At 38.9% G+C, this 115,343-nt stretch carries 106 protein-coding genes and 1 riboswitch (2 of these 107 cut by a window edge); of the genes, 56 read left to right on the top strand and 50 right to left on the bottom strand.

Annotated elements, in window-relative coordinates; genetic code table 11:
* Positions 1-291: the final stretch of a urocanate hydratase gene (locus tag DBR40_RS02635; RefSeq protein ID WP_124558246.1), read on the top strand. 1,713 nt of this gene lie to the left of the window's left edge; the window shows 291 of its 2,004 coding nt (coding positions 1,714-2,004); the start codon falls outside the window, past its left edge; its stop codon occupies positions 289-291.
* Positions 292-340: 49 nt separating this feature from the next.
* On the opposite strand, the gene DBR40_RS02630 is transcribed toward DBR40_RS02635, so the two are convergent.
* Positions 341-1,243, bottom strand: coding sequence for a LysR family transcriptional regulator (locus DBR40_RS02630; protein WP_124558245.1), 903 nt, complete (start codon positions 1,241-1,243; stop codon positions 341-343).
* Between the two features lie 100 nt (positions 1,244-1,343).
* Between DBR40_RS02630 and DBR40_RS02625 the strand changes: the two genes are divergently transcribed.
* Complete coding sequence (locus tag DBR40_RS02625) at positions 1,344-1,973, top strand: NAD(P)H-dependent oxidoreductase (RefSeq protein WP_124558244.1); 630 nt, start codon at positions 1,344-1,346, stop codon at positions 1,971-1,973.
* Positions 1,945-2,229, top strand: a complete 285-nt coding sequence (locus DBR40_RS02620; RefSeq protein ID WP_124558243.1) for a putative quinol monooxygenase — start codon at positions 1,945-1,947, stop codon at positions 2,227-2,229. Before DBR40_RS02625 ends, DBR40_RS02620 begins: the two co-directional genes overlap by 29 nt.
* 1 nt (position 2,230) lies before the next feature.
* Here the strand turns inward: DBR40_RS02620 and DBR40_RS02615 are convergent, their stop codons facing one another.
* Together DBR40_RS02615 and DBR40_RS02610 are read right to left on the bottom strand one after the other, a co-directional pair.
* Positions 2,231-3,082 (bottom strand): EamA family transporter, encoded by an 852-nt coding sequence (locus DBR40_RS02615; protein WP_124558242.1) that lies wholly within the window; start codon positions 3,080-3,082, stop codon positions 2,231-2,233.
* Positions 3,083-3,199: 117 nt separating this feature from the next.
* Positions 3,200-3,547, bottom strand: coding sequence for a hypothetical protein (locus tag DBR40_RS02610; protein WP_124558241.1), 348 nt, complete (start codon positions 3,545-3,547; stop codon positions 3,200-3,202).
* Between the two features lie 116 nt (positions 3,548-3,663).
* On the opposite strand from DBR40_RS02610, the gene DBR40_RS02605 reads away from it, so the two are divergent.
* The 5 genes from DBR40_RS02605 (at position 3,664) to DBR40_RS02585 (ending at position 8,736) form a co-directional block, all read left to right on the top strand.
* A complete protein-coding gene (locus tag DBR40_RS02605; protein WP_124558240.1) occupies positions 3,664-4,194 on the top strand; it encodes a superoxide dismutase family protein in 531 nt (176 codons plus the stop codon).
* A 171-nt stretch (positions 4,195-4,365) separates the two neighbouring features.
* Complete coding sequence (locus DBR40_RS02600) at positions 4,366-4,893, top strand: ExbD/TolR family protein (protein WP_124558239.1); 528 nt, start codon at positions 4,366-4,368, stop codon at positions 4,891-4,893.
* A 294-nt stretch (positions 4,894-5,187) separates the two neighbouring features.
* Positions 5,188-5,394: a hypothetical protein gene (locus DBR40_RS02595; protein WP_124558238.1), complete on the top strand. Its 207-nt coding sequence runs from the start codon at positions 5,188-5,190 to the stop codon at positions 5,392-5,394.
* A 63-nt stretch (positions 5,395-5,457) separates the two neighbouring features.
* A complete protein-coding gene (locus tag DBR40_RS02590; RefSeq protein ID WP_124558237.1) occupies positions 5,458-6,618 on the top strand; it encodes an HlyD family secretion protein in 1,161 nt (386 codons plus the stop codon).
* Between the two features lie 6 nt (positions 6,619-6,624).
* The gene (locus tag DBR40_RS02585) at positions 6,625-8,736 is read left to right on the top strand and encodes a peptidase domain-containing ABC transporter (RefSeq protein WP_124558236.1); all 2,112 of its coding nucleotides are present in this window, start codon (positions 6,625-6,627) and stop codon (positions 8,734-8,736) included.
* Positions 8,737-8,842: 106 nt separating this feature from the next.
* On the opposite strand, the gene metK is transcribed toward DBR40_RS02585, so the two are convergent.
* Positions 8,843-10,093, bottom strand: coding sequence for a methionine adenosyltransferase (gene metK / locus DBR40_RS02580; RefSeq protein WP_124558235.1), 1,251 nt, complete (start codon positions 10,091-10,093; stop codon positions 8,843-8,845).
* Between the two features lie 225 nt (positions 10,094-10,318).
* Here metK and DBR40_RS02575 point away from each other — a divergent pair, with 225 nt between their 5' ends.
* From DBR40_RS02575 to hisS, 5 genes are all read left to right on the top strand, one after another.
* A complete protein-coding gene (locus DBR40_RS02575; protein WP_233603770.1) occupies positions 10,319-11,200 on the top strand; it encodes a diacylglycerol/lipid kinase family protein in 882 nt (293 codons plus the stop codon).
* 121 nt (positions 11,201-11,321) lie between these two features.
* Positions 11,322-11,672 (top strand): translation initiation factor, encoded by a 351-nt coding sequence (locus DBR40_RS02570; protein ID WP_124558233.1) that lies wholly within the window; start codon positions 11,322-11,324, stop codon positions 11,670-11,672.
* Between the two features lie 221 nt (positions 11,673-11,893).
* Positions 11,894-13,498, top strand: coding sequence for a sensor histidine kinase (locus DBR40_RS02565; protein WP_124558232.1), 1,605 nt, complete (start codon positions 11,894-11,896; stop codon positions 13,496-13,498).
* Between the two features lies 1 nt (position 13,499).
* Entirely contained in the window at positions 13,500-14,243 is a 744-nt protein-coding gene (locus tag DBR40_RS02560; protein ID WP_124558231.1) for a LytR/AlgR family response regulator transcription factor, read from the top strand.
* A 161-nt stretch (positions 14,244-14,404) separates the two neighbouring features.
* Positions 14,405-15,796 (top strand): histidine--tRNA ligase, encoded by a 1,392-nt coding sequence (hisS, locus tag DBR40_RS02555; RefSeq protein WP_124558230.1) that lies wholly within the window; start codon positions 14,405-14,407, stop codon positions 15,794-15,796.
* A gap of 102 nt (positions 15,797-15,898) precedes the next feature.
* On the opposite strand, the gene DBR40_RS02550 is transcribed toward hisS, so the two are convergent.
* The gene (locus DBR40_RS02550) at positions 15,899-16,636 is read right to left on the bottom strand and encodes a class I SAM-dependent methyltransferase (RefSeq protein ID WP_124558229.1); all 738 of its coding nucleotides are present in this window, start codon (positions 16,634-16,636) and stop codon (positions 15,899-15,901) included.
* A 178-nt stretch (positions 16,637-16,814) separates the two neighbouring features.
* On the opposite strand from DBR40_RS02550, the gene DBR40_RS02545 reads away from it, so the two are divergent.
* Positions 16,815-18,113 carry an MFS transporter gene (locus tag DBR40_RS02545; RefSeq protein WP_124558228.1) on the top strand — a complete coding sequence of 433 codons (1,299 nt, stop codon included), beginning with the start codon at positions 16,815-16,817 and terminating at the stop codon, positions 18,111-18,113.
* Positions 18,114-18,224: 111 nt separating this feature from the next.
* Here the strand turns inward: DBR40_RS02545 and DBR40_RS02540 are convergent, their stop codons facing one another.
* Complete coding sequence (locus DBR40_RS02540; RefSeq protein ID WP_124558227.1) at positions 18,225-18,605, bottom strand: VOC family protein; 381 nt, start codon at positions 18,603-18,605, stop codon at positions 18,225-18,227.
* Between the two features lie 128 nt (positions 18,606-18,733).
* Here DBR40_RS02540 and DBR40_RS02535 point away from each other — a divergent pair, with 128 nt between their 5' ends.
* From DBR40_RS02535 to DBR40_RS02520, 4 genes are all read left to right on the top strand, one after another.
* Complete coding sequence (locus DBR40_RS02535; protein ID WP_124558226.1) at positions 18,734-20,014, top strand: replication-associated recombination protein A; 1,281 nt, start codon at positions 18,734-18,736, stop codon at positions 20,012-20,014.
* A 56-nt stretch (positions 20,015-20,070) separates the two neighbouring features.
* Positions 20,071-21,543 carry a DUF5687 family protein gene (locus tag DBR40_RS02530; protein ID WP_124558225.1) on the top strand — a complete coding sequence of 491 codons (1,473 nt, stop codon included), beginning with the start codon at positions 20,071-20,073 and terminating at the stop codon, positions 21,541-21,543.
* 2 nt (positions 21,544-21,545) lie between these two features.
* Entirely contained in the window at positions 21,546-22,238 is a 693-nt protein-coding gene (locus DBR40_RS02525) for an ABC transporter ATP-binding protein (RefSeq protein ID WP_199748258.1), read from the top strand.
* 175 nt (positions 22,239-22,413) lie between these two features.
* Entirely contained in the window at positions 22,414-23,091 is a 678-nt protein-coding gene (locus DBR40_RS02520; protein WP_199748257.1) for an OmpA family protein, read from the top strand.
* A 470-nt stretch (positions 23,092-23,561) separates the two neighbouring features.
* Here the strand turns inward: DBR40_RS02520 and DBR40_RS02515 are convergent, their stop codons facing one another.
* Complete coding sequence (locus tag DBR40_RS02515; protein WP_124558223.1) at positions 23,562-23,906, bottom strand: hypothetical protein; 345 nt, start codon at positions 23,904-23,906, stop codon at positions 23,562-23,564.
* Positions 23,907-24,055: 149 nt separating this feature from the next.
* Between DBR40_RS02515 and DBR40_RS02510 the strand changes: the two genes are divergently transcribed.
* From DBR40_RS02510 to DBR40_RS02500, 3 genes are read left to right on the top strand one after another with little or no spacing between them, the layout of a single operon-like run.
* Positions 24,056-25,087 carry a Gfo/Idh/MocA family oxidoreductase gene (locus DBR40_RS02510; protein WP_124558222.1) on the top strand — a complete coding sequence of 344 codons (1,032 nt, stop codon included), beginning with the start codon at positions 24,056-24,058 and terminating at the stop codon, positions 25,085-25,087.
* A gap of 5 nt (positions 25,088-25,092) precedes the next feature.
* Positions 25,093-25,869, top strand: a complete 777-nt coding sequence (locus DBR40_RS02505; RefSeq protein ID WP_317125514.1) for a zinc-dependent peptidase — start codon at positions 25,093-25,095, stop codon at positions 25,867-25,869.
* A gap of 18 nt (positions 25,870-25,887) precedes the next feature.
* The gene (locus DBR40_RS02500) at positions 25,888-26,778 is read left to right on the top strand and encodes a DUF6263 family protein (protein WP_124558221.1); all 891 of its coding nucleotides are present in this window, start codon (positions 25,888-25,890) and stop codon (positions 26,776-26,778) included.
* Between the two features lie 51 nt (positions 26,779-26,829).
* On the opposite strand, the gene DBR40_RS02495 is transcribed toward DBR40_RS02500, so the two are convergent.
* The 5 genes from DBR40_RS02495 to DBR40_RS02475 all read right to left on the bottom strand — a co-directional run bounded on the left by DBR40_RS02495 (position 26,830) and on the right by DBR40_RS02475 (position 30,826).
* Positions 26,830-27,816 carry an alpha/beta fold hydrolase gene (locus DBR40_RS02495; RefSeq protein WP_124558220.1) on the bottom strand — a complete coding sequence of 329 codons (987 nt, stop codon included), beginning with the start codon at positions 27,814-27,816 and terminating at the stop codon, positions 26,830-26,832.
* A 126-nt stretch (positions 27,817-27,942) separates the two neighbouring features.
* Positions 27,943-28,785, bottom strand: coding sequence for a GIN domain-containing protein (locus tag DBR40_RS02490; RefSeq protein WP_124558219.1), 843 nt, complete (start codon positions 28,783-28,785; stop codon positions 27,943-27,945).
* 4 nt (positions 28,786-28,789) lie between these two features.
* A complete protein-coding gene (locus DBR40_RS02485) occupies positions 28,790-29,164 on the bottom strand; it encodes a GntR family transcriptional regulator (protein ID WP_124558218.1) in 375 nt (124 codons plus the stop codon).
* Positions 29,165-29,182: 18 nt separating this feature from the next.
* Positions 29,183-29,995: a hypothetical protein gene (locus DBR40_RS02480; protein ID WP_124558217.1), complete on the bottom strand. Its 813-nt coding sequence runs from the start codon at positions 29,993-29,995 to the stop codon at positions 29,183-29,185.
* Between the two features lie 3 nt (positions 29,996-29,998).
* Positions 29,999-30,826: an ATP-binding cassette domain-containing protein gene (locus tag DBR40_RS02475; RefSeq protein ID WP_124558216.1), complete on the bottom strand. Its 828-nt coding sequence runs from the start codon at positions 30,824-30,826 to the stop codon at positions 29,999-30,001.
* 296 nt (positions 30,827-31,122) lie between these two features.
* Between DBR40_RS02475 and namA the strand changes: the two genes are divergently transcribed.
* A complete protein-coding gene (gene namA / locus DBR40_RS02470) occupies positions 31,123-32,205 on the top strand; it encodes an NADPH dehydrogenase NamA (RefSeq protein WP_233603769.1) in 1,083 nt (360 codons plus the stop codon).
* A 412-nt stretch (positions 32,206-32,617) separates the two neighbouring features.
* Here namA and DBR40_RS02465 read toward each other — a convergent pair whose 3' ends face one another.
* Positions 32,618-34,930: a TonB-dependent receptor gene (locus DBR40_RS02465; RefSeq protein WP_124558215.1), complete on the bottom strand. Its 2,313-nt coding sequence runs from the start codon at positions 34,928-34,930 to the stop codon at positions 32,618-32,620.
* Between the two features lie 121 nt (positions 34,931-35,051).
* The gene (locus tag DBR40_RS02460) at positions 35,052-35,339 is read right to left on the bottom strand and encodes a hypothetical protein (protein ID WP_166208322.1); all 288 of its coding nucleotides are present in this window, start codon (positions 35,337-35,339) and stop codon (positions 35,052-35,054) included.
* A 208-nt stretch (positions 35,340-35,547) separates the two neighbouring features.
* Between DBR40_RS02460 and DBR40_RS02455 the strand changes: the two genes are divergently transcribed.
* The 4 genes from DBR40_RS02455 (at position 35,548) to DBR40_RS02440 (ending at position 38,345) form a co-directional block, all read left to right on the top strand.
* The gene (locus DBR40_RS02455; protein WP_233603768.1) at positions 35,548-36,135 is read left to right on the top strand and encodes a TlpA family protein disulfide reductase; all 588 of its coding nucleotides are present in this window, start codon (positions 35,548-35,550) and stop codon (positions 36,133-36,135) included.
* A 95-nt stretch (positions 36,136-36,230) separates the two neighbouring features.
* On the top strand, positions 36,231-36,734 hold the full coding sequence (locus DBR40_RS02450) for a GNAT family N-acetyltransferase (RefSeq protein ID WP_124558213.1): 504 nt from the start codon (positions 36,231-36,233) through the stop codon (positions 36,732-36,734).
* Positions 36,735-37,220, top strand: coding sequence for a MarR family winged helix-turn-helix transcriptional regulator (locus DBR40_RS02445; protein WP_124558212.1), 486 nt, complete (start codon positions 36,735-36,737; stop codon positions 37,218-37,220).
* A gap of 66 nt (positions 37,221-37,286) precedes the next feature.
* Positions 37,287-38,345 (top strand): nucleoid-associated protein, encoded by a 1,059-nt coding sequence (locus tag DBR40_RS02440; protein ID WP_124558211.1) that lies wholly within the window; start codon positions 37,287-37,289, stop codon positions 38,343-38,345.
* Positions 38,346-38,426: 81 nt separating this feature from the next.
* Here DBR40_RS02440 and DBR40_RS02435 read toward each other — a convergent pair whose 3' ends face one another.
* Genes DBR40_RS02435 through DBR40_RS02410 form a run of 6 tightly spaced genes read right to left on the bottom strand, consistent with a single transcriptional unit; the run spans position 38,427 to position 44,546 of the window.
* Positions 38,427-39,773 carry a DUF58 domain-containing protein gene (locus tag DBR40_RS02435; protein WP_124558210.1) on the bottom strand — a complete coding sequence of 449 codons (1,347 nt, stop codon included), beginning with the start codon at positions 39,771-39,773 and terminating at the stop codon, positions 38,427-38,429.
* Between the two features lie 53 nt (positions 39,774-39,826).
* Positions 39,827-40,804, bottom strand: coding sequence for an AAA family ATPase (locus DBR40_RS02430; RefSeq protein WP_124558209.1), 978 nt, complete (start codon positions 40,802-40,804; stop codon positions 39,827-39,829).
* Complete coding sequence (locus tag DBR40_RS02425) at positions 40,785-41,975, bottom strand: DUF4350 domain-containing protein (protein WP_124558208.1); 1,191 nt, start codon at positions 41,973-41,975, stop codon at positions 40,785-40,787. The genes DBR40_RS02430 and DBR40_RS02425 overlap by 20 nt, the downstream gene beginning before the upstream one ends.
* Entirely contained in the window at positions 41,972-42,703 is a 732-nt protein-coding gene (locus DBR40_RS02420) for a DUF4129 domain-containing protein (RefSeq protein WP_124558207.1), read from the bottom strand. The genes DBR40_RS02425 and DBR40_RS02420 overlap by 4 nt, the downstream gene beginning before the upstream one ends.
* A gap of 3 nt (positions 42,704-42,706) precedes the next feature.
* Positions 42,707-43,591 (bottom strand): hypothetical protein, encoded by an 885-nt coding sequence (locus DBR40_RS02415; protein WP_124558206.1) that lies wholly within the window; start codon positions 43,589-43,591, stop codon positions 42,707-42,709.
* Between the two features lies 1 nt (position 43,592).
* Entirely contained in the window at positions 43,593-44,546 is a 954-nt protein-coding gene (locus DBR40_RS02410) for a stage II sporulation protein M (protein WP_124558205.1), read from the bottom strand.
* 154 nt (positions 44,547-44,700) lie between these two features.
* On the opposite strand from DBR40_RS02410, the gene DBR40_RS02405 reads away from it, so the two are divergent.
* Positions 44,701-45,441, top strand: a complete 741-nt coding sequence (locus DBR40_RS02405) for an RDD family protein (RefSeq protein ID WP_124558204.1) — start codon at positions 44,701-44,703, stop codon at positions 45,439-45,441.
* A gap of 8 nt (positions 45,442-45,449) precedes the next feature.
* Here the strand turns inward: DBR40_RS02405 and DBR40_RS02400 are convergent, their stop codons facing one another.
* The 5 genes from DBR40_RS02400 to DBR40_RS02380 form a co-directional block, all read right to left on the bottom strand.
* On the bottom strand, positions 45,450-45,776 hold the full coding sequence (locus DBR40_RS02400) for a DUF2752 domain-containing protein (protein WP_124558203.1): 327 nt from the start codon (positions 45,774-45,776) through the stop codon (positions 45,450-45,452).
* 6 nt (positions 45,777-45,782) lie between these two features.
* Complete coding sequence (locus DBR40_RS02395) at positions 45,783-46,271, bottom strand: DUF5684 domain-containing protein (RefSeq protein WP_124558202.1); 489 nt, start codon at positions 46,269-46,271, stop codon at positions 45,783-45,785.
* Positions 46,272-46,357: 86 nt separating this feature from the next.
* Positions 46,358-47,080 (bottom strand): SGNH/GDSL hydrolase family protein, encoded by a 723-nt coding sequence (locus DBR40_RS02390; RefSeq protein ID WP_124558201.1) that lies wholly within the window; start codon positions 47,078-47,080, stop codon positions 46,358-46,360.
* 66 nt (positions 47,081-47,146) lie between these two features.
* On the bottom strand, positions 47,147-47,875 hold the full coding sequence (lipB, locus tag DBR40_RS02385) for a lipoyl(octanoyl) transferase LipB (RefSeq protein ID WP_124558200.1): 729 nt from the start codon (positions 47,873-47,875) through the stop codon (positions 47,147-47,149).
* A gap of 12 nt (positions 47,876-47,887) precedes the next feature.
* Positions 47,888-48,535: a 4'-phosphopantetheinyl transferase family protein gene (locus DBR40_RS02380; protein ID WP_124558199.1), complete on the bottom strand. Its 648-nt coding sequence runs from the start codon at positions 48,533-48,535 to the stop codon at positions 47,888-47,890.
* Between the two features lie 71 nt (positions 48,536-48,606).
* Here DBR40_RS02380 and dcd point away from each other — a divergent pair, with 71 nt between their 5' ends.
* From dcd to purD, 5 genes are all read left to right on the top strand, one after another.
* The gene (dcd, locus tag DBR40_RS02375) at positions 48,607-49,143 is read left to right on the top strand and encodes a dCTP deaminase (RefSeq protein WP_124558198.1); all 537 of its coding nucleotides are present in this window, start codon (positions 48,607-48,609) and stop codon (positions 49,141-49,143) included.
* Positions 49,144-49,411: 268 nt separating this feature from the next.
* On the top strand, positions 49,412-52,102 hold the full coding sequence (locus DBR40_RS02370; RefSeq protein WP_233603767.1) for a carboxypeptidase-like regulatory domain-containing protein: 2,691 nt from the start codon (positions 49,412-49,414) through the stop codon (positions 52,100-52,102).
* Between the two features lie 165 nt (positions 52,103-52,267).
* Entirely contained in the window at positions 52,268-53,029 is a 762-nt protein-coding gene (locus tag DBR40_RS02365; protein WP_124558197.1) for an enoyl-CoA hydratase/isomerase family protein, read from the top strand.
* Between the two features lie 153 nt (positions 53,030-53,182).
* On the top strand, positions 53,183-54,064 hold the full coding sequence (locus tag DBR40_RS02360; protein ID WP_124558196.1) for an SDR family oxidoreductase: 882 nt from the start codon (positions 53,183-53,185) through the stop codon (positions 54,062-54,064).
* A gap of 121 nt (positions 54,065-54,185) precedes the next feature.
* Positions 54,186-55,457, top strand: coding sequence for a phosphoribosylamine--glycine ligase (gene purD / locus DBR40_RS02355; RefSeq protein ID WP_124558195.1), 1,272 nt, complete (start codon positions 54,186-54,188; stop codon positions 55,455-55,457).
* A gap of 130 nt (positions 55,458-55,587) precedes the next feature.
* On the opposite strand, the gene DBR40_RS02350 is transcribed toward purD, so the two are convergent.
* Together DBR40_RS02350 and DBR40_RS02345 are read right to left on the bottom strand one after the other, a co-directional pair.
* On the bottom strand, positions 55,588-56,733 hold the full coding sequence (locus DBR40_RS02350) for a TlpA disulfide reductase family protein (protein ID WP_124558194.1): 1,146 nt from the start codon (positions 56,731-56,733) through the stop codon (positions 55,588-55,590).
* A 95-nt stretch (positions 56,734-56,828) separates the two neighbouring features.
* The gene (locus DBR40_RS02345; protein ID WP_124558193.1) at positions 56,829-58,010 is read right to left on the bottom strand and encodes a formimidoylglutamase; all 1,182 of its coding nucleotides are present in this window, start codon (positions 58,008-58,010) and stop codon (positions 56,829-56,831) included.
* A gap of 71 nt (positions 58,011-58,081) precedes the next feature.
* On the opposite strand from DBR40_RS02345, the gene DBR40_RS02340 reads away from it, so the two are divergent.
* Both DBR40_RS02340 and DBR40_RS02335 read left to right on the top strand, forming a co-directional pair.
* The gene (locus tag DBR40_RS02340) at positions 58,082-59,044 is read left to right on the top strand and encodes an NAD-dependent epimerase/dehydratase family protein (protein WP_124558192.1); all 963 of its coding nucleotides are present in this window, start codon (positions 58,082-58,084) and stop codon (positions 59,042-59,044) included.
* On the top strand, positions 59,044-60,345 hold the full coding sequence (locus tag DBR40_RS02335; protein ID WP_124558191.1) for an HAD-IB family phosphatase: 1,302 nt from the start codon (positions 59,044-59,046) through the stop codon (positions 60,343-60,345). Before DBR40_RS02340 ends, DBR40_RS02335 begins: the two co-directional genes overlap by 1 nt.
* Positions 60,346-60,582: 237 nt before the next feature.
* On the opposite strand, the gene DBR40_RS02330 is transcribed toward DBR40_RS02335, so the two are convergent.
* Positions 60,583-61,872, bottom strand: coding sequence for a voltage-gated chloride channel family protein (locus tag DBR40_RS02330; protein WP_124558190.1), 1,290 nt, complete (start codon positions 61,870-61,872; stop codon positions 60,583-60,585).
* Between the two features lie 16 nt (positions 61,873-61,888).
* Positions 61,889-61,951, bottom strand: a riboswitch (Fluoride riboswitch).
* A gap of 272 nt (positions 61,952-62,223) precedes the next feature.
* Between DBR40_RS02330 and DBR40_RS02325 the strand changes: the two genes are divergently transcribed.
* On the top strand, positions 62,224-63,288 hold the full coding sequence (locus tag DBR40_RS02325; RefSeq protein WP_124558189.1) for a branched-chain amino acid aminotransferase: 1,065 nt from the start codon (positions 62,224-62,226) through the stop codon (positions 63,286-63,288).
* A 79-nt stretch (positions 63,289-63,367) separates the two neighbouring features.
* Here the strand turns inward: DBR40_RS02325 and DBR40_RS02320 are convergent, their stop codons facing one another.
* The 5 genes from DBR40_RS02320 to DBR40_RS02300 form a co-directional block, all read right to left on the bottom strand.
* Entirely contained in the window at positions 63,368-63,832 is a 465-nt protein-coding gene (locus tag DBR40_RS02320; protein WP_124558188.1) for a DUF4920 domain-containing protein, read from the bottom strand.
* A gap of 339 nt (positions 63,833-64,171) precedes the next feature.
* Positions 64,172-65,548, bottom strand: a complete 1,377-nt coding sequence (gene radA / locus DBR40_RS02315) for a DNA repair protein RadA (RefSeq protein ID WP_124558187.1) — start codon at positions 65,546-65,548, stop codon at positions 64,172-64,174.
* A 163-nt stretch (positions 65,549-65,711) separates the two neighbouring features.
* Positions 65,712-67,262, bottom strand: a complete 1,551-nt coding sequence (locus DBR40_RS02310; protein ID WP_124558186.1) for a ribonuclease E/G — start codon at positions 67,260-67,262, stop codon at positions 65,712-65,714.
* Between the two features lie 284 nt (positions 67,263-67,546).
* Entirely contained in the window at positions 67,547-68,425 is an 879-nt protein-coding gene (locus DBR40_RS02305) for a tetratricopeptide repeat protein (protein ID WP_124558185.1), read from the bottom strand.
* A 12-nt stretch (positions 68,426-68,437) separates the two neighbouring features.
* Positions 68,438-68,740 carry an HU family DNA-binding protein gene (locus DBR40_RS02300; protein WP_025143406.1) on the bottom strand — a complete coding sequence of 101 codons (303 nt, stop codon included), beginning with the start codon at positions 68,738-68,740 and terminating at the stop codon, positions 68,438-68,440.
* Positions 68,741-68,910: 170 nt separating this feature from the next.
* Here DBR40_RS02300 and mutY point away from each other — a divergent pair, with 170 nt between their 5' ends.
* On the top strand, positions 68,911-69,972 hold the full coding sequence (mutY, locus tag DBR40_RS02295) for an A/G-specific adenine glycosylase (RefSeq protein ID WP_124558184.1): 1,062 nt from the start codon (positions 68,911-68,913) through the stop codon (positions 69,970-69,972).
* Positions 69,973-70,026: 54 nt separating this feature from the next.
* On the top strand, positions 70,027-70,464 hold the full coding sequence (locus DBR40_RS02290) for a single-stranded DNA-binding protein (protein ID WP_124558183.1): 438 nt from the start codon (positions 70,027-70,029) through the stop codon (positions 70,462-70,464).
* Between the two features lie 125 nt (positions 70,465-70,589).
* Here the strand turns inward: DBR40_RS02290 and DBR40_RS02285 are convergent, their stop codons facing one another.
* Positions 70,590-71,963 carry a DUF4270 domain-containing protein gene (locus DBR40_RS02285; RefSeq protein ID WP_124558182.1) on the bottom strand — a complete coding sequence of 458 codons (1,374 nt, stop codon included), beginning with the start codon at positions 71,961-71,963 and terminating at the stop codon, positions 70,590-70,592.
* A 21-nt stretch (positions 71,964-71,984) separates the two neighbouring features.
* Positions 71,985-72,809, bottom strand: coding sequence for a glycogen/starch synthase (locus tag DBR40_RS02280; protein WP_124558181.1), 825 nt, complete (start codon positions 72,807-72,809; stop codon positions 71,985-71,987).
* Between the two features lie 149 nt (positions 72,810-72,958).
* On the opposite strand from DBR40_RS02280, the gene panC reads away from it, so the two are divergent.
* The 3 genes from panC (at position 72,959) to DBR40_RS02265 (ending at position 75,291) form a co-directional block, all read left to right on the top strand.
* Positions 72,959-73,804 (top strand): pantoate--beta-alanine ligase, encoded by an 846-nt coding sequence (panC, locus tag DBR40_RS02275; RefSeq protein WP_124558180.1) that lies wholly within the window; start codon positions 72,959-72,961, stop codon positions 73,802-73,804.
* A 152-nt stretch (positions 73,805-73,956) separates the two neighbouring features.
* Positions 73,957-74,307 (top strand): aspartate 1-decarboxylase, encoded by a 351-nt coding sequence (gene panD, locus DBR40_RS02270; protein ID WP_090769374.1) that lies wholly within the window; start codon positions 73,957-73,959, stop codon positions 74,305-74,307.
* 3 nt (positions 74,308-74,310) lie between these two features.
* On the top strand, positions 74,311-75,291 hold the full coding sequence (locus tag DBR40_RS02265; protein ID WP_158673979.1) for a lysylphosphatidylglycerol synthase transmembrane domain-containing protein: 981 nt from the start codon (positions 74,311-74,313) through the stop codon (positions 75,289-75,291).
* A gap of 9 nt (positions 75,292-75,300) precedes the next feature.
* On the opposite strand, the gene DBR40_RS02260 is transcribed toward DBR40_RS02265, so the two are convergent.
* Complete coding sequence (locus DBR40_RS02260; protein WP_124558178.1) at positions 75,301-77,676, bottom strand: TonB-dependent receptor domain-containing protein; 2,376 nt, start codon at positions 77,674-77,676, stop codon at positions 75,301-75,303.
* Between the two features lie 108 nt (positions 77,677-77,784).
* On the bottom strand, positions 77,785-78,645 hold the full coding sequence (locus tag DBR40_RS02255; protein ID WP_158673978.1) for a helix-turn-helix domain-containing protein: 861 nt from the start codon (positions 78,643-78,645) through the stop codon (positions 77,785-77,787).
* A gap of 398 nt (positions 78,646-79,043) precedes the next feature.
* Between DBR40_RS02255 and DBR40_RS02250 the strand changes: the two genes are divergently transcribed.
* Entirely contained in the window at positions 79,044-80,183 is a 1,140-nt protein-coding gene (locus DBR40_RS02250) for an acyl-CoA dehydrogenase (RefSeq protein ID WP_124558176.1), read from the top strand.
* 53 nt (positions 80,184-80,236) lie between these two features.
* Here DBR40_RS02250 and DBR40_RS02245 read toward each other — a convergent pair whose 3' ends face one another.
* Positions 80,237-80,584 carry a phage holin family protein gene (locus tag DBR40_RS02245; RefSeq protein ID WP_124558175.1) on the bottom strand — a complete coding sequence of 116 codons (348 nt, stop codon included), beginning with the start codon at positions 80,582-80,584 and terminating at the stop codon, positions 80,237-80,239.
* Between the two features lie 18 nt (positions 80,585-80,602).
* On the opposite strand from DBR40_RS02245, the gene DBR40_RS02240 reads away from it, so the two are divergent.
* From DBR40_RS02240 to DBR40_RS02220, 5 genes are all read left to right on the top strand, one after another.
* Positions 80,603-81,034, top strand: coding sequence for a hypothetical protein (locus DBR40_RS02240; RefSeq protein WP_124558174.1), 432 nt, complete (start codon positions 80,603-80,605; stop codon positions 81,032-81,034).
* A gap of 121 nt (positions 81,035-81,155) precedes the next feature.
* Positions 81,156-81,620 (top strand): ribosome assembly cofactor RimP, encoded by a 465-nt coding sequence (gene rimP, locus DBR40_RS02235; RefSeq protein ID WP_124558173.1) that lies wholly within the window; start codon positions 81,156-81,158, stop codon positions 81,618-81,620.
* Positions 81,621-81,622: 2 nt separating this feature from the next.
* The gene (gene nusA / locus DBR40_RS02230) at positions 81,623-82,867 is read left to right on the top strand and encodes a transcription termination factor NusA (protein WP_124558172.1); all 1,245 of its coding nucleotides are present in this window, start codon (positions 81,623-81,625) and stop codon (positions 82,865-82,867) included.
* A 60-nt stretch (positions 82,868-82,927) separates the two neighbouring features.
* Positions 82,928-86,011 (top strand): translation initiation factor IF-2, encoded by a 3,084-nt coding sequence (gene infB / locus DBR40_RS02225; RefSeq protein WP_124558171.1) that lies wholly within the window; start codon positions 82,928-82,930, stop codon positions 86,009-86,011.
* A gap of 340 nt (positions 86,012-86,351) precedes the next feature.
* A complete protein-coding gene (locus tag DBR40_RS02220; protein ID WP_124558170.1) occupies positions 86,352-87,440 on the top strand; it encodes an acyltransferase family protein in 1,089 nt (362 codons plus the stop codon).
* Between the two features lies 1 nt (position 87,441).
* Here DBR40_RS02220 and DBR40_RS02215 read toward each other — a convergent pair whose 3' ends face one another.
* Entirely contained in the window at positions 87,442-88,449 is a 1,008-nt protein-coding gene (locus DBR40_RS02215; protein WP_124558169.1) for a glycosyltransferase family 2 protein, read from the bottom strand.
* 145 nt (positions 88,450-88,594) lie between these two features.
* Between DBR40_RS02215 and DBR40_RS02210 the strand changes: the two genes are divergently transcribed.
* Positions 88,595-89,704, top strand: coding sequence for a glycosyltransferase (locus DBR40_RS02210; RefSeq protein ID WP_124558168.1), 1,110 nt, complete (start codon positions 88,595-88,597; stop codon positions 89,702-89,704).
* Positions 89,705-89,754: 50 nt separating this feature from the next.
* Here DBR40_RS02210 and DBR40_RS02205 read toward each other — a convergent pair whose 3' ends face one another.
* From DBR40_RS02205 to DBR40_RS02175, 7 genes are all read right to left on the bottom strand, one after another.
* Positions 89,755-90,873, bottom strand: coding sequence for a glycoside hydrolase family 99-like domain-containing protein (locus tag DBR40_RS02205; RefSeq protein WP_124558167.1), 1,119 nt, complete (start codon positions 90,871-90,873; stop codon positions 89,755-89,757).
* Positions 90,874-90,885: 12 nt separating this feature from the next.
* On the bottom strand, positions 90,886-91,782 hold the full coding sequence (locus tag DBR40_RS02200; RefSeq protein WP_124558166.1) for a glycosyltransferase: 897 nt from the start codon (positions 91,780-91,782) through the stop codon (positions 90,886-90,888).
* 14 nt (positions 91,783-91,796) lie between these two features.
* Entirely contained in the window at positions 91,797-92,804 is a 1,008-nt protein-coding gene (locus tag DBR40_RS02195) for a hypothetical protein (protein ID WP_124558165.1), read from the bottom strand.
* Positions 92,797-93,528 (bottom strand): hypothetical protein, encoded by a 732-nt coding sequence (locus DBR40_RS02190; RefSeq protein WP_124558164.1) that lies wholly within the window; start codon positions 93,526-93,528, stop codon positions 92,797-92,799. The genes DBR40_RS02195 and DBR40_RS02190 overlap by 8 nt, the downstream gene beginning before the upstream one ends.
* Positions 93,529-93,633: 105 nt before the next feature.
* Positions 93,634-95,469, bottom strand: coding sequence for an ABC transporter ATP-binding protein (locus DBR40_RS02185; RefSeq protein WP_124558163.1), 1,836 nt, complete (start codon positions 95,467-95,469; stop codon positions 93,634-93,636).
* A gap of 128 nt (positions 95,470-95,597) precedes the next feature.
* Positions 95,598-96,584 (bottom strand): glycosyltransferase family 2 protein, encoded by a 987-nt coding sequence (locus DBR40_RS02180; RefSeq protein WP_124558162.1) that lies wholly within the window; start codon positions 96,582-96,584, stop codon positions 95,598-95,600.
* Positions 96,585-97,460, bottom strand: coding sequence for a glycosyltransferase family 2 protein (locus tag DBR40_RS02175; protein ID WP_124558161.1), 876 nt, complete (start codon positions 97,458-97,460; stop codon positions 96,585-96,587).
* Between the two features lie 59 nt (positions 97,461-97,519).
* On the opposite strand from DBR40_RS02175, the gene meaB reads away from it, so the two are divergent.
* Complete coding sequence (gene meaB / locus DBR40_RS02170; protein ID WP_124558160.1) at positions 97,520-98,416, top strand: methylmalonyl Co-A mutase-associated GTPase MeaB; 897 nt, start codon at positions 97,520-97,522, stop codon at positions 98,414-98,416.
* A 51-nt stretch (positions 98,417-98,467) separates the two neighbouring features.
* Here the strand turns inward: meaB and DBR40_RS02165 are convergent, their stop codons facing one another.
* Positions 98,468-99,757, bottom strand: a complete 1,290-nt coding sequence (locus DBR40_RS02165; protein WP_124558159.1) for an aminopeptidase P family protein — start codon at positions 99,755-99,757, stop codon at positions 98,468-98,470.
* Positions 99,758-99,928: 171 nt separating this feature from the next.
* On the opposite strand from DBR40_RS02165, the gene DBR40_RS02160 reads away from it, so the two are divergent.
* From DBR40_RS02160 to DBR40_RS02130, 8 genes are all read left to right on the top strand, one after another.
* A complete protein-coding gene (locus tag DBR40_RS02160) occupies positions 99,929-101,269 on the top strand; it encodes an OmpA family protein (protein WP_124558158.1) in 1,341 nt (446 codons plus the stop codon).
* Between the two features lie 101 nt (positions 101,270-101,370).
* Positions 101,371-101,508 (top strand): DUF6728 family protein, encoded by a 138-nt coding sequence (locus tag DBR40_RS27175; RefSeq protein WP_317125513.1) that lies wholly within the window; start codon positions 101,371-101,373, stop codon positions 101,506-101,508.
* Positions 101,509-101,523: 15 nt separating this feature from the next.
* On the top strand, positions 101,524-101,904 hold the full coding sequence (locus DBR40_RS02155; RefSeq protein WP_124558157.1) for a RidA family protein: 381 nt from the start codon (positions 101,524-101,526) through the stop codon (positions 101,902-101,904).
* A gap of 2 nt (positions 101,905-101,906) precedes the next feature.
* A complete protein-coding gene (locus DBR40_RS02150; protein ID WP_124558156.1) occupies positions 101,907-102,809 on the top strand; it encodes an EamA family transporter in 903 nt (300 codons plus the stop codon).
* Between the two features lie 5 nt (positions 102,810-102,814).
* On the top strand, positions 102,815-104,920 hold the full coding sequence (recG, locus tag DBR40_RS02145) for an ATP-dependent DNA helicase RecG (protein WP_124558155.1): 2,106 nt from the start codon (positions 102,815-102,817) through the stop codon (positions 104,918-104,920).
* Positions 104,921-105,423: 503 nt separating this feature from the next.
* The gene (locus DBR40_RS02140) at positions 105,424-108,693 is read left to right on the top strand and encodes a SusC/RagA family TonB-linked outer membrane protein (RefSeq protein ID WP_199748256.1); all 3,270 of its coding nucleotides are present in this window, start codon (positions 105,424-105,426) and stop codon (positions 108,691-108,693) included.
* Between the two features lie 124 nt (positions 108,694-108,817).
* The gene (locus DBR40_RS02135) at positions 108,818-110,611 is read left to right on the top strand and encodes a RagB/SusD family nutrient uptake outer membrane protein (RefSeq protein WP_233603764.1); all 1,794 of its coding nucleotides are present in this window, start codon (positions 108,818-108,820) and stop codon (positions 110,609-110,611) included.
* Between the two features lie 157 nt (positions 110,612-110,768).
* Entirely contained in the window at positions 110,769-112,091 is a 1,323-nt protein-coding gene (locus DBR40_RS02130) for an MFS transporter (RefSeq protein WP_233603763.1), read from the top strand.
* 317 nt (positions 112,092-112,408) lie between these two features.
* Here the strand turns inward: DBR40_RS02130 and DBR40_RS02125 are convergent, their stop codons facing one another.
* From DBR40_RS02125 to DBR40_RS02115, 3 genes are all read right to left on the bottom strand, one after another.
* Positions 112,409-112,624 (bottom strand): PLDc N-terminal domain-containing protein, encoded by a 216-nt coding sequence (locus tag DBR40_RS02125; RefSeq protein ID WP_124558152.1) that lies wholly within the window; start codon positions 112,622-112,624, stop codon positions 112,409-112,411.
* Between the two features lie 18 nt (positions 112,625-112,642).
* On the bottom strand, positions 112,643-114,394 hold the full coding sequence (locus DBR40_RS02120) for an ABC transporter ATP-binding protein (RefSeq protein WP_124558151.1): 1,752 nt from the start codon (positions 114,392-114,394) through the stop codon (positions 112,643-112,645).
* A gap of 101 nt (positions 114,395-114,495) precedes the next feature.
* Positions 114,496-115,343 carry the 3' end of a TonB-dependent receptor gene (locus DBR40_RS02115; protein WP_199748255.1) on the bottom strand. It continues 2,323 nt past the right edge of the window, so the window shows 848 of its 3,171 coding nt (coding positions 2,324-3,171); its start codon lies beyond the right edge, outside the window — the gene reads right to left on this strand; its stop codon occupies positions 114,496-114,498.

The raw sequence follows: 115,343 nt of genomic DNA, 5'->3' as shown, positions 1-115,343 counted from the left end.
GATAGCTTTAGAGGCGCTACTTGGGTTTCTATACATAATGGTGGCGGCGTGGGCTGGGGCGAAGTAACCAACGGTGGCTTTGGAATGGTGCTGGATGGAACAGAAGAGGCGGCTGAAAAATTACAGAATATGCTTTTTTATGATGTGAATAATGGTATCGCGAGAAGAAGCTGGGCACGCAATAAAGAAGCCCGTTTTGCCATCGAACGCGAAATGGAACGCAGCCCATGCTTAACTGTAACATTGCCTAACCTGGTTGATAATGAATTGTTGGATGGCTTAAACATGTAAAAAATACCTGCAAAGCGTTACTGGTTTAAGGCTGGTAACGCTTTGCAGATCAAATACTCACCATAACTTCTTTAAAAAGGTTTTTAATTACACTAATTTCTGTAGCGTATTGGGTATTTTTTCTACAACCAAAGTACAAGGTGTTTTTAAGTTTACTGCTGCCTTCCCAAATCACCTTTATTTTTTGCTCCTCTACTTCTTTTTTGCAAAGAAAATCGGGAATAATGGCTAAACCTTTTCCCCCAGATAAGCAGCGCACAATAGAATTTAAGTTTGGTACAATATAATTCGGGCGGAAATCGGCATGCTTACCAAAATTAAGCTGCCAGAAACGCAAAAGGTGCTCCATATCTCCCGCGGTTCCATACCATTTCTGTTGTTTCAGCCAGTCTTCCATGCCAAAGAGATCATTCTTTTTAGCAAGCGCATTAAAAGTATCTCCATCTGTTTCTATTCCACCTACCAAAACAATCGTTTCCGACGAAAACGCTTCATGTTCTACGTTAGGCGAATTCCCTTTTTGTGGAGTAATAATCAGATCTAAAATACCCTTATCCAATTGGTCGAGCATTTCGGGATATTCACCAAAACGGATAATTACATTAAAAGGAAGTGTAGAAATGTATTGTTCGAGCGTAATCTGAAAAGTTTCAAAACACATACCTACACTAATGGTTGGGGTGTGTTTTTCCGTACTTTTCTGAAAGTGCTTTTCGGCATCTTCGAGCTTGGCCAGCGGTTCTACAATAAAATTATAAAGCACTTTTCCCTTTTCTGTAGGAATCATCTTCCGGCCAGTGCGCTCAAATAATTTGTAGCCTACATAACTTTCTAACGAACTGAGGTGTAAACTCACCCCAGGTTGCGATATAAATAAATTTTCGGCCGCACCTGTTAAAGTGCCTGTTTTATAAATTGCCTTAAAACTTCTGTACCATTCTAAATTAACCATAATTGTGTTATTATAATTCTGATACAAATCTATAAATTAACTTGTTTTAATAATAGAAGTAGGCAATGTAATTTTGTGTCATCAAAATAAAAAAAACGAAATGACAAAAATATTCATCATAAACGGCGGTCAGAAATTCGGCCACTCCGGCGGAAGGTTTAACGAAACCATTACTAATGCTACAATCGATTTCTTTTCGCAATTGCCTGAATTTGAAGTGCAAACAACCAACATTAACGATGCTTACGATCCTAAAGCAGAAGTGGCCAAATATGTTTGGGCAGATGTTGTAATTTATCATACGCCAATCTGGTGGTTCCAGGTGCCACATGCCTTTAAACAATATATTGATGTGGTATTTACCGAAGGCCATAACAGTGGTATTTACCTCAGCGACGGCCGCAAATCGGATAACCCAACGCGCAATTACGGTACCGGAGGGATGTTACATGGCCGTAAATATATGGTAACCTCTTCATGGAATGCACCAAAAGAAGCATTTACTTTACCGGGAGAGTTTTTTATGGAAACCAGCGTAGATGATGGCGTACTATTTGGTTTCCACCGGATGAACGCTTTTACTGGTATGGAACGGATTAATGGTGTACATTTTCATGACGTAGAAAAAAATGCCGATATCATAACCGATCTTAAAATTTACACTGAACATTTAACCGAAACCTTTTTAAATACCGAAGTATATGAGTCTCTATCTAACTGCAATAGTTAAAAGTAAAAAAGAAACTACGGCTGAATTAAAAGCCGTGTTATTGGATATGGTCGTAAATTCACGACAGGAAGCCGCCTGCATCCAGTACGATTTACACGAAGCTGCCGATCAGGAAACCTTCATTTTTCAGGAAGAATGGAAAAATCAGGCGAGTTTGGATTTTCACAATGACCAACCTTATATTCTAGCATTTGTTGTCAGAGCTGCTGAGCTAACAGAAAGTATTGCCATTTATAAAACAGATAAACTGGCTTAAATTACAATTTTGCTCGGCGGGCAGTAAGCGATGAACCTGCCGAGGCAATTACTACAAATGCAACGGCAAAACATTCTTTTAGCGAAAGATACTCGTGTAAAAATACCAATGCTGCGAGCGAAGCCATAGCCGGTTCGAGACTCATTAAAATACTAAATGTACGCGCAGGTAGTTGTTTAAGCGCGCGCATTTCGAGGGTAAAGGGAATAGCACTTGATAGTAGAGCAAGTGCAGCCCCCAATCCCAGTAATTTAGGATTTAACTGTCCTAAACCGCCACCAAAAATGCCAAATGGAAGGATTAGGACAGTGGCAAACAACATGCCTATGGCAACGGCATCGCCACCCTTCATAATTTTCGAAATCCGGCCACCTAATATGATATAACCCGCCCAAAAAAGACCAGCTAAAAGTGCCAGTAATACACCCACAATATCAAGTCCGGTGTTGGTCCAGGGAGCAATTAAAGCAATACCTGTTGCAGCCAGTATTACCCACAAAAAATCGATAGTTTTTTTTGAACCAAAAATGGCCAGGAGCAATGGGCCAACAAATTCTAAAGTTACACCAAGTCCTACCGGTATTCTGGCTATGGCCATGTAAAACACCATGTTCATAGTACCCAAACAAATGCCATACAGGATGACATACTTCCATTGCTTAAAATTTAATTTAAGCAGGTTTGGCCTGAAAGCAATCAATAAAATAATAGCCGATAATCCTATTCTCAACGATGCTGTTGCAGCAGCCCCGATTTGTGGGAAAAGCCCTTTCGCAATTGCAGCTCCGCACTGTACGCTGATGATAGAGAGTAAAACAGCAGGTATAGGTGGGATATTTAATTTGCTTTTCATCTGGGACTCGTAATTGAGGCGCAAAATTACGGAATTATCACTTTCCAGATTTTTTTAAATAAAAAAAGGAGAATCAGATTATTCCAATTCTCCTTTTTCAAATGTATCAATAGGTTATTAACAAAACAGTTCCTGTTCATCCCTGTTTTCAGTCGGGATTTTTTTTAAAAAATCATCAAAAGATGGGCCTTCGTTATCCGAATAGATGCCATAAGCATCAAGTATATAGCCTATGTTTTTATCCTGATCTTCTACAAGGTACAATACTGAATTGTCTGCAGGGTCGGAATCGCCTTCAAAGCGATAAGTTTTTACGATGGTTAAATCTTCTGGGTTATAAATGGTGCCCAGCGTTTTGCTTTGCATCTTGCCGTGATCGCTTATTTTTAATTCGTTATCTTTTCCTTTCAGCCTCAATTTCTCCAAAATTTGACTCAAAGTGTTCATTGCAATTGGCTGTTCCATGGTTATACGATTTTATAATTTAAACAAGTGGTTTTCGAAATGGTTTTATCACAAATGATTTTAAACCAAACCAAATGGTTTTCAGGCTGTTTCTCCTTAAACTAAATTTTAAAATCATGAAAAAATATTTTTTAAGCCTGTTAATTGTCGGCACAGCTTTTTTAAACGCCTGTACCAAAACCGATAAAGAAGTGGCGCAAGCCAACCTGACTGAAACAGCCGATCCATCGAAAAATATCGGTACAGCGAAGTTTTACGAGCTTAGTGATGGGAAGATTAAACTCGATATTGAAATGAATTTTGCGGCAAGGGCGGATAGTAATGTAGCCGTGCACTTTCACGAACATGGCGATTGCGGTAACATGGGCGAGAATACACACGGGCACTGGAATCCTACGAAAGAAGCACATGGGAAGTGGGGTTCGGTAGCTTACCACAGTGGCGATATTGGGAATATTATGCTCGATAGTAAAGGGCATGCAACCTTATCGATAACCACCGATCGGTGGAGCATTAAAGATGGCGACATTAAAAATATTATCGGCAGAGCGATTATTGTACACGGTGGTACCGACGATTATACAACACAACCTACCGGCAACTCGGGCCCAAGGGTAGGCTGTGGGGTTATTGAAGCAGTTAAGTAGTCTCTTCGTCACTTCGATCGGAATATAATGGAGCCGAGAAGTCTATTGATGAATGATTGTTGTAGATATAAGTAAGTGTTTTATTTGATTACTTTTTAAGCGGTTAATTTTTAACCGCTTTTTTTATGCAATTCGAGTTTTATTGTCATCATCATTAAAAAACCAAATATTATGGCAACACTAAACGAATCGCAAGGCAGCAAGGCTGCAAAAGGAAGAACCAAAAAAGCGACACCAAGGGTAGACCTTACTGCAATGGTAGATCTGATGTTTTTACTGACAACATTTTTTATGCTCACTACCTCTTTGGGCTCGCTAAATGCGGCAGATATTGCTAAACCCATCAAAACAGATGTTACTGATAATTATCCTGAATCCAGAACCATGACCATTTTATTGGGGAAGAATAACCAGGCTGTTTGTTACATGGGGACAATAGAAAAAGCAGATATGAAAGTAGTAGCCGTTAAAAATATTCAGGATGAGTTAAAGGCAAATGAACTTAAAGTGGCTAAAACACATTCCAATAATCCGGCAAAATTCATGATTGTGATTATCAAACCTACCAAAACGTCTAAATTTCAGGATTTTGTAGATTTGGTAGATGAAATGAAAATTGTCGGTATCAAATCGTATGCAATCGACGATGACCATATCAGTAAGGAAGAATCCTTATTTATGAAATCGAAAGGCATGTAAACAGGTAATGTTGGTCTAAAATCAGCGAATAAAACGAATATGCCCTGATTTTTTTCTAATGAATAAATTGAATATGATAAATAATACAATGGTTTTTGAGTAAACAGGCCAATTGGAGTCGATTTAAGCTGTTTTATGCGTTTTGTTAAGCTTACGTTAGTTTTTTGTTAGATGTTTAATAATACACCTGTACTGCTAATATGTTTACATTCGTCTATTGTCTGGCCAGGCATTAGGCGGCAATCCCGAAAAGCCTTTAATGAGTAGGGAGCTTAAAACTCAAAAAAATCTAGTATGAAAAGTTTAGAATTAAAAAATCTTAACGTTCAGGAAATGAACACAGCCGAAATGTCGCAAGTTGAAGGTGGTGGTATTGTTAACAATACTTTAACTGAAGTTTTAACTTCTCTTTCTACCGCTTTAAACGCAGTTGGTGCAGATACTTCAACATTCTTAAACAAAACATTGACCAATGTTTTGAAACTTGTTTGGAGCTTATAAGCAAAGTTATTGTATCCGCTGTTCTGATTTTCAGGATAGCGGATGCTTTATCAACTAAATACTATGGCTTTAACCAACTACTCAACCGAAAAAATTTCAAATACCGCTCTCGTTTATCGTTCTCAAATCAGTAAGCCCAGTCAGTTAATTTATGTGGTTACCGTAGTGGCCATTTTAGCTGTGCTAGTGGCCCTTCCCATTATTAAAATACCCATTAGTATTAATGGTACCGGTATTTTACAATCAACTATCGAAAAAACTGAACTTATTGTACCCGTAAACGGTCGCTTAATACAGTATAAGCTAGCGGATAACAAAAGACTGAAACAGGGTGATACCCTCCTAGCCATTGATGCCGGATTACCCAAGCAGCAAGATGCGCTGGTTGAAACACGTAAAAACCAGATAACCCGCTTTTTACAGGATATTAGCACTCTTTTATCGTTTAATGGCGGTTCTTCCAGTCTACAAACGGGGCAATATGTAGCCTCATGGCAGCAATATGTACAGGAATTAAAAAATGCCGGTATTGCCAAGCGGCAGGCAACAAGCACCTTTGCACGTTACAATAAATTGTACCAGAATAAAGTGCTTACGCAATCTGAATATGAAAAATACAAATACGAACTGGAGCAGGCCGAATCGGTTTACCTTATGGTGCGTACCAAATATAAAACCCAATGGCAAACCGAAGCCAACGGCTACCGCAACGAACTGCGCGAGCTTTCTGGTCAGCAAGCCGAAATTAACGAACAGAAAAAACAGTATGTATTAAGGGCTCCGATCGATGGATCGGTTCAGAACTTAGTTGGGATACAAAACGGAGCCTATGTTTTTGCCAACCAAAAAATCGGAGAGGTTTCGCCCGATGCCGGTTTGGCCGCTTATTGTTACATCAATCCATCCGATATTGGCCTGATTAGAAAAGGACAGGAGGTGCACTTTCAGATTAATGCCTATAACTATAACCAGTGGGGCCTGGCTGTGGGTAAAGTGATTGATATTGCCGATGATATTGTGATTTTAAACGGTAACCAGCCTGCCTTTAAGGTAAAGTGCCTGATGGATAAAAATTTCCTGATGCTTAAAAACGGTTACAAAGGTTATTTAAAAAAGGGAATGAATTTTACTGCCCGTTTTAAAGTAACTGACCGCAGTTTATTTCAATTGCTTTACGATAAGGTAGACGACTGGGTTAATCCAAACTTAATCCAAAAAACATAACAGGCCATGAGTACTAAGGTTAAGCAAAGAGATATTACTGATTGTGGCGCGGCTTGTCTGGCCTCGGTGGCCTCGCATTACAAGTTAAATTTAGCGGTTGCCCGTATCAGGCAACTTGCCGGAACAGATAAAAAAGGAACCACGGTTTTAGGGCTGGTAGAGGCCGCTCAAAAATTAGGATTTGAAGCAAAAGGTGTAAAAGCGCCTTTTGATAGTTTATTTAAAATACCTACACCTGCCATTGCGCATATTATTGTAAATGATATCCTGCAGCATTTTGTAGTGATATATAAAGTAAACAATAAATTTATAGAGGTGATGGACCCTATAGATGGGAACGTGCATCGTAAAACACATGATCAATTTAAAAAGGAGTGGACTGGTGCACTGGTGTTGTTGTTGCCATCTGAAAGTTTTCAGCTTGGCAATGAAAAAAAATCAATTCAGGGAAGATTTTGGAATTTGATTAAACCGCACAAAGGCATTCTGACACAAGTTTTATTTGGTGCAGTTGTTTATACTGTGTTGGGTTTATCTACCTCTATTTTTGTACAAAAACTGGTCGACTTTGTGTTGGTTGACGGTAATCAGAATCTGCTCAACCTAATGAGCATTTCAATGATGGTAATTTTGGTCGTTCAGCTTTTTATTGGCTCGGCTAAAACTATTTTTACGTTAAAAACGGGTCAGTTAATTGATGCGAAGCTTATTTTAGGCTATTACAAACATTTGCTCCGGTTGCCGCAACAGTTTTTTGATACCATGCGGGTGGGCGAAATTATTTCGCGGATTAACGATGCAGTAAAAATCCGTACCTTTTTGAATGATGTATGCGTAAACTTTCTGGTAAACATTTTTATTGTTTTCTTTTCGTTTATCATGATGTTTACCTACTACTGGAAACTGGCATTGATAACGCTTACCGTTATTCCCTTGTACCTCATCATTTATTTTATAACCGATAAGTTTAACAAGCGTACCCAACGTAGGTTAATGGAAGATGCAGCCGAGCTCGAATCGCAACTGGTAGAGAGTTTAAATGCCGTGGGTACCATTAAGCGTTTTGGTTTAGAAGAGCATGCCAACGAAAAAACCGAAACGCGCTTTATTAAATTATTGCAGACAGGCTTTAAATCTAACCTCAATGCGGTGGTATCGGGTACTTCAACCGAATTTGTTTCGCGCATCATTACCATTATTTTGCTTTGGGTAGGTGCAGGCTATGTGCTGAGCAATTCAATTACCCCTGGCGAACTCTTATCATTTTATACACTGATTGGTTATTTTACCGGTCCGGTTTCATCGCTGATTGGGATGAACAAAACGGTGCAGGATGCAGTTATTGCTGCTGATCGTTTATTTGAGATCATGGATCTGGAAAGGGAAACCGACGAAAACCAGATCGAATTAAGTACCGATAAAATTGGTGATATTCACTTCGAAAACGTATCGTTCCGCTATGGAAAAAGACTGGCTGTTTTTGAGGATCTGAATTTAACCATCCCACAGGGAAAATTTACTGCCATTGTGGGCGAAAGCGGTTCGGGGAAATCGACTTTAATGTCAATCCTGCAAAATATTTACCCTATCCAATCCGGAAATGTACGTATTGGCCAATATGATCTTAAGTACATTACCAATGCTTCGCTGAGGCGGATGATATCGGTAGTGCCACAGCAAATAGACCTATTTGCCGGCAATGTGATTGAAAATATCGCCATTGGCGAAGAAGAACCCGATATGCAGCGGATTATTGATATTGCCAGTAAGCTGGGATTGATGGGTTTTATAGAAGCTTTGCCCAAAGGTTTTCAAACTTATTTGGGTGAAAATGGCACCAGTTTATCGGGGGGGCAACGGCAGCGTATTGCCATTGCGAGGGCATTATACCGCGATCCTGAAATTCTGATCCTGGATGAGGCAACTTCTTCACTCGATGCTGTTTCGGAACAGCATGTACAAAGGATGATTGCCCTGTTAAAAGCCGAACAAAAAACAGTAATTGTAATTACCCACCGATCGAGTACTTTAAATAATGCCGATAAGATTATTGTGCTTGATAAGGGGCAGGTAGTAGAGCAAGGCAGCCACCACGAACTGAAATACCATTTGGCCTAACTTCCGAAGTTTGCCATTGCATTGGCCCGTGCCGACTTCGTAAGTCTAACAAAAAAGGCGTTCTGCAATGCTGCAAAACGCCTTTTTTTAAATTTATCCTGATTGATTAAACGCCGAAAGCAGCTTTAACCTGATCTACGTAATCTAATTTCTCCCAGGTAAACAAATCAACGGTAACGGTTTTTTCTTCACCGTTTGGTGTTCTGAAAGTTTTGCTTACTGTTTCAGGCGTACGGCCCATGTGTCCGTAAGCAGCAGTTTCGCTATAAATCGGGTTTCTCAATTTTAAACGTTGTTCAATAAAGTAGGGACGCATATCGAAAATCGATTCTACAATTTTAGCAATCTCGCCATCGGTTTTACCAACCTTACCAGTTCCGTAAGTGTTGATGTAAATACCCATTGGTTTAGCCACACCGATTGCGTACGATACCTGCACCAAAATCTCATCGGCAACACCTGCTGCGACCAAATTTTTAGCGATATGACGGGTTGCATAAGCTGCACTTCTATCTACTTTACTTGGATCTTTACCCGAAAATGCACCACCACCGTGGGCACCTTTACCACCGTAGGTATCAACAATAATTTTACGACCGGTTAAACCAGTATCTCCATGCGGACCACCGATTACGAATTTACCGGTTGGGTTAATGTGGTATTCGATTTTATCGTTAAACAAATGCGCATATTGCGGATTGCTTTTAATGATACGTGGAATTAAAATATTTACCAGGTCGGTTTTGATTTTAGCCAACATGGTAGCTTCTTCATCAAAATCGTCGTGCTGTGTAGAAATTACAATCGCATCGATACGAACAGGTTTATTGTTGTCGTCGTATTCTAAAGTAACCTGGCTTTTTGCATCCGGACGCAGATATTTAATTTCGTTATTTTCACGTCTTAAAACTGCAAGTTCCTGTAAAAGCTTGTGTGATAGGTTTAAAGCCAAAGGCATGTAATCGGCAGTTTCGTTGGTTGCATAACCAAACATCATACCCTGATCGCCGGCACCTTGCTCTTCTTTGTTGCTTCTATCTACACCCTGGTTAATATCCTGAGATTGCTCATGTATGGCAGATAAAATTCCGCATGAGTTTGCCTCAAACATATACTCGCTTTTGGTATAACCAATTTTCTTGATCACATCGCGGGCAATTTGCTGTACATCTAAATAAGTTTTAGATTTTACCTCACCGGCTAAAATAACCTGACCAGTTGTAACCAATGTTTCGCAGGCCACTTTTGATTCTGGATCGAAAGCTAAAAAGTTATCAATTAATGCATCCGAAATTTGATCGGCAATTTTATCTGGGTGCCCCTCAGAAACAGATTCTGATGTAAATAAATACGACATTTATTAAATAAATTAATGATAAATAAACAAATTAATAATTGCCAAACCCCTTGGAAACAGGTGGTAAAATGATTGAAAGGAGGCATTAGCAATTTTTTTAAGTGGTTGCAATCCGGTCCCGAAGTGTCGGGATAGCAAATCAATCCACTTTTTTACTGCTGCAAAATTAGCATATTTTCTTTATTTCAAAAATTATAGATTATTTTGTGCATTCAATCTTACACTTTGCACACAAAGATCAATATCCTCTTTATAATCAATCCCATCTCGGGTGGGAGAGGAAAGCTACGTATCCCCGATTTTATCGATCAATACCTGGACAAGGAAAAGTTTAATGCGAACTTCGTGTTTAGCGAATATGTGGGGCATGCCGGAGAACTGGCTGATGAAGCGGCAACCAAAAATTTTGATGTAATTGTTGCTGCAGGAGGCGATGGTACCATTAACGAAGTGGCTACTAAAGTTTTGAAGCATAACAAGGTATTGGGAATTTTGCCGCTTGGCTCGGGAAATGGGCTTGCAAGGTTTTTAAAAATCCCGAAAAATTTAAAGTATGCTTTAGATTTGATTAACAATTTTAAAACCGATTGCATAGATACAGCTGAGTTTAACAATAAATGTTTTTTTAATCTCGCAGGAATGGGCTTCGATGCACATTTAAGCGCTGTTTTTTCGAAAGATAAAAAGCGTGGCTTATCCGGATATGTAAAACTTGGCTTTAAGGAAGTTTTTAATTATAAGCCGCAAACCTACCAGCTGGATATTGATGGTACAGCCTACACCCGGAAAGCTTTTGCCATTAGCATTGCCAACTCTTCGCAATATGGTAACGATGTTTACATTGCACCCAATGCTTCGGTAAAGGATGGTTTGCTCGATGTTTGCATTATTAAGCCTTTTCCGATAATAAAATTGCCTGTTTTGGGTTATGTAATGTTGAGGGGCAAGGCAGAAAAATCAGATATGATTGAAATTATTAAAGGAAAAAATATAAAAATTACAAGAGAAAAAGCCGGAGCTGTACATGTAGATGGCGAACCTTTACAAATGGGTGCCGAAATTGAAGCTCTTGTACATCCCTTATCGTTACAGGTAATTGTGCCATAACAAAGTTTGGAGTTGGAAGTTTGTAGCTGATCTGGCGATAAAACCATAAACCATTGAACAAATAGCTACCAAACCGAATCACCCTCATCCATTTTACATCTCCCATATTACATTATAAAGCATGAAACCAAAGAAAAATAGTTTAAGTGATCTAGGTGGAATTATGTATTCTACCAATCCCGATTTCGAATATGAAGAAGAAGTTGATGATACCACTACTTCGCCCAATAACCAGCAGGATTTACGGGTAATGCTCGATAAGAAGAACCGTGGTGGTAAAGCTGTTACCTTAATTACAGGTTTTAAAGGCCGTACCGAAGATTTAGAGGTGTTGGGCAAAATGCTTAAAACCAAATGTGGCGTTGGTGGCTCGGTTAAAGATGGCGAAATCATGATCCAGGGCGACGTTCGTGATAAAGTGATGGGTATATTGCAAAAAGACGGTTATAAGGCTAAAAAGGCTGGGGGGTAAATTCCGCTTTACCTGATCGTCATTCCCGCGCAGGCGGGAATCTCATTTGAGTTGCGAAAGCATTTTTTTGAGGAACCATTAGGGGTTTAAATCGGCTAGCGCAATACCTAAAACATAAATTCTGTTCACATCCCTCCATATACAAGGTTATTCGTGCCATATCCTGTTTTAAACTTTCGTAACCAGCTTTTTTGCAAGATGTTTATGAAAAAATTAAACGCATGAAAAGAATAATTATCTTCCTTTCTCTACTGTTGCCCGCTGTTTTAGTGAATGCTCAGAAGGATGAGTACAATGGATATGTTCACTATGGAGACAGGCATTCCTATTCAGCAGGAGGGTGTGATGGCTTTGGCATATCTTTTACAGTAGATCGGTTTACCAAAACTGTCAATTATCACAATGCCATTCAAAATCAACCGCTTAGTAATTTAGTTTATTTGGAAGGTACCCAAGAGATTAATCTTTTCGGTTATATCAATAAAGATAGCCTATCATTTTATCGTTATAATATTGTCGAGAATGATGATAATCAAATCGTTTCTGATGCTGTTCCCCAAGTAAATAAAACAAAAACACTCTACGGGAATAAAGTTGATATAAATTTGGGGAAATTTAATATAACGGATAAGAAGCTAACGATTAATATTTATAAAATTACCAAAAGGAGTGAAATTGCTACAATAATCATTTACAATAAAAAGATTCAACCTGCCTATATTTCAATGATCAATTTGAATATTAAAAGGGGACAAGGGGGGATTGTAAGCTTTAAAAGCAAGGAAGATGCCGCAGTTCTAAGTGTAGATGAAACTACAAAAAATCTTATGATTGTAATCAAAAGCACTGATTTGGATTTTGTTTACAATGTTTATTTAAAAGATAAATCAACAGGAAAAATAGTCTTCCGGTCAAACAATTGGCTTTATGGTTACATCGTTCCAAGAGTACCATATTTATTGATTGGAGCAGAATATTTTAATAGAACTGGTAATTATGAGATTTTAATTATACCTAAACTGTCACAAGGTTTCGGTTCTAAGTCAATACAGGAAAGTACTATCAAGTATTCTTTTCACGTAAATAGCTCCAGAATAAAGCTTTTCTCCCAAAAACAGCTTATCACTTACGGTTTAATCTTATGCGCAATATGTGGTGCAATTTTCGGGGCTGCAGTAGCCTATATTAAGAGGAAGGAAGCCCAAAAACTTGCATTAAAACATCGTGATAAAGAAATGGCCAGGCTTCAACTGGCATCCGTTCGCTCACAATTAAACCCACATTTTTTGTTCAACGCGCTTGCTGGGATCCAAACGTTGATGAACAAAAATGAAACGGATAACGCCAACCGCTATCTGAGTAAATTTGCCCGTTTAACACGCAATGTACTCGAAAATAAAGATCTGATCAGTTTAACTTCAGAGAAAACCTTGCTGGATGATTATTTGCAAATGGAGCAACTGCGTTTTGGCTTTCAGTACACTATAAGCGCTTCGGCCGATTTGGATGCCGAGAATATCGAAATTCCGGCAATGCTGTTACAGCCCTTTGCAGAAAATGCCGTTAAACATGGTATAGCCGAAAAGGGAAATCTGGGTAAGCTTGAAATCAATTTTATTAAGAGTGAAGCAGATCTGATATTGAGCATCGCCGATAATGGAGCAGGGTTCGATAGCTCAAAAAATTACGACGGTTTGGGGCTGGCGTTGAGCAAAAACCGGATATCTTTACTCAATTCTATTTATAAGGAAACGCCGTTTGTACTCGATATCCAGTCGGGCGGCGAGGGAACAACGGTTAAAATTACACTTACTCAATGGTTATAATATGCGGACAATTTTAGTAGATGATGAAACGGCCAATCTCGATAATTTAAAGATTTTACTAGCCAAACATTGTCCGGATATTAAAGTGGTTGCCTGCGCCACCACTATTGATGAGGCTTTTACGCAGGTTAACCTGCACCAGCCCGATCTGCTTTTTCTGGATATCCAGATGGGCAAAACTACAGGTTTCGATCTGCTGAACAAACTTACTGTAAAAACCTTCGAAGTAGTTTTTGTTACCGCTTACGATAATTACGGCATTCAGGCCGTAAAATTTGCCGCTTTAGATTATCTGTTAAAACCGGTTGACCCCGATGAACTGAAAATAGCGGTTGCCAAGGCCGAAATCAGGATTAAAAACAAGGTACATGGCGAGCAGCTTAATTTTTTGCTGAGCCAGATTAAAAAAAGCGAACCCGCTATACCTAAAATTGCGTTACCTCAACAGCACGAAATCCGCTATGTTTCGGTTGGAGATATAGTACGTTGTGTTGCCGATAATACCTATACGTTTTTCTTTCTGGCGAATGACGACCGGGTGTTGATCTCGAAACCACTTAAAGAGTACTCAGATTTACTAAAACCGCATGGTTTTATCCGTACACATCAAAGCCATTTGGTTAATCCTAAATTCGTAAAAAGCTGGTTAAAAGAAGATGGAGGAACTTTACTGATGGATAGTGGCGATAAAATACCGGTAAGTAAACCGAACAGGGAAATGGTGAAGGAACTGTTGGGGAAGTAGTTTAAAATAATTCGTCATTGCAAGGCACGAAGCAATCTTAATGCACACGCATATAGCGATCGTTGTAAGATTGCCTGCCTGCTGCAAGCAGGCTTCGTCGTTTCCTCCTCGCAATGACGAATCTTTGTTTTTAAACCCTACATTTTTGTATTTTTGCGGCTATGTCAGTTATTAAACCCTCATTAGCAAAAGGTACCCGCGATTTTTCTCCGGTTGAAATGGTAAAACGTAACTTTATTTACGATACCATTAAAACAGTTTTCAAAAAATATGGCTATGCCGAAATTCAAACGCCGAGTTTCGAAAACTTATCAACCTTAACCGGTAAATATGGTGATGAAGGCGATAAACTGATCTTTAAAATATTAAATAGTGGCGAATTCCTGAAAGACCCTAAAAAGAAATCTTTTGATTTTGCTGAAGAAGAAAACAGCAATAAACTGGTTTCGTTAATCTCTGAAAAAGCTTTGCGTTACGATTTAACGGTGCCTTTTGCACGTTACGTAGTAATGCACCAGAATGATATTACTTTGCCCTTTAAACGCTTTCAGGTGCAGCCGGTTTGGCGTGCCGACAGACCACAAAAAGGCCGGTACCGTGAGTTTTATCAATGCGATGTAGATGTGGTAGGTTCTGAAAGTTTATTAAACGAAGCTGAATTCATCTTAATCTACAACGAAGCTTTAGGCAAATTGGGTCTGAAAGATTTCAGCATCAAAATTAACAACCGTAAAATTTTATCGGGTATTGCCGAAATTATCGGTAAGCCAGATTTAATTATCGATATGACCGTTGCCATCGATAAACTGGATAAAATTGGCCTAGATGGTGTAAGCAAAGAACTTTTAGAACGAGGTTTTACAGAGCAGGATTTAGAAAAGCTGCGTCCGGTGATTTTGCTGGAGGGCAGTAATGAAGAAAAACTAGCCAGCCTGAAAGAAGTTTTGGCTACCTCCGAAACCGGTTTAAAAGGTATTGCCGAAATTGAGCAGGTTTTTGCTTATGTAGAAAGCCTTATTTCGTACAGTTTGCCATTAACTGCAAAACTGGAGCTGGATATTACCCTGGCCCGTGGCTTAAACTATTATACCGGTTGTATTTTCGAAGTTAAAACCAACGAAGTTGCCATGGGCAGCATTGGTGGTGGTGGCCGTTACGACGATTTAACGGGTATGTTCGGTTTAAAAGATTTAACAGGCGTAGGCGTTTCATTTGGTGCCGATCGTATTTATGATGTATTGGAAGAGCTTAATCTTTTCCCGGCATCAGCAGAGGTTGGCACGAAGGTGCTGATCAGTAATTTTGATGCTGAGGCCGAAAAATATGCCCTGCCGATTTTACAACAGTTCAGAAATGCCGGTATTGCTATCGAGCTTTACCCAGCTTCGGCCAAGCTTAAAAAACAAATGGCTTATGCCGATGCCAAAAACATCCCTTACGTAATTTTAATTGGTGGCGATGAAATGGCGAGCGGAGAACTTACTTTAAAAGATATGCAAAGCGGCGAGCAGAAAAAGCTAACGGTTTTGGGTATTTTGGATTTGATTAAATAGCATATTAACCGCAAAGTACGCGAAGATTTTCGCAAAGAAACGCTGAGTGTGGGTTAAACATCCTGCTTTGCGCACTTTGCGACAGCTTATTTTTCTTTGCGGTTAAATAAGTCTTCCAACCCGTAATAAAACCGGGAAATGAACATCCTTCTCTGCAGCATCGCCCCATGCTTCTTTTAGCTCGGTAAACATATATTCAAGCGGGTTACGCTCGTTGGCCTTTTTATAATGTTGTAATGCCGACCAGGTATTTAAATAACCAATTAACTGGTTAAAATTCCAGGTAGTTTTAATCTGAAAATGCGGTGCAACCAGCTCTTCGAAGGGAAAAGGGATGGTTTTATAACTTTCTTCGATATAGCGGCGCTCATTGTCCCAATATTTGCCCAAAATATCCTCATAAAGTTTATGCACCGTCTTATCTACTTTTTTATCGATAAACATGATGCCGTAACCAATCACGGCGAAAAGTCCGTTGGGTTTTAGCGTTCTTTTTACTTCCGCATAAAATGCTTCAAAATTAAACCAATGGATGGCCTGTGCCACGGTTATGAGATCGAAACTACTGTCTGCAGCAACGGTTTGCTCGGCAGGTTCGACTTTGTAGGTGATATTTGGTAGCTGTAAAGCATTTTTTAATTGATTTTCGCTAATGTCTGTGGCATAAACTGCATCAAAATGCTGAGCCAGCACACGTGCAACCTGTCCGTTTCCTGTGGCGCAATCCCATGCCGCTTGCTTATTTTCGGTAAGCTTAAACAGATAATCGTATAGCTCTTGCGGATAGGTTGGCCTGTAGATGGCATATCCTTCAGATTGGGTAGAAAAGTTATCTTTCATTTGATTAAATGTTGAATGAGAGAAGGGTTGAATGGGCAGGATCGAAATAACTCAGCCCTTTCTTTATAAAATTATTATATTTTTGAATAAGAACCGAATTATTGGGCTTAATGTTTCATTTGAAATTCAATCAATCATTCATCTAATAATTCAAAACCCGCTCATTCAATAGCCCCATATGGAAGAAATATTAGCTAAGGACGAAATTAAAGATGTAGAATACCGGTTAAAATCAATATTTGGTGGTTCTGTAGGTAATTTGGTAGAGTGGTACGATTGGTATACCTATTCGGCTTTTGCCCTCTATTTTTCTCCTGCTTTTTTCCCCAACAGCAATCCAACTGCACAATTGTTAGATACTGCCGGTATTTTTGCCGTTGGTTTTTTAATGCGGCCCATTGGCGGCTGGTTATTTGGAAGCATTGCCGATAAGCTGGGGCGTAAACGTTCGATGACACTTTCGGTATTGATTATGGCCATTGGCTCATTGATTATCGGTTTAACTCCGGGCTACAAGCAAATTGGTATTGCAGCACCTTTACTGTTGATTTTTGCAAGGCTAATTCAAGGCTTAAGCACAGGTGGCGAATATGGTACTTCTGCCACATACCTGAGCGAAATGGCTACCAAAAAGCACCGTGGCTTTTATTCGAGTTTTCAATATGTAACTTTAATCGGCGGGCAGTTACTGGCGCTAGGCATTCAGCTAATTTTACAGAACTGGCTCTTAACACCTGCCGAGTTGCACGATTGGGGCTGGCGGATTCCGTTTTTTATTGGGGCCATTCTTTCTTTCATCGCTTTGTATTTAAGAAGGCATATCGATGAAACCACAGCTTTTAAAAGTAAACAATCGGCCGATAAAAAAGGTGGGATTGCAGTATTGTTAAAATACCCCAAAGAAGTTTTTACTGTAGTGGGGCTTACCCTTGGCGGAACTATCGCTTTTTATACTTTCAGTACCTACATGCAGAAGTTCCTCGTTAATACGGTACACCTCAGTAAAGAAACTTCAACTACGCTGTCATTTATTTCTCTACTGGTATTTGCCATTATGCAGCCATTATTTGGCCTGTTGTCTGATAAGATCGGGCGGAAGCCCCTGCTCATTGGTTTTGGTGTGCTGGGCACCTTATGTACTTACCCCATTTTAACCAGTTTAACGCACGCAACCAATACCACCATCATATTCTTGCTGATGATTGCCGCCCTGATTATAGTTAGCGGTTATACCAGTATCAATGCAGTGGTGAAAGCCGAGCTTTTTCCTGCTGAGATCAGGGCTTTGGGAGTAGGTTTGCCTTATGCTTTAACGGTAGCTATTTTTGGCGGAACGGCCGAGTATTTTGCCTTGTGGTTTAAAAAGATCGGTCACGAAAGTTATTTCTACTGGTACGTTACCGGGTGTATTCTAATTTCACTCGTTTTGTATACAACCATGAAAGATACCAAGCATCACTCAAAAATAGAAGGTTGATTTTGGGTGTTTGAATCGCCGTGCTCGCTCATCCACTTTATAAACGCGGACGATGAAAACGATGAAAAATATTTCCGCGCTAATCCGTGCCTCCCTGGCAGCAAGATGCCGCTACAAGTAATTACTCACCTCAATCAAATTCATATCGGGATCGCGGAGATAGATCGAAATAATTTTACCATTGGCGCCTGTTCTTTCAACCGGACCCTCCTCAATTTCGATACATTTCTGCTTAAGTTCTCCCACTACTTCGCCCAGCGGAAAATCGGTAATGAAACATAAATCGGCTGTGCCGGGTGTAGGTTTAAAGGCTTTAGGTTCAATTTCGCTTCCGTGTTGGTGAAGATTGATTTTCTGGTTGCCAAATTTTAGTGCCTTTCTGTTTTCTCCAAATTCAATAACTTCCATCCCTAAGGCCAGGCTATAAAAGCGGCAGGTACTTTCCAGATTAGAAACGGTTAGCACCAGGTGATCTAAATTTTTAATATCCATAACTGTCTGTTAGAACTAAAGCCTGCATCTTTTTGTTTTACTCTCGTATTAAAAGATTTATGCTTTCGATATTTGGTTAGTAAAGATTATCGACCAACAAAGTAATCAATTTTTATATATTTACCATTATGCAAAACCTGCCTCCTTTAGCCGAACGTATGCGCCCTCAAAACCTTAATGAATATGTTGGTCAACAACATTTGGTAGGAGCGGGAGCAGTATTGCGCAAGGCGATTGAGAGTGGCCAACTGCCATCCATGATTTTCTGGGGGCCACCGGGCGTAGGTAAAACCACTTTGGCCTATATCATTTCTCAGGCCTTAGACCGCCCGTTTTTTAATTTAAGTGCCATTAACAGTGGGGTGAAAGATATCCGCGAGGTGATAGACCGCGCAGCACAGTTGAAAGACAGCTTTTTAGGGCTTCCAATCCTTTTTATTGATGAGATTCATCGCTTTAGTAAATCGCAGCAGGATAGCTTGCTTGGGGCTGTAGAGCGCGGACTGGTTACTTTAATTGGTGCTACAACCGAGAACCCATCGTTCGAGGTAATTTCCGCTTTGCTTTCGCGCTGCCAGGTTTACATTTTAAAATCACTTACTGAAAATGAGTTAGCTGGTTTGTTACAAACGGCAATTAAAAACGATAGCGTTTTATCAGCGAAAAAAATTACCATCAAAGAGCACGAGGCGCTGATTCGTTTATCGGGTGGCGATGCCCGCAAGCTGTTAAATGTACTCGAAATTGCCATTAACGGTATTGGTGGGGATAAAATGGTGCTCACCAACGAAAATGTTTTGGCCCATGCCCAGCAAAATCTGGCCTTGTATGACAAGGCTGGCGAGCAGCATTACGATATTATTTCGGCCTTTATCAAATCGATTCGTGGCAGCGATCCTAATGCTGCGGTTTACTGGCTGGCCCGCATGATAGAAGGCGGCGAAGATCCTTTGTTTATTGCCCGCAGGTTATTGATTTTATCTTCAGAAGATATTGGTAATGCGAACCCGAATGCTTTGTTGCTTGCCAATAATTGTTTTACAGCTGTCAATGTAATCGGCTATCCCGAAGCCAGGATCATTTTATCGCAATGCGTAACTTATCTGGCCAGTTCGCCAAAAAGCAACGCATCTTACGAAGCCATAAACAAGGCCCAGGCTTTGGTTAAACAAACCGGAAACCTGCCCGTACCTTTACATATCCGCAATGCTCCAACCAAACTGATGAAAAACATTGGTTATGGTAAAGATTATCAATATTCGCATGGCTATGAAGGTAATTTCTCGCCACAGGAGTATTTTCCGGACGAATTAAGTGAAACAAAACTCTACGATCCGGGGAAAAATGCGGCTGAAGAAAAACTGAGAGAAAAGCTTAGGCAGAACTGGAAAGACAAATACAATTACTAGTGTAACATTTCTTCCATAAGTGATACTAATAATTAAACTATTAACTAAACTATTATATGCTGAGTACTTTTTTAAGTCACCAAAGAAAATCTTTTTGGCGTTCGCGAAATAAAGGCGGGAGTATTGCAACACAAATCATTATTGGTTTCTTTATGCTTTATTTTCTCGTTATTGCCGCACTGGTTGGTTTCGGTATGACGTTGTTTCTTCCCAAAATTTTTCCTAATCAGGGCATCATGAAAAGTTTTAACGGAATAATTTTATATTACTTCGCGTTCGATTTCCTCATGCGTTTGCAGCTGCAGGAAATCCCAACCCTGAGTATCATTCCATACCTGCATCTTAAAATATCAAAGCGTAAAATCATTAATTTTTTGAATGCAAAAGCACTTTTTTCTGCATTTAATATCTGGCCGTTGTTTTTGTTTTTCCCATTTATATTTATTGAAATAGGTGGGGTAGAAGGGCCATTGGTGGCATTAATGTATGTTATTGCAATCCTTTCCATCATGGTATTTAACAACTATTTTGTGTTATACCTTAAACGTAAATCAATTACCAACTTCTTATTTACGCTAATTGGTTTGGGTATAGTGGGCACATTTGCTGCCCTTGAGTATTACAAGGTCATTTCGATCATGGCCGCATCCAATTTTGTTTTTAGCCAAATGACAGCAAGACCTTACCTCGGATTGGTTTTTCCGGCAGTAGCCGCTGTTATTTTTATCGTCAACTCCAACTATCTGCGTCGAAACCTGTATGTAGAGGAGATGGGCGCTAAACAGGAGAAAAAGGTAAGTACTGATTATCCCTTTTTAAACCGTTTTGGCAAGGCTGGCGAATTGGCCGCACTCGAACTAAAATTAATATTAAGGCACAAACGCCCGCGTTACTCGATAATTATGGGCGCATTTTTCCTTTTATATGGCTATCTCTTCTATAAGGCGCCATATATTGCAAGTGATTCTTTTGCCAAAATGATTTTCGCGGCCATTTTTATGACCGGTTTTTCTATCCTGAGCTATGGCCAGTTTATGTTTGCCTGGCAAAGTTCACATTTTGATGGCCTGTTAATCAACAAAATTGATTTCAAAGATTACATCAAAGGCAAGTTCCTGCTTTTTACCATAATATGCACGGTTGTAACCATCCTGGCCAGCTTTTATGCATTTTTAAGTCCGAAGCTTTTGTTGTTGCACCTGGCTGCTTACTTATACAACATTGGCTTTTGCACGGTGCTGGTTTTGTATCTGGCTACATTTAATTACAAACGGATAGATATTACCCGTAGTGCGAGCTTTAACTTTCAGGGGATGGGGGCCACACAGTGGATTTTAATGATTCCATTCGTTTTACTCCCTTACCTCATTTATTTACCTTTTGGTTATTTTAACAGACCTTATTTAGGTTTAATGACCATTGGTTTCTTTGGTTTAGTAATGCTGGCCATGAGGAGTTACTGGATAAACTACATTGCAAAGAAATTAGAATTAAAACGTTATAAAATAGCCGAGGGCTTTAGAGAATAATTATGATTTTAGAAGTTAAGAATTTACAAAAAGTTTATGGCGATAAAACCGTTGTAAACATCGATGATTTACAAATCGTAGCGGGCGAAACTGTTGGTTTGGTTGGCAATAATGGCGCAGGTAAAACTACTTTCTTCAGGATGCTCTTAGATCTGATTCGCCCTACGCAGGGAGAGGTGTTATCAAAAGGCGAAAACGTAATGCAAAATGGAGACTGGAAAAATTACACGGCTTCCTTTTTGGATGAAGGCTTTCTGATCGATTATTTAACCCCTGAGGAGTATTTTATATTTATAGGAAGTTTGCACGACATGAGTGTGGCTGATGTTTCAACCTACCTGACGCAGTACAGCGAGTTTTTTAATGGCGAGATTTTAAACAGTGGCAAATACATCCGCGATTTTAGTAAAGGGAACCAGGTTAAAGTTGGTATTGCTGCAGCATTAATGCAAAAGCCCGAGATTTTAATTTTAGACGAACCTTTTGCCAATCTCGATCCTACAACGCAGATTCGCTTGAAGAATTTATTAAAAGCACAGGCTGGCAACATGACAACTTTTATTTCGAGTCACGATTTAAACCATGTTACCGATGTATGCCACAGAATCATTTTAGTAGAAAAAGGGAAAATAATTAAGGATTTTAAAACCGACGAAAATACATTACAGGAGTTGGAGAGTTATTTCTCTGCCTAGTTTTTGTACTAAGAATGATACAATATGAAAGCGTCCACAGTAAACTGGACGCTTTTTTTGTCTAAAAAATAGTCTTTTCGATGCGATAGGTTAAAAATAAGCCGAAAATGAAGTCTGTATAATTTTTGGCATTGTGTTTGAACACAAGCTGTAGAAATTATAAATCTAGATTATTATGAGTATTTCAAAAGTAAGAATAGCGACATTAAGTATAGGGTTAGCAGTTGGTTCGATGGCATTCCAAAGCTGTGATAGTTTAACTAAAACACAAAAAGGAGCCGGAATTGGTGCTGCAGCTGGTGGTGTTATTGGAGCCTTAATTGGTAAGAAGGCCGGTAATACAGCAGTTGGTGCTTTAATTGGTGGTGCTATTGGCGGTACAGCCGGAGCATTTATCGGTCGTAGAATGGATAGACAGGCAGCCGAAATCCAAAAAGCAATTCCTAACGCTGAAGTTATTCGTGAGGGCGAAGGTATTATTGTAAAATTCGACAGTGGTATCTTATTCGACTTTGATAAGACTGCATTAAAAGATGCTGCTAAAACCAATATCCAGAGTTTGGCTTCATCATTAAATCAATATCCAGATACGGATATCAAGATTATTGGTCATACCGATAGCAAAGGTACAGAGCAATATAACCAGGGCTTATCTGAGAGAAGAGCAGCTGCGGTTAAAGCTTATGCCGTTTCGCAAGGTGTACCTTCAAGCCGCTTAGTTACCATTGGTAAAGGTTTTTCAGAGCCAATTGCTGATAACGAAACTGATGCTGGGCGTGCTGCAAACCGTCGTGTAGAAATTGTAATCGTTGCTAACGATGCGCTAAAAGCTTCTGCACAAAAACAAGGATAATATCGCAATTTCCCACTACCTGTGAGGTCATTATAAATCCAGCCCCGGTGTACATCCACTGGGGTTTTTTTATGCTTTGTGGTATGCCTGTATTTATCGCTTCTTATCCTGGTCCTGTCGAAGGGCCTTAGCTAATCTTCTGTTTGCGAATCAATTAGTAATAGCATACCCTATTCCGGGTTTAGCGCCTCACGAAACATAAAGCAGACAGTAAAAATATCTTTTTTGGAAAGCAGATTTCTGTGCGTATCGGTTCCGACAGCCCTGCTATCCACTTCAAGCCTCCACTTTGTTACGGGCTTTCCGGTTCTATCAGGTTTATTTAACTGTGGTTGGCATAGGTTAACCTGTAAAGCTCGGCTAGCATTAAAAGAGGTAAACGGCCTGGTTTTCCAAAACATTTAAAATAAGTCTTCGAAAAGATTTATATCGGATGAGAATACCCAACACCACGAATGGCATGTTAATATTTAAGAATAAATATCTTCAAAATAGCTCACCACAAGCGATTTCATTAGCATTTCCTGCTCGAGCATGGTGTAAGGCGGAATGGCCTTAACCAGTTTCCAGTGTGGCCATCCATCCTGGTCTAAGCCCTCCAGTTCGTAAAAGCCCATTTCACTCAATAAGCGGCAGGTAGCAATGTGCATCAATTCCTCTTTCTGGCGCTTGCTGTATTTTTTCGGTCCTTTGCCTAGTTCCTGTACGCCAATTAAAAAAAGCATCACTTTTAAATCAGGAAAATCCGAATCAAATTCTTTTGAAATCTTCTCCTGTAAAACTTTCCACTTGGCATTAATCTCCGAAGGTTTCATGTACTGTTTTGTTAATTATTAATTTTTCAGATTTGATTCCAAATTTGTGCAAAGATAGTGTAAAAAGGTGTAAGCGGCAGGTAAAAAGGTTGACGGTTTTAGTATCAATGCTTCTATCTTAATTGTATTTTTGGTTACATTTATAACTTATGGATACAAACAAAACAATCGGTGCAGGAGTATTGGCTTATGGTATGTCGGGCAAAGTTTTTCATGCCCCATTTTTAGATGCACACCCGGGCTTTAATTTAAAAGCTATAGTAGAACGCAGCAAAAAAACAGCTGTTAACGATTACCCTAACATCATAAGTTACAATAGTGTTGATGAACTTTTAGCCGATGATGAAATAGAACTGGTTGTAATCAATACCCCAAATAACCTGCATTACGAGCATGCAAAAGCAGCTTTGAATAGCCATAAACATATTCTGGTAGAAAAGCCCTTTACTGCAACAACAGCCCAGGCAAAAGAACTTTTTGAACTTGCAGATAGTGTCGGTAAACAAATCTTCTTTTACCAGAACCGCCGCTGGGACAGCGATTTTACTTCGGTACGAAAGGTTATTGAAAGCGGTAAGCTGGGTAAGCTGGTCGAAGTACACATGCGTTACGATCGCTACCGCAATGTAATTGGGCCGAAAGCATTTAAAGAAAACCCTGTTGAAGCCAGTGGCTTATTATATGATTTGGGACCTCACCTTTTAGATCAGGTAATTGGTTTATTCGGTAAACCTCTAAGCTACCATAAAATTTTAGGTAAAAACAGGGCTGGTACCTTAGTTGATGATTATTTTTCGATCCAGTTAAGCTACCCGGATAGTCTGAATGTTTTTGTTACTTCTAGTATGTTGGTGGTAAACCCACAGGCTGGATTTGTTTTGCATGGCATGAACGGCAGCTTTATAAAACATAGAACCGATATTCAGGAAGAACAGCTTCTGGCAGGCATGAAATTAAGTGATCCGGCTTATGGTATTGAATCTGAAAGTAAAGATGGCGTATTAACCACCATTGCTGCGGATGGAAACAAAACCGAAGAAACCATTTCGTCAGAAAGAGGAAGTTATCTGCCACTTTTCGAAGCTGTTTATCAGGGTATAGCCAACAATAAGCTTTATCCGGTAACGCGCGAAGATGTTTTAGCTCAAATGGAAATTATAGAAAGCCCTGCAACTGCGTAATCCCGATGATGAATTCTCTTCCGTTTGTTTACCTGATCCCAATTTTTCTGATCGCCCTCTATTTCATATTGAAGAAAAAGAAAGTGGCGATAGAGCCCTTAACCGATGTCGACAAAAAAATACTTGACGAATATGTAGACTATTACCATAATCTCGACTCGACGGATAAACTGAGGTTCGAAGAAAAGGTTGCTACTTTTTTCAGTACGGTTAAAATTGAGCCTGTTGGCCTGGAAATGACCACGCTCGATGAGTTGTTGATCGCCTCTAGTGCAGTGATCCCGATTTTTGGTTTCGACGACTGGCAATACAAGAATTTAACCAGCGTTTTATTATATCCCGATACCTTTAACAAGGATTTTCAGTTTGAAGGGGGAGAACGAAATATTATGGGCATGGTAGGTACAGGCTATATGAACGGGCAGATGATTTTATCGAGATCTGCACTACGCCATGGGTTTTCTAAAAGTGCAGGAAAAGAAAATACCGCTATCCACGAATTTGTTCACCTTTTAGATAAATCGGATGGTGCAACCGATGGTGTGCCAGAGAATTTAATAGCACACGAATACACCTTGCCGTGGATTAAAATGATGCACGAGGAAATTGAAAAGATTGAAGATAATAAATCGGATATTAATCCTTATGCTACCACCAATGAGGCCGAATTTTTTGCGGTAGTTTCAGAATATTTTTTCGAAAAACCCGAGCAGCTAAAAGATAAACACCCCGAATTGTACTGTCAGTTAAGCCGTATTTTTGCCCAGCAACCAGCCGGATAGTTTTAACAATAAGAAAGAATGAAAATATTCATCACACTTCTCTGCAGTTTGGCATCACTTGGTGTATGGGCGCAAAAAACATACTCGCTTAAGCAAAATTATCCTACCGGTAACAAGTATAACTTTTCGTTTATTTCAGATCAGATTATTAACCAGAAAATCAGCGGCAGGAGTATCAATTTAACGCAAGCCATAGGTACCGATTACACTTTTGATATTACCGAAGGGCATAATGGCGATAAAGATATAAAAGTAACCTACAACAGGTTATTTATGAAATCGACTGCAATGGGAAATACCATGAACCTGGATTCGGACGAAGCAGATAGCACAAAGAAAGGACCGTTTGCAGGTTTAAAAGGGGCATCTTTTTACATGACAGTGGCCTCAAACGGAGCAATTAAAACTGTTGCAGGTATTGACAGGATGCTGGATAATGTGGCTGGGAAAATGACCACTGATACCGCTAAGTTGAAGGCCATCAAAAACGCATTGGGTAAGCAATTTAGTGCCGAGGTGGTTAAACAAACCATGGAATCTTCCTTTAAAATTTATCCCGAAAAACCGATTAAGATTGGAGATAGCTGGACGGTTGATACCAAACTGCAAATGAGCATGCCGATTGAAACCATTACCCAATATATTTTAAAAGAGGTGAATGATGGCGTTGCGATATTGATTGTAAAAGGCACTTTAATTTCGAAGGGAAGTTTTGAGGTGATGGGCAACAAGATGGAAACCGATTTAAAAGGCACTAATTCTGGAGAAACAGCCGTCGATTTAAAAACTGGAATTGTATTAAACAGTCATCTGCGCATTGAGCTCTATGGCAAAATGAAATCGATGGGGCAGGATATCGATTTTGAAATGCAGGGCATTAATAAAATTGTAGGGAAAGAGATTAATTAGTTGAATTTTAACCCTTATAGGTTTAAACAACCTATAAGGGCTGGTAAAAGATTATAAACTACCCGTTAAAGCCACCATAAATTCTGTCGGAATTTCGATGTGCGGAATATGGCCACAGGCATCGAATTCAATAATTTTGGCGCCAATAATTTTAGCTGCGGTTTGTTTACCTAACAATCTGTACTGGCCATGTATCGACTGCTGATCGGGCGAAAGCAAACCCTTACCTACAATGGTTTTATCTTCTTTACCAATAAACAGCACTGTTGGTACTTTAAGGTTCTGAAATTCGTAAACCACCGGTTGCTCATAAATCATGGTAAATGTCATGGCTGCCACTTTAGCCCAGCGTGCATAATCGGCACTTAGTGTAACCCCTCCGGCAACGCCCACCAGATATTCGTATTCTGGTTTCCAGTAAGTAAAATAAGAGCCCTGATAATATTTACGTACACTTTCTGCCGTAGTTTTAAGTTCTGTTTGGTATTGTTGTTCAGTCGTTACATAAGGTACAAAGGTTTTATAATCTTCGAGACCAATCGGGTTTTCGAGTAAAAGTTTTTCCGTTTTTTCGGGAAACATTAATGCAAAGCGTGTGGCCAGCATGCCGCCCATACTATGCCCCAAAACTACCGTTTTCTGAACGCCAAGGGTATCCAGCAACCTACTGTTCCACGTGGCCATCTGGTGAAAACTATAATGGATAAAAGGCTTTGATGATTTACCAAAACCAATCTGATCAGGTACTATAACGCGGTAACCAATTTGGGTTAAGGCTTTAATTACCTCGGTCCAATAATAACCACCAAAGTTTTTACCGTGAAAAAGAATGGCCGTTTTGCCGTTGGCAGCCTGCGTAGGCTGAATATCCATATAGGCCATTTTAATATCCTGGCCTTCGGTGTTTATCGGGAAATATTTTACGGGGTAGGGGTATTTTACGCTTTCTAAAGTGATAGATAGCGTATCAATCTTTTGTGCTTTAACCTGGCTAAAAACGAATAGTGAGAGGGCAAATAAAAAGAAAAACTTCTTCATGGATTGGGTATTGATATAAAAACTAAACTAATTGACCCAAGTTATACTTTTGCCAATTAGTTAGCTTAAAAATCATGCCCTTTTTACATTGTCACGAATTAGATGTAAGTGCTATGACGATTCAAATTAATCTTTGAGCATCTGTTTTAAATATTTTACAGGCATTGCAATGGTTGTTTCATCTGATAAACTCCCAGAAATTTTATCGATTTTAACTTTGTCTATCTTAATCTCTGATTTTTCAAAAGTATTAATCGTTAAGTTTTCTATATTTTTATTTTCCTTCTCCTCGCTCTCAATATTTACGGATGAGTTTTTACAGATAATATTTAAATTCTTGTAATTGTTGTTTCCTGAATTAAATGTCGCACTATCCAAATTGATGTTTAAATTTTTAATTTCAGTTTGGTTAATTACCCTGTTAATCTTCCCATTTGAACTAAATGTTATAGGTGAACCAAATGTTAGCAGCCCTGAATTTTTAATATTAATACTTAAACTATCTGTTTTTGCAGTTAAAGTCAGGTTCGCAGAGTTATTCAGGTTAAGTTTATCAACGTTAGGGCTATATATCAAGATGACTACTTCATATCGATGACTAACTGATTTGCTCTCCTTGCTATCAAAATTGATCTGCAATATACCTTCGCTATTTACGCTTACATTGATGTTCTCTTTCATGTCGGCAGGTATCTTTACGCCAGTTACTGTACTTTTAATAAAGTGAAGTTCAAGGCCATTTCTTTGTGCATCTGGAATATTAACAGCGTTGAATGAACTTTTGATTGGAATCGAAATTTTATCCTGACTCACCTTGTCAAAAGGTTCCGCATTTATAACCTGTTCTTCTACAAAGTCATTACCTGTTGAGGGGCGGTAATTCATTTTAACATTTACGGCCACAACAATTATTGGGATAATAATTAGCAGAGCTGCAAGGGTGATCAGTAATTTATTACTTGTTTTCATTGTTTTAGGCGTTAAAGTTTTCTTTTACAAACGTTTTGTATTGGTTTTCCAGTTCATCAAAATCAATGTTGAGCAGGTAAATATTCCTGAAAACGCTTGGTAGCTCATCTGTTATAAACTGTTGTTTGCGATAGCTTTTTACATGCTCAGCAGCAGCTTCGTCTACAAAAAAACCTATACCTCTTTTATTGTTGATGATGTTTTTATTTTGCAGCAACTCGTAAGTGCGCATTACTGTATTGGGGTTTACTTCCATTTCTACAGCCAGTTCCCGCACCGAAGGAACTTTCTCGTCGGCTTTCCATTTTCCTAACAAAATATGTTCACAAACATACTCCGCTATTTGAAGGTATATTGCCTTGTTATCTCTAAATTCCATATCTATACCTTTTTTAAATTAAACTTCTTTTTCTTTAAGGCGAACATAAGCGATCAGCCAAATGATCAGGCTAAGTGTAACAGATGACCAGAAAAATATAGTGAACACAAAATCCTTTTCCATGAGATTAGAATTATATATGCGGCTTTTACCCGCAGTTATCCAACTTCCAAACTTGATGGTCAAGAAAATGATGAAAGAAAATAAAGCGGTTACCGACACAGCAGTTTTAATGTAATGAAAGCGGTTAAAGTAGATAGAGCCAAGCAGAAAAATACTCGAGAAGAAAAAAGGAAGTGCAAATAAAAATTTGAATTCGCTTTCCGAAGTTAAATCGTCAAACAACGTACTAAAAGAAACCGCAGTTAGTTTACCCGTATTGTAATTAGTGGCTTTATTGTTCTGCCATAGCTCATTAATGTAGTTTAAAAACAGTGAATCAATTACATAGAAAATGAGCAGGTAACTTATTAAACTTAGAATTGCTGTAAAAAGGAATGCAACAATAAACTTCTCGCTAGCAGAGGCTGGGGTCATTAACTCCATAATTGCCTTTGGCTTTTGACCGAATGCACTAAAATAGGCGCTAGCCTCTATGGTTAAAAACAGAAAACCGATAGCAATAAAAGTAGGTAGGCGAAAACCCAGTTGAACATGGCCATGATCATCCCATCTATAAAGAGATCGGTTGAAATCCGGAATGTTAAAAAAATAAAACCCAATTATAATGCCGGCTAATACCACCAGACTCATCAAATAAATTTTTCCAAATTCAAGCCATTGCCTTTTAAGCAATAAGCCAAATCGATTCATATTAAAAGTGTTGTTCATGGTTTAGCTGAATAAAGGTTTAAATTTGGTTTTCTCGGCAAGGATGGCGTTAAATAGCAATTCCATATCCAGTTTGCTTTCTTCGTGATGATAGTTTGGCATTACAGCATTGTAACCCGATAAGGAAGGCTCTGCGTAAAAAATGCTCTCATCTAGTTCTTTTACTTTTTTAAAAGTGAGCTTTGTTGTAATTTCTTCTACCGATGCTTTTAGGGCAACATCGTTTTCATCAAGCATAATTATTGTATCGATTAAGTTATCCAGATCCCGTACCTGGTGAGTAGAAATGATGATGCAGCGTTCATCGGTTAATGCAGAAGCCATAATTTTTCTAAACTGTGCCTTGGATGGAATATCCAACCCGTTGGTTGGCTCATCCATAATTACCAGTTTGGCTTGCGTAGCCAGGCCGAAAGCAATGATGAATTTTTTCTTTTGACCATAACTCATGTCGATCAGTTTATTGCTTACTGGAATATCGAACTCCTTTAAAAGGGTGGCCAAATACTGGTGGTCGAAGTTGGGGTAAAAAGGTGCATTGGCTTTGAGGTAAGAATCGATTTTTACCGGGGGTAAATAAAATTCTTCGGGTATAAAACAAATTTGCGACAACAATGCAGGCTGTCTTTTGGCGGGATTAAATCCCATTACTTCCAGTTTGCCTCCTTGTGCGTAAACCAAACCAGCCAGGTTTTTGAGTAGCGTTGATTTACCTGCACCGTTTTTTCCAAGCAAACCATAAATATGACCATTGCTTAAGCGCATGCTCATATTTTTAAATAATGGCTTATGCTTGCTGTAGCCAAAATTCAGATTGTTAATTTCGATCATACCTACTGTATTAGTTAAATAATACACTAAAGTATGATTGATTCTTTAATTCACCAAATTTTTGTAGAAAAAAGTTTAGCGTTCAGCGAAAGGCGATTTTTTTATGAGTCGAAATTAAACGTCCTAAGCTCTTCGCTCTCCGCCATAGGAAGGTAAAATCTCCTTTTAATAAGTGATGTACTAAAACATCCTTAAGCTGTAGGTTGTATGTTTGTGGTATATGCAAAGAGCAGTACGTTACCGACTTATTTTCCTTTGCGGAAAACTTTGTGTTCTTTGCGGTAAAATAACCCAAGATGATGTCAAAATTATTTTCTCCCTTTAAAATAAAGGATGTAACCTTAAAAAATAGAATTGTTATTTCTCCAATGTGCCAGTATTCTGCTGTTGATGGTTTTGCTAACGACTGGCATCTGGTACATCTGGGAAGTCGTGCGGTAGGTGGTGCCGGCTTAATTATCCAGGAAGCTTCTGCCGTAACGGCCGACGGCCGGATTACTTACGCCGACTTAGGCATCTGGAAAGATGAGCATATCGAAAAATTAAAACAGATCGTTTCCTTTATTCACGATAACGGAGCCATTGCTGGCATTCAATTAGCACATGCCGGCAGGAAAGCCAGTTGCGAACTACCCTGGAACGGTGGCGAGCAGATTGCCGAAGGCGAAAATAGCTGGCAACCCGTTGCGCCATCGCCCATTTCTTTTAAACCAGGTCAGGTGGTGCCACATGAGTTGAGCATTAAAGAAATCCAGGATATTGTTTTTGCCTTCAGGGCCGCCGCAAAACGCGCCTTAGCTGCAGGTTATAAAGTTGTAGAAATACATGCAGCACATGGATACCTGTTGCACGAATTTTTTAGTCCATTGAGTAATAAACGCAGCGATGTGTACGGCGGGAGTTTTGAAAATCGGATTCGTTTGGTGATTGATGTTGTAGAGGCTGTACAGTCGGTTTGGCCGGCAGAGCTACCTTTGTTTGTACGGATTTCAGCTACCGACTGGACCGAAGGCGGCTGGAATGAAAACGATTCGCTGCAACTGACAGCAGTTTTAAAAGACCGTGGAGTAGATCTGATCGATGTTTCTTCTGGCGGAAATGTACCTGATGCCTTTATTCCGGCCGGACCAAATTACCAGGTTCCCTTTGCCGATAAAATCCGGAATGAGATTGGTATTTATACCGGTGCTGTGGGTGTGATCGTAGATGCACATCAGGCTGAAGAAATTTTGCAGGAAGGAAAGGCAGATTTAATTTTTATTGCCCGCGAATCGTTACGCGATGCTTATTTCCCAACACATGCGGCACAGGTTCTTGGCGATGATATTGAATGGCCAAACCAGTATGTTAGGGCAAAAAGAGAAACGTTAAAGAAATAGTTTGGTACGCTTAAAATAAATGAGATTCGTCATTGCGAGATGGCTTTTTCAGCCGTCGAAGCTTGCCTGCAGCAGATACCCAATCTTACAACGATCGCTATTAGCGTATGCTTTAGGACTGCTTCGTGCAGCAATGACGAATTTTCTATTTAGATCAGTCAATGATAAAGATCAGATTTTTGGCAAAAACATTGGATTGCTGATAACAGACCTTTTTAAGAACCGCCATTTCGAGCGGAGTGCAACGTAGTCGAGAAATCTGCTTAAAGATCTTTCCCCGCCTGTACGGGCAGGCATTTCGTTGCGCTTCAGTCGAGATGACGAATCTCTAATCTATCATTAATAGCTTGTCGAAGGACCTATCGAAATGCTTTTGAAGGCGTTTCGACAGGCTCAACGTGACAAAATTTTATTATTTAACCACAGTAAAAGGGATATAAAGTCCGAAAGTGATATTTCTTCCAGTATTGTATACGCCTAAACTAGGATTTTCCTGATCAAAACGACCTGGTTTAAACCTGTTTAAAGCATCGTAATATTTCTGATTTAAAAGGTTGTTTGCCGAAACAGATAATTTAACGGGTTGTTTGCCCAGATTAAAGGTTGCGCCAATACCTGCGTTTAACAAAGTATAGCCACTGGTTGGCGTTTCGAAAACTTCATCAACACGCGTTTGCTTAAATGCCGAATTAATACCTACTGAAAGGTAGGCGTCATTTGTGCCTTTTAATTTAGGTTCGAAGCGTAGCTCGTTCCTTAATGTTCCTGCCGGGATAAACGAAAGTGGTTTATCTAAAGTGTTATTTTGGGCATGTACGTATCCAAATGTATTTTCGAAGTGGATAAATGGAACTGGATGTATAGTTAAACTTGCCTCAGTACCATAGAGGTTGGCATTTACCTGTCCGTAACGGTAAACCGCAAAATCGGTTCCATCAACATCTCTTATTTCGCCATTGTTTGCCGCATAAATGTAATTATGGATGTAATTGTTGTAGACACTTACACTTGCACTCACAATTTTTCCTTCATATTCTAAAGCAGCATCTACCTGATAGCTGCGCTCGGGGCTCAAATTCGAATTGCCGATTTCGTATCTGAAAGTTCCTTCATGAACACCATTCGAGCCTAATTCGGCTGGGTTTGGTGCACGGAATGCCGAACCAGCATTGGCTTTAAAGTTCAGCTCATCGTTAAACTGGTGGGTAAAACCTAAAGCACCACTTACATTCGAAAACTTATTTTTGAAAGGCGCAAAAAGTTCTTCGCCATCATCAAATAACTGTTTGCCATTGTTTTTTCTAAAATCATAACGTGCTCCGATGCTAAATGTGCTGTTTTCCCAATTTTTCTTAGCATAAGCAAAAACGCCTAATCCAAAAGTGTCGTAAGCAGGAATTAAAAACTCAGTTCCCTTGTTCTGGCTGTGTGCATCATCTATACTTAGACCGAAAACAGGTTGCCATCCGTTAGTTTCATGGATATAATATTTCAAATCTGCATTGTAAGTTTTAAGGTCGAAAAATAATGCAGGATCTGGTCCGTCCAGTTCGCGGCGTTGGTTTTGCTGATAGCCAAAATCGGCCTTTAAATTACCGTTACCTAAAACAAAATTGTTATTTAAGGCAATTTTGAAATGCCTGATATCCTGACGTGGGTAATCTAAAGTACGGCTTTTGTAATCGCTGTTGGTAAAAGCACTTCCGTCTTCTTTAACAAAATTTCCGTTGTCATCTAAAGCAGGCTCGTAAAAACCAATGTTGTTGCGGAAATTCGAAACGTTTAAGTGTGTATAACCCCAGCTTTTGTTTAAGCCTACCATTCCGCTTAAATCGGTTTCGTTAAAGCCCGAATTAGGGAAATATCCGGTAGGTGTTTTAAAGGAATATGCGTTTTTATATGTTCCACGCGCTCTCCAAACAAAACCGTTTTCGTTACCGTTTAACATTAGCGAGTTTGCAGTAAGGCCGTTATTGGTCGAGTAATTGGTAATAAACTCACCTTTAACCTGACCTTCGGGTGCGGTACTGGGCTCTAATAAATTAATTACACCGCCAAGTGCATCAGAACCATACATTAAAGATGCTGCGCCGCGTAAAATCTCTACACGGTCTGATTTGAACTGGTCGATTTCGATGCCATGTTCATCGCCCCATTGTTGTCCTTGCTGTTTAATTCCGTCATCTAAAGTTACAATGCGGTTATAACCTAAACCTCTGATCACAGGTTTAGAAATAGAAGGACCTGTGGTAATTTGCGATACGCCAGGGATTTTGGTGAGGGCATCTATTAAATTAGTCGATGGCTGCAAAAGCAGGTCTTTACCTACAACTGCCGATGAGGCACTGTTTCTTTTACTGGTACTACTGATCAAACTTCCGGTAATTATAATTTCTTTGGTTTCGATAGCGGTTGGCTGCAGCGAAAACTGGAGACCTGCACCCGTTGAAAGATTAACCATTTGTGTAGCCGTTTTGTAGCCCACGTAATGAACCTCAACCAAATAAGTGCCTTTCGTAGGGAGGTTTTTAAGTGTAAAAGCACCATCGTTGTTAGTTACGGCAGTAACCTTTAAATCGGGTATAAAAATAGTGGCACCCGGTAATGTTTGTTTGGTACTGGCATCAATAACCTGACCTGTTATATCTTTTAGTGCCGAAGCAAAGGCAGTATTGCCCAATAAGGTATATAGAATTACTAAGCCAATTAGCTGTAATTTTTTCATGATAATGTATCGTAAATAAGCATGATAGAAAACCTAAAGCCATAGCGCTAACCTGGCTAGTTTAGTCTTTCGTATAAATAATGTTAATATAGGCACGCAAATGGTGCATTGGAAGAAAAAATTAAGCTGTTGGTGGGCCACGTAAGCTTGAGCGCTTTACTTCGGTAAAGGCATTTTTTAAGGTAGGCTCAGTAGGGTTAAAAATCTTTGCACATAAAAAGATCCTGTAAATGTGGTGTGCAGACACATAGTTTTTCTCAAAACTTGCATTACAGATTAAGCAGGTATCTCCATGAGCCTGCAGGTGGCTAACATGTTTACAGTTAATTTCTTTTTCTATAACCGGAACAGGCCTATGGCTGTGGAGTACGCTCCAGGGTGTTAAAGCAATGGCGAAAACAACCAGCATAAATGCCGATAAATATTTTTTGATATTTTGCCTGTGCTTTTTCAACGCTTCAAAAGTAGCAAATACTATTCATTATTGTATAATGCATTGGTAACATTGCTTTTATAGTACATTCGACTGTATTTCTTGCGTAAAGTTTAAGGTATATGCTTTGGTTATAGCTTATTCCCAGTAGGTTTGGCGTCTGGAATCAGTAACTTTGACATTGATGATTAACAATACTTTGAAATTTCTTAAGAAAAACCTCCTAAACGCTGCGTTAGTGTTGTTGCTACTGGTTGTGATCTTTGTACCCGATGCCAAAGCTTTTTTAATTAAAGGTTTGATGGAGATTGGCTTTTACAAACCCGAAATAGAAACACCTATTGCCCCGGACATGAGCCTGAGCGGTATCCGATTTAAGGATGCGAAAGGTAATCTGGTTGACTTGGGCGATTTAAAAGGTAAAGTCATCTTCCTTAATTTTTGGGCAACCTGGTGTCCGCCCTGCCGTGCTGAAATGCCATCAGTTAATAAATTGTATAAACAGTTTAAAGACGATAAAAATGTGGTATTCATTTTTGCAGATGCCGATGGCGACCTTGGTAAATCTACCCGCTTTATGGCTGACCGCAAATACGAAATGCCGGTTTATAAGGTGGAAAGCAATGTTCCTGAAGAAATATTTTCGGGTGTGCTACCTACTACCATCATATTCGATAAACAAGGCCGTCTTTCTTTGCGCCACGAAGGTGCAGCAGATTATGCAGATAAAAAAATCGTAGATTTCCTGAATAAACTTAGCCGTTCAAATTAATCAGGCAATGCTTAATTATATTCTGATGGTAAAATGATATTTGCATTTTTGATATACGTAGTTAACTACATATATTTGAAGTAAAATTTTATACTATGCAAAATGAACTTAAAATAGAGCGGTTAAACAATCAAAATTGTGAACAAATTATTGGCTTAATTTTACCCATTCAGCAAATCGAATTTAATGTAGATATTGATTTGGCGGCACAACCCGATTTGTTAGATATTGAAACTAATTACGATGCTACTGGTGGTGCGTTTTGGGGAGCCTGGCTAGATGGTGAGCTTATTGGTACCATTGCCTTAATCGCAGTACCCGAACACCATTCGGGCGCCATTAGAAAAATGTTTGTGAAAAAAGAATTTAGAGGTAAAGCACTGGGACTGGCGCAGGTCTTGCTGGAAACCCTCATTGCCTATAGCCGGAAAAATGACCTGAAAGAATTATATTTAGGTACTAAAGATATTTTACAGGCTGCTTGTCGTTTTTACGAACGCAATGGATTTGCACAAGTTGACATGGAAAAGCTACCTTCGTATTTCCCACGGATGGCTGTTGATAATGTTTTCTACAGCCTGGATTTAAAACCTGCTTAAATGGAACAAAATGTAATTGATGCTTCAGGTTTATTGGCCATTTCTACGCGGTTACAGCGGTTGAGTGATCAAATCCGTAAAGACGGCTTGCTGATATATAAAGCCTTTGGCATCGATTTTCAGCCCAAATGGTTTCCGGTTTTGTACACATTATATAAAAAATCGAGCATGACTGTGGTACTGCTTTCAGAAGAAATTGGTTATGCCCATCCATCAACCATCAGTTTGTTAAAAGAGCTGGAGAAAGAAAAACTAATCTGCTCCAAAAAAGATAAAACAGATACCCGTAAGCGATTGGTAGAGCTTACAGAAAAAGGGCAAACGCTGCTATCTGCCATGGAACCGGTGTGGGAAGTCATTATTAAAGCAACAGCCGAAATTACCAATACCCAAAATAACCTGATGGCAGCCATAAATGAAGTTGAGGCGGGTTTAAAGAAAAAAAGCTTTTTACAAAGAGCTGAGGTTTATATGAAGAATGATTGAATGAATGGGGATTGAGTGTGTGAATTTTGAATGAGGTTAATCAATCATTTTGTTATTTTTGCCCTCATGATTTCATTTTTCGAAGCTTCGCTGAAGCAACTTTCCATCCATCATACAGGCAACAAACTGCTTGAAGAATATTACAAGCTTTCTGATGCACCTTTAAAAATTGATGATGAGGTATTGGGCAATCTGTTGATGCAGTATTTTTTAAAGCCTTTCGAAAAGGTAAATGAAGTTTATCACTTTTATCATCCCAATGATAATCTGGAATTGAACGAAGTATTCCACTTTGTGCATGAAATTTTCGAAAACAATGAACTTTTTCATGAAGATTCGCAGCAGCTGGCAAAACATTTATACGATGTAGCCAACCACCCCAAAATTAAATCGGGTGAGTTGTATGTGGCTTATTTTGAAAAGGTACAGATTGAAGGTGAACAGCTAGAGGTAGTGGGTATATTTAAATCGGAGAACAAAGATACTTACCTGAAAGTTTACCCCGAGCTGGATGGCTTTAATGTAAGTTATGAGCAGGAAGCCATTAGCATTAACAAACTGGATAAAGGCTGTTTGATTTTTAATGTGGAGCGGGAGCAAGGCTACAAAGTTGTAGTGTTGGATCAATCGAAAAGCAGCAACGATTCTGCAGTATATTGGAAAGATGAATTTCTGAAACTGAAGATCAGGAACGACAGTTATAACCAAACCAATAATGTTTTAGGCGTTTACAAGAACTTTGTTACCCAGAAACTGGATGATGACTACGAAATTAGCAAGGCAGATAAAATTGACCTGTTAAACCGCTCAATGAAATATTTCAAAGAAAAGGAAACTTTTGATATTGAAGAATTCGGTAATGAGGTAATTGGTAATGCCGAAGGAATTGAGTCGTTTAAAAATTATAAGAAAAATTACGAAGAAGAGTACGAAAGCCCAATTGCCGACCATTTTGAAATTGCTGAATCGGCGGTTAAAAAACAGGCTCGTGCCTACAAAAGTGTTTTAAAACTCGATAAAAACTTCCACATCTATATTCATGGAAATAAAGACATGATCGAAAAAGGGTACGATGATGATAAATCGATGAATTTTTACAAGGTGTATTTTAGGGAAGAGGAGTAGTTTTTGGTCAAGATTCTGTAGTCTTTAGTGGGGAGTATTCTAGCAATCGTCGGGTTCGAACTCAAGACTTTGAACTCACGACTAAATCCTTTGCTGTGCTTTTAAAGCCAGGTATTGGTTAATCACGTTTACCGTTAGTTTTTGTGGTGGGGTAAGAATGGCTAAAATACCGTGCGTATTCAACTCCTTAACCATGAGTTTTTTCTCGTAAATAAACTTTTCTGCAATGGTTTTGTGGTAAATCCCTTCAACGTCTTTAGCTGGTTCGCTGCTTAAGGCTTTTAGTTCGGTGTTTTCAAAAAACACGACTACCAATAAGTGATATTTTGAAATCCGCTTTAAATAGGGGAGTTGCCTTTGCAATGCCGATAAGCTTTCGAAATTGGTGAAAAATACCAATAACCCGCGTTGTTTTACTACCGAACGTACAGTGGCGTATAAGGCTTCCAGATTGTTTTCTAAATATCTGGTTTTTTCTTTGTAAAGCACGTTCATGATGGTGCCAAGCTGTGCTGATTTCCTGTCGGCAGGTACAACGGCACCAATATTTTCTGATACGGTAATTAATCCGGCCTTATCTTCTTTGAGCATGGCCACTTTAGCCAGGGCAACAGCAGCATTGATGGCATAATCGAGCAGGCTTAAGCCCTCAAAAGGCATTTTCATTACGCGCGATTTATCTATAATGCAATAAATATTCTGCGACCGCTCATCAGTGTAGGTATTCACCATCAGGCTGCTTTTCCGGGCTGTAGCTTTCCAGTTAATGGTGCGGATATCATCGCCCCCAACATAGTTTTTAATCTGATCGAATTCGCTGCTATGACCAACCTTTCTAATCTTTTTGATGCCAAAAGCTGTTAAATGATGCGAAACAGCCATGAGTTCGTACTGCCCCAGATTAATAAAAGAGGGGTGAACAGGTAAAATTTTGGCGCCATCAAAGTTATAGCGGCGATTGATTAAACGTAAGGGAGAACTGATATATGTTCTGATAAAACCAAAATTGTATTCGCCACGCTTGGTTGGCCGCAGATTATAGTGGATCGATTTAATCTCGGCCGGCTTAATATGCAATCTGAAATCTTTATCACGCAGTTGAAACTGAAAAGGAACTTCGTCAATTACCCTTGCGTTTATGCCAAAACCATAGCGGTTTCTGATTTCTATCTGAATTGGATTTTCGTCGCCATTGCTTAACCGCTTCGAAGTAAATCTTTTGGCATCGATACCCTCGCTTACACGGTAGAGGATAAAAACATCAATCAAAAAGAGTATCAACAGTACGCCGATGGCTATTTCGGGTATGTCGCCCAGCCAGGCAAAAAAGAATTTCAGTAAAAAAAGCACAACACAAAACCCAATCGCAGTAAAAAGGCGGTCGGTTAAGAATAAATTGATGTAATATTGCTGAAAGAGTTTTTTCAATGTTGTTTAATCGGTTAATTGTTGAAACTTGTTAACTGACTTCGGACTCCCGACTATCTCGGTACTTCAATTTTTTTAATAATCTGGTTTACAATATCGCTGGTGGTTAAGCCTTCCATTTCTTTTTCGGGCGATAACAATATGCGATGTGCCAATACCGGCCCTGCAACGGCAATAATATCATCAGGCGTTACAAAATCGCGGTCTTGAATCGCGGCAAAGGCTTTAGCACTATGTACGATTGCCAGCGATGCACGTGGCGAAGCACCCAGATAAAGCGAAGGATTGTTGCGTGTTTCGTGCACAATTTTGGCAATAAACTCTAGTAATTTAGGCTCAACAAACAAATTACGGATAATAGCCCTGGCCTGCTGGATCTGTGCTACAGAAAGTACAGGTTTCACTTCATTTAGTAAAGTTTTATTTACCAGGGTATGCTGTGCCGCTAATATGGCGGTTTCCTCTTCAAGCGAAGGGTATTTTACTTCTATTTTAAAGAGAAAACGGTCTAACTGTGCCTCTGGTAAGCGGTAGGTACCTTCCTGTTCAATTGGGTTTTGAGTAGCGAGCACCATAAAAGGCTCATCCATTAAATAGGTTTCGCCATCAATCGTTACCTGGCGTTCTTCCATCACCTCGAATAAAGCCGATTGGGTTTTGGCAGGGGCACGGTTAATTTCATCAACCAGAATAATGTTGCCAAAAATAGGGCCTTTCCTGAATTCGAAATCGCCGGTTTTGGTGTTGAAAATCGGTGTTCCCAAAACATCAGATGGCATTAAATCGGGTGTAAACTGCACCCTCGAAAATTGCGCAGCGATAGATTTGGCAAGTAATTTAGCACTAAGCGTTTTGGCCACGCCGGGTACACCTTCTATTAAAATATGTCCATCGGCAAGCAAACCGACAATTAAGAAATCAATAACCTGTTTTTGTCCGATAATGACATTTCCAAGTACGTTTCTGATCTGGTTTACCGCTTCATTTAATGCGCTTAAATCTGTACGTGGGTTAAACTGTTCTTGTTCCATTGCTATGTGTATATTTATAAAACTGTTCTATGCTTTCGTTTAAGCTGATCAACTCATGGTCGCTTAATTCGTTCATTTGGGGTATCTGGATAAAATAGCGGGTTAATGTTTTAGCCAAAGCCTCATTAATGCCGGTCTTATCGATTAATAACTGCGTAAATTCCTGATTAATTTCAGTTGTTTTAAGGAAATACCTGCTGCGGAGGTACTCCATAAAATAATTGATTTTTTTCAGCGCTATATCGTGGTTGTTGCGTTCCTGATAATATAAACTGCCAACTACATACGTAAATGCCAGCGAAGAATTTGTGTTTGGATCGGCTAAGGGAATAATCCTTTGCCTGCGTTTAATTTCAAACAGCACAAAAACGAGCAGGCTGAAGATAGCCAGGTAGTAGGCAAATTTTAGTTCTGGATGCTTAAAAAACACCCCTAATATATCAGTTGTTGTGTTTTTTTGTCCGGTAAAATACTCGTCGAAAATGATGGATTTATTACCCTGTAAATAGCTTAATGTTTTGGCCGCATATTCTGCTCCATATTTATCAAGCAAATTGAAATTGGTGTAAAAACCAGGCTCGGCAATTAGATATAGAAAGCCCTTACCATAAGGGTAGCGAATAAAATTTGGCTGGCCATTGCCGTTTATTCCCAAAACGGTTACTTTGGTAGAATCGGTTCGGCTAAAAAACTGCGCGCCAATACCTCTTTCGAAACCATAGCTTGCATCTGTTTTAAAATTGGGGTGTGTAAAGTTTAGCGTATTGCCTGCGGCATTTAAAGAAGTGCCTGTTTTTAACTTCAGCTCTTTTTCCATTTTACCAAAATCATAACTGGCAATAAAAACATCATTGCCGGCCTGCATGTATTTGATGAGTTCTGCTAAATCATACTTGCTGATATCTGCCTGCTGGGCTACAATTAAATAAGCTGTTTTGTTAAAGTGCTTCGATTTCAGTGTGTTGTAAACGGCCAGCTGCGAAGTTTTAACACTGGCATTAGGCAGAATGTCTTTTATCTGGTTGTATAAAATGTAGGTACCATAGGGTATTTTATCCTTTGCTGCATAGGTGGGCGCCCAATTGGTTGGGGTAGGTTTGTTGTATTGTGCAACCAGATAAGCCACAATTAAAAAGCAACCGATAATTATATATGCTTTATATCCTTTCATCTAATCTGGCTGTTAAAGTGATTAAATGATTGGTTAATTGGTTCGAACCGTGTGGCATCAATAGGGAAATCGCCATACCAGATATAGTCGAACTGAAGTGTAAGTTTGCCAAAATCGTTTTTAAGGGCAGGTTCACGAAGCTCCGTTAAATAATGATAATTGGTTTTTTCGGGCTGCCACTGGATCAATTCCGCATCGCTTAACTTTTTTAAAGCCCTTAAATACAAAAGTCTTACCGCCAGGCGGAATTTTCCTTCGGTAATTAAACGCTGTAATTCCTGCTCATAGTCAATTTCATGGATGTTCTCGGTCAATACATCATAAGGCAGGATGGTTTCTTTGGATTTCCGGCTAAATATGTTTTCCGAACCAATTAACTTAAGTACAATGAATATAACCACGCCAACACCCACGCCGATAAAGATATACCGCGAAATGGGATTACCAGCTGCTCCTTGAAACAAATCGCCTACCATTTGCCAAAACCAGAGCCAAAAGCGGTCCCACCAGGATAGTTGTTGCTGGCCAATTTCATCGTATTGAAATTCTTTTTGTGCTTTATAATTGCTGATCGCTTCTTTATCAAATTTTGCAGGTGTAACCTGGCTATTGGTATCAATGCGCACAACACCAACCACAGACTTAGTTTTGCCAGCCTGTGCTTTGCCAATTACAGGGGCAAAAAACAAGAGAAATATGAGAATGTTTCTGATTAAAACGCGTTGCATCTGCTAGTATTCTTCTGGCCTGGTGTCAACTAGTTTTTCGTTATTGCCGAAATTCGAAATGCGCTCCTTTAAACCGGGACTTTCTTTCTGCTCAACCAAACTATAGTAAACAAGTGAAATGGTAATAACCGGAATAATGGTAAATACCTGGCAAAGCGATTGGAGTACTGTAGTTATCATGGTTAAGGTTACATTCATGTGTGGGCTTTTACTGGTAAACATGGTTACCATGTTAAGGAGGCTGGTGGGCAATACAATCATGCTCATACAGGCGGAAACAATGATCCATACTACAACTAGCGTACCGAAAGTTACCCAGAAATTATCTTTAATTATTTTGAAGCTCCTGCTAAAAGCGTAGCCAAGCGATCCGTTTTCCAATACCATAATCGGGAACATCATGGCCACAAAAGGTGCAAGCCAAAAACCTGGTACCAGGCAGCAGATAAGCGCAACTACAAGCATTAATATGAGCAATATGGAACTGCCGAAAACCCGTAGAAAGTAATATTTAAAGTAACCCCAAACTTCATCTGTAGCAGGTGGTTGGTTGCCCTTGCGTACATATAGCGCTATATAAGAAAGTACCGCAACCGTCATACTCGAATAACTGGCCATAGAGAACAGTAACGATAAAAAATATTCAATACCATAAACAGATCCGATACCAAAGCCTTTTCCATATCTGTTACCAATACCTGTATTTATTATATTAACCATTTTGTACTGTTGCATAAGCATGGCAGCCATGCTGGCTAAAACAAACAGACCACAAAAGGTAAAATAGGTTGTGATTAGCGGCTTAAAATTTTGCCGCATAAAGGTGAAGGTATCATTAATTACCTGGCCGAAATCCCTTCTTTTCTTAAATTCTAATTGGTTTACCATTTTAATTGCTTTCGGGTTGTTTGAGCTTAATTTTAACGGGATAAATGAATACGTACCAGACAATAAAGGCTGCCGATAATAGCAGGATGGAGGCACTCAATACCAGTGGCATTTCGGTATGGCGGGTAACAAAACTTTCGAAAAAGGCAGCTACAATAAAGATGGGTATCAAACCAATTACGATTTTTAAACCATCTTTTGCACCTTTCAATACCGACACCTTGCGCGAATAGGTTTTGGGGAACAATAAGCTGTTACCTAAAATAATACCGGCCGCACCTGCCAGCACTATGGCCGATATTTCTAGCGTTCCATGGATCCAGATTACCAGTACAGATTGAATGCCCAGGCCTTTGCTAAAAAAGAAGTATTGAAAAGAGCCGAGCATAACCCCGTTGCGGAAGATAGAAACAATTGAACCGAAAGAAAATATAATGCCTAAAACAAAAGTATACAGGGCAACGTAAATGTTGTTGATGCCAATCTGAAAGAACATCATAAATTCGTTTGGTTGCTTGTATACCCCAAAAGGATCGCCTTTAGCAATGTTTTCGTTGGTCATATTTACGTAGCCATCGCCCATAATCAGGCGAACAAAAGTGTCGTCGTATTTGGCTGATAAGGCGCCTATGGCACACGAGATGATAAAAAATGCAAATGCATACCAAATCTGTTTTTTATACTGAAAGAATACGAGTGGGAGCTCGGTTTTCCAGAACTGGATAAACCGGTTAGTTTTCTCCTTTTTATTTTTATAAACCGATTGATGTAATTTGGAAGCCAGCCCGTTTAAATAAGCGGTAGTTTTCGAGTTTGGATAAAATGTTTTGGCGTAAGCAAGATCGTTGGTAATTTCGATAAACTGGTTGGCCACCTCATCAGGATTGGCCTGCTGCATGGAATCGTAATTTTGCCACTTCTCCGAATGCTTTTTAACAAATAATGCTTCTCTCATGTAAAGGCGTTACCAAATCTTGGGTTAAAATAGTTAATTTTTTATGGATAAAGAATCAATCTGGTAAAATGACAGCAAAATATAAGAAATGTTTAGTTAAAAAATTAGTCGTTGATATACAGCGATTATCCTTAAAAAAAATTATGTTTGAAATATGGATAGTATCAGAATTAGCACTGCTCAAAATATCGATATCTCATATGAAATTGCCGGTCTGGGTGAGCGCATTGCGGCCAGATGTATAGATTTGGGCGTTTTTCTGGTACTGGGTATAATTACACTGATTTTGATGGGCGCTAGTGAAACAAGCATGTCGGGTGGCGGAAAAATTATCTTAATTGTATTCCTCGCCATTTTTGTTTTTTACGATCTGGTTTGTGAGCTCATTATGGATGGGCAAAGTTTGGGTAAGAAGGTGCTTAAAATAAAAGTGATTAGCCTGGATGGTGGGCAACCAGCTCTTAGTCAGTATATTTTAAGGTGGCTGTTCAGGACAATTGATTTCGGTATTCCGTTAGGCTGGGGTGTAGTAGCGCTGATATCGGTAATCGTAACCAAAAACCACCAGCGTTTAGGCGATATTTTAGGAAAAACAACTTTGATTAAAACAAATCCAAGAACTCAGTTTACCAACATGGCCTTTAGCTTTAGCCTGCCCGAAACCTACGAAGCCCGGTTTAAAGATGTACTCCATTTAAATGATCGCGAGATTGAGCTCATCCACGAAGTATTAACCAGTTATTACCAAACAGGCAATGCCGAGTTGATTTATGCCATGGCTGCTAAAACAAAAGAACATATCGTGGTAAGCATTCCAGCGGGCATGAACGAATTACAGTTTTTAGAAACGGTACTTAAAGATTATAAACACCTAACCTCAATGGTGAATGTTTAAATGTGGCACTAGTGCAACAGCATTTTATACAGGTAAGAAAGCATTACGAAATTGCCAACAACAATAACAAGTATTCGTAAAATCAGAGATTGGTTTTTAATAGGGAACTTATAAAGCAAGCCTGCTGCAATAAATAAGATCAGTAAAGGAATAGTTGGTGGATAGAGCAGCCAGCTTTTTGATAAATCGCCTTGAATTATTGCAATAAAAGAACGTTGAAACCCGCAACCTGGGCAATCAATGCCTGTTAAAGCTTTAAATGGGCAGGAGATTAAATGATTTTGCAGCCAATCAACCAGGTTGATTAAACTGCAAAATATAAAAAGGATAAACATAATTGCTTAAACTACCGGTGGCGGTGTATCGCTTGGTTTATCTTTATTCTCGAAAGGATTGTTAAAAGGGTTGTTTGGATTATTGAAAGGATTATTTCCAAAACCACCATTTTGAGCCTCAGCAGCTGACGGGCCTAAATAAGTAGCTGGTCCGAAACCTAACATTGGCCAGAATACAAACGGCAATAAAATTAGACCTACCGTGTAACCTTCTGTTTTTCCAAAGCTTTTGCTAAATAGGTTGATCAACCAAATTCCAAATACAAAATTTACGCAAGGAATTATTAACCATAAAATCCATATCATTGGTTTCCCAACAATCTCTATCATTACAATTTCACGGTAAATAGGTATAATGCATGCCCAACCTGGTTTACCTGCCTTTTCGAATGCTTTCCACATCCCAGCCAGCGAAATCACAATTAAAATGAGATAGAAGATAACTGCTCCAAAACCAATGCCTGCGATTATTCCGCCTGAATCATATTCGTTCATAATTTAATGTTTTTAAGGATTATTAATTTAAATAGTTAAACTAATGTAATTTTTTTAATTTAAAAACAGATGAACAGGGAGTTAAATTATTTCAACACGGTGGCCACTTTTGTTAATAATGCATCGGCCCACTGACCATACATTTTGCCACTGGGGTGTAAGCCATCACTTGCAATCAACGCATTATCGGTTGCCGCATTTCTTGATGCAGGAGTAATATTGGTGTAGTTTATGCCCGCTGCAAGCGTTATTTCCTGGTTTGCAGCATTGAAACTATCTATTTCAGTGGCAATTGCCTTGGTATCTCTTCCCGAGTTTTTACCAAAAGGCGTAACGCCCCAATCGGGTATAGAAATCACAAAAACTTTACGCACATCGCCGCCAGCAAAAGCGATAGCCTTTTGTAACAATTCTGCGAACTCTTTGCGGTAAGTGCTAAGGGGATAGCCACGGTACTGGTTGTTTACGCCAATGAGCAGCGTAACAAAATCATAAGTTCCGCTTAAATTTTCTTTTTTAATCCCTACCTGCAGTTCATCGGTAGTCCAGCCGGTTACCGCAATAATTTTGGGATTGGCTACGCTGATGTTTTTGCCTTTTAGTAAATTTTGCAGCTGGTAGGGAAAGGATTCAGCTTGCTTAACTGCTTCTCCAATCGTGTAAGAATCGCCCAGCGCCAGATAGCTAAATGTGCTTCCTCCGGTAGTGGGACTTGTAATAGAAGGATCAGTATTTGTAGGCATGTTTTCGTGCTTAGTACAGCCCGAAGTTAATAAAGAAAATAAAATGACACCGAATAAAATCTTCATGACTTGATTTACGAAGTAAGTCTGGCCTTAGTTTTATTGGAGTGCTGTAATATTGTTTTACGGCAACTAAACCAATTTCATTTTAAAAAGGCTGGCAATATGATTTTTTAGCTTGGCTTTCACTTCTTCCATGTCGAGCTTGCGGCCAAGTTCATGCTGTAATGAGGTAACTGCTTTATCATCTATCCCGCAGGGTACAATGTTTTTGAAATAATCGAGGTCAACATTTACATTAAAAGCAAAACCATGCATGGTTACCCAGCGGCTGCAACGAACGCCCATTGCACAAATTTTTCGGGCCTTTTCGTTATCTGCATCTAACCACACACCCGTGTAGCCAGGATAACGGCCGGCCTCAATATCGTAATCTTTCAAAGTTAAAATTACAGCTTCCTCGAGGGTACGCAGATAGAGGTGGATATCGGTAAAAAAATTGTCGAGATCCAATATGGGGTAACCTACAATCTGCCCCGGACCATGGTAGGTAATATCACCTCCACGGTTAATTTTATAATAAGTAGCCTGTTTGTCTTTTAAGCCCTGCTCATCAAGCAAAAGGTTTTCGGGGTGACCGCTTTTGCCTAAAGTATAAACATGCGGGTGTTCGCAAAAAATCAGGTGGTTTGGAGTAGGGGTATGGGTGTTGTTTACCCGGTTGGCAGTTTTAATGGCAACCGTTTGGTTCAGTAAGTCTTCCTGTTTATCCCAGGCTTGCTGGTAGTCGGTTAAGCCCCAATCTGTAAAAACCGTTGGCATTAAATCTTTGGCAATTACTTTTTCTGCTGTCTCGTTCATCTCCATTTGTATTTAATAATTGCCGGCTACATAGCCCAGCATATAGCCATCTTTGGTTTTAAAATAATTAACCGTCAGTTCGCGGGTACCGGTTGGCAGCTCTACCAATGCGTTTAAGGCACCTTCGTTTTTTAGTTTAAAAGGCTTAATGTGGATATGCTGCTTAAACTCCAAGCCTTTTTTGCCATGCCATTTGTAAATGGCCTCTTTGGCACACCAGGCTACATAAAGGCCGTCGGTATTATCGCCAATTTGCTTTTGCGCCAGCTCTACATCACTTAAGAACTTGTGTTTAATGCTTTTTATTTTATGCTTAATCAGCTCAATATCAACCCCAACTGCATAGTTTTTGCTAATCATTACCGCGGCGTAATCGTAAGAATGGCTTAACGAAATGTGGTAATCAAAATTAACCAGGTAAGGTTTGCCATGCTCATCAAACTGGCAATCGATATACTCGGTAGTATTGAGCATTGTGCGGAGCAAAAGCCTGGTGCTTAGCCAGTGCAGTAACCTTTTGCCACTGTTTAAAGATGAGATAATATCGTGTTCGTGCTGTTTGAGTTGCAGCCCTGCCAACAATTCATCTTCTGTTTCTTCAATTTTCCAGATTGCTAAAACAGCATGTTCATCAATATTTTGGTTGTAAATTATTGGCATTGATTAAATTGGAGATTACATGCAAAATTATCTTAAATAAATGATAATTTAGGCCAAAAATACGCATAAAAATGATATTATCTGATAGCAGGATATTAGAAGAAATTGAGAAGGGAACCATCATCATTGAGCCTTTTAAACGAGAGTGTTTAGGAACAAACTCTTATGATGTGCATTTGGGGAAATATTTGGCTACCTATAAAAGCCGCGTGCTGGATGCCAAAGTCCATAATGAGATCGAACATTTTGAAATTCCAAAAGATGGTTATATCCTTCATCCCGGAACGCTTTACCTTGGGGTTACCTTAGAGTATACCGAAACCCATGGTCACGTACCTTTTTTAGAGGGGAAAAGCAGTACTGGCCGCTTAGGAATCGATATTCACGCTACCGCAGGTAAGGGCGATGTAGGTTTCTGTAATACCTGGACATTAGAAATATCAGTTGCGCAACCTGTAAAGGTTTATGCGGGGATGCCCATTGGTCAGCTTATTTATTTTGTGGTAGAAGGCAATATCGGCACCATGTACAACACTAAGGGGAATGCCAAATACAACAATAAAACCACACGGCCTGTTGAAAGCATGATGTGGAAAAACAAATTCTAAAGGATTTGGCGCTGCACACAGTGGCAAGCTTTCTTGCTCCTCATGATTTGACGCTGCATACTGCAGAAAGTTTTACTGACCCTCATAATTGTTTGCCGCGCACTGCAGGAGCTTTTCATGAGCAAGCAGCACTATTTTAAATTGGTTCGCTATACTCGCTGTTCAATTGTAAACTATAAACTTAGTATTATAATCAAATTTCATGTGTTCTTCATAAAAATATGCCTCAGGTTTTGTACCTTGAGGCATATTTATTTTACCTAACCACATGAAACCCAGAATTATTCTCGCCCTCAGTTTTGTATTACTATTAATTGGCTTTACGGCATTTAAAATGGATGATGATCCTTTTAGCCAGCTGTTACAGAAGTTAGAAGATTATACCACAAAATATCCTCAGGAAAAAGTGCACCTGCATTTGGATAAGCCTTATTATGCTATTGGCGATGATATCTGGTTTAAAGCCTATGTTTTAAATACCAAAACATCGGCCCCTTCCAACATCAGCAAAATTTTGTACGTAGAGCTTATCAATGAAAAAGATTCGCTTAAAAAACTGGTTAAACTTCCCTTAATGGGCGGTATTACATGGGGCGATTTTAAACTGACCGATTCGCTTAGTGAAGGAAACTACCGGATTCGGGCCTATACCAATTACATGCGTAATTTCGGAACAGAGTTCTTTTTCGATAAAACCATTAAAATCGGAAACAGCTGGGCCAATAAGGTATTTACCAAAACAACTTACAATTTTACCAAAGAGAACAACAACGATAAAGTAACTGCCAACATCCATTTCGAAGATAAAAACGGTATTGCCTACAGTGGAAATGAGGTGAGTTATGATGTGCAGCTCGATTACAGGAGTGTAAGCAAAGGCAAAGTAAAAACCAGCTTAACTGGCGATGCTGTAATCAGTTTTACCAACAACCAGTCTTTCCAGAATAAATCGGGGAAAATTATTGCCACTATCACCCTCGATAATAAGCAGAAAGTAATCAAATCAATTCCGATTACTTCAACTTCAAATGATGTCGACGTACAGTTTATGCCTGAAGGTGGTACGCTGATAGAAGAGCTGCCCCAAAAAATTGCTATTAAAGCGGTTAACCCGAGCGGTAAGGGAGAAGATGTGCAAGGCGATATTGTAGATGAGACCGGAGCCACCGTAACCAGTTTTACAAGTAGCTACCTGGGCATGGGTAATTTCGTGTTCAATAGTCAGGCAGGCAGGGTTTACTCTGCAAAGGTTAAATTTAAAGATGGTTCCGAAAAAACATTCAAACTTCCTTTGGCTGCTAAAAGTGGCTATACTATTTCATTAAATAACACCGATACCGCTAAAGTATCGTTAAAAATTATGGCCAGTGCCGATCTGGTTAATGGCGATGAGCTAAAAGTTGTTGCGCAACATGGAGGCACGGTATATTACGTTTCGAAAGCCAAAATGGATAAACAGGTATTGATGGCCAATATCCCTAAAAAGAACCTGCCATCGGGGATTGTCCAGTTTACCCTCTTTTCTGCAGCCAACCAACCTGTTGCCGAGCGATTGGTATTTGTAACCAACAAGACTGACATAATTGATGTATCGCTAAATGCAAGCGATGTAGCCACTGCCAGAAAAGGGAAGGCAAGCTTTACATTCGATGCTGCAAGTGAAGGCAAACCTGTATTGGGCAGTTTTTCTGTTGCGGTTACCAATGCAACCAAGGTAGCCCCCGATGAAGATAACGAAACCAATATCCTCACTTCGCTTTTACTTACCTCTGATTTGATTGGTTACGTAGAAAAACCTAACCATTATTTTTTAAAGGATGATGTTCAAACGCAAAGGGAGCTTGATAACCTAATGCTTACCCAGGGCTGGAGACGTTTTACCTGGAAAAATATCATCAACAATGTTGGCCCCAATATTACCTACAAGCCAGAACAATCTATCTCCATTAGCGGTACTATTACCAAAGGCAACAAGCCTGTGGTCGGAGGTAAAGTAATGTTGATGGCTACAAAAGGCACGCTATACATTTTAGATACCGTTACCAATGCCGAAGGTAAATTCGTCTTTGATAACCTGAGTTTTGGCGATAGTACCAAGTTTGTAGTGCAGGCGCGTACCAAAACCGAACGTAAATTTGTAGATATTAACCTCGATATAGTACCTGGACAAATTGTAACCAAGAATAAAAATGGTGCCGATATCGATATTAATGTGAACAATACTTTAATGAAATACATTAAAGAAAGCGATAATTATTTTAACGAAATGACCCGCCTCGGCTTGTTAGAGCGTACCATTAAGTTGGAAGAAGTAACCATTACCGAAAAGAAAAACCCGGCGAAAAATTCTTCTAACCTAAATGGGGCAGGAAGGGCCGATTTCGTTTTAACTGCCGATCAGCTTTCTACCTGCGTTACCCTTTCGCAGTGCTTGCAGGGTCGCTTACCAGGGGTAATATTCAGGGGTAATGTTCCTTACCTGATGCGCAGCCAAAACACACCAATCCAGATTATTGTGGATGGTATGCAAATGGAAGCTGATTTTCTGGATAATGTAGTGCCATCTGATGTAGAATCGATAGAACTGCTAAAAAGCATTGGCAACACAGCCATTTATGGTTCTCAAGGTGGAGGCGGCGTAATTATCATTACCACCAAACGTGGCGACGGGGGCAGAAGTTCTGATCGATATGCGCCGGGTATAGTTACACTGAGTCCTAAAGGATTTACAGTTTCGAGAGAATTTTATTCGCCTAAATACGATGCCGCAAGTACCAGTAGCCGTGCCGATTTAAGAACAACCATTTACTGGAACCCGCAGGTAGTTGCTGGTACCGATGGTAAAGCTAAGTTTGAATTTTACAATTCCGATGAACCCGGAAATTACCGTGTAGTAATAGAAGGAATAGATGCACTCGGTCATTTGGGAAGAAAAGTTTACACTTATGATGTGAAATAAAGAAAAATAGATAAATTTGAGTTGTTATGCAAGCATAGTTTGTGGTAAACTGTTTCGATAATGCTATCTTGATACTGTAGTCTCGAAACTTTAATCTTGATACATAAGTCTTGATAGTTGTACCCGCTATTATACTTGCTACTCAAAACCTGATACTATTTTACCATGAACACCATAAAAGTAAGCGTTAAAGATCGTTTAGCTACGATAACATTAGATAGAGGAAAATCAAACGCCTTAAACCGCGAACTGATTACCGAACTGGATGATATGCTAAAAAATATCGCTGCCGATGATAACATTGGTGGCGTTATTTTAACCGGTACAGCCCCTTTCTTTTCGGCAGGACTAGATCTTGTAGAACTTTATAATTATGATGAAGCCGAAGCCAAATCTTTTTGGGAGCTGTTTTTAGGCTTTACTGCAAATCTGGTTTCCTTTAAAAAACCAATGGTAGCGGCAATAAGCGGGCACAGCCCTGCAGGTGGTTGCGTAATGGCTTTAGCCTGCGATTACCGTGTGATGGCTGAAGGACAATATATTATTGGTTTAAATGAAGTGCCGGTTGGTATTATTGTGCCTAACAGCATTTTTCAGTTGTATGCTTTCTGGATCGGCAAAGCCGAGGCAACCCGTAGTTTGCTCTCAGGTAAGTTGTATAATCCCGAAGAAGCCTTGAAAGTAGGTTTGGTAGATGAGTTGGTGCGGAACGAAAGCCTGCTCACTGCTGCCGAGCGCAAGATTAAAAAATATATGGAGCTGGAAGGGAATACCTGGTCGCAGAGTAAACTCAACATCCGCGAAGAACTGATTGCTGCGGTAACTGCCGATCAATCGGCTACCTTAGAGAAAATGCTCCAACAATGGTGGTCGCCTGCAACACGCCAAATTTTAAAAACTATTTTAGCTAGCTTGCAGCGGAAGTAATTTCAGTTGGCAGTTTTCAGCTCATAATTAGCAGTTTTCAATTTACAATTGGCAGTTTGCAATAAACAGTTAACCAATTTCAACGATTAACCAGTTTAACAAATCCCAACAATTTAGCAATAAAACAATTTCAACAATTAACCCACATAGCTTATGTTCAGTTATAATTCACCTATGCTTAGAGACGATGCTTTAAAAGGTAAAACCATTGTAATTACCGGTGGTGGTACCGGGCTTGGTAAAGCCATGGGCGTGTATTTCCTGAAATTAGGGGCCAATCTTGTAATCACCAGCCGCAAGCAGGATGTTTTGCAAAAAACAGCGGACGAAATGGAAGAGAAAACCGGAGGCAAAGTATTGGCAGTAGCTTGCGATGTACGGGAGATTGCACAGGTAGAAAATGTGCTTGCCAAAACAATCGAAAGATTTGGTTCAGTTGATGTACTGCTAAATAATGCAGCAGGTAATTTTATTTCACCTACCGAACGCCTGTCGGCCAATGCCTTTTCTTCTATTATCGATATTGTTTTAAAGGGAACTGTTAATTGCACGCTCACCTTTGGTAAACACTGGATTGCCGCAAATCAGCCGGCTACAGTGTTAAATATCATTACTACTTATGCCTTTACCGGCTCGGCCTATGTGGTGCCATCGGCTTGTGCCAAGGGTGGGGTTTTGGCCTTAACCCGTTCGTTAGCAGTAGAGTGGGGTAAATATGGTATCCGTACCAATGCAATTGCCCCGGGGCCATTCCCAACCAAAGGTGCCTGGGAGCGTTTACTGCCCGGCGATCTGGCTAAAAAATTCGATTTTAAAAACCGTGTGCCGCTAAAAAGGGTAGGCGATCATCAGGAACTGGCCAATCTGGCTGCGTTTTTAGTAAGCGATTTCTCCGGTTACATTAATGGCGAAGTAATTACCATTGATGGTGGCGAATGGTTGCAAGGCGCTGGTCAGATGAATGGTTTAGAAGCAATTCCCAATGAAATGTGGGATATGCTGGAGCAAATGACAAGAAGCGCTAAGGGAAGCTAGTTAATTAGCGGAAAGCTTAAAGGAAAAAGTCTAAAGCAAAAACCAGGGCGTTAGCTCTTGCTGCCTGATTCTCTGTACTTGATGCGCGCTACTTGCTACTAAAATATTATCTTTGCCCTATATGAATATCTTACTTTTAGGTTCAGGCGGCAGAGAAAGTGCATTTGCCTGGAAAATGAGCCAGTCTTCGCACTGCGATAAATTAATTATTGCACCCGGAAATGGTGGTACAGGTGCATACGGTACCAATATCAACATCAATGTAAACGATTTTGATTCCATTAAGAAAGTAGTTCTTGCCGAGAATATTGAACTTGTTGTGGTAGGGCCAGAAGAACCTTTGGTAAATGGTATTCATGATTTTTTCCTTGCCGATCAGGCACTTGCACACATTCCCGTTATCGGACCGAAAAAAGAAGGTGCTATTTTAGAAGGAAGTAAAGATTTTTCTAAACAGTTTATGGAGCGTCATGGTATTCCAACCGCGGCATCAAAATCTTTCACCCCCGAAACATTGGAAGATGGTTTAGCTTATTTGCAGAACCATGCTTTGCCAGTGGTTTTAAAAGCCGATGGATTGGCTGCAGGTAAAGGTGTATTAATTTGTACCGAAACTTTAGAAGCACAGGAAGAATTAAAACTGATGCTTGGCGGTAAATTTGGTGCAGCTGGTGCAACCGTGGTTATCGAAGAATTTTTAAGTGGGATTGAACTTTCGGTATTTATTTTAACAGATGGTGAGAATTATGTTACCCTTCCATCAGCCAAAGATTACAAAAGAATTGGTCAGGGCGATACCGGTTTAAATACAGGTGGTATGGGCTCGGTTTCACCGGTTCCGTTTGCAACGCCCGAGTTTTTAGCCAAAGTAGAAGAACGCATTATAAAGCCTACTGTAGCAGGCTTGAAAAAAGATAATATCGATTACACAGGCTTCATTTTCTTTGGTTTAATCAAAGTTGGTGAAGAACCTTATGTAATTGAATACAATGCACGTATGGGCGATCCGGAAACCGAAAGTGTTATTCCGCGTATCGAGAACGATTTGGTAGAGTTGTTTATGGCTAGCGCCAACAAACAGTTAAATCAGGTTAATCTGGTTATTTCAGAACAAACAGCTGCTACTGTAATGATTGTTGCGGGTGGTTACCCAGGCGAATATTTAAAAGGTAAAGCCATTACTGGTATCGAAAACCTGCGTCATTCTAATGCTTTCCACGCCGGAACACTTTTAGAAAACGATGTGGTTAAAACCAATGGCGGTAGGGTAATTGCCATTACAAGCTTGCAGAAAGATTTATTTACCGCTTTACAATCGGCCACTGCAGATGCCGGAAGAATCTACTTTGATGGAAAATATTTCAGAGAAGATATCGGCTTTGATTTGGTTTAAAAGCTAAATTTATATAAAAAGAAACCCGCAGATTTTATTGATCTGCGGGTTTCTTTCTTTATTCGTCCTGCTGGCACTGGATCGTCATTTCGAGCGAAGTCGAGAAATCCAGCCAATTTGGTAAATATCCTTATTTCGATTTACTTCCCAATAACTCCTGAAGTTTATCTTGTAAAGCTTGCTCTCTTAGTCCTTTGGCTATAATTTTTCCGTTTGGATCAATTAAAAAGTTAGCCGGGATAGATTGGATGCCGTACATTCTGGCTACTTCATTATCCCAGAATTTTAAGTCCGAAACATGTGTCCAGGTTAATTTATCATCAGCAATGGCTTTTAACCAAGCATCTTTTTTACCCGGACGATCTAAAGAAACACCCAATACGGTAAAGCCTTTATCTTTAAATTTATTGTATGCTACAACTACATTCGGGTTTTCCTGACGGCATGGACCGCACCATGAAGCCCAGAAATCAACCAGTACATATTTGCCTTTAAAATCAGAAAGTTTTACAGGTTTACCGTTTGCATCATTTTGGGTAAAATCCATAGCCATTGCACCTACAGCAGTTTTTCTGCTCGTTTCGAAAATTGCGGCTATTTTTTTACCGGTTGTACTTGCTTTTAGCTCAGGAGATAATCCATTAAAAGCTTTTTCTGCAGCCAATACCTGATCTGGGTCTGAAGCCAACTGGTTAAGTGCAGTTAAGCTGATGTAAGATTTGGGGTTGCTGCTGGCATAACCCAAAAGTATAGGTGTTAAACTTGCTGTAGCTTTTTCGTAACGGCTCATGGCATCTTCCTTTACTTTGGGATCTTTTTGCTGCTCTGGCGTAAGTTTCGAATACTCTACATTAATGGCGTTGATCTGATCATCAACAGGCTTAGTCAGGGCCTTTAATTTTTTGCTGTCATCATTGATCACCGATCCACTGATCGCTGCGGTTTTGATCGAATCTGTGCCGATTATCTTGATGTCAGCACATTCAAGAAAAAGGGAGGTATAATCAAGTATCTCGCCTTTTGCCGGACGGTTAACGTAGGGATTTTTGTTAAGAAATAGGTTTCCGGCAGTAGGATCCACTAAAGTACCTCTAAATATAAAAGTACCTTTGTCAACCGTTACTGAATCTGTTACTGATTTATCATCCGCACGGTAAATCAGGTATATCTTATCGCCATCTTTCAGTCCTTTAATATAACCTGTAACAGTAAACGGCTTTTGCGCCAAGGCTGCCAGTGGCAATAAAGCTATAGCAGAGAATAATATTTTTTTCATACGGTTAGTTAATCGTTTTTCAAATATAGATATATGTATGTTTAAAACGTAATCGGTTAGGTGAAATTATAATAATCTGTGTTTTAAGCGCATTATCAGTTTAATTTTTGATAGGTACGCCACCATAAATCGGGCATTTCGCCATTAACTGCGGTTTGGTAATCATCATAGCGACAAGGTACCAAATGATAACGCTCATTTTTAGATTGGCCTGATGGATAAGGAACCTGCATCCACCAGCGGTCTGATTTTTTACTTTTAACAAAGGTCATTTCGCCCGAGCCATCTTTCAAACTCGTTCTGTAAATAATAAATTGCGATTTTGGCGTAAGCGGGAAATCCTTTTTGCGGGCATAAAATCCATCAACAAAATACCAAACCATTTGTGCCAGTAAAAAAGCGGTTTGTCCGTTATTATCGTAAGCAGGGTTAAATTCGTAAAAACCGATTGAGGTTAATTTATCGTTCATACCGGCATAGCGTGCCAGTCTGCAGGCTTCCTCGCCATCAAAACCATTTGGTGTGGTGTTGGCATTGGCTGCGGCATCGGCCGAACGGATAGCACCTATATCAAAACTGATCATGTTGGCGTTGCGGATAATCGGTTCGGTTAGCATAATATCCTGTGCAAACTCGCCAAGGCGGTGTACATCAAAATAGAGCTTGTCCATTACACTTAAACTCTCCTGGTTTACAAAATAGGTTTGGTAACCCACATTGCTAAAGTTGAAGAGATAATTGGGCTGGTGTAAAAAAATCTTGTTCAGATAACAGTCAGAACGGGTAGCAATCCCTTCATGGTCATCATCGCCAATATCAAACTGGTTGTCGATAATAACCAGGTCTACCTTTTGTTCCAGATCCTCGTAGCCTAAATATTGTGCGTAGGTTAAATCCTGTCCGCCACCAATAATGATCGGGATAATATTCATTTTGATGAGCTCCGAAACTACCATTTTAACCGCAATGTAAGTGTCGGCAATGGTTGCGCCATGTTTAATATTGCCTAAATCAACAATACGGCTGGTAAAAGCTCCTTCGTTAAGGCGGTAAAATTTCTCTCTGAAATAATCGGGTGCCAAGGCAGTACCTTCGTTGTTTACTGCACCACGACCATCGAGTACGCCAAAAATGGCCAGATCGTAAGTGTTCTCTTCAAAATCGGGGAACGATTCGGTATAAATTTGCGCTTTTAAACCCAGCTGACTTGTAAAAAATCCTTGTTTTGGTGTAAAACTATCGGCGTTTATGGGCGAAAAAAAATCCGTTAATGACATATATTTAAAACTCTCGGCTCAAATATCTATTTTTGAATGCGTATTTCCACATATAGCTCGAAAAAAATAAAATGATACTGGTAACCGGAGGCACGGGATTTTTAGGATCTGAACTGATTAAACAATTAACCAATAAAGGTTTAGCTGTTCGGGCGTTAAAGCGGGCACAATCTAAAATACCAGCTTTAATTGGTAATAACCCGCTAATAGAGTGGTTTGATGCCGATATTAATGAACCTGCAGCGCTCGAAGATGCATTTGAAGGGATTACAAAAGTTTATCACTGTGCGGCATTTGTATCTTTAAATTCTAAACACAAGAAACAGCTTTTTCATGTCAACATTGATGGCACGTCGAATATTGTAAACCTTTGTGCCGAAAATAATTGTCGCTTACTGCATGTTAGCTCTATTGCGGCGCTGGGTAATGCAAAAAAAGATAATAAAATAACCGAAAAAGATTTTTGGGAATATGATGCTCAGGCGCATGCTTACGGCTTATCTAAATACGAAGGCGAAATGGAGGTTTGGCGTGGCATTACCGAAGGACTTGATGCCGTAATCATTAATCCATCCGTTATTATTGGTAAAAATGCCGGTTTTGAAGGAAGCGGGGCTATTTTCAAACTGGTAAAAGATGGTTTTTCTTTCTATACTGATGGAGCATCGGGCTTTGTTGATGTTGAAGATGTAGCCAAAGCCATGATTTTGTTGATGGAAGTCGAAGTTTCGGGCGAACGTTATATTATTTCGGCTGATGACTATCATTATAAAGATCTTTTTAGTGATATAGCCAAAGGCTTTTCGGTTAAAGCACCAACCAAAGAAGCTAAACCTTGGATGTTGGGACTGGCCTGGAGGGCACTCAAATTTGTTTCTCTTTTTACCGGTAAGCAGCCTTCAATTACAAAAGACACGGCCAAAAGCAGCGTAACATTAAGTTATTACAACAATAATAAGATTATAGCGGAAACTGGTATCAAATTTAAACCAGTAGCCCAAAGCATACAGGAAATTACCCAACACTTAAAATAATGCCCAAACAAAAAGCTTATTACATTATCGATTTCGATAGTACTTTTACGCAGGTAGAAGCACTTGATGAACTCGCGAGGATCTCTTTAAAGAACCACCCAGACAAAGAGGCCATTTTCCAAAAAATTGAAGACTATACCAACTTTGCCATGGAAGGCAAAATGTCTTTCTCTGAAAGTTTGGCTCAGCGTGTTAAACTTCTTGAAGCCAATGAAGATCACCTGAAACAGTTGATTAAACATTTAAAAAAGAAGGTGTCTACTTCTTTTTCGCGTAATGCAGCTTTTTTTAAAAAACACAGCGATGATGTTTTGATCGTTTCCGGAGGATTTAAAGAGTTTATTACGCCTGTGGTGAGCCAGTACCATATTAAAAAGGAAAACATTTATGCCAATACTTTTGTAACCACCGGCGATGGAAAAATTATCGATTACGACCATGCCAATCCTTTAAGTGAAGAAGGAGGAAAAGTAAAACTGCTTCAACATTTAAAACTGGAAGGCGAATTATTTGGTATAGGGGATGGATATTCTGATTTTCAGCTGCGCGAGAGTGGCTTAATTAATAAGTTTTTTGCTTTTACAGAGAATATTGCCCGCGAAAGCATTGTGGCAAAAGCAGACCACGTTACGCCGAGCTTTGATGAGTTTTTGTACGTAAACAATTTACCCCGCGCCATTTCTTATCCAAAAAACAGGATTCTTTGCCTGGTAATTGGTGATGTTGATCCTTTAACCATTTCGATCCTTAAAAATGATGGCTTGTCTATCAGGCACAAAGCTACTTTCGAAGAGAAATATGTTAAAGATGTGGGGATTATCCTTTTGGCAGACGGTGAAAAGCTAACCAAAGAGCAATTAAAAAATGCAGTTAAGCTTAAAACGATAGGTTATTTAGGTAATGCGAAAAATAAGATCGATTTGGATCTATGTACCAAACAAGGCATAGTAGTTTTTGACGATCAGAAGAATAACCCGCGTAACCTCGATTTTATCCCGAAAAGGGTAACCGATTTTATGAATACCGGTGCCACTTATTTAAGCAGCAACTTCCCGAATTTACAGTTGCCTAAAATTGATAAATCGCACCGTTTAATACACATCCATAAAAACGTTCCGGGTATTATGGCCAAAATCAATACGGTTTTTGCCAAGCACGATATTAATATTGTTGGCCAGTTTTTAATGACCAATACTGAAATTGGTTATGCCATTACCGATATCAATACCGAATACGATAAACAACTGTTCAAATCGCTTAAAAAGATTGAGCATACCATTAAGTTCAGGGTGCTTTATTAATCCCTCTAAGTCACCGTCATTTCGAGCGGAGCGCAACGCAGTCGAGAAATCTGTCTAGATAGATCTCTCCATTTCGCTGTGCTTCAGTCGAGATCACGACTCTTTTTTAAACTTTAAGGACTAAAGTGTAAAAACAGATGACGGAATTAGTTCTTAGTCGATCAGCAAAATCTGCGGGATACAGCTAAATTATGGTTTCCCGCTGATTTAAATCTTTAGTCCAGCGCCATTTCCTGCTTATTTCAAAAACTGATGCCGCTTCAACAATAAATGTTTGGGAGCACCGATAGCTTGTGATTTGTAAATACCCGTATGACCGGAAAATAAATAAGCTACAACACAAGCCAGGGCAATATAAATTCCGGATGAGGTGCCAAAGAGTTCTACCCCCATAAAAATACACGCCAAAGGTGTATTGGCTGCACCGGCAAAAACAGCCACAAAGCCCATTCCTGCTAACAAGCTGTAAGGTAGTGGTATAAACAAACTGATAAAGCTGCCTAATGTGGCGCCTATAAAGAAAAGGGGAGTAACCTCGCCACCTTTAAAACCAGCTCCCAGTGTTAATGCGGTTAAAAATAATTTAATGGCAAAGGTATAATAAGGTTCTTGTTGCGTAAAAGCTGCTGATATAACCGGAATACCCAGGCCAATATAACGGGTGTTACCAATGAGGTAAATAAGTGCAATTAAAATAAACCCACCAATAAGCGGGCGCAGGGGAGGATAATTAACCTTACTGAAAATTTTTGATATGCCATGGTTCATTGCGGAAAATAGACGTGCTGTTAATCCAAACAATATTCCGGCACCTAGCGATAGGAATAAATTAATGGCGTTCATTTCGGGCACGTTGGCAATGGCATAATGTGTGTGCCCAACTCCCCAGGCTTTACAGGCATAATCGGCAATTACGGCCGTTATAAATGATGGCAAAATAGCACCATACATTACCGAACCCACCACAAAAACCTCTAAACCAAAAACGGCTCCTGCCAATGGCGTACCAAAAACAGAGGCGAAACCGGCACTGATGCCACAAATGAGGATAATTTTCCGGTCTCTGGGTTTAAGTTTAAATATTTTGGTCAGCTGGTCGGCAAATGCCCCGCCAATTTGTACTGCCGTTCCTTCTCTGCCGGCCGAGCCGCCAAACAAATGCGTAATAATAGTACCAGCATAAATTAGGGGAGCCATAATCAACGGAATAATCTTTTTAGGCGATTGAAGCTCTTCTATTAACAGATTGTTCCCTTTTACAACTGCTGTACCCCAATAATAATAAGCCAAGCCGATAAGTAAACCGGCAAGGGGCAAAAATGCAATAATCCACAAGTGCTGCTCGCGGTAATTTGTTGCCCAATTTAGGCTTACAAGAAACAACGCCGACGCAGAACCGATAATACTGCCAAGTACAAGCGAAATAAGCACCCATTTTATCGTGTTGGTTAATACTAAACCAAAATCTTTTTTAATGAAATGGCTGAAAGACAGAAGAAATCCCTCACCTAATTTTTTAACAGGCATTTAAATCAATTTTAATAAAATCGTAGGAGTCATCAGCCTGTTTTGGCGGTTTTGGCGGCACCCCATCGCCCTGTTCTCAAATGTATAAAATTTAGTTATTTGTTGCAAAATCTTTATCTGCATATCCTGACTGAGTTTAAAGAAAGTATTAATCCGTAAATTGTTGCTTAGTGTACTTAAAACACTCAAAAACAAAGATTAATATTAGAAAAAACTATTAAAAAAGCCTGTTTTTTCTTAATTTGCACAAATTAAAAAATGATAGATTGAGCGAATGCTAAAATGATTGAATTTGTAGGATACAAATCATTCAATCACTCAAAATTCACTCATTCAAAAATGAATAAAAGTATGACCGAGACATTGGATATAAAAATCACCAAAGCAGATCAAACACGTTTGACTGTTACAGATTTTTCGCAATTACCGTTCGGTAAGGTTTTTACCGATCACATGTTTACTGCCGATTTTGAAGACGGCGAGTGGAAAAATTTACAGATTCTTCCTTATGGACCAATTCCGATGAGTCCGGCAATTTCTGCCCTTCATTACGGACAAGCCATTTTTGAAGGATTAAAGGCCTACCGTCAGCCTGATGGGAAGATTAGTGTCTTCCGTGCTGATAAAAATTTCGAACGCTTTAATAAATCAGCGGCAAGGATGTCTATGCCATCCATTCCTGAAGAAATTTTTATGCAAGGTTTGGCTGCATTAATCGGCGTTGATGAGAAATGGGTGCCATCTCAGGAAGATTACGCACTATATATCCGTCCGGTAATGTTTGCAATGGATCCTTATTTAGGAGTAAAAGCTTCTGATACGTATAAATTTGCACTTTTAACTACTCCAACAGGGCCATACTACAGTAGCGCTTTAAAGGTGAAGGTCGAAACTGAATATACACGTGCCGATGATGGTGGTGTTGGTTTTGCCAAAACTGCAGGTAACTATGCTCGTTCTTTATATCCTTTCGAACAAGCTAAAAAAGAAGGCTTTGATCAGTTAATCTGGACAGATTCAGTAACGCATGAATTTATTGAAGAAGCCGGAACAGCTAATTTACTTTTTGTAATAGATGGCAAACTGGTAACGCCTTCTGTTCGTAGTACTGTTTTAGATGGCGTTACACGCGATACCATTATCAAATTGGCTAAAGATGCTGGTGTTGAAGTAGAAGAGCGCAGGGTGTCGGTAAAAGAAGTAATTGAAGGTATTGAAAGCGGCTCGTTAACAGAAGCGTTTGCTGCCGGAACTGCTGCTACCGTAACGCATGTTGGTGAAATGGGCTACAATGGTCAGACTTATAAATTAACTGATCCAGCAACAAGACACATTTCAAACGGCATTGCTAAAAAATTAAACGATATACGTTATGGCTTAGCTCCAGATGAGTTTGACTGGAACTGGGTTTTATAATAAAAGAAAATCAATAAAAAAACCGGTGCAAATGCTGCATCGGTTTTTTTATGCTTTAAGCTTTTTCTTCTCGCTTATTCTATTTATCAAGTATCACCACGCCTTTAGCCTCAAAAGCCAGTTCTTTTTTAGGGTCGGTAATTTTAGCAACTTCTTCAGGTGTCTTTTTTGCATCTTCTGCGTAATGACGTAAGGTTTCGACAGAAATGGTCTGTTTTTTAGCCAAGCCATCCAAAACAACATTTTTCCCTACAATATCTTTTGGCATAAAAAAAGCATAATCTTTAAAGGTTACGCGCATGGGGTCGCCATTTGGCATTTCTAAGGTCATCCAGCATCCTTTTTTCTTGCATACATCAACCACTTTTCCTTCTATTTTCATCTCAGCTGTTTTCTTATTGCCCATTGCGGCTTCCATTTTTGCAGCAGGTTTAACATCACCAGGTTTAACTTCTTCGCCAAATTTTTGACCAGTATAGGCCGTTTGAGCAAATGCAATAGCACCAAACAGGCAGAAGCTAATGCTTAAAATAATCTTTTTCATTTTTTATGAATTTAGTTCCGGTTATTATCTGTTCAAAGTTATTTAAAAAAAAGTCTAAATAGCTAAAAAGTAAAAAAAACCACTAGCATCCACTAACGGGGCAAATCATCCCTATTTTGAACTTAGTTAATCAATCAAGCCAATGAGTGATATATAACTAGTTAACTAAGCCTTTTAAGGCAAGCGTTATTTTATTTTGGAGTATGAATCTGGATTTGTTTGTAATTGCCTGTATTTCATCTGCTTAATTATTTTTTGCGCTGTGTTTGTGCCAGATATTAAAGTGGGGAATTTATTCATCAATTTGGGGAAAGTTGTTGAAATGTTTACACAGTTTTTTTACCCGAATACCATTCCGAAAACCTCCTCAATTTTACTAACAGGTTTAATTTCGATGTTGTACTTTTCAACTGGTACGCCTTTTAGGTTGTATTTGGAGATGTAAATGGTTTCAAAGCCTAGTTTATCAGCTTCGGCAATGCGTTGTTCTATTCTGTTAACAGCTCTTATTTCACCTGATAAACCAACCTCTGCTGCAAAACAATTTTTTGAAGAAACGGCAATATCCTGATGTGAAGAAATAATAGCAATGAGTACGGCCAGATCGATTGCAGGATCTTCAACCCTGATTCCTCCGGCAATATTTAAGAAAACATCCTGGGTACTGAGCCTGAAACCACAACGTTTTTCTAAAACCGCCAGCAGCATATTCATCCGCCTGGTATCAAACCCTGTAGCGGAGCGCTGCGGGGTGCCATAAGCTGCTGTACTAACCAACGCCTGTGTTTCTATAAGCATGGGCCGTGCACCTTCTAATGTTGCCGCTATAGCTATTCCGCTTAATTCTTCATCGCGTTGCGAGAGTAAGATTTCTGATGGATTTGAAACTTCTCTTAACCCGCTTCCCTGCATTTCGTAAATGCCCAGTTCAGCTGCAGCTCCAAACCTGTTTTTAATCGACCGCAGAATACGATAAACATGATGTCTGTCGCCTTCAAACTGTAAAACGGTATCAACCATGTGTTCTAGTATTTTCGGCCCTGCAATGGCGCCATCTTTGGTAATGTGGCCAATTAAAAATACCGGCACTCCTGTTTCTTTTGCAAAACGCAGTAATTCGGCTGTACATTCTCTTACCTGCGATACACTGCCCGGTGTTGAGTCGATATGCGATGAGTGCAGGGTTTGGATCGAATCTACCACAAGAATTTCAGGTTCAAGGATTTCAATCTGCTTAAAAATGTTTTGGGTTGAAGTTTCGGTCAGGATGTAGCAATCAGACGAAGGACTTTCTTTAATCCGCTCGGCCCTCATTTTAATTTGTTGCTCACTTTCCTCGCCAGAGATATAAAGTAACTTTTTCCCTTTTATGTTTAATGCCAGCTGTAACATTAAAGTCGATTTTCCTATACCCGGTTCACCGCCAATTAAAACCAGCGACCCTTCTACCAGGCCTCCGCCCAGAACACGGTCAAGTTCCTTATCTCCGGTTAGTATACGCCGCTCGGTAGAAGATTGTATTTCATCTACCTTACTTGGTTTGCTTAGCTTTCTGCTGGTGTTGTCGTTTTTCCAGGTCGGTACCGATGCAGGGTTCTTCTCTACGATTTCTTCTACAAAGGTATTCCACTGGTTACACGATGGACATTTACCCAGCCATTTTGCCGATTCGTAGCCACAGCTCTGACAGAAATATGCAGTTTTTGATTTTGCCAATTGATTGAAATTTAGATTACGAATTTAACCTTTCAGGATTGAAAGTGTTTTTATTTTTTTGAACAATTAAGCGTTTGGCGGATTGTAGTTTCTACTTTGAAGCGTACTTAAACAAGAAAGCCCGGACTTTTAAAATCCAGGCTTTCTGTTAAAATGTTTTGAGTTATAATTTAATCTCTTCATCCTTTGCTGAGATGAAGTGAAACTCAGTTAAGTAATATGATGATTGTGCCTTCACCTTAATCCACTGGCCATATTTAAAGAACCAACGGCGTTGAAGGTTGAAAATACCTTTTGTAATGTAAGCTTCTATGTATGGGTGAACACATAATGTTACACCTTTTTCATTCTGCTCTCTTAAAATATAATTAAGGTTGTTCTCAATATCATCCATTAAAACGATACTCGCTTTAATTTCTCCGGTCCCGTCGCAGGCCGGACATTTTTCTACCGTAACAATGTTCATTTCCGGACGTACACGTTGTCTGGTAATTTGTACCAAACCAAATTTGCTCGGTGGCAAAATGGTGTGTTTGGCCCTATCCAATAGCATCAGCTCACGCAAATAATCGAATAGCATTTTACGGTTTGTTGGTTTGTGCATATCGATAAAATCGATTACCACAATACCGCCCATGTCGCGCAGTCGCAATTGACGGGCAATTTCTTTAGCCGCCTCTTTGTTTACCTGTAAAGCATTTTCCTCCTGGTTTTCTTTACTGGCAGTACGGTTTCCACTATTCACATCTATTACGTGAAGTGCTTCGGTGTGCTCTACAACTAAGTAAGCACCACCGGGTAAGTTTACGGTTTTACCGAAAGCATTTTTAATCTGCTTTTCAACACCAAAATGATCGAAGATTGGCTCTTTCTGCTTGTACAGTTTCACAATTTTTTCCATTTCAGGAGAAATATCATGAACATAAGAACGGATATCGTCGTACAGTTCGGGTGTACTTACGTAAACGTTTGTAAAATCAGGGTTCAGAATATCGCGTATTAATGTCGATGATCTGTCCATTTCTCCCCAAACTCTTTTTGAGGGTTCGGTTGATGGCACTTTTTTAGTGAAGTTTTCCCACTTTGCAATCAGGTCTAAAAGATCTTTTTGCATTTCGGCAACTCCTCTGCCTTCAGAAACGGTTCTGATAATAACCCCAAAATTTTGAGGTTTAATACTTTCGATAATCTTTTTTAAACGATTACGTTCGGTATTACTTTTAATTTTTTTTGATACGGATATGGTATTGGAGAATGGCACCAGTACCACATACCTGCCGGCAATAGATAGGTCGGAACTTAAACGCGGTCCTTTGGTAGAAATTGGTTCTTTAGCAATTTGTACGGGCAGGAGCATGTTTTTACTCAGCACATCAGAAATTTTGCCTGCCTTATTAATGTCGGCTTCGAGCTTTAAATTATCTAATAATGTGCCTGTAACCGAGCCATTACGCTTGATCTTAGTTAGCTTAATTAAAGATTGCACCTGAGGGCCCAAATCAAAATAATGCAAAAATGCATCCTTTTCATAACCAACATCCACGAAAGCAGCATTCAGGCCGGGCATAATTTTTTTAATGCGGCCTAAATAAATATCGCCTACGGCGTAGTTATTATTGATTTGTTCTTTGTGAAGCTCAACAAGTTGTTTGTCTTCAATCAACGCTATGGTAACTCCGGCAGGAGTCGAATTGATAATTAATTCTTTTACCAACAGCTACAGATTTAAGGCTTTCGCCTATTAACAAATGGATAGTAATAAACAAGAAAACATTGATAAAGCCGCTCCTTTACGAAATAAAAATCGTATAAATACTTTAAACCTCACAGTATTCACTATGAGGTTTAAAAGGGCTTTATCAAAATAAGAAACTATTTTTTCTTATGTCTGTTTTTTCTTAAACGTTTTTTACGTTTGTGGGTAGCCATTTTATGTCTTTTTCTTTTTTTACCGCTTGGCATAGTTTTAAGTTTTAAATGTTTTTATTAATCTGTTAATTAATTTTTATTTTTTAGCTCAGCCACTTTCTTATCAATGAAAGAAGATAAGGTTGGGTTTGCCGCTAATTTTTTGCTTGCTAAATAGGCGTTAACCGCTTCTTTATTTCTGCCTAAATTTTCTAACGCTGTACCTAAATAAAAATAGGCCTCAGGAGTTGGAGCAGCAGCAATTACCGTGTTAAAACGTGGAATAGCTTTGTCAAACTGACCCGATTTAATAGAGAATAAACCTAAATTCATATTTGCTTTAACGTTTTTAGGTTCTTTAGTAACTACCTCGAGCAGCATGGCAATACCTTGCATTGGCGCTCCTAAGCCATTTACTATTGTTACACCTAAGCCCGTCTTAGCTTCAATGTTTGTAGAGTCTTTCTCTAATGCGTTTTTGTAAGAAAGATTGGCTTTCTGCAATAAAGCAGGTTGAGCCAAACTATCTTGTGTGCTTTCAAAAGCTTTTATAAACTGATTACCTGCGGCCAACCACGTTTTCGACGATGGTTCTGCCTGGGCAACAATCTCTAAATAAAGTGCTGATGGGGTAATTTGCTCAACATCATCCCATTTTTGGGCCAGTTGTTTTGCAAGTTCTACTTTTTCTGCACCATTTGCGCCTTTGTAACTGTTCTCTAAAGCTGTAATATCTGTAGCTAAATTTTTATTTATTACATTTTTTGCAGCTGTAGAAGAAGTCTGGATGTTTAGTGCCGTTGAAGCTGACGGTGCTCCTGCTTCTGCCATTTGGCCGCTTGCAGGCATTTTACCATTTTCTTCAGTCGGTTTAACTAAACCCTTAATGTCTCTTGTAAATAAGAACGCAACAAGCAATACAATCGCTCCAATAATAATGGTTTGTTTTGATCTGATGCTGCTACTCATATGACTTAAGAACTAGGCTTCTACGTTAATTTTTTTTGAATTACTTTTTACTTTATCAACAAATACTTTTGCTGGTTTAAAGCTAGGAACGAAGTGTTCTGGGATAATTATTGCAGTATTTTTAGAGATGTTTCTCGCAGTTTTTTGCGCTCTCTTTTTAACAACAAAGCTTCCGAAGCCTCTAACGTATACATTTTCACCGCCAATCATGCTGGTTTTGATAACCTTGAAAAATGCCTCAACTGTTTCCTGTACATCAACCTTCTCAATTCCGGTTTTTGTTGATATTTCTGAAATAATATCTGCCTTAGTCATATTTTATTATTTATTATATTATTATGTTTTAATATTACTACTGTTTTGGGGTTGCAAAAGTATTGCTTTTTAATGAGATAGGGAAATAAAAGATGATTTTTTTATCTCCAGACTTATCAGCCAAATGCAACTTTTTTTTTAATCGGATAAATTGGCCGTAATTTGCAGTAATGACATTTCAAAATGAACTCATCAATTGGTACCTGATAAACAAGAGAGATTTGCCCTGGAGGCACACTAACGATGCTTATACCATCTGGTTATCAGAGGTTATATTACAACAAACAAGGGTAGAGCAGGGACTTCCGTACTTTAATAAATTTTTAGAAAATTTTCCGACTGTTACCGATTTTGCCAATGCAACCGAAGCCAGGGTTTTGAAGCTTTGGCAAGGCTTAGGTTACTACTCGCGGGGAAGAAATATGCATGCCACCGCGCAGATTGTGGTAAATAATTACCGCGGAATCTTCCCAAATCTGCACGATGAGTTGATAAAATTGAAAGGAATTGGTGAGTATACCGCTGCTGCGATCTCTTCTTTTTCATCAGGTGAGGCGCGTGCTGTAGTTGATGGAAATGTGTTTAGGGTGCTTTCGCGCTATTATGGTATCCATACTCCTATAAACTCGCCTGCCGGCAAAAAAGAGTTTTATGCGCTGGCTAACGAATTGCTTTATCAGAAAGATCCTGCACTTTATAATCAGGCTATTATGGAGTTTGGAGCCATGCAATGTAAACCCCAAAGCCCCAATTGTAACATTTGCCCTCTGGTGCAAAGCTGTTATGCTTTTAAAAAGGAGCAGGTTAATACTTTGCCTGTAAAAATTGGCAAGATCAAGCAAAAGCATCGTTACATCAATTATTTTGTATGTGTAGAAAACGATCAGATTTTGGTTAAAGAAAGGCAGGCAGGCGATATATGGCAGCATTTATACGATTTTCCAAGCCTGGAGACAGCAGAAGGTAGTGGGATTAACGACACAGCCTTTTTAGAGGCTGTAAAATCGGTTTTTGGAGAGGCTGTTGAACTGACGCTGGTCAGCACAAAAAAACACCTCTTAACACACCAAATAATCCATGTGCAATTTTTTGCATTAAAAAATTATATATTTAACTTTAAGAAACAAAAGGAACTTAATTGGGTTTCTTTTGATAAGTTAGATGAGTTACCGCAACCAAAAGTAATCCATGATTTTATTCAGGGATACTTTTATAAAAATGATATGGAGTAACTAACCATCTTAGTGGTGCGCATTTTTATACAAAACAACTAACCAAAAATATTTATGTCAGGGATTAACAAAGTTATTTTAGTAGGCCACTTGGGTAAAGACCCTGAGGTGCGGCATTTAGATGGTGGCGTAACTGTAGCCAGTTTTCCATTAGCTACATCAGAAACATACAACAAAGACGGAAAAAGAGTAGAGCAAACAGAATGGCATAATATTGTGCTGTGGCGTGGCCTGGCAGAGGTGGCATCTAAATATTTGCAGAAGGGTAAGCTGGTTTACATAGAAGGCAAACTAAGAACCAGGTCTTTTGAAGATAAAGAGAAGGTTAAAAAGTATGTAACTGAGATCGTTGCAGAGAACTTTACCATGCTGGGTAGAAAAAGTGATTTTGAACAAAGCCCGGCAGCACCAGTTCATCAAAGTACCGAGTCTAAAATTGAAGATGAATTTACCATAGGCCCATCTGATGAGAACGGTGATTTGCCTTTTTAAGATATAAACTCATTTAACAACGGCTATCTGATAACAGTTAGCCGTTTTTTTTTGGTGTCAGGTTAAGGCACAAAAAAACTCCCGCCGGTTTAGTGGCAGGAGTTTTAAAATTTTGTTTATTACTATTAATTAATCTTAGTGTAGTAAATATTAAGTTTTACTTTATTGGTGGTATTTGTAGTTGCCCCAAGAACTGATCTTTCTGCGGTAATGGCGGTCGGAACTACCTGAAACGCATCTAAGCCGGTTGGTGCGATGAAAGTACCATAATCTTTTACAGTTTTATCAATCAGGCCTTGTACATAATTAGTTACAATAAAGATGTATCTGTTTTTAAGCGAATCGTAATAGCCGCCAATTACCCCAGGGCTTGTTGAGCTATAATCAGGAGTTGTGGTGGGCTGGTTTGCAATATCCCAACGGTATAAAGATAGGCGTTGAATTGGTGTAAAAGGATAGGCATATGTTCCTGCGCTTAAATCAACCACTAACTCTGCTTTGTTTACTACAACTTTACCATATGTGCCGGTAAATGCATCGAGCAGAGGAAAAGAGATCTTTGTTTTAACGCCCGCCAAACCTTGAGTATAAGTTACGGTATAAGGTGAAGGAGAGCTTGTTGGTGGGTTCTTTAACTGTGTATCAACGTTTGTGCCTGTATAATCGTGCACAATTGTTGCGGCTGCAGCACTTGTAGTAGAAACAGGGAAGTTAACCGAAACGGTATCGATTCCACTTGTTGAACTCGTTTTTTTGTATACTAATTGTAAATAAGAATTATTCAGGTTGATAAAAGCCACACCTCCAACACCTGTGGAAGTATTTTTGTTCACCTCGGCATATAGACCTTTAAAATAATCGACGAATTTAGCATTTGTCGATGTACCTGTTGTAGGTAAGCTTAATATTTGCGATTGGATAAATGCTTTATCTAATGGGATCCTGATTTGTGCTTTAACCGTTTTTAAAGTGTCTGTTTTGCCTGTAACCACATCGGTAACCTTAAAAGGTGTGTTTGGATACAGTTTCTTTTTTACATTACCCAATAATTGTGCGTTGTGTGCCTGCACGTCAGAACTTTTGTAAGTAGTCACCTTATTGGTTAACTGATACACATCGATGCTATATTGAGATGAAGTGGTATCACCGTAAAATTTATTGGTGGTAGTATCAATTCTTAAAACCAGAATAGCAGAGTCTAAAACAGGCGAAGTACCAAAATCATAGCTTAAGCTACTTGGAGTAACGGTCATGGCTACACTCGATTTGGTTGTGCCAAAAACAGGATCAACCATATAGCCTAATGGGTAGCGCGTTAAGCTTTGTGTGTTGGCAGCAGGTTCGGCTATGGTTTCCGATCTAACCTCGCTGGTTACCAAAGTACCGGTAATTGCTGTGCTTGGATCAACATCTAAACCAACACTATCAGGGTTTTTGCACGATGCAAAAAGAAAAAGACCTATCAACAGGGTTAATAAGTCTTGTTTTGTAAATTTCATATTTAAAATAATAATACCTAATTAAGCAAGTGAAACCAATTCGTCATTTGAAATTTCTTCATAAAAAGTATAGAAGTTTTCAAAATTCTCGGTTAAGTTAAATGCTAATGTTGGCTTATTTGAATCTTTAACAAATTTTAACAAAGCGGTATCCAGGTTTTCGTCGCCTAAAACCACTGCGTCTGAATGTGTTACCGCACCAATGTGCATGCTGTTGCAATCTGCTGGAATGAAAGCTTTGGTGTCGTCTTCAGTCATGTTGGCCATAACTGCTTTCTTAGCGAAATTATCGTTTAGTTTTTCAGTAAAGCCATCCTCATAAATAGAATATACCACTTTCGAGTTTTTAAAAGTAGGATCGTTTTTATAAGTAGTTTTAATATAAGCAGGTACTAAAGAGCTCATCCAGCCATGGCAGTGAACAATATCCGGTGCCCAGCCTAATTTTTTAACCGTTTCTAATGCACCTTTGCAGAAGAAAATGGTACGCTCATCATTGTCGTCGAAAAATTTTCCGCTCGCATCTCTAAATACTTGTTTGCGTTGAAAATATTCTTCATTGTCTAAGAAATAAACCTGCATACGTGCAGCTGGGATGGAAGCCACTTTAATAATTAACGGGTTATCGTTGTCATCGATGATGATGTTCATTCCTGATAAGCGGATTACTTCGTGTAAACGATTTCTTCTTTCATTAATGTTACCGAATTTAGGCATCAAGATGCGGATTTCGAATCCTTTTTCTTGCATTGCTTGAGGTAATTGGCGTGTAATTTCAGAAATTTTAGTAAGCTCGAGGAAAGGCGACATCTCGTGTGTAACAATCAGCAGCTTCGTTTTTGCCATCTCCATATTCTAAGAAAATATTAAGTTAAATAAAAGATAATGAGCTGCAAAGGTAAGCATAATAATACTATTTATCAATATCGCAAGCATTTGTTTGGTTTCGTTTAGATTAATTTACACCTTTACGGCTTTAATTTAGATTGTCCGAATTGGAAATATTTAAAACAAAGGCTGCTCTTAAAGCTTTCTTAAAACCTTTAAAAGCATCAGGTAAAAAAATAGCACTTGTGCCTACAATGGGTGCATTGCATAATGGCCATATATCACTTATAAAACTGGCCCAACACAACGCCGATATCATTATCTGCAGTATTTTTGTTAACCCAACACAGTTTACCGATCCTAAGGATCTGGAAAAATATCCGCGACCCATTGAACACGATCTGGCTATGTTGCAGGATGCAGGTTGCAGTGGCGTTTTTATGCCCAACGTAACAGAGATGTATCCGGCAGGTGCAGACGAAAAATGGCACATTGATTTGGGAAATGCCGAATTCCTGTTAGAAGGTGCTTTTAGAAAAGGGCATTACCAGGGGGTAACCCAGATTGTGAAAAAGCTCTTTGATGCAGTTGAGCCTGATGTAGCCATGTTTGGGCAGAAAGATTTTCAGCAGGTATTGATGATTAAAAATATGCTTGCTCACTTTAACTTACCTATTACTATTATTACCTGCCCGATTATCAGGGAGGAGGATGGTTTGGCCATGAGTAGCCGGAATATCCATTTAACCCCCGAAGACCGTAAGCATTCATTGGTATTGAGCAAATCGCTCCAGTTTGTAGTTGATCATTTTGATAAGTATACATTAGCCGAACTCGAAACCCTTGCAAAAGCATTATACGAGGATATTGAAGGGGTAGCCCTTGATTACTTTACCATTGCCAATGGCGATACCCTGGAACCAGCCAAAACTAAAGAAGCAAACAACCTTGTTGCTTTAGTCGCTGCAAAGGTAGGCTCAACCAGATTGATTGATAATATGATTATTAAATGAGGTAAGATTTGAGGTAAAATGGCAGAGGTAAGATGGATTTTAGAGCATATCGTTCATATTTAGAGTTTATCAATCATTAGCCATTTCCCATATTACATGGTAGTTACATTTTCCATTTTTTTCATCCAGTGCTTTATTACTAACTTTGCCGAATGGTTATCACAATATTAAAATCGAAAATACACCGTGTTAGGGTAACACAGGCCGAATTAAATTATGTAGGCAGTATTACGATAGATGAAGATTTGATGGATGCAGCTAACATTATAGCTAATGAAAAGGTGCAGATTGTAAATAATAATAATGGTGCGCGTTTCGAAACCTATGTTATAAAGGGCGAACGTGGTACCGGAACTATCTGTTTAAATGGCGCAACCGCACGTTTGGCACAGCTTGGCGATATTCTTATTATTATGTCGTACGGTGCATTGCCAATAGAGGAAGCTAAAAAATATAACCCTATATTGGTCTTCCCTGACGATAATAATCATTTGCTAAAATAAATTGTGGCATTCGACCTTAAAGCAGCGCTAAAATATATCATCCTGTTTTTAATAGGAGTGGGAGTTTTATATTTAGCGTTTCGGGGTCAGGATTTAGGCAAAATCTGGGAAGAAATAAAAGGAGCTGATTTCTTTTGGGTAATCGTTTCTTCCTTCGCCGTATGGATAGCCCACGTTTTACGCGCATTGCGTTGGCAAATGCTTTACCGCTCCATACAATATAATGTTGGTTTCTGGAATGCTTACCACGCCGTAATTATTGGTTATCTGGCCAATTTGGCTTTACCCCGTTTTGGCGAAATTGGTCGGTGCTCTGTTATAAATAAGGCCGAAAAGGTGCCCATGTTCGCATCGATAGGTACTGTAATTACCGAAAGGCTTTTTGATGTACTGGTACTTTTACTTACCAGTGTAGCCATGTTGGTTTTTCAGTACGATATTGTTTCTGATTTTTTACACGATACGATTTATCTTAATCTGGTTAAAAAATTAAGTGCCATCAATTATTTGTGGCTGCTTTTAATTGGCATTATTGTTATTCTGTTAATCGTAAGCGCAATTTATTTTATGCGTCAAAAATTTAGTCAAAAATTTCTGCGGATTTTTGTGAGCCTTCGCCAGGGTTTTGGTTCATACAGCAAGTTAAAGCAAAAAGGCTTATTTTTAAGCTATACCTTAGGCATATGGGTTTTCTATTCGCTATCGATGTATTTTGCCTTTTCATCTATTTCAGCTACGTCAGGCTTGCATTTTAGCGCAGCGTTTACCGCAATTGTATTTTCTGGTTTTGCTATGGCAGCTCCAATCCAGGGTGGTATTGGTGTTTTTCACTGGGTAGTTGCGCAATCGCTGGTATTATACGGTGTATTGTTTAAAGATGGTTTGGCTTACGCTACCATTATCCATTCCTCGCAGGTATTGCTGATTTTAGTGCTGGGTAGTTTGAGTTTGCTGAGGGTTTTGGTGCAAAAACGGACACGTTAAAAATGGCCATTAATTGGCTCTGTTTTCATCTTCGTTTTTTTTGTTTTCCTTGGCCTTGTAAGTTGAGCTGCCAAAATTATAAGTTAAGCTAAAGACCAATCGCCGGGCAGCATTATAATGATACATATCGTTGTTTATAATGTGTTTCTCTCTAAAAATGAGCCTTCTTTTAATGTTGTCAAAAGCATCGTAAAGTGTCATCTTCGTATTAAGCTTATTCTTTAGCCAGGTTTTTTGCAATCCAAAATCGACTCCATAAATAGGTGAGAAGATGTAAAGGCCGTTGCCGCTTTTCGATTCGTAAGTATAGCTCACATCAATTAACCAATCTTTTAAGGTAAAAACCTGACTGCCGTTAATCTTATAATCATAAACGGGTATTTGATAGATTTGCCCGAAGTAAGGGGTTAACTCTTTATTGTAATTAAAGGATACATTGTTATTCATCCGCCACCATTTGGTTACTGTTATTGGAGAACTGACCTGCAGGTTTGCGAAATTTCTGTACGGGAGGTTTCTGCCTAAAAAAATTAATTCATTTGTTTCGGGATTGTATTCGGGATAACGTGCCAAAACATCTGTTTCACGTCCGGCGTTTAATGAGATGTTGAGTGATTTTCTGCTGTAAGATAGCGCGAACAGGTTGGTTGTTGCAGGTTGCAGATAAGGATTTCCTATCCAATAATGGCGCGGACTATAATAAAAACGGAAAGGATTTAAAGCCGCAAAGGTTGGTCTTGTTAACCGTTTGCTATAGCTGAAACTAAGTTGTTCACTATTGTTAATTGTGTAGGTTAGATTAAGGCTTGGTAACCACTTCAAATACCTTCTTTCGGTAAGTATACCAGTTGTTACGGAATTTGCTACGGTAACAGTATGCTCGGTTCTTAAACCTAAGCTGTAACTTATTTTATCCAGTTGCCCGGTATAAAACAAGTAACCCGCTGCAATATGTTCGTGGTAACTAAATTGATTGCTGCGTTTGGGGTCTAAATTAAAGACAGCATTAGCCAGGGTATCGTAACGAAGGTTATTTTGAGTACTGTTGTAAGCATATTTGCCGCCAAATTCTAACTTTCCTTTACCTGTTTTTTGAATATAATCTGCTTGTAGGGTACGTATCAAAATATTGTTCCGTGAGTTTGTTTTCCAATAATTCACCAGCTCGTTTTTAAATATATTGCGGTTTTGAATATCCTCTGTTTGCCTATTGTCAATTTGAGCTAAGGTACTTATGATGTGTAGCTCGCTGTTTTTAAACTGGGCATTATAATTAAGACCGCCTGCATAATTACGTTGTTTAGGCCGCGCATCGTTGTCGCTTTTAACAAGATTAAGGGTATAATCTAAGTCAGGTGTCTGGGTAAGCAGTTGGTTACCTGATATGGCATTTCTGTTTACCTGGTTGGTACGTACAAAAGCTTCCAGGTTTTGCCCACTTTTTAATTCGTAAGTCACGGCCGCCTGTGCATTAAAATTCTGGTTAGCGGTAATGGTTCGCGTATCGGTAATCAGGGCATTGCTATTGGCCAGGTATTGTAGCGCGTAATATTGGTAATAAGTGCTTCCATAGGTGTGGCCAAGTTTAAAGTCGTAACTGAATCGAGGTGTTTTTAAAACCAGCGATAGATTATTATCGAGTAAACTGTAGTTGTTTTGCTGAAAACGGGTATTGTAAATCCCTCTTAAACCTAACGCAAGATTCCTTTTTAACCTGATGTCTATAATTCCTTGATATTCTCCATCATATTTGGATGAAGGCTGGTTAATCATTTCGATAGATTCGACCATATCTGGCGATAAGCTATTCAGGTAAGTCAAGACTTCATCATTACTCATGTTTATAGGTTTGCCATCAACAAATACAGTAGGAGTTGCTCTGCTAGCCATTTGTATTGTTCCATCCTGGCTAACCTGAAGTCCGGGAAGCTTTCTTAATACATCGAGCAAATTTGAAGCAGACTTGAAAAATGTATTGTTGGCAATACCGATTTTAATTTGTCCACTTTTCGTGCTGAAATTAGCTGTACCGCCCATAATGGTTACTTCCTGGAGCAGGTTGATGTCTTCGGGTATTAAAATATGGCCTAGTTCTAGTATTTCTGCACTATTTTCATTAATCAATAGTATTTTTTCCACCTTTTGATAACCCATCAACGTAATGGTTAAACTGTATTTACCTTTGGGTATACTGCTAAATCCAAAGAAACCGGCAGTGTCGCTACTGGCATATTTAATTAAAAGCGGGCTGCCTTGATCAGTCAGCATCAGGTTAGCTAAAGGCAGGCTTTGGCCGGTCTTGCTGTCAACCACCCGTCCCTTAATAATCTGTGCGCTTAAATATGAGCTGATAAATAAAAAGAGGCACAATAATATTGGTTTCATCTTCGTGTGTTGGGTTTTTATAATTTATGCCAAAACTAGAAGTGGATGAGGGAGAGGTGGTTTTGAATTTCAGATTTGGGAGTTCTGAATTATAAAACCGGACAGTGTTTAGTTTGATGAAGCAACAGATAGCTGTTCTTTATAAAGTGTTGGGGTTGTTTGTTTATGCTTTTTAAAAGCGGTGTAAAAAGTAGATTTGGCATTAAAGCCCACTTCGTAACCAATAGCCTCGAGTTTAATGCCTTTATCGTTGATGATCAGTTCGCAGGCCTCATCTATTCTAAATTCGTTAATGTAGGCTGCAAAGCTTTTTCCTAAATTATCGTTAAGTAACTGAGATAGCTGGTGGCTCGAAATATTGATTTTTTTGGCAAGGTCATTTAACTTGAGGTCCGGATTTTTGTAAAGTTCTTCCTCCAGAATAAGTTTTTGGAGTTTTTGGGTTAAGGCTTTGGCCTGCTCCGTAGCAATCTTTTTGTTGGCATACTTGGGTAAATCGGGGTTGCCAGATAAAATATTGCTGTTTTTTCTTTCGCTAACAAACAAGAAAAAATTTAGATAAAGAACCAGTGAGAAAAATAAGGCCCCACTAATACAGGGCCCGTTAAAAAAAGAGAAAATAGATAACTTAAATGCAGCCGGAACAATTATGTTACCTGCAAATACAGATAACAATAGCTTTTCGGTTATAGAAAGTTTGTCTCGTTTGGTAAATAAGGTAATAATAACACTTCTTAGCAACCAGGCTGATAATAAGATATAGATGGTAAATTGTGCAGAAACGACTGTTCCGATGTAATTTTCCCACATATCAGGTCGGTTATCATAAGGTGCTATTATGCCCGCAATTGTAATGGCCAAAAACCAAAACAGATAAACCCCTTTTTGGACCATTGTACTTTTCTGATCCGGTACCAATGCCGATTGAATGAAATAATAAAGCGAGGGCCCCACTAAGGCACTTCCCATAATGCCAATTTCGATGTAGAGACCAGGGAGAGTGGGATAGAAGTAAAAAATAAATGATTTGCCAATTTTTAAGCAGAGCGATAATAACAAAATTCCGAGGAGGTGTACAGAAACAGACTTCGGCTTTTTGAATAGCAACAAGTATCCACCAATGAGAAATGAATTGAATATGCCTAAAGCACTGAAAAAAAATAAAATTTGTTGCCCCAGGTTCATTTAACAAAAATAATAATCTTTCGTTAACGCCAGCTAGTCATAATAAATACTTTCATTTTAAATGCGATAATCTTTTGCAGGATTGTTAAGTATTATCCAGCAAAATAAAATACTATGCAGCCATAGTATTTCTGATCTATAAATCATACATTTGATTTACTAACCTTTTATACATAATTGTTATGCATTTTGAATTAAGTGAAGAACAGATCATGATACAGCAAGCTGCGCGCGATTTTGCCCAGCATGAATTAAAACCTGGAGTTATTGAAAGAGACGAGCATCAGAAATTTCCGGCCGAGCAGGTGAAGAAATTGGGTGAACTCGGCTTTCTGGGAATGATGGTTGATCCAAAATACAATGGCAGCGGTTTGGATGCCATTTCTTATGTTTTGGTAATGGAAGAGCTATCTAAAATAGATGCCTCGGCTTCTGTTGTTGTTTCGGTAAACAACTCGCTGGTGTGTTACGGTTTAGAGGCTTATGGAAGTGAGGCACAAAAGGAGAAATATTTAAAACCACTTGCTGCCGGCGAAAAAATCGGGGCTTTCTGCCTGTCAGAACCCGAAGCTGGATCTGATGCCACCTCACAGCGAACTACAGCCGAAGATAAAGGCGATTACTATTTACTTAACGGTACCAAAAACTGGATTACCAATGGTAGTACTGCTTCAACTTATCTGGTTATCGCACAAACTCATTCTGAATTAAGGCACAAAGGAATAAATGCCTTTATTGTTGAAAAAGGGATGGAGGGCTTCACCGTTGGGCCAAAAGAAAATAAACTGGGTATTCGCGGGTCTGATACACATTCGTTAATGTTTAATGATGTTAAGGTACCCAAAGAAAACAGGATTGGTGAGGATGGCTTTGGTTTTACCTTTGCCATGAAAACCCTCGAGGGTGGGCGTATTGGTATAGCTGCCCAGGCGCTGGGGATTGCGCAGGGTGCTTTTGAGCTGGCTACGCAATATGCAAAAGAGCGCAAAACCTTCGGTAAACCGATTTCAGAGCATCAGGCTATTGCTTTTAAGCTGGCCGATATGGCTACACAGATTGAGGCTGCCCGTTTATTGGTATATAAGGCCGCCTGGTTAAAAAGCCAGGGACTTCCGTATACACAGGCTGGCTCGATGGCTAAATTATATGCTTCGAAAGTGGCTATGGATGTAACCATAGAGGCGGTCCAGGTGCATGGTGGTTACGGTTTTGTAAAAGAATACCATGTAGAGCGTTTAATGCGCGATGCAAAAATTACCCAGATTTACGAAGGAACATCTGAAATACAAAAGATGGTGATCTCGAGAGAGGTGATTAGATAGTTCATGGTTATCAGTTGGCAGCTCGAATTGCAAACTGCCAACTGAAAACTGAACTATTCTTTCTCTCCCACAATAGCGCCAAAAACTGCTTTCAGCAGGGCTACAATTATTGCCAGAAAAGCTGCGGAGATAAAACCCGAGGTATTAAAAGAAGTCATCATGTTATCAACCAATAATACCATTAATACGGTGATGATAAACGAAACCAGGCCCAGGGTAAGGAAATTAATCGGAAAGGTTAATAGCCTTAAAATAAAGCCAATTGTAGCGTTGGCCAGGGCAATTAAAATGGAGGCAATAATGGCACTGCCATAGCTATCAATATGTACACCAGGTACTAAGAATCTGGCGCCGATAAAAAAGGCCAGCCCTGTTAATAGTATTTCGATAATAAATCTCATAATTGTTTATTTTTGTGAATGTTAAAGTACTTTTTTAAATATTTAGTCTTGTTTATCGTCGTGTTTTTGGCGATTTCCTGTTCGAATACAAACAACAGGCCAATTATTCAGTTTTCTGGCGATAGTACTTCAATAATAATTAAAAATATTGATGAGGCCAGCCTTTTGCAGGTTAAAAATGCCTATCGGGCTAATGCAGATACAGTTAATATGGTTACAGTGTTACTTAAGCCGGGGGAGCTGGACAGTGTACAAGACGAGCTTGAAGTACCCGGAAAAATTAACATTGCCGGCGATTCGCTTGTTTTTAATCCCGATAGCTCATTTGTTAAAGGTAACACCTATGTGGTAGAAAGTTACATCGGCGTAAAATTTGCCACGGTGGGTAATCTGATCTCAGGTAATGCAAAACAGAACTTACAGGCACAGCGACAAACACTTAGGCGGTAATAATCAGCATAATAATTGCTGCAGGTGTTTGATTTTGTCTAAAAAATTACTACATTTGCATCGTAATCGAAGAAAAGAGAAGGGGACAGTGTCCCCTTTTTCTATGAAATCAGGTTAAAATATGCAGGTAGAAAAGAGAGTTGCAGCCCTCGTAGAGGAAAAAATTGCCGATCGTCCAGAGTTGTTTCTGGTTGATGTGAAAATGTTGCCAAACAATAAATTAATTATCCATGTTGATGGCGATGAAGGCATTAGCATACAGGATTGCGTGGCTATTAGCAGGCACGTTGGTTTTCATCTCGAAGAAGAAAACGCAATAGAGCAGGCTTATAATTTAGAAGTTTCTTCGCCGGGTGTTGGCGAGCCATTAAGGCTTGTTCGCCAATACAGCAAAAATGTTGGCCGTACTTTAGGTATTAAGTTAAAAGATGGCCTGAAAAAAGAAGGTAAACTGCTGGCAGTTACAGAAAATGATTTGCTGATTGAAGAATCGGTAAAAGAAAAAGGGAAAAAGGCGGTAGCGGTTCAAACAACTGTTCCGTTTAATGATATATTAGAAACAAGTGTGTTAATTTCATTTAAGTAAGAATGAGTACTACAACAATTAATTTGATCGACTCTTTTCAAGAGTTCAAAGATTTCAAAAATATAGATCGCCCTACGGTGATCAGTGTGCTGGAAGAGGTTTTTCGTAGCATGTTGCGTAAAAAATACGGAACAGATGAAAACTGTGATGTAATTGTGAACCCGGATAACGGGGATTTGGAGATCTGGAGAACAAGGAAAGTAATGGAAGATGGCTTTTCTGAGGATGATGATTTAGAAATCGAACTTGCTGATGTACACAAACTTGATCCGACTTTAGAAGTTGGTGATGATTATATCGAGCAAATTACTTTAGAAAGTTTCGGTCGTAGGGCAATTTTAGCAGCACGCCAAACACTCGTTTCTAAAGTATTGGAGTTAGAGAAAGATGAAATTTTCAAAAAATATAAAGATCGCGTTGGTGAAATTGTAACCGGCGAGGTTTATCAGGTTTGGAAAAAAGAAACTTTGGTTTTAGATGATGAAGGTAACGAACTTTTAATGCCTAAAACAGAGCAGATTCCAGCTGATTATTTCAAAAAAGGCGATTCTGTAAAAGCAGTAATCTCTAAAGTGGAAATGATCAATGCCAATCCGAAAATTATCATTTCGAGAACTGCGCCTGAGTTTTTACAGCGCTTGTTCGAGCTTGAAGTACCTGAGATTTTTGATGGTTTAATTACCGTTAAGAAAATTGTTCGCGAACCAGGAGAGCGTGCTAAAGTTGCGGTAGAATCGTACGATGACCGTATTGATCCGGTTGGAGCATGTGTGGGTATGAAAGGATCGCGTATCCATGGTATCGTTCGCGAACTGAAAAACGAAAATATTGATGTGATTAACTTCACAAATAACATCTCATTATATATTACCCGTGCTTTAAGCCCGGCTAAAATCACATCTATTAAATTGGATGACGAAACCAAACATGCATCGGTTTACTTAAAACCAGATCAGGTTTCATTGGCAATCGGACGTGGCGGACATAACATTAAACTGGCTGGTAAATTAACCGGTTACGAAATTGATGTTTACCGCGAAGCTGGAGAAGAAAGCGACGAGGATGTGGATTTAGAAGAATTCTCAGATGAGATTGATAGCTGGATTATTGATGAATTAAAGGCTATCGGGTGCGATACTGCTAAGAGTGTTTTAGCACTTACAGTAGAAGATTTGGTAAAACGCACCGACTTAGAAGAAGAAACCATTAAAGAAGTGGTTCAGATTTTACAGTCAGAATTTGAATAAGTGGTGTAATTGCCAAATAAACACTACTTTTGTTTTATTATAAAAAATAACAGGAGCTAAATGTCAGACGACAAACCAATCATTTTAATTAAAGCTATTAAAGAACTTAATATAGGCATGAGTACGGCCGTTGAGTTTTTAAACAAAAAGGGATTCTCTGCCGAGAAGAGCCCTATGTTTAAACTTACGGGTGAGATGTATAATGCCTTATTGAAAGAGTATCAGGGAGATAAGATCGTAAGAGAAGAAGCCAAACAAATAGTGATTGGTAAAATACGTCGCGACGAGCCTGAAACTGAGAAGCCAGTAGAAGCGCCGAAGAAAAATACCGATTTTGAGAAAAATGAAGAGATTTTAATCAAAAATGCTCAGTCATTTACTCCTCCGGTAGAAAAACCAAAGGTGGTTGAAACACCTAAAGTAGAAACTCCGGCACCAACCCCTGCGGCAGCAGCGCCGGTTGCAGCACCAAAAGCTGAAGAAAAAGCTGATGAAAGCGCTTTACCAGGTGTTAAAATTGTAGGAAAGATCGATTTAAGCGATCTTAATTCAAAAACACGTCCGGTTAAGAAAGAAGAAACTCCTGCACCAGCAGCTCCGGTAGCAGCCGCACCAGTTGCAAAAGCACCAGAGCCAGTTAAACCGGTAGAACAACCTAAAGCAGAAGAAAAACCAGTAGAGGTTAAGAAGGAAGAAACTCCAGCTCCTGCACCAGCAGCTCCGGTAGCGGCAGCACCAGTTGCAAAAGCACCAGAGCCAGTTAAACCGATAGAACAACCGAAGGCAGAAGAAAAACCAGTAGATACTAAACCTGTAAGCAACGAGCCCGAAGTAATTAAGGCGCGTACGGTTAAATTAACTGGTCCGAATATTATTGGTAAAATTGTTTTACCAACTACGCCAGATCGCAGAAACGGTCCGGTAGCTTCATCTAGCGATAGTGAAGCAGCTAAACGTAAGCGTAAGCGCAAAAAAACTCCTGGAGCACCAGGTCAGCCAGGCCAACCTGGTGGTCATGGTCAGCAAGGACAAAATAATCCTGCAGGTCAGGGTGGGGCACCGGGTCAACCTCGTCAGCCTTATCAAGGCAACAGGCCAGGTGGCGGTACACCATACCAGGGTAACAGACCAGCCGGACAAGGCGGTACTCCTTACCAGGGTAATAGAAATAACAACAGACCAGGTTTCCAGAATAGAAATGCTGCACCAAGCGGACCTAAAGAAGAACCTACAGAGAAAGAGATTCAAGATCAGATTAAAGCCACACTTGCCCGTTTAAGTGGAGCAGGTAAATCTGGTAAGTTTGCACAACGCGCCAAGTTACGTCGTCAGAAACGTGATGATGTGGCCAGTAACGCTGAAGAAGCAGCAAACGAGCTTGAATCGCAATCGAAAATATTAAAAGTAACAGAATTTGTTACGGCGAATGAGCTGGCGAACATGATGGATGTACCGGTAACCAAAATTATTGGTACCTGTATGAGCTTGGGTATGTTCGTTTCCATTAACCAGCGTTTAGATGCTGAAACCTTAACCATTGTTGCCGATGAGTTTGGTTACGAAATTCAATTCGTTAAACCAGATGAAGAAGAAGATAATGTAATTGAGGAAGAAGATAACGAAGAAGATTTAATCGAAAGAGCTCCGGTTGTTACGATTATGGGTCACGTCGATCACGGTAAAACCTCATTGCTGGATTATATCCGTAAAGCGAATGTGGTAGCTGGTGAGGCGGGTGGTATTACCCAGCACATTGGTGCTTACATGGTAACTACCCCTTCTGGTAAAAAAGTAACTTTCTTAGATACACCAGGTCACGAGGCCTTTACCGCGATGCGTGCACGTGGTGCTAAGGCTGCAGATATTGCCATTATTGTTATTGCTGCGGATGATGCAGTGATGCCTCAAACAAAAGAGGCGATTAACCATGCACAGGCAGCGGGTGTGCCATTGGTATTTGCTTTTACCAAAATTGATAAACCAGGTGCAAACGGAGATAAGGTACGTGAGCAGTTATCGGTAATGAATATTTTGGTTGAAGACTGGGGGGGTAAATATCAATCGCAGGAAATTTCGAGCAAAAGCGGCTTAAATGTAGACTTACTTTTAGATAAAGTATTATTAGAAGCTGAGTTATTAGAACTGAAAGCCAATCCGAACAAACGTGCTACAGGTACGGTAATCGAATCGGCATTAGATAAAGGACGTGGTATTGTAACTACAGTACTGGTTCAGGGTGGTACTTTAAAAGTTGGAGATCCAATTTTAGCAGGTAGTTACAGCGGACGTGTAAAAGCGTTAACCAATGAGCGCGGTGCTAAAGTAGATTCGGCAGGTCCATCACAACCGGTACAGGTTTTGGGTATGCAGGGCGCACCTACAGCTGGCGACAGGTTTAATGCCTTAGAAAGCGAAACTGAAGCCCGTGATATTGCAAACAAACGGATGCAGTTACAACGCGAACAAGGCTTACGTACGCAGAAACACATTACTTTGGATGAGATCGGTCGTCGTTTGGCAATCGGTAACTTTAAAGAGCTTAACATCATCGTTAAGGGTGACGTGGATGGTTCTATCGAGGCCTTAGCAGACTCATTGTTGAAACTATCAACTGAGCAGATCCAGATTAATATCATTAGTAAAGGTGTTGGTCAGATTTCAGAATCTGATGTATTGTTGGCTTCGGCTTCGGATGCGATTATTATCGGTTTCCAGGTTCGCCCATCAACAGGTGCACGTAAATTAGCTGAAGCAGAGCAAATCGATATCCGTTTATATTCTATCATTTACGATGCAATCAACGAGATTAAATCGGCAATGGAAGGTATGTTAGATCCGGAATTTGAAGAGAAAATTGTGGCTAACGTTGAGATCCGCGAAACATTCAAAATCACTAAAGTGGGTACCATTGCAGGTTGTATGGTATTGGATGGTAAGATTACCCGTAACAGCAAAATCCGTATCGTTAGAGATGGCGTTGTAGTTTACACAGGAGAGCTTGCATCATTAAAACGCTTTAAAGATGATGTGAAAGAGGTGAACAAAGGTTATGAATGTGGTTTAAACATCCAGAACTTTAATAACATCGAAGTTGGCGATATCGTTGAAGCTTACGAACAAGTAGAAGTAGCGAGAAAGCTGTAATTAGTTTTCTGTCAAAATAAAAGCAAGGGCATCAATAATATTGATGCCCTTTTTTGTCGCGGAGAGCAATTGGTTGTTCTTTTTAAAAATCTGATTGAATAATTATCTGATGAATCGGAATATTGTAGAGTCCTGCAATTTTATCCAGTTGTGATATGACAAAATCTACTTCGTTATTTTTAAGAAGAGGAACTACTCCGGCAAATATGATTAAGAAGGGATACAGAAAGCAATATCTACAACTGTAATATTTTACGTACATAAATGTTAAAAGGGTTCATAATTAATTCTGAACCCTTTTTTTAACGGATATTTGCCGATTCATCTACCAAAACATTTAATGGATATCGAACTAAAGAAAGAAACTGCGGCTGTAAAAAAGAATTTTGATTTCGTTAATACCATCCGGTGTATCTCTATGATGGGTATTGTATTTGAGCACAGCCACATTGTTCAGGCTCCTATGTATAATACCATTGGGGATACGATTGTGGAAGCAGGCGTTATACAGTTTTTTAAGTTCTCTACAGTAGCCTTTTTTTTGATAGGTGGTTTCCTGATAAACCATAAATTTCAAGAGTATTCAGCAGTCCAATATCTAAAAAATAGGTTCAAAAATACAGTAAGCCCTTGGCTTTTCTGGATGTTTGTTTTTATTGCCATTACAATGCTGGATAGGTGCGTTGCTTTTTTTAAAGGAAGTGATGGTGGCTTAATGTTTACAAATTTCTGGGCTTATATCTCAGATTTTGTTTACCGGGTATTGTTCTTTAGCCCGTACTGGTTTATTCTTAATTTTTTAATCTGTATTACCTTATTGCTGGTGTTTAAAAAATATCTTTATAAGTATTGGCTTGGGGTATTTTTTGGTTTAATTTCACTTGTGTATAGTGTAAATTTATATTTTAAATGGTTCGAAACTACGCATACTTCTGCCCTTTTTGGTTTTGTATTCTATCTGTGGCTTGGGGTATATTTAAACAGATATTATGCAGAGGTAAAGAAGTTTGTAAAAGAAACACCGTGGTTAATCTGGATATTTTGTTTAGTAATAACTTTTGCGCTGGGCATTGGAGAATCTGTAATCCTTATTAAATTAGGAAGTAAAGATGCTTACAATACGCTTCGTATAACAAATATTATTTATTCGTTTGTAGCCTTTGGAGTTTTACTTAAAATAGGAAACATTAAAATCCTTAATCGCCTTAAGCCCAGGGAAACGACATTTGGAATATATTTATTACACAGTATCGTAATAGAAAGGCTTTTACCCCTGATTTTTCAACCTTTGAAATTAGATGTGGAACATTATAATGTTTACGAAAACACAGGGTTGCTAGTCTTTAGATTTTTAATAGCCTATTCTATCAGCTATTTGTTATCTGCAGTACTTATCAAAACCAGAATGAAATGGACTGTTGGGCAGTAATCTAGTCTAAAATTTGTTTAAGACTGTTTTTTGCTGCCCTTCTAAATTTCTTAAAATTAAAATAGTTCCTTTCGAATATCTCAGTTTTAAAGTACCATTTTAAGTTCAGACCATTAATTTGGTCAGATATTAAAATCTCCATCCATTTATTAAACAGAAAACGATTAAATCGTTCTGGGTTATATCTTTTAGAAATATTGTTAGCTAATTTAAGCTCATGGAACAGGTTTAAATAATCACCTAAGTGTGTTTTACTGAGACTCCAGTTGAACAATTCAACATGTAAATTAATCCACTTTGCATGATTTGTTAAGCCAATATGTTCTTGCATACTACTGATAATTTTTCTCTCATTTGCAAGTCTTATATCTAGGTTTAATGAAGAGGTATTATTGCTATGGATACGATAATCGACAAGTGTTTCATCCAGGTTTGCAACTTGATACTTCTCTGCCATTCGTATAAAAAGGTCAAAATCTTCGGATATTGTATAGTTTTGGTAACCCCCAAGTTCGATAAAAACATTGGTTTTAAACATCGTTGTAGAATTAACGAAAGGATTTCCGAACAACATAAATAAATCAACCGTATTATCTATCGGTACCATTAATTTTGTTCCTGTTTTTTCGCTATGCTCATTAATTATCGCTGCATGACCACCACATAGTACCACATCTGGGTTAGCCAGAAGATACTTGTACTGAAGTTCAAGTCTATTGGGATAAGCAATGTCATCTGCATCCAGTATTGCAATATATTCACCCTTTGCCAACGTTAACAAGAGGTTTCTGGTATAAATCAAACCTTTATTACTTTCATTCTGTATCAGTCTGATTCTTTCATCATTAAATGATTTAGCAATCGAAACAGTATCGTCAGTAGAACCATCATCTACGACAATCAATTCAAAATCAGGGAAACTTTGGATTAATATGCTATTTATGGAATGTTTGATAAAATCTGCCTGATTGTAAGCAGCCATAAATACAGTTATTTTTGGATGTCCCATTATTTGCAAAATAGATAAATTTGAACTTAAGTAATTAGTTCCAAATATACCAACAAACTAGTGTGGTGTAAATGCAATTACATTATTTATGCTTTAATTTGCATATCCTGTAAAAAAATAAGGTTACTTTCATATCGGAGATTAGATGAAGAAAATATTGTTTATAACGCATAACCTAGGTAGAACAGGTTCAGAAATGTTGCTTTGGTACTCTTTAACCAATTTAAACAAAGAGAAGTTTATGCCCCTTTTATTTACCAAAGATAAAGGTGTACTCATTGATGAACTGCCTGGTGAAATTAAACATTTCCTGCCCTATAAAAAAAATCCGAAAAGATCTTTAAGGCTTTTGAGGTCTATTTTAAAGATCTTTAAAATAGATTCTTTAGCATATCAGCTAAGCCAGATACATAAAAAAAACAAAGTGGATTTTTGGTATGTAAACACGATTGTAATTCCTGAGGTTTATCCAATAGCGAAGAAATTGGGGGTTAAAGTGATCACGCATGCGCATGAGTTACCATTAGCTTATAACTTTGTTTCTTATACAGATTTAGAAACAATTGTATCTTCATCAGCAGCTTTAATTGGCTGCTCGGAAGCTGTATGTGAAAAGATTACTAATATGGGTAGGCCTGATGTGAATTTGCTGTATGGATTTATCGATAAATCTAAAATAGTTTGTACAAAAACTGCTGAAGAAGTAAAGGCAAATACTGGTTTTAAGGATCAGGATTTTGTTTGGGCAATTTCTGGTAAAACATCTTTGATAAAAGGGGTTGATTTTTTGGTTTTGTTACTCCAGGAACTTCCAGATAATATTAAAATTATCTGGATTGGTGGAGAGGAAAATACGGGAATATACTATTATGCTAAAAAGGCTGTCGAAAATAAATACCCCGGTAGAGTTAAATTTTTAGGTGCACAAAGTACAGAATACTACAATTATCTTAATTCTGCCGATGGCTTTTTATTATTGTCCAGGGAAGATTCATTTCCATTGGTAATGTTAGAAGCGGCATCGCTGGGCAAGCCAATTGTGGGCTTTAATTCTGGAGGAATTAGCGAATTTGTAAAAGAGGGTACCGGGATTGTTGTAGATTCCTGGAGGGCAAAAGATTTAGCGGCAGCCATGATGGCGGTTAAAAACAATCCTGAAAGGTTTAACGTCGAAGAAATAAAGCGGCAAGCATCTGGTTATGAAGTAAAAAAACAGGTGTCGATTTTGGAGAATATACTGGATAGTGTAAATTAATATTATCCCCCGATCGATCGCCGGTCTTTTTACATCATTAGGTTTTCGGATTATGCTGATTCCAGTCCGTTTTTTAACGCCTGTAAATAACGGTGACCATATTGCTGATCGGGCTCTAAGTGGCAGCCTTCTGCCCATTCATTCCAGGCGTTTACAAAAAATAAGCGCTCTTCTCCGTTAAAATGTTCATTGGTATATTGGGCTGTTTTTGTAACCCATTCCTGAAATTTCTCAGGGCTTGAGTTTACAAAAACGGTTGCATCTTTGGCCCTTCTTGCCGAATTATCCCAGCTCGGAAAAACTGAACGGAAGTATTTATACGGTTTGGGTGCTTTTTTTTCCATTTTATCAACCATTTCTTCATAGTCGAATACTTTATTGGCAAGCAGTCCATTCTCTTTTATAGCGGTTTTATGAAGTAGCTTCCTGAAAAAATGATTAATCGGTTCTTTTTTACTGTATTTCTGTAAAGGGATTGAAAAATCTGGGGCAAATTCCATACTGGCATCAAAATCATGGCCTTTAGGATCGAAATCTCTCTTGAAATTTTCTACCCTGATCAGATAGAGGTCTTCAAAACCAGCTTTTTTTGCTTCCTCGCGCCATATTTTTACGGCCTCGTTGATATTTGGATGAAGTTCTGACCGATACATCAGATAAACAGGCTTACCATCAATTTTGATATATCTCTCATCCTTAAAAAATGGCATTAGGTATTGGATATGTTCAAGGTCGTCTTTTAAGTCATATTCCTGCTTAATTAAAACATCTGCCTCCAACCCATCCCACCGTCTGGTCCAGTTTTCATTCGCCCAACATAAACAAAAAGGGAAATCAGGTTTTTTAGATTTTAACATTTGTTCCAATGGGTTTTCCATTAAAAGTTTTCCATTAAACCAGTAGTGGTAAAAACAGAAACCATAAACGCCATAAGCTTCTGCGAGGACCGCCTGCTCAATCATGGTGTCCAATAATCTAAGATCATAAAAGCCTAAATCAGTTGGCAAATGGGGCTGATAATGTCCTTTAAATTTTGGTTTCGATTTGGTAACATTTGTCCATTCTGTAAAACCTTTTCCCCACCATTCGTCGTTTTCCTTAAAAGGATGGAATTGTGGCAGGTAAAGGGCTATGGCCTTCAGGTTATTTTTGCTGGTAGAATTTTGCATAAACTGTTGATGTTAATATCCCATTTTTAAAGCGAAATTAAATCGGCTGATAAGATTTCTCTTTTTTAAATCGGGGAAATAATATGGATAATTTCTGATCATTTGAGTGATCAGAAACGTATTGTATCTGCTCTTTTTTGTAAAGCTATTATATAATTCAGTAATAAGATGTTTATCTTCTGTACTAAGGTTCGCGTAATCTTTTAAAATTTCAAGGTTTTTTGTTTTTTCCAAAAAACGAGCCTCATTTTGTTTACTGGAATTAGCCTGTTCCTCTTTATTCATTACAGAACTGCTGTGAATTCTGTGCCGTGTTAAATTGCTATTTAAATAGGCTATTTTTTGATGGTAAAGAGCAATGAAGCCCATCCACCAATCGTAGTAACCTTCATTAGGAATTGGTAATATATAGGTAATAAAGATGCGTTTAAAAAGGACAGTATGACCAGTAACAAAGTTATAAAAAAGTAAACTCCTGAAATCTCTCTTACCAAGTTCAGAAGTTTGCTGAAGCAGGGTTTTATTTAAATCATTATTATTTTCATCTACAAATACCGAATTAGAAAAAATGAGCCAGTTTTCGCCAATGTGGTTAAGCAAGAGTTCCAGTTTATTTAATTCCCATATATCATCCTGGTCACTGATTGCAATGTAATCGCCAGTGGTTAGTGTTATTGCTTTTTCAAAATTCTTGTTAAAACCGAGATTTTGCTTGTTTTGATATAATTTGATTTGAGGGTAAGATTTTTCAAAGGTTTTTACAATATCTATGGTGTCATCCGTAGAACTGTCATCGACTATAATAACCTCAATGTTTTTATAGGTTTGGTTTAAGATGCTTGTTAACTGCTGATGCAGGTATTTAGCTCCGTTGTATGTGCATAGCGCTATCGAAATTAGAGGTTGCATCGGCAGAAAAAGATTTAAGCATTTACAAAAACTGTTTTTACCGCTGCTTCAAATTCCTGTTCTTCACGGTAAAGGGCTTCACGGTAGGGAATAAAGTTCTTAATTTCTTCGTCGTAGTTGTTTAAGCAGGTATTTATCGTTTCTATGATTGCATCGATATTATCGTCTGTTTTATCAAAACGGTATTTTTCAAGGATTGGCATGTCCTGATCAAAAGCGGCCGAGCCTTCTTTACCGATAATCATACAGCAACGCATAATACAGGCCTCCCTTGGCATTCTTTCTTTGCCTGGGTGATAACCAAAATCTACATAAAGTTTGGCCCTATTCATCCTATCAGCTACTTTTTCGGGAGTTAATCCTTTTAATGCAACCCAGTTAAGGGTAGGGGTTTTGGCAATAATCTTCTGTAAATATTCCCCGTTTTTTACCGGATTGTAAATAATGATATCTTCTTTCGTGATCTGATTATCTACCCGCATAAAGAACTGGTGGTTCATATAATCGGATATTTGGCCAATTGGCTTTATTCCGGCTTTAACTAAATGATCCATCGAAAAATAAGAATGGCCAATATTCGCAATACTCATTTCCTTTATTTTGGTTAATGTTGCAAACTCAATAGGATTATATATTTTTCTGATCCAGTAGATTGGTTTTCGCCTGGTTCGTCTGATAACAGGTGCTAACATTTTGTAATAGTTAGTTACACTTAACCACCAAATTATCTTTTTAATATTGCTAAACTCCTTTTTAAAAATGATTTCAGGAGAAGTTTCGGGTAAGATCAGGAAATTGGATGTCGAGTTTTCTAGCGTTGTAACATAAGGTACGTTATAGCCTTTATAAAATGGATGGACCGGATCTGCCTTAGGCTTTACAAGCGGGAAATAGTACATTTTGGCGTTCATGCCCATTTTTATAAGCTGATGTGCCAATTGATGTAAGGCTTCTGGGCCACCGGTTGCAAAATTCGGTGCGCAGAAAATGTATATGGTAGAATCTTTCTTTATTTTAAGCATCTTTTTTAACCTCTAGTACATATAATTTCTTTGGCTTAAAAGCTTTATAATATTGCCTGACGAAAAATTTTATAGGTTGTAAATTGTAAAACCAGGCCGTAAACCAATTACCCGATAAATAGTAACGTGTAATGGTTGTTGTCATGAAACGGCCCCTAAAAGCGTGGTTGTACTTTTTGATAAATGCCTTTCTCAATCTACGGAAGGATTCATCGGGATTACCGTTGCTTTTATGTATGATGTTAAAATCGATTACATAAGCGTTAAAACCCAAAACATCGGCAATTAGACATAAATCAGGGCCATACATGTGAAAACCAGATAAGTTATGCGAAAGTGCAAGGTTAGCGCTGTTTTTAACGACCATGAAATTCTCGTCAACTGTTTTTGTTTTTAAGGGCAGTTTAGGTTCCTTAATTACTTTACCGGATCCCTGCGTGATGTTTGTGGCAATCCACTTAAGGTTTATGCCCCCGGCATTGGCCAATATAGCCCAATTGGGATCGTTTTGTTCGATCTCGAGGATCCGTTCGGATAAATGTTTCCTGTCGTGATCGTGTATGATAATGTCCTGATGGCACAAGATGATGTATTTTCCCTTTGCCTGCTGTAGAAATTGATTTAATCCCTTAAAAGCTTCAAATCCGGATCCTTCTGTATTATCGATAAACAGATACTCACAGCTTTTTTCATCAAACCCTTTCTGAAGAAATGAATCAAGCATTTCTGTATATTCTGATTTTCTGGTTACTAGAGTGCATATCGAATATTCATATTCGTAAACAGGGGTGGAAATTGATCTGGCTAAATTTAAAGCTGTACCCATAAATTAATCAGTAAAAGCCTGCATATCGATTAAACGTTTGTATAAACCATTGGTAGCCATTAATTCGCTGTGACTTCCGGTTTCTACAACGCTACCTTTATCTATCACAATAATTTTATCGGCGTGCTGTATGGTACTTAAGCGATGCGCAATTACAATCGAGGTACGGTTTTTCATTAAATTATTGAGGGCTTCCTGAACCAGTTTTTCTGATTCGGTATCCAATGCAGATGTAGCCTCATCCAATAGCATAATTGGGGGGTTTGCCAATACGGCTCTCGCAATACAAACACGTTGTCTTTGCCCGCCAGAAAGTCTATTGCCCCTGTCGCCAACAAAAGATTGATAACCATTTTCTGTATTTTCGATAAAATCGTGCGCATTGGCAATTTTTGCTGCAGCAACTACTTCTTCCATAGTTGCATTGGGATTGGCAAATGCAATGTTGTTAAAAATGGTATCGTTAAAAAGGAAAGATTCCTGGTTAACGGTTCCCATTTGTGCCCTGATGCTTTCAGCCGTAAGATCTTTGTAATCATGTCCATCAATTTTGATGCTACCCGATTTTGGATCATGGAAACGGGGAAGAAGATCCATTAAAGTACTTTTTCCACCACCCGATGGGCCCACCAAAGCTATGGTTTTTCCCTTTTCGATATCGAAGTTAATGTTGTTCAGAATCTGTTTTTCTCCATAACTGAAAGATACATCTTTAAACTTTATGGCATGGTTAAAGTCTTCAAGTGCTTTTGCTTCCGGTGAGTTAACCAGCAACGGTTTGGTGTCGATTAGATCTAAAACACGTTCGCCTGCGGCAATACCTGAATGGATACCGCTAAATGAATCAGTTAATGCTTTAGCAGGTCTCATCACTTGTGAAAAAATAGCGATATAGGCTATAAAGTCTGTAGCAGCAAGGGCATCACTTTGATTGTTTATTATGAGTGATCCTCCATACCAAACAATAGTTGCAACCATTAATACACCCAAAAATTCAGAAACAGGAGAGCCAAGTTGTTGCCTTCTTGTCATTTTGCGGGTTAAATTGGAGTAATAAATGTTTTCCTGATTAAACTTGTCTTTAATCCTTTCGGTAGAATTAAAAGCTTTTATAATCTTGATACCACTAAGTGCTTCGTCCAGAAAGCCAATCATTTTTGCGAAAGACTCATGAGATTCTTTAGCCTGTTGTTTTAGGCGTTTAACAATTTTACTGATGATAAAGGCTGATACAGGTATTACCAGTAAGGAGAAAAAAGTAAGTTTGGCAGAGATGTTAAATAGTAGAACAACATAAACAATTAAGGTTACAGGTTCTTTAAATACTACCTGAAGTGTATTAGTAACCGTAAATTGTACAACCTGTACGTCAGAAGCAACCTTTGATATAATATCGCCTTTTCGTTCATTGTTAAAAAAACCAACATGCATATTCATTACATTGTTGAATACTGTTTTGCGGAGGTTCAGAAGGGTATGGACTCTTAGATCCTCCATATACCTTTGAGAAAAATATTTAAATAGGTTAGAAAGTAGTACCGAAATAATAATTACAATACATACATATCCAAGTGTTTTTTCGGGACCATGTATATTTATTGAATCATTTACAAATTTCCTAAACTGGGCCAATATGTCAAAAGAAGAAGCTGCCTTTTCAGTTAAAGATTCTGTTTTACATTCTTTATTCTTGTTGTTCAGAAGTGTTTCGAAAAGCGGAGATAGTAAGGCCAGATTTAAGGTGCCAAATAAAATCGAAAGCAATGTTGCAATAACGTAAGGTATTGCAAATTTTTCTATGGGTTTAGCAAAAGATAATAAACGAAAATATGTTTTCATTTTTATTTAAAATGGAATATGTAAGATGGAATATGTTATAAAACAAGCCCAAAAAATCTAATTAAAACTTGGTAAAGGTACGGTTTTCAAATCAACCTTGTCGTTTTTGGGGAAAGCGGTCACTAAAATTACAATCGTTTAATTTTTTTATGGTTAACAGATTGATTGATAATGGCCATCACATCCGAAACATTTAGGTTAGAATTGTATTTATGTTTTAGGGCTTCTAAATGTGCTTTACTATCATTAATAAGATCTTTATGGGCTAAATAATCTTTATAGCTTTCCAATACCCAGGTTTTGCCAGTAAGCAGCTTAGGAATCAATTCGGTAAAAGCCTGTTGCAATGGGTATAAAGCTTTTCTTAATCCGTGCAGATGGATTCCCTGCAGGATGTAACGGTTGCGGTAGTAGATTTTTTTGATAAAATTGGATTTGATCTGCGTTTTTGTGCTACCGCTTACGTGATGGAAACATGAAGACCGGTGCTCGTAATAACATTTCCAACCCAATTGCCATGCACGTAGGCTTAAATCAAAATCTTCTGAAGAGAATGGGGAGTAAATTTCGTCAAAACCACCAAGCTCTTTTAATTTCGTTGCATCTACTAAAGCATTCGCCCCCGAAAGATAAGCAGTATAAACCTCTTCATCTGCAGCATTTTCGCTATAATAAAACTTATTTGCTTTTATTCGGCAACCGCTATAGTACAATAAACGGGCAGCATCTTCTATTCTGGTTTCATCAAAGCTCATAATGCGAGCCATGACCCCAAAAGTATCGGGCTTGTTAAAATACTTCCATTGATGTTCAAAGTAGTTTGGTGTAAGTTTAACATCAGAGTTTAAAAGCAAAATCAATTCGTATTTAGCTTCGCTGATGCCGTGGTTACAGGTAAAAGAAAAACCTCTATTCCGATCGTTAATAAGCAGTTTTACATGCTGGTAATTTGCTTTGATAAATAATATGCTATCATCTTTAGAACCATCGTCGATAACAATGACCTCAAATTCGGTATTTGCATTTTCGGCAGCGGCAAAAACCGAAGGGAGGTACTTTTCGAGCAGATGCCTGCCATTATAGTTTGGTATTACGATGGAAACGCTTTTCTGCATCTACTTTACAATTTTATAGTTTCGGTATTCAAATAAGCGCAAGCCGGTTAAGTCTTCAATTTTTTGTAAAACCCTTCTGCGGAAATTCATTTTCGGGGTTTCTTTGGTTAAATCTTTGTCAAACTTCCAGTTTGCGGCAGCAATTCTGGCCTGCATTACTTTTGGATGGCTACCCTTAAAATGCACTAAACGATCGGCATTGTGCATGTCGTAGGTATCCTGAACAGGATAATTTTCCTCTATCCACTCTGGTGTTTGATAAAATTGATTGAAGTTACGCACCTTGCCCTGTAAACCCTTTGGTGGTTTTACCCAACCATAATGATAGATGTAAGCATCAATTAATTTAACCTTTAGCTTTCTTTCATTAATCCTGAAGCCCTGAGCATCGCGATAAGAACTTACTCCTGATAGGTTTTTGATAATCCTAACTTCTCTTCTGTACCAACGCCTCGATTCTGCCAAATAATCATAAGAAGCGTAGAAGTGTTTATATTTTAAAAGGAGGGCTTCAACATTTGGATTATTGAGTTCCTGCTCCATTTCTTTTTTAATCAAAGGGAGATAATCTTCGTGTATTGCCTCATCCCCCTGAATGTAGATCATCCAATCGGTATCGGCACTTATTTCGGCCAGGGCTTTATTGGTTTCGTCGGCAAAAACGCGTCCACCTTCCCGTATGCTGTCATCCCAAACCGTATCAATGGTCCTAATTTTAGGATCGATACTTTTAACCATTTCAGCAGTTTCATCAGAGGAATTGCCCAATGCCACGATAAAATCATCACACAAGGGTAACACTGAAAGTATGGCTTCTTTTGCGGGATAATCGTTTACAATTGCATTTCTTAAAAAGGTAAAACCGGTAACTTTCATTCGTGGTGGTGCTTTGTAGCTGATAATTTTTGTTTATTTGTACAAAGATAGTTTTATTGATGAATACGCACCTATCCATTTTAAGTGAAGTAAAGGCAGGTAACTACAGGGCTTTGGCAAGGGCGTTAACGCTTGTTGAAAATAATATTAACCCGGCCAGTTCGATTTTAAGGGATTTGGATTGTAAGGCCAATACAACTGTTTTGGGTATTACCGGGCCTCCCGGAGCGGGTAAAAGTACCCTGGTAAATGTGATAACCAATCATTTTGTAGCTGAAGGTAAACGTATTGCGATTTTAGCGATAGATCCTACTTCGCCATTTAATTTTGGATCTCTACTAGGAGACAGGATTCGTATGGCCAGTCAGTTTAACAATCCAAATGTATACATCCGATCGTTGGCTACACGGGGAGCGCTGGGTGGAATTTCTGCAAAAACAATCGAAATGGTCGATGTTTTAAAATCAGCTAAATTTGACCTGATTATTGTTGAAACGGTTGGTGTTGGGCAATCGGAGGTGGAAATAGCAGGCCTTGCCGATAAAACAATTGTTGTGCTGGTACCTGAATCTGGAGATGAAATTCAGAACATCAAATCGGGACTAATGGAGATTGCGGATTGTTTTGTAATCAATAAGGCTGATAGAGATGGCGCTGATACCTTTACCAATAATTTGAAGAAAATCGTTCATCAAGGGGTAAAGACGATCCCGATTTTAAAGACAATTGCCGATAAAAACTCAGGGATTGATGAATTGTGTGCCTGGATTGCCAAATCCCCAAAAACAGATCATAACCGTAAGGCATTCCTTTTTGCCGAAAAAGCATGGAAACTTATTCAGCATAAAAGAATGATTGATATTGATAAAAAAAAGCTGCGAGAAAAAATTCAGGCAGCTTTAAAAAATGATGACTTTAATATTTATCGCTTTGCGGATAGCTTTGACAGAGCTTAACTGGTTTTTTGTTTAAACCGGTTAGCTGAGCACTGTAAATCGCTAACTGAATTAACTGTTCATAATATCTTCTATCTCTCCTGCCTCTAATGGGATATCGGCCATTAAATCTACATTACCATTTGCTGTAATCAGGATGTTGTTTTCTAAGCGGATACCCAATCCTTCCTCGGGAATATAAATACCAGGTTCAACGGTTAAGATGTTACCAATGGCAAACGGCGTGTATCTCCCTGCAAAATCGTGTACATCTATTCCCAAATGATGCGATGTGCCATGCATAAAATATTTTTTATACACCGGATAGGCACGGCTTTGTTTTTTCACGTCTTCCAACGAAATCAAACCAAGATTAACCAATTGCTCTGTCATAATCTCTCCAACCTGTTCGTGGTAGGTATTCCACAATACACCTTCACCAATTAATTTAATAGATTCTTTCATTACATGGTGCACTGCATTGTAAACATCCTTTTGCCTTGGCGTAAATTTTCCATTTACCGGTATCGAACGGCTCATATCTGCATTGTAATTAGCATATTCTGCCCCAAAATCAAAAAGAATTACATCGCCATCTTTGCATTCCTGATTGTTATCGTTGTAGTGCAGAATGTTTGCATTGTGCCCTGACGCGATAATCGGTGTGTATGCATGTCCGGTTCCGCCCTGACGGATAAATTCGTGAATAATCTCTGCCTCGATCTCATATTCTTTTACCCCAGGCTTGGTAAATTTCAGTACCCTAATAAAAGCATCGCGGGTTATGGCGCAGGCTTTTTTGGTTAATTCTACCTCAACATCCGATTTAACCGCACGTAAATCCCGCATAATGGGTGCTGAACGTTCGTAATGATGCAATGGATATTTTGCCCTCATTTTTTCGATAAAACGGATATCGCGGTATGGAACTTCGTGAGAATACCGGTCGTTTTCATTTGTATTTAAATAAATATGTTCGGCGTAGTTAACAATACTGTGTAAAATGTTGTCAAAATCTTCCAGCCAATATATTGTTTCAATACCCGAAGCGGCCTTTGCTTGCTCTTTGGTGTACTTATAACCTTCCCAAACTTTAATATAATCGTTAGTCTGTCTTAAAAACAGGACTTCCCTGTACAAAGGATTAGGACAATCGGGATATAATAATAATATCGTTTGTTCCTGGTCAATTCCGGATAAATAAAATAAATCGGGATTTTGCTTAAAAACAAAGTTCTGATCGCCACTTCTTGGAAACTCATCACTTGCATTGAATATTGCTAATGAATTGTTTTTTAGGTGTTTATTGAAATTTTTTCTATTTAAAATAAATAATGACTGATCAATAGTAGGATATTTCATGAAAATGGTATTTTTATATGGGTAACGGCCAAATGTAAGAAAATGATCAATGACTGTGAAGTTTGGAACGGAGTTTGTATAAAAGTTTGAAAATTTAAAATTTTGTTTAATTTTGCGATTACTAAAAAATTAATCAATTAAATTGTTTAACCCTTAAAAAAGAAAAAGATTATGAATTATTCTACTTTAAAGAAAAGTGTTGCGCTTTCTTTAGTGGCATTAACAGGAGTTGCTTCTCTTGCTGTCGCTCAGGATGCTCCTGCAACCTCTTCTGCTGTCAAGGTATTTGGCGGTAGAGGTCAGTACAGAACTTGGTCTATCGGTGTACACGGTGGTGTTTTAATGCCAGTTGTAGCTATCGGTGGTTCAGATGACTTCAACAAATGGGATGCTAACTTAGGTTACGGTTTAAACATCCGTAAACAATTAGGTCACTCTTTCGGTTTAGAATTAAACGGAACTCGTGGTAAACTTTCTGGTAACAACGATGGTATTACTTCAACAGTTAAAGAATTCGAAACTCAATTACAATATGCAGTAGATTTACGTGGTGTTGTAAACTTAGGTTCTATCGATTTCTTACGTCGTGAAAACTCTGTAGGTTTCTTCTTAACAGCTGGTGCTGGTATGATGGCTTATGCTCCTAAGGTAACCACGGCTTCAGGTGTAATCGACTGGAAAGGTAAAGCTACTGGTCCTGCTGATGACAAACATGATGCTAAAGACTACGTAAAAGGTTTCTATATTCCAGTTGGTGCTGGTGTTAAATTCAAGGTTTCTGAGCGTGTTAACTTTAACTTAGGTTACACTATGAACTTTGTTGACGCTGATAACGTGGATGGAATTTATGCAAAAGGTCAGTCTAAAGATAAATTCTCTTACGGTTATGCTGGTTTAGAATTCTCTTTAGGTTCTTCTGCTAAACCAAGTTTAGAGTGGACTAACCCATTAGCTACTATGTATGATGAGTTAAAAGATCCAACTTTACGTCAAGAAGTTGAAGCATTGAAAAACCGTGTTTCTGCTGTTGAGAAATCTGTTGAAGATTTGAAAAAAGATACTGACGGTGACGGTGTTGCTGATCAATTCGATAAATGTCCAGGTACTCCTGCTGGTACTGCTGTTGATGGTTCAGGTTGTCCTCTTCCAAAACCAGCTCCAGTTGAAACTGCTACATCTAACGTAACTGGTTTCGAAAAAATCGCTTTCGATTTCAACTCTTCAGTTTTAAAAACTGAGTCTTACCCTACTTTAGATAAATTATCTTCAGTGTTACGTGAAAACGGTGGTAAAGTAACTGTAAACGGTTACGCTTCAAGCGAAGGTACTGCTGCATATAACTTGAAATTATCTAAAGACAGAGCTAACTCTGTTAAAACTTACTTAGTAAACTCTGGCGTTAACGCTAGTCAAGTTGCTACTAAAGGTAATGGCGAAGCTAATCCAATTGCTTCTAACGATACTGAAGAAGGTCGTATCCAAAACCGTCGTGTTGAAACTGCTAGAAACTAGTATTTCAATATAAAATTTTTTAAAAAAAGTCCCGATGCAAATCGGGACTTTTTTTGTGCCGTTTAGTTTTCTGTGTTAAGCTTTTTCGCTAAGTTTGTATTATGTATTTCTTTCGAAAAAAGGATCCCAACAGGCCAACCAATATCAATATCAGGATTATGCATTTTATCAATGCACTGGCCATATCTATTTTTCTCGCAGGTATCATTTACAAGCTGATTCAGTGGCTTGCTAAGTAATCTTAAAAAACACTTATGAAACAAATTATTAAAACAACAAATGCTCCAGCTCCGATTGGGCCATATAGTCAGGCTGTACAAGCCGGTAACTTTTTATTCGTATCTGGTCAGGTAGCTATTAACCCTGAAAGTGGAGAATTAAATATTGGCAATATCGAAGAAGAAACACATCAGGTAATGCGTAACCTTAAGGCTGTGCTACTTGAAGCTGGATTAAACTTTGATCATGTGGTAAAGTCGACAATCTTTTTAAGCGATATGGGTACCTTTGCACGGGTTAATGAAGTTTATGGTCAATATTTCACTGCCGATTTTCCGGCTCGCGAGACTGTTCAGGTTTCTGTATTACCTAAAAATGTAAACGTAGAAATTTCTGTGATTGCCATTGTAGGATAATTTTGGCTGCAGCTAGAAGCAAATATTTTATTGCTGGCATTGTTCCTTACATTATCTGGGGAACAATGTCAATTCCTTTGCGTAACATAAAAGGCTTTCCGCCACAAGAAATTTTATATTACCGGATATTTGTTTCCATATTAATGGTTTGGTCAACAATTTTGTTGTTTAGAAGAGCAAGCCTTAAAAAGGATTATACTTTTTTTAAATCTCTGAATTCGTCTAATAAAACCAAACTGATACTGCTGACCGTCTTATCAGCTTTTCTAATTACTGGGAATTGGTTTACCTATATTTATGCAGTAAATGGTGTGAGTTTAAAGGCCGCTGCTTTTGCTTATATGGTTTGCCCATTGCTAACTGCCCTCTGTGGCTTTATTATCTTAAAAGAGCAATTAAGCAGAGAAAAAATCATTGCACTAATCGTCGCGCTAATCAGTATTCTGCTTTTGGCAACAGGTTCTTTACAAGAGGTGCTTTGGGCCATTCTGATTGCTTCATTTTATGCTGTTTACGTAATTGTTTTAAAAGTAATTAAGGGAATTGATAAATTTAATTTTCTTGGTGTACAATTAATTCTGTCGGGCTTTATGATGCTGCCTATGTATTTGGTTAATTCAGATCTGTTTCCAATCGAAACCATTTTTTGGTCACATATCTTTTTAATTGCCATCGTATTTACCATTATCCCTTTATTTTTAAATTCTTATGCCCTGTTGGGGATGCCCTCATCGGCCTTGGGCATTTTAATTTATCTTAATCCTATTGTTGCTTTTGCAGTGGCATTTTTCTATTTCAAAGAACAAATAGATAGTCATCAGCTTTTTGCTTATTTGCTTTTACTATTGTCTATCGTTATTTTTAATGCGCAATTGCTAAAAAATATAGTTTATAAGAAACAATAATTATTTTGTTTAATTCGATCCTAGATACTCCTGTTGAATTTATAAAAGGCGTAGGGCCTAGTCGTGCCGATGTTTTGAAAAAAGATTTAGGTCTTTTTACTTTTCAGGATATGCTGGCGCATTATCCCTTTCGGTATATCGATCGTACCAAGTATTTTAAGATCAATCAAATCAATATCGATTCTCAATATATTCAGATCATTGGACGGATAATTGGTAAAAAGGTAATTGGCGATAAAAGATCAAAGCGGATTGTAGCTATTTTTAAAGATGAAACAGGAATAATGGAACTGGTATGGTTTCAGAGTTTAAAATGGGTTGACGATAACATTCAAGTGGGTACGGCTTACGTGGCATTTGGTAAGCCAACATCCTTTAATGGTACCTTTAGCATTTCTCATCCCGAAATGGAGCTGTATCAGAATAAGCCTGTTGGCAGAGGAAATTTAACCTTGCAACCTGTTTATAATTCGACTGAAAAGCTAAAAAAGTTCAATCTCGATTCTAAAGGTATTCAGCGCTTAATTGCAGGGTTGCTTGATCAGGTAATTCAGCAGGTGACCGAAAATTTACCTGCATATATAATCGATAAATACCAGCTGCCGGATAAAAGACTGGCATTACTGAATATTCATTTTCCAAAGAATCAAAAGGATCTGAGTGCTGCAGAAAGACGTTTGAAATTTGAAGAGCTATTCTTTATTCAACTTCAGCTTTTACATAACAAACAGCTTCGGCAGTTAAAATTTAAAGGGGTGGCTTTTGATAAGGTTGGAGATAAAGTGAACCGTTTTTACAAGGAGTTTTTACCCTTCGAGCTTACCAATGCGCAAAAGCGAGTGGTTAAAGAAATCAGGATTGATACCCAGCGTGGCGTGCAGATGAACCGCCTTGTACAGGGCGATGTAGGAAGCGGTAAAACCGCTGTGGCGCTAATGAGTATGCTTTTGGCTAATGATAACGGCTATCAGGCTTGTATGATGGCTCCGACCGAGATTTTGGCTCGCCAGCATTATGCTTCGATAACTGAATTGGTTACTGATGATTTAGTGAAAGTGGCTATTCTTACCGGAAATACCAAAAAGAAAGAGCGTACTATTTTGCATGAGCAGCTGGAAAGTGGAGAAATCGATATTTTGATTGGTACACACGCGCTGATCGAAGATAAAGTGCAGTTTAAAAATCTTGGTCTGGTAGTAATAGATGAGCAACACCGCTTCGGTGTAGAACAGCGTGCTAAGCTTTGGCGCAAAAATGTTATTCCTCCGCATATTCTGGTAATGACAGCAACACCCATTCCCAGAACCCTGGCTATGACTTTATATGGAGACCTGGACGTTTCTGTTATTGATGAACTGCCTGCAGGCAGAAAGCCTATTGAAACAAAACATCTTTTTGAGGGACAACGCCTCAGGATGTTTGGATTTATGAAGCAGGAAATCGCTAAAGGCCGTCAGGTTTATATTGTTTATCCCTTAATTAAGGAAAGTGAAAAATTAGATCTTTTACATTTAGAAGCTGGTGTAGAGCAGCTGAGTTATCAGTTTCCGCGACCAGACTACCAGATGAGTATAGTGCATGGACAAATGCCAAACGCTGATAAACAGTTCGAAATGCAGCAGTTTATAGCTGGTAAAAGTCAGATAATGGTAGCCACAACAGTAATAGAAGTGGGCGTAAATGTACCTAACGCTTCTGTTATGGTGATCGAAAATTCGGAAAGGTTTGGTCTTTCTCAGCTCCACCAGTTGCGTGGAAGGGTTGGTCGTGGCGCCGAACAATCTTTCTGTATTTTAATGAGTGGGAATAAGTTGAGCAAAGAAGGTAAAGTTCGTTTAGAAACTATGGTGAGAACCAACAACGGTTTCGAAATTTCGGAGATTGATTTACAGCTACGTGGCCCAGGCGATATTACCGGAACGCAACAAAGTGGGGTTTTAGAGCTGAAGCTCGCCGATTTAGCTAAAGACCAGGTTATTTTAGCTGAAGCCAGAAATACAGTAATTGCTTTATTTGAAGATGATCCACATTTGGTTAAACCAGAACACACTGCCTTAAAAGCTCATTTACAAAAGCTCGAAAGAGGAATCTCTTTTGATAAAATAAGCTAATCTCGACAGATTTATCATCCCGCTATCTCAAATTTAATTTCTTAACGGGTTGCATCACTAAATACTTTAATCCCAAAAGCAATATTAAACAACATTTTTGATGTTTGTATGTTTTTATCTACACAGTGTAGTTTTGATGATTAAATTTTACCAATCTATCCCTTATAAATATCAATTTACCCCGTTTCTTAATTCATAATATTTTCTATATTGCGGCTAACCAAATATAAACTGTCAAACTGACAAGTCCACTTCCGGGCAGGCCATACACAGTTGTTTTAAAGCCTTTTTATGCATGATAAGCATGTTTTTTAAAGGTTTTAATGAGGTTAATGATAGTTTTTGCTGCGATTGATGATATTTAATGCCTTTTAGGTAATAGCTTTTTTGGCTATGTAGTCATCTGTTTCAGTATTTATCAATGTACACTAGTATTGTATTTAGTATATATATTAAATGCATTAAATAATTACAATAAATATCTAACCGAAAACTAAAAATCTATGAAAAAAAGTCTATGGAGAGCTTTTACCAAAAGCAGCATCTTTCTGATGTTCGGTGGTTGTCTCGTTTTCCCCCCTTTATCAAGCACATCTGCTGCAACATTATCAACCAAAGAAGAACCAAATTATTATAAGGTTCCGTTTGAGGATATTATTGTGAAGGGGCAGGTTACTGATGGTAAGGGGCCAATTCCGGGAGTAAGTGTTAAATTGAAAGGTGGAACGGCCACTACGGTAACAGATGGTGCCGGTAAATTTAGCATCAAAGTGCCTGAAGATGCAACCCTGGTTTTTACATACGTTGGTTATATAGACCAGGAGGTTCAGGTAAAAAACCAAACCAATATTAATATTCGCTTAGTAGAAAACAATCAAAACCTGTCGGAAGTAGTTGTAGTGGGTTATGGTACTCAAAAGAAAGCCGTTGTATCTGGAGCAGTAGCGGCAGTTAAGGGAACAGAGTTGGCCAAATCCTCATCAGTAAATTTAACCAACTCGCTGGCCGGGCGTTTACCAGGTGTTACTGCTTTACAAGGCAGTGGTGAACCGGGTTATGATGGTTCTACCATCCGGATTCGCGGTATTAACTCGCTTGGAAATAATAACGCATTAATTGTGATTGATGGTATTCCTAACCGGGCAGGGGGCATTGAAAGGCTTAATCCCAACGATATAGAAAGTGTATCGGTTTTAAAGGATGCATCAGCAGCTATATATGGTTCGCAGGCGGCAAACGGGGTAATCCTCATCACTACAAAACTGGGTAAATCGGGTAAACCCCAGTTTTCGTACGATTTTAGCTATGGCTTACAACAACCAACGCGAATACCAAAAATGGCTAACTCGACCCAGTATGCAGAGATATTAAACGAACTGAATATTTTTGGTTCGGATCTTAATCCAGGTGAATGGGGTGCAGCATGGAACAGCTTTAAAACCAATGGCACTTATTTATCTACAGGCGGAAAAACAATTAATGCAGCTTATACTCCAGGTCAGATTCAGAAATTAAGTGATGGTTCTGATCCATTGCGCTACCCAAATACAGATTGGTTTAAAACTGTATTTCAAACCTGGTCGCCCCAACAAAGGCACAATGTTCAAATTAACGGAGGAAGTGAAAATGTGAAGTATCTGGTTTCTCTGGGTTATCTGGATCAAGATGGATATTATAAAAATTCTGCTACTGGTTATCAGCAGTACGATATGCGTTTTAACCTCGAAGCCAAATTAAGCAAATACATTACTACAACTTTGGGCGTAACCGCGCGCGAGGAAAACCGTAACTTTCCTACCGTTGGGGCCGGTGATATTTTCAGGTTTCTGATGCGGGGAAGACCTACGGAAATAGCCATATGGCCTAATGGAAAGCCAGGTAGAGATATCGAATACGGCTATAATCCGGTGGTTTCTACCACAGATTTAACAGGCTACAATAAAGACATCAGGGATTATTTTCAAACAACAGGTAAAGTTGAAATTAAAATTCCGGGTGTTGAAGGCTTAAAAGTTACTGGAACTGCAGCTATTGATAAGTATTCAGGCAGACAAAAAAACTGGCAATTGCCCTGGACACTTTACGATTGGGATAAGAAAACCTTCGAAGCTGATGGTGTAACACCTGTGCTTGCGGGGACCGTACGTTCTCAATATACCGACCCCAGACTTAGGGAAACGGCAGGAGGGCAATTGGCCATTAACTTAACCGGAATGATCAATTATGATAAGAAATTCGGTGATCATAACATTGGATTAATGGCTGGGGTTACGCGGGAAAAAGTGGCAAACGATGGCTTTACCGCATTTAGAAGGTACTTTATTTCAACCTCTGTTCAGGAATTACTAGCAGGTGATGAAAGAGAACAATCGTTAGGTAATAATTCGGGCGACCCTAACAACCTTTTTAACAGAGCACGTTTAAGCTATTTCGGAAGAGCTGGTTATAACTATAAAGAAAAATACCTGGCTGAATTTCTTTGGCGTGTCGATGGGTCTTATATTTTTCCAACCAACAGGCGTTTTGGTTTCTTTCCAGGTGTTTCAGTGGGCTGGCGCTTATCAGAAGAAGACTTCTTTAAAAACAATGTTAGCTTTATAAACAATTTAAAAGTCAGAGCTTCATACGGTCAGATGGGTGCTGAAGCTTATTTTGGCGATGCCCTGCAGGAATACCAATACCTTAGTTTAATGAATTTTGGGACCTATATTTTCAATGATTTGGTTACCAAGACATTGTCTGAGGGTAAGGTGCCTAATTTCGATTTTGGATGGGAAGTGGCCAATAATACCAACATTGGTTTAGACGCGTCGTTTCTAAATAATAAATTGTCATTTGAGTTCGATTACTTCTATAATAAACGTACAAATATTCTCATTAGCAGAGGTAGTTCGGTTCCGGAAAGCTCTGGTATAACCGATCGTTTGCCGCCTGTTAACTTAGGAAAGGTAAATAACAAAGGTTTTGAATTTAAGTTAAGCTACAATGATAAGGTTGGCGATTTAAATTTTGGCGTGAGTGTAAATGGAGGGTATGCTAAAAACAAAATCGTATTCTGGGATGAAACCCCCGGTGCTCCTGAATGGCAGCGTTCAACGGGTAGGGTTACCAACTCATGGCTAGTGTACGATTATGATGGCGTTTTTAAAGATCAGGCAGAAATTAGTGCCAATAAATTAAATTATAGTGCCTTAACCAATAACCTGCGTCCTGGCGACATGAAGTTCAAGGATATTAATGGTGATGGTAAAATCAATGCAGATGATAAGATCCGTTTGGATAAAAATGGCACCCCAACATTTACGGGCGGTGTAAACTTTAACCTTCAATATAAAGGATTCGATTTATCAGTGCTAATTCAAGGAGCTACAGGCGGGATGCAGATTGTTGGTTTAACCGAGTCGGGCGATATTGGTAACTTCTTAGAATGGTCGTATCTGAACCGCTGGAGTATTGATAATCCAAGTTCGGTAAATCCGCGTCTATCAAACAGGGGGGCTACCTATTATACCGATAGCAACAATGCATTAAACAATACCTATTGGTTGCGAAGTAATAATTACATCAGGCTTAAAAATGTTGAACTGGGCTATACATTACCTACTGGTTGGGTAGAAAAAATCGGCTTAAACAGTGTTAGGGTTTATGCAAATGGACTTAACCTATTTACACTCGATAAGATTAAAGTCTGGGATCCTGAATCAACTAATTCAAGCGGACAGTATTATCCTCAGGCAAGGGTAATTAATATGGGAATTAAAGCCGCTTTTTAATAATGTATAGCTGTTTATCAATTACAAAGAAGAGATGAAAAATATAAAAGTAAAAATTCAAAATAGAAACTTGTATCTACTGGTTTTAGTCAGCCTTTTTGCGTTTGCATGTAAAAAAGATTTTTTGAACGTAGATTCACCTAGCCAGGTACCAGCCGAATCGGTATGGAAAGATCCTGCAACTGCACAGGCGTTTGTTAACGATATTTATAATGGTTTGGGAAACGGCGGTTTTTCTGAGCAGATGCTGGCATCTGTTTCGGATGAAGCCATGTTTACACACCCTACCAGGGGAATAGATTTGGTGAATAACGCTACAATCAACCCTTCAACCCTAGGTTGGGTAGATGATACCTGGGCTTATAAGCAAATGTATAACCGTATCAGGGCTTGTAATATCACAATCGAAAAGATAACAGGAGGTGATAATTCGCTTACAAGTCAATCTTTAAAAGACCAGTTACTAGGCGAAGCCTATTTTTTAAGGGCTTATTTTTATCAGCAGCTCTTGCGATATTACGGTGCGGTACCATTAATCACAAAAACTTATGTGCTCGACGATAATTACAATGTAAAGCGTAATACTTACGAAGAGTGCGTAAACTTTATTATTAAAGATTGCGAGGAAGCCAATAGGTTATTAACGGGTAAAACACTGGATAAGGGACGTACCAGTGCACTTGCTGCTTTGGCCCTTAAATCGAGGGTGTTGATTTATGCCGCAAGTGACTTGCACGACCGGGCTAAACTTACCGCGAAAATTACCGGAATACCAGCCCAGAAATTAGATTTTCTTTCTTATGCCTCAGGTAATCAAACAGATCGTTATAAACTGGCTCAAACAGCTGCAAAAGCAGTTTTAGATGCTAATAAAGGCTATAAGTTTACGCTTTTAGCTCGCGAATCATTTGCAGATGGACAAGCGAACTTTAAAAGTATTGCCATGGGAGGGGGAAGTAAAGCACAGGGTATTGATGCTGCTGCAGCTTCCGAATTGATTTTTGCCCGTTATTTTATTACCCAGAGCAACAACAGGCATGCACAGCAAAACGGGCCAAATGGTTACCACAATTGGGCGGGTAATACGCCAATAGGTTTGTTGGTAGATGATTATGAAATGAATGACGGGAGCAAGTTTAGCTGGGCTAACGCTACGCAGAAAGCTAACCCATATCAAAACAGAGATCCACGTTTTTATGCTACTATTTTGTATGATGGTGCAGGATGGAAGCCTCGTGATAAAGCATCAGGAAATGTTGATCCAGCCAGTCAGATCCAGACGGGCATATATGATTTGTTGAGTAACGGAAGTGTAACGGACTTTAAAGGACTAGATACGAGAGGAAGCTCTATCGAAAACTGGAACGGCAGCTGGACAGGTTATTACTACCATAAATTTATCGATCCGGATCCAACTATTGTTGATGCCTCTGCACCTCAAACTATTCCATGGCCATTTTTTAGATACACCGAAGCAGCATTTAATTATATTGAAGCCAGCATTGAGTTGGGTGAATTAACAAATGCCACAAACTGGTTAAATAAAATCCGCTTTAGAGCAGGGATGCCAGCTGTTACGGCTACTGATCAGGCTGGTTTGAGAGAAGTATACCGCCATGAACGCCGTATTGAGATGGCTTATGAGGAACAACGTTACCACGATACCCGCAGGTGGTTAATTGCAGGCGAAACACTAGGTAGAAAAGTTACTTACATTAAAGTTACCGGTAAATTTAAGCCAGGCAAAACCATGTCGGCCCCTTACCATTATGATAATACTGTTTACGATTATACCTATAGCCCGGTAGAAGAGAATGCACAGGAAAACAGAAGCTGGGACAATAAACTTTATTTCAGACCATTTAGCCGGGACGAAATAAACAAGAATAATCTGCTGGAGCAAAACCCAGGTTATTAAGTTCTTTTAGTAAAAGAAGCCCGATGAGTATCATACTCATCGGGTTTTATTGTTTATGCCATTATAATTTCATAAATAAAAAAGAGGTTCCATAAAATTTAAAGCAGGTGGCAGATTTAAATTTTCATCGCGTAGTTTTGCAGATAAACTTTTTTCTGTGGCAGATTCAGACCCCAATTCGGTTATTGTAAAACCAGATGCTTACGCAGCACTTCGTTATAGAGAGTTCCGCTCTTACCTGGGCATGCGTTTTTTCTTTACTTTTGCCTATCAAATGCAGGCTGTAGTTCTTGGAATCTATATTTATCACATTACCAAAGATCCATTGGCTTTGGGTTTTGTAGGTTTGTGTGAAGCCATTCCAGCAATTGGAATAGCGCTTTATGGAGGTTATGTAGCTGATAAAAGCGAAAAAAGAGGACTGCTGCTCAAGATATTTGGTGGGGTATTTCTTTGTACGTTAATTATGCTGCTGGTAACACTTCCTCAGTTTAAGTTGCAACAATTCGATATCATTTTTACCTTATTTAATTTGAAGGTAAACCTTATTGCCTTAATTATGTATGTGCTTGTATTCGGGATGGGAATATCCCGTGGTTTTTTCGGCCCTGCTACATTTTCTTTGATGGCTCAGATCTTACCAAAAGAGTTATATCCAAATGCAAGTACATGGAGCAGTTCGAGTTGGCAGATGGCTTCTATTTTAGGGCCAGCTTTAGGGGGAATGATTTACGGTTTTTTTGGTATCACGGTTACTTATCTTGTGATTATTTCATTCGTGTTTACTGCCTTGATTTGCATCTTCTTTTTAAAAGTGCATCCTCCCCAATTTGTGCCGAAAGAAAATATTAAGGAAAGCTTACTGAAAGGGATAAATTTTGTGTTTAAAACCAAAATGATGGTTTGGGCCATGAGTCTGGATCTCTTTTCTGTGTTTTTTGGTGGCGCTGTTGCCATATTACCTGTATTTGCCAACGATATTTTAAAGGTTGGACCTGAAGGTTTAGGCTTTATGCGCGCAGCAGTTTCAGCAGGTTCGGTATTTACCATGCTTGCAATGACCCGTTTTTCACCCATGAATAAGCCGTGGCGAAATTTGTTAATCGCCGTAACAGGTTTCGGAATCAGCATTATTTGCTGGAGTTTATCTAAAAACTTCTACCTTACCTTGTTCTTTTTATTCTTAGAAGGCTCATTTGATAGTGTAAGTGTAATCATCAGATCAACCATTATGCAATTGCTAACACCTGATGAAATGCGTGGTCGCGTATCGGCTGTAAATAGCATGTTTATTGGATCGTCAAATGAAATTGGCGCATTTGAATCAGGGCTAACAGCGAAATTAATGAGAACAATCCCTTCCGTGGTTTTTGGCGGAAGTATGACTTTGGCTATTGCTGGTATTACCTGGTTAAAAACAAAATCGTTAACGAAGTTAAGTTTGCAGGATATTAACGAACAGACTACAAAAGTTGTTTAATGACATGTAAAATGGTTCGTGTGGACACGAACCATGGCAGTAGAGGATTAATTTACTGCATAAAAATCAAAATGATTAACAAAGACGTTTTCTTAAATAACTCCTAAAAGTTACCGTCATTTCGAACGAAGTTGAGAAATCTACCTCGAGATAGATCTCTCCACTCCATTATGTTCCGGTCGAGATGACGGCGATGAAAAGGACAGCATGATGTAAATCCACGTTTATCTGTGGCAAAAAATAAATCAAATCGATAAAAAACAAAAGGTCCGTGGAAATACGGACCTTTTCAATGTGTTATCAAAAATTACACTTTTTCAAAACTTCTTATTCTTGCCCCACATGAGGTAAATAAGCGAGCCCAAAAATGGAGCCAACAGGATAATGATAAACCACAACACCTTGACGCTAAAACCCATTGCACTGTTTCTGGATATATGATAAAGGGCTACCAATATTAATGCCAGCCATAAAATGGCCGGTAAAATTATAAATAAGGCCACCTGGTTACTACTGATTTCTGCTAATAACATTTTAAAACATTTATTACCTTAAGCTTCAACAACTCTTTCGCCAATTTGTTGGCGCCACATGGCCTGGTACAAGCCATTTTGTGCAATTAGTTCTTCGTGCCTGCCCTGCTCAATAATGTGGCCTTTTTCTAATACGTAAATCTGGTCGGCATGTTTAATGGTCGATAAACGGTGGGCAATTAAAATGGTAATGTGATCTGTTAAATCGGAAACTGAGCGGATAGTTTTGGTAATTTCTTCTTCGGTAATTGAATCCAAAGATGAAGTTGCTTCATCAAACACCAGAATATCAGGTTGACGCAACAGTGCCCGCGCAATGGATAAACGCTGTTTTTCTCCACCAGAAACCTTTACGCCACCTTCGCCAATTAACGAATCTAAACCTTTATCGGCACGTGCCAGTAATGTTTGACAAGCGGCCTGATTTAAAACTTTATAACATTCCTCATCAGTTGCCATAGGGTTTACAAATAACAGGTTTTCCCTTATTGTACCCGAGAACAGTTGTGTGTCCTGAGTTACAAAGCCGATTTTTTCGCGTAAGGCATCTAAATCAATTTTGTTGCTTGAAATGCCATTGTATAAAATTTCACCCTCTTTTGCCGGGTATAGCCCAACCAATAGTTTTACTAAAGTCGTTTTTCCGGAGCCCGACGGACCAACAAAAGCAATGGTTTGGCCGTTGTGGGTTTTGAAAGAAATGTTTTCTAAAGCATTTCTGTTTGCCGTTTGATGCTTAAAACCAACCGCATTAAAAGTTAAATCTTTAATTTTTTGAATCGAAGTTGGGTTTTCGGGTTTCTTATCAATAGGTGTACTTAAAATCTTTTTAAAATTACCCAGCGAAACTTCAGCTTCTCTCCAGGCTAAAATTACATTGCCCAATTCCTGTAGCGGCCCGAAAAGAAAGAACGAATAAAATAAAAACGTTAAATATTGTCCGGCAGAAATGGTGTTGTCGAAAATAAGTAACAACAGCACCAGCACCATGGTACTACGTACCAGGTTTACCGTAGTGCCCTGAACAAAGCTCATACTGCGTACGTACTTTACTTTTTTGAGTTCTAGCCCAAGTATTTTGTAAGTGGTTTTGTTAAGTCTTTCGATTTCCTGGTCGGCCAGGCCTAAACTTTTAACCAGTTCAATGTTTCTTAACGATTCGGTAGTAGAGCCAGCTAAAGCAGTGGTTTCGCCCACAATGGCACGCTGAATGGTTTTGATTTTACGGCTTAAGAACCAGCTTACGAAACTGATAATCGGGATAGCCGAAAAATAAACCAGGGTAACTTTGTAGCTTACCGTAAATGAGTACACAATTACGAACACCATTCCGATTAAGCTTACAAAAAGGATACTGATAAATGCGGTGATAAACTTCTCAGAATCTAAACGTACTTTTTGTAAAATACCTAAAGTTTCGCCACTGCGCTGATCTTCGAAAACCTGGTAAGGTAGTTTTAGCGAGTGTTGCAAACCATCGGCATACATTTTTGCACCAACCTTTTGTACAATAACGCTGGTAAAGTAATCCTGAAAGTTCTTGGCAATGCGCGATACCATTGCTGCTCCGATAGCGAGGCCGATTAACCCTACTGAACCCCAAAGGTATTCGGCATAAGTTAAGGTGTTTTTTTTGTTGATGAAGCGATCTAGAATTTTTCCGGTAATAAGCGGATCCATTAAAGAAAAGCCAATATTTAAACCTGCAAGCAATAACGCTAAGGCCACAATCCATTTGTGGCTTTTCAGGTAGTTGAGTAATAATCCCATTAAGTTTTGTTGTTTTATATACAAACATAAAAAAAGGGAACGGATAAAAATCCATTCCCCTTTTTTATGACTTTAAGCTAAGAAACTTAGCTAAATGTAGTTTAGAAACCGTAGCGTAAACCGATTTGGGCCTGCCAAGGATTACCTGTTGGTATAACGATACCGGTATTGTTTACGCGGTAGTTGTAATTAGAAGTAGCCGCATCAAAACCTGTAACCGCATATAATGCCTGCGTACCTAAAGTTTCTGAAGTACCCCAGGTTTTCTTAAACAAATTGGCTACGTTAAACAAATCGCCAGAAATTTCAATGCTTTGTTTTTGACCACGTCCGAATTTAATCTGATAAGCTAATCTTAAATCAATTGTACCATAGAAACCATTTATACCACCATTACGCTCAGCAAAGGTACCTTCATACTTAGTGATATAATCTTTCAAACTCTGGCTTGCAGCGCCATTATCCAATAAGGTTTGTAAACCAGTTCTAAGTGCAGCTGGTACATTGGTATTTGATCTGTCGAAGATATAGGCTAAATCATTTGTTGCCACGAAATCACCATTGGTATTTCCTCCCGATAGTAAACTATATCTGGTGCCGCCAATACCCGAATAACGAATTCCGGCTTTAATACCATAGAATGATGGTAATGTGCCGTATACTACTACCTTGTTTCTAAATTGACCATTCGAATAACTCATTTTACTTAAGTTTCTTGGGTCATCAATCACAGGCAATGATAAGGTAGCTGAGTTGGCCACATTACCGTTATAAGATGTGTTGTCTTTAGTATCATTCCAGGTAAAGCTTGCCGTAATTTCTCCATCTTTAAAGTATTTCCAGGTACCATCTATAACAACAGCAAATTGATTTACTTTACCTTTGCTATTCAATTCCAGTACACGGCCAAATTGATTGGTTAAACGGCCCAATTTCCAATCTGTATTGC

Origin of the sequence: Pedobacter sp. KBW01, assembly GCF_003852395.1 — a bacterium.
Lineage (GTDB): Bacteria > Bacteroidota > Bacteroidia > Sphingobacteriales > Sphingobacteriaceae > Pedobacter.
Note: the sequence above shows the minus strand (reverse complement) of the source record. Positions and strands in the feature narration are given on the sequence as shown.

Excerpts from the sequence above, each read along its gene's own strand:
- meaB (WP_124558160.1), top strand. The coding sequence starts at position 97,520 with ATGAATACGCACCTATCCATTTTAAGTGAAGTAAAGGCAGGTAACTAC.
- purD (WP_124558195.1), top strand. The coding sequence starts at position 54,186 with ATGAATATCTTACTTTTAGGTTCAGGCGGCAGAGAAAGTGCATTTGCC.
- DBR40_RS02305 (WP_124558185.1), bottom strand. The coding sequence starts at position 68,425 with ATGAGTAGCAGCATCAGATCAAAACAAACCATTATTATTGGAGCGATT.
- DBR40_RS02490 (WP_124558219.1), bottom strand. The coding sequence starts at position 28,785 with ATGAAAACAAGTAATAAATTACTGATCACCCTTGCAGCTCTGCTAATT.
- DBR40_RS02570 (WP_124558233.1), top strand. The coding sequence starts at position 11,322 with ATGAAACCAAAGAAAAATAGTTTAAGTGATCTAGGTGGAATTATGTAT.
- DBR40_RS02615 (WP_124558242.1), bottom strand. The coding sequence starts at position 3,082 with ATGAAAAGCAAATTAAATATCCCACCTATACCTGCTGTTTTACTCTCT.
- DBR40_RS02395 (WP_124558202.1), bottom strand. The coding sequence starts at position 46,271 with ATGAACGAATATGATTCAGGCGGAATAATCGCAGGCATTGGTTTTGGA.
- DBR40_RS02420 (WP_124558207.1), bottom strand. The coding sequence starts at position 42,703 with ATGCAACGCGTTTTAATCAGAAACATTCTCATATTTCTCTTGTTTTTT.
- DBR40_RS02340 (WP_124558192.1), top strand. The coding sequence starts at position 58,082 with ATGATACTGGTAACCGGAGGCACGGGATTTTTAGGATCTGAACTGATT.
- DBR40_RS02455 (WP_233603768.1), top strand. The coding sequence starts at position 35,548 with ATGATTAACAATACTTTGAAATTTCTTAAGAAAAACCTCCTAAACGCT.
- DBR40_RS02250 (WP_124558176.1), top strand. The coding sequence starts at position 79,044 with ATGCATTTTGAATTAAGTGAAGAACAGATCATGATACAGCAAGCTGCG.
- DBR40_RS02285 (WP_124558182.1), bottom strand. The coding sequence starts at position 71,963 with ATGAAATTTACAAAACAAGACTTATTAACCCTGTTGATAGGTCTTTTT.
- DBR40_RS02515 (WP_124558223.1), bottom strand. The coding sequence starts at position 23,906 with ATGAAACCTTCGGAGATTAATGCCAAGTGGAAAGTTTTACAGGAGAAG.
- DBR40_RS02425 (WP_124558208.1), bottom strand. The coding sequence starts at position 41,975 with ATGAAAGGATATAAAGCATATATAATTATCGGTTGCTTTTTAATTGTG.
- DBR40_RS02465 (WP_124558215.1), bottom strand. The coding sequence starts at position 34,930 with ATGAAAAAATTACAGCTAATTGGCTTAGTAATTCTATATACCTTATTG.
- DBR40_RS02175 (WP_124558161.1), bottom strand. The coding sequence starts at position 97,460 with ATGAAAGTTACCGGTTTTACCTTTTTAAGAAATGCAATTGTAAACGAT.
- DBR40_RS02240 (WP_124558174.1), top strand. The coding sequence starts at position 80,603 with ATGTTAAAGTACTTTTTTAAATATTTAGTCTTGTTTATCGTCGTGTTT.
- DBR40_RS02190 (WP_124558164.1), bottom strand. The coding sequence starts at position 93,528 with ATGCTTGATTCATTTCTTCAGAAAGGGTTTGATGAAAAAAGCTGTGAG.
- DBR40_RS02330 (WP_124558190.1), bottom strand. The coding sequence starts at position 61,872 with ATGCCTGTTAAAAAATTAGGTGAGGGATTTCTTCTGTCTTTCAGCCAT.
- DBR40_RS02415 (WP_124558206.1), bottom strand. The coding sequence starts at position 43,591 with ATGGTAAACCAATTAGAATTTAAGAAAAGAAGGGATTTCGGCCAGGTA.
- DBR40_RS02165 (WP_124558159.1), bottom strand. The coding sequence starts at position 99,757 with ATGAAATATCCTACTATTGATCAGTCATTATTTATTTTAAATAGAAAA.
- rimP (WP_124558173.1), top strand. The coding sequence starts at position 81,156 with ATGCAGGTAGAAAAGAGAGTTGCAGCCCTCGTAGAGGAAAAAATTGCC.
- nusA (WP_124558172.1), top strand. The coding sequence starts at position 81,623 with ATGAGTACTACAACAATTAATTTGATCGACTCTTTTCAAGAGTTCAAA.
- DBR40_RS02180 (WP_124558162.1), bottom strand. The coding sequence starts at position 96,584 with ATGCAGAAAAGCGTTTCCATCGTAATACCAAACTATAATGGCAGGCAT.
- DBR40_RS02630 (WP_124558245.1), bottom strand. The coding sequence starts at position 1,243 with ATGGTTAATTTAGAATGGTACAGAAGTTTTAAGGCAATTTATAAAACA.
- DBR40_RS02525 (WP_199748258.1), top strand. The coding sequence starts at position 21,546 with ATGATTTTAGAAGTTAAGAATTTACAAAAAGTTTATGGCGATAAAACC.
- DBR40_RS02400 (WP_124558203.1), bottom strand. The coding sequence starts at position 45,776 with ATGTTTATCCTTTTTATATTTTGCAGTTTAATCAACCTGGTTGATTGG.
- DBR40_RS02345 (WP_124558193.1), bottom strand. The coding sequence starts at position 58,010 with ATGTCATTAACGGATTTTTTTTCGCCCATAAACGCCGATAGTTTTACA.
- DBR40_RS02320 (WP_124558188.1), bottom strand. The coding sequence starts at position 63,832 with ATGAAAAAGATTATTTTAAGCATTAGCTTCTGCCTGTTTGGTGCTATT.
- DBR40_RS02210 (WP_124558168.1), top strand. The coding sequence starts at position 88,595 with ATGAAGAAAATATTGTTTATAACGCATAACCTAGGTAGAACAGGTTCA.
- DBR40_RS02625 (WP_124558244.1), top strand. The coding sequence starts at position 1,344 with ATGACAAAAATATTCATCATAAACGGCGGTCAGAAATTCGGCCACTCC.
- DBR40_RS02505 (WP_317125514.1), top strand. The coding sequence starts at position 25,093 with ATGATGAATTCTCTTCCGTTTGTTTACCTGATCCCAATTTTTCTGATC.
- DBR40_RS02495 (WP_124558220.1), bottom strand. The coding sequence starts at position 27,816 with ATGAAGAAGTTTTTCTTTTTATTTGCCCTCTCACTATTCGTTTTTAGC.
- DBR40_RS02430 (WP_124558209.1), bottom strand. The coding sequence starts at position 40,804 with ATGGAACAAGAACAGTTTAACCCACGTACAGATTTAAGCGCATTAAAT.
- lipB (WP_124558200.1), bottom strand. The coding sequence starts at position 47,875 with ATGAACGAGACAGCAGAAAAAGTAATTGCCAAAGATTTAATGCCAACG.
- DBR40_RS02255 (WP_158673978.1), bottom strand. The coding sequence starts at position 78,645 with ATGGGAAGTGCCTTAGTGGGGCCCTCGCTTTATTATTTCATTCAATCG.
- DBR40_RS02445 (WP_124558212.1), top strand. The coding sequence starts at position 36,735 with ATGGAACAAAATGTAATTGATGCTTCAGGTTTATTGGCCATTTCTACG.
- DBR40_RS02600 (WP_124558239.1), top strand. The coding sequence starts at position 4,366 with ATGGCAACACTAAACGAATCGCAAGGCAGCAAGGCTGCAAAAGGAAGA.
- DBR40_RS02195 (WP_124558165.1), bottom strand. The coding sequence starts at position 92,804 with ATGCTTAAAATAAAGAAAGATTCTACCATATACATTTTCTGCGCACCG.
- DBR40_RS02405 (WP_124558204.1), top strand. The coding sequence starts at position 44,701 with ATGGATAGTATCAGAATTAGCACTGCTCAAAATATCGATATCTCATAT.
- DBR40_RS02280 (WP_124558181.1), bottom strand. The coding sequence starts at position 72,809 with ATGGCAAAAACGAAGCTGCTGATTGTTACACACGAGATGTCGCCTTTC.
- DBR40_RS02410 (WP_124558205.1), bottom strand. The coding sequence starts at position 44,546 with ATGAGAGAAGCATTATTTGTTAAAAAGCATTCGGAGAAGTGGCAAAAT.
- DBR40_RS02300 (WP_025143406.1), bottom strand. The coding sequence starts at position 68,740 with ATGACTAAGGCAGATATTATTTCAGAAATATCAACAAAAACCGGAATT.
- DBR40_RS02290 (WP_124558183.1), top strand. The coding sequence starts at position 70,027 with ATGTCAGGGATTAACAAAGTTATTTTAGTAGGCCACTTGGGTAAAGAC.
- DBR40_RS02360 (WP_124558196.1), top strand. The coding sequence starts at position 53,183 with ATGTTCAGTTATAATTCACCTATGCTTAGAGACGATGCTTTAAAAGGT.
- DBR40_RS02120 (WP_124558151.1), bottom strand. The coding sequence starts at position 114,394 with ATGGGATTATTACTCAACTACCTGAAAAGCCACAAATGGATTGTGGCC.
- DBR40_RS02565 (WP_124558232.1), top strand. The coding sequence starts at position 11,894 with ATGAAAAGAATAATTATCTTCCTTTCTCTACTGTTGCCCGCTGTTTTA.
- DBR40_RS02380 (WP_124558199.1), bottom strand. The coding sequence starts at position 48,535 with ATGCCAATAATTTACAACCAAAATATTGATGAACATGCTGTTTTAGCA.
- DBR40_RS02140 (WP_199748256.1), top strand. The coding sequence starts at position 105,424 with ATGAAAAAAAGTCTATGGAGAGCTTTTACCAAAAGCAGCATCTTTCTG.
- DBR40_RS02200 (WP_124558166.1), bottom strand. The coding sequence starts at position 91,782 with ATGCAACCTCTAATTTCGATAGCGCTATGCACATACAACGGAGCTAAA.
- DBR40_RS02440 (WP_124558211.1), top strand. The coding sequence starts at position 37,287 with ATGATTTCATTTTTCGAAGCTTCGCTGAAGCAACTTTCCATCCATCAT.
- DBR40_RS02205 (WP_124558167.1), bottom strand. The coding sequence starts at position 90,873 with ATGCAAAATTCTACCAGCAAAAATAACCTGAAGGCCATAGCCCTTTAC.
- DBR40_RS02155 (WP_124558157.1), top strand. The coding sequence starts at position 101,524 with ATGAAACAAATTATTAAAACAACAAATGCTCCAGCTCCGATTGGGCCA.
- DBR40_RS02530 (WP_124558225.1), top strand. The coding sequence starts at position 20,071 with ATGCTGAGTACTTTTTTAAGTCACCAAAGAAAATCTTTTTGGCGTTCG.
- DBR40_RS02125 (WP_124558152.1), bottom strand. The coding sequence starts at position 112,624 with ATGTTATTAGCAGAAATCAGTAGTAACCAGGTGGCCTTATTTATAATT.
- DBR40_RS02370 (WP_233603767.1), top strand. The coding sequence starts at position 49,412 with ATGAAACCCAGAATTATTCTCGCCCTCAGTTTTGTATTACTATTAATT.
- DBR40_RS02550 (WP_124558229.1), bottom strand. The coding sequence starts at position 16,636 with ATGAAAGATAACTTTTCTACCCAATCTGAAGGATATGCCATCTACAGG.
- DBR40_RS02560 (WP_124558231.1), top strand. The coding sequence starts at position 13,500 with ATGCGGACAATTTTAGTAGATGATGAAACGGCCAATCTCGATAATTTA.
- hisS (WP_124558230.1), top strand. The coding sequence starts at position 14,405 with ATGTCAGTTATTAAACCCTCATTAGCAAAAGGTACCCGCGATTTTTCT.
- DBR40_RS02215 (WP_124558169.1), bottom strand. The coding sequence starts at position 88,449 with ATGGGACATCCAAAAATAACTGTATTTATGGCTGCTTACAATCAGGCA.
- dcd (WP_124558198.1), top strand. The coding sequence starts at position 48,607 with ATGATATTATCTGATAGCAGGATATTAGAAGAAATTGAGAAGGGAACC.
- DBR40_RS02545 (WP_124558228.1), top strand. The coding sequence starts at position 16,815 with ATGGAAGAAATATTAGCTAAGGACGAAATTAAAGATGTAGAATACCGG.
- DBR40_RS02480 (WP_124558217.1), bottom strand. The coding sequence starts at position 29,995 with ATGAACAACACTTTTAATATGAATCGATTTGGCTTATTGCTTAAAAGG.
- DBR40_RS02325 (WP_124558189.1), top strand. The coding sequence starts at position 62,224 with ATGACCGAGACATTGGATATAAAAATCACCAAAGCAGATCAAACACGT.
- DBR40_RS02220 (WP_124558170.1), top strand. The coding sequence starts at position 86,352 with ATGGATATCGAACTAAAGAAAGAAACTGCGGCTGTAAAAAAGAATTTT.
- DBR40_RS02585 (WP_124558236.1), top strand. The coding sequence starts at position 6,625 with ATGAGTACTAAGGTTAAGCAAAGAGATATTACTGATTGTGGCGCGGCT.
- DBR40_RS02605 (WP_124558240.1), top strand. The coding sequence starts at position 3,664 with ATGAAAAAATATTTTTTAAGCCTGTTAATTGTCGGCACAGCTTTTTTA.
- DBR40_RS02475 (WP_124558216.1), bottom strand. The coding sequence starts at position 30,826 with ATGATCGAAATTAACAATCTGAATTTTGGCTACAGCAAGCATAAGCCA.
- DBR40_RS02460 (WP_166208322.1), bottom strand. The coding sequence starts at position 35,339 with ATGCTGGTTGTTTTCGCCATTGCTTTAACACCCTGGAGCGTACTCCAC.
- DBR40_RS02390 (WP_124558201.1), bottom strand. The coding sequence starts at position 47,080 with ATGAAGATTTTATTCGGTGTCATTTTATTTTCTTTATTAACTTCGGGC.
- DBR40_RS02610 (WP_124558241.1), bottom strand. The coding sequence starts at position 3,547 with ATGGAACAGCCAATTGCAATGAACACTTTGAGTCAAATTTTGGAGAAA.
- DBR40_RS02365 (WP_124558197.1), top strand. The coding sequence starts at position 52,268 with ATGAACACCATAAAAGTAAGCGTTAAAGATCGTTTAGCTACGATAACA.
- DBR40_RS02350 (WP_124558194.1), bottom strand. The coding sequence starts at position 56,733 with ATGAAAAAAATATTATTCTCTGCTATAGCTTTATTGCCACTGGCAGCC.
- DBR40_RS02535 (WP_124558226.1), top strand. The coding sequence starts at position 18,734 with ATGCAAAACCTGCCTCCTTTAGCCGAACGTATGCGCCCTCAAAACCTT.
- mutY (WP_124558184.1), top strand. The coding sequence starts at position 68,911 with ATGACATTTCAAAATGAACTCATCAATTGGTACCTGATAAACAAGAGA.
- DBR40_RS02260 (WP_124558178.1), bottom strand. The coding sequence starts at position 77,676 with ATGAAACCAATATTATTGTGCCTCTTTTTATTTATCAGCTCATATTTA.
- DBR40_RS02160 (WP_124558158.1), top strand. The coding sequence starts at position 99,929 with ATGAATTATTCTACTTTAAAGAAAAGTGTTGCGCTTTCTTTAGTGGCA.
- DBR40_RS02245 (WP_124558175.1), bottom strand. The coding sequence starts at position 80,584 with ATGAGATTTATTATCGAAATACTATTAACAGGGCTGGCCTTTTTTATC.
- DBR40_RS27175 (WP_317125513.1), top strand. The coding sequence starts at position 101,371 with ATGTATTTCTTTCGAAAAAAGGATCCCAACAGGCCAACCAATATCAAT.
- metK (WP_124558235.1), bottom strand. The coding sequence starts at position 10,093 with ATGTCGTATTTATTTACATCAGAATCTGTTTCTGAGGGGCACCCAGAT.
- namA (WP_233603769.1), top strand. The coding sequence starts at position 31,123 with ATGATGTCAAAATTATTTTCTCCCTTTAAAATAAAGGATGTAACCTTA.
- DBR40_RS02450 (WP_124558213.1), top strand. The coding sequence starts at position 36,231 with ATGCAAAATGAACTTAAAATAGAGCGGTTAAACAATCAAAATTGTGAA.
- DBR40_RS02510 (WP_124558222.1), top strand. The coding sequence starts at position 24,056 with ATGGATACAAACAAAACAATCGGTGCAGGAGTATTGGCTTATGGTATG.
- DBR40_RS02620 (WP_124558243.1), top strand. The coding sequence starts at position 1,945 with ATGAGTCTCTATCTAACTGCAATAGTTAAAAGTAAAAAAGAAACTACG.
- DBR40_RS02595 (WP_124558238.1), top strand. The coding sequence starts at position 5,188 with ATGAAAAGTTTAGAATTAAAAAATCTTAACGTTCAGGAAATGAACACA.
- DBR40_RS02500 (WP_124558221.1), top strand. The coding sequence starts at position 25,888 with ATGAAAATATTCATCACACTTCTCTGCAGTTTGGCATCACTTGGTGTA.
- infB (WP_124558171.1), top strand. The coding sequence starts at position 82,928 with ATGTCAGACGACAAACCAATCATTTTAATTAAAGCTATTAAAGAACTT.
- DBR40_RS02485 (WP_124558218.1), bottom strand. The coding sequence starts at position 29,164 with ATGGAATTTAGAGATAACAAGGCAATATACCTTCAAATAGCGGAGTAT.
- DBR40_RS02185 (WP_124558163.1), bottom strand. The coding sequence starts at position 95,469 with ATGAAAACATATTTTCGTTTATTATCTTTTGCTAAACCCATAGAAAAA.
- DBR40_RS02590 (WP_124558237.1), top strand. The coding sequence starts at position 5,458 with ATGGCTTTAACCAACTACTCAACCGAAAAAATTTCAAATACCGCTCTC.
- DBR40_RS02520 (WP_199748257.1), top strand. The coding sequence starts at position 22,414 with ATGAGTATTTCAAAAGTAAGAATAGCGACATTAAGTATAGGGTTAGCA.
- DBR40_RS02540 (WP_124558227.1), bottom strand. The coding sequence starts at position 18,605 with ATGGATATTAAAAATTTAGATCACCTGGTGCTAACCGTTTCTAATCTG.
- panD (WP_090769374.1), top strand. The coding sequence starts at position 73,957 with ATGGTTATCACAATATTAAAATCGAAAATACACCGTGTTAGGGTAACA.
- DBR40_RS02335 (WP_124558191.1), top strand. The coding sequence starts at position 59,044 with ATGCCCAAACAAAAAGCTTATTACATTATCGATTTCGATAGTACTTTT.